The sequence below is a fragment of the Sagittula sp. P11 genome, assembly GCF_002814095.1.
Taxonomy (GTDB): Bacteria; Pseudomonadota; Alphaproteobacteria; order Rhodobacterales; family Rhodobacteraceae; genus Sagittula.
This window is the reverse complement of the sequence record NZ_CP021914.1, coordinates 170,796-286,138: the sequence shown is the minus strand read 5'-3', so window position 1 is coordinate 286,138 and position 115,343 is coordinate 170,796. Positions and strand designations below refer to the sequence as shown.

At 64.6% G+C, this 115,343-nt stretch carries 99 protein-coding genes and 6 pseudogenes (1 of these 105 only partly in view); 56 read left to right on the top strand and 49 right to left on the bottom strand.

The genetic code is table 11. From position 1 onward, the window contains the following. Positions 1 to 260 carry the start of an AMP-binding protein gene (locus CDO87_RS23360; protein ID WP_100931308.1) on the bottom strand. Its footprint begins 1,324 nt before the window's first position, so only the first 260 of its 1,584 coding nucleotides appear in the window; the start codon lies at positions 258 to 260; the stop codon falls past the left edge of the window. 131 nt (positions 261 to 391) lie between these two features. Further along, a complete protein-coding gene (locus CDO87_RS23355; RefSeq protein WP_254698475.1) occupies positions 392 to 1,354 on the bottom strand; it encodes a tripartite tricarboxylate transporter substrate binding protein in 963 nt (320 codons plus the stop codon). Positions 1,355 to 1,522: 168 nt separating this feature from the next. Here CDO87_RS23355 and CDO87_RS23350 point away from each other — a divergent pair, with 168 nt between their 5' ends. Together CDO87_RS23350 and CDO87_RS23345 are read left to right on the top strand one after the other, a co-directional pair. Further along, positions 1,523 to 1,981 carry a tripartite tricarboxylate transporter TctB family protein gene (locus CDO87_RS23350; RefSeq protein ID WP_100931306.1) on the top strand — a complete coding sequence of 153 codons (459 nt, stop codon included), beginning with the start codon at positions 1,523 to 1,525 and terminating at the stop codon, positions 1,979 to 1,981. Positions 1,982 to 1,984: 3 nt separating this feature from the next. Next, entirely contained in the window at positions 1,985 to 3,472 is a 1,488-nt protein-coding gene (locus CDO87_RS23345; RefSeq protein WP_100931305.1) for a tripartite tricarboxylate transporter permease, read from the top strand. Between the two features lie 365 nt (positions 3,473 to 3,837). On the opposite strand, the gene CDO87_RS23340 is transcribed toward CDO87_RS23345, so the two are convergent. Continuing rightward, a complete protein-coding gene (locus CDO87_RS23340) occupies positions 3,838 to 4,548 on the bottom strand; it encodes a FadR/GntR family transcriptional regulator (RefSeq protein ID WP_100931304.1) in 711 nt (236 codons plus the stop codon). Between the two features lie 201 nt (positions 4,549 to 4,749). Here CDO87_RS23340 and CDO87_RS23335 point away from each other — a divergent pair, with 201 nt between their 5' ends. The 6 genes and pseudogenes from CDO87_RS23335 to CDO87_RS23315 all read left to right on the top strand — a co-directional run bounded on the left by CDO87_RS23335 (position 4,750) and on the right by CDO87_RS23315 (position 10,554). After that, the gene (locus tag CDO87_RS23335) at positions 4,750 to 5,946 is read left to right on the top strand and encodes a mandelate racemase/muconate lactonizing enzyme family protein (protein WP_100931303.1); all 1,197 of its coding nucleotides are present in this window, start codon (positions 4,750 to 4,752) and stop codon (positions 5,944 to 5,946) included. After that, positions 5,943 to 6,539 (top strand): annotated as a pseudogene (locus CDO87_RS23330) (SDR family NAD(P)-dependent oxidoreductase); the annotation flags it as partial. The gene CDO87_RS23335 and the pseudogene CDO87_RS23330, both read left to right, overlap by 4 nt. Beyond that, complete coding sequence (locus CDO87_RS23325) at positions 6,502 to 7,743, top strand: TRAP transporter large permease subunit (RefSeq protein WP_100931302.1); 1,242 nt, start codon at positions 6,502 to 6,504, stop codon at positions 7,741 to 7,743. The pseudogene CDO87_RS23330 and the gene CDO87_RS23325, both read left to right, overlap by 38 nt. A gap of 175 nt (positions 7,744 to 7,918) precedes the next feature. Next, positions 7,919 to 8,194: an FAD:protein FMN transferase gene (locus tag CDO87_RS27625; RefSeq protein ID WP_157815100.1), complete on the top strand. Its 276-nt coding sequence runs from the start codon at positions 7,919 to 7,921 to the stop codon at positions 8,192 to 8,194. Positions 8,195 to 8,572: 378 nt separating this feature from the next. Beyond that, entirely contained in the window at positions 8,573 to 9,694 is a 1,122-nt protein-coding gene (nirK, locus tag CDO87_RS23320; protein WP_100931301.1) for a copper-containing nitrite reductase, read from the top strand. 71 nt (positions 9,695 to 9,765) lie between these two features. Continuing rightward, entirely contained in the window at positions 9,766 to 10,554 is a 789-nt protein-coding gene (locus tag CDO87_RS23315) for an SUMF1/EgtB/PvdO family nonheme iron enzyme (protein ID WP_100931300.1), read from the top strand. A gap of 7 nt (positions 10,555 to 10,561) precedes the next feature. Here the strand turns inward: CDO87_RS23315 and hemN are convergent, their stop codons facing one another. From hemN to CDO87_RS23280, 8 genes are read right to left on the bottom strand one after another with little or no spacing between them, the layout of a single operon-like run. Then, complete coding sequence (hemN, locus tag CDO87_RS23310; RefSeq protein ID WP_100931370.1) at positions 10,562 to 11,917, bottom strand: oxygen-independent coproporphyrinogen III oxidase; 1,356 nt, start codon at positions 11,915 to 11,917, stop codon at positions 10,562 to 10,564. Positions 11,918 to 11,968: 51 nt separating this feature from the next. Next, complete coding sequence (locus tag CDO87_RS23305; protein ID WP_100931299.1) at positions 11,969 to 12,646, bottom strand: NnrU family protein; 678 nt, start codon at positions 12,644 to 12,646, stop codon at positions 11,969 to 11,971. Beyond that, entirely contained in the window at positions 12,643 to 12,861 is a 219-nt protein-coding gene (locus CDO87_RS23300) for an NnrT protein (RefSeq protein ID WP_100931298.1), read from the bottom strand. Before CDO87_RS23300 ends, CDO87_RS23305 begins: the two co-directional genes overlap by 4 nt. Further along, positions 12,858 to 13,028, bottom strand: coding sequence for a hypothetical protein (locus tag CDO87_RS27105; protein WP_198521912.1), 171 nt, complete (start codon positions 13,026 to 13,028; stop codon positions 12,858 to 12,860). Before CDO87_RS27105 ends, CDO87_RS23300 begins: the two co-directional genes overlap by 4 nt. Position 13,029: 1 nt before the next feature. After that, entirely contained in the window at positions 13,030 to 14,907 is a 1,878-nt protein-coding gene (locus tag CDO87_RS23295) for a nitric oxide reductase activation protein NorD (RefSeq protein ID WP_100931297.1), read from the bottom strand. A gap of 4 nt (positions 14,908 to 14,911) precedes the next feature. Then, positions 14,912 to 15,706, bottom strand: a complete 795-nt coding sequence (locus CDO87_RS23290; RefSeq protein WP_100931296.1) for a CbbQ/NirQ/NorQ/GpvN family protein — start codon at positions 15,704 to 15,706, stop codon at positions 14,912 to 14,914. A gap of 3 nt (positions 15,707 to 15,709) precedes the next feature. After that, positions 15,710 to 17,053, bottom strand: coding sequence for a cbb3-type cytochrome c oxidase subunit I (locus CDO87_RS23285; RefSeq protein WP_100931295.1), 1,344 nt, complete (start codon positions 17,051 to 17,053; stop codon positions 15,710 to 15,712). A 21-nt stretch (positions 17,054 to 17,074) separates the two neighbouring features. Then, on the bottom strand, positions 17,075 to 17,527 hold the full coding sequence (locus tag CDO87_RS23280; RefSeq protein WP_100931294.1) for a cytochrome c: 453 nt from the start codon (positions 17,525 to 17,527) through the stop codon (positions 17,075 to 17,077). Positions 17,528 to 17,652: 125 nt separating this feature from the next. Between CDO87_RS23280 and CDO87_RS23275 the strand changes: the two genes are divergently transcribed. After that, positions 17,653 to 17,865 (top strand): DUF1858 domain-containing protein, encoded by a 213-nt coding sequence (locus CDO87_RS23275; RefSeq protein WP_100931293.1) that lies wholly within the window; start codon positions 17,653 to 17,655, stop codon positions 17,863 to 17,865. A gap of 3 nt (positions 17,866 to 17,868) precedes the next feature. Here the strand turns inward: CDO87_RS23275 and CDO87_RS23270 are convergent, their stop codons facing one another. Continuing rightward, on the bottom strand, positions 17,869 to 18,558 hold the full coding sequence (locus tag CDO87_RS23270; protein WP_100931292.1) for a Crp/Fnr family transcriptional regulator: 690 nt from the start codon (positions 18,556 to 18,558) through the stop codon (positions 17,869 to 17,871). Between the two features lie 101 nt (positions 18,559 to 18,659). Between CDO87_RS23270 and CDO87_RS23265 the strand changes: the two genes are divergently transcribed. Together CDO87_RS23265 and CDO87_RS23260 are read left to right on the top strand one after the other, a co-directional pair. After that, positions 18,660 to 19,088: a pseudoazurin gene (locus tag CDO87_RS23265; protein ID WP_100931291.1), complete on the top strand. Its 429-nt coding sequence runs from the start codon at positions 18,660 to 18,662 to the stop codon at positions 19,086 to 19,088. A gap of 79 nt (positions 19,089 to 19,167) precedes the next feature. Beyond that, a complete protein-coding gene (locus CDO87_RS23260) occupies positions 19,168 to 20,382 on the top strand; it encodes an NnrS family protein (RefSeq protein WP_100931290.1) in 1,215 nt (404 codons plus the stop codon). Here the strand turns inward: CDO87_RS23260 and CDO87_RS27335 are convergent. Further along, positions 20,370 to 20,635, bottom strand: a pseudogene (locus tag CDO87_RS27335) (transposase); the annotation flags it as partial. The gene CDO87_RS23260 and the pseudogene CDO87_RS27335 overlap by 13 nt on opposite strands. A 217-nt stretch (positions 20,636 to 20,852) precedes the next feature. On the opposite strand from CDO87_RS27335, the gene CDO87_RS23255 reads away from it, so the two are divergent. The 4 genes from CDO87_RS23255 to CDO87_RS23240 all read left to right on the top strand — a co-directional run bounded on the left by CDO87_RS23255 (position 20,853) and on the right by CDO87_RS23240 (position 25,388). Continuing rightward, a complete protein-coding gene (locus CDO87_RS23255; protein WP_100931289.1) occupies positions 20,853 to 21,539 on the top strand; it encodes a GntR family transcriptional regulator in 687 nt (228 codons plus the stop codon). A 464-nt stretch (positions 21,540 to 22,003) separates the two neighbouring features. Continuing rightward, positions 22,004 to 23,665 (top strand): FAD-dependent oxidoreductase, encoded by a 1,662-nt coding sequence (locus CDO87_RS23250; protein WP_100931288.1) that lies wholly within the window; start codon positions 22,004 to 22,006, stop codon positions 23,663 to 23,665. A gap of 2 nt (positions 23,666 to 23,667) precedes the next feature. Then, positions 23,668 to 24,366 carry a hypothetical protein gene (locus CDO87_RS23245; protein ID WP_100931287.1) on the top strand — a complete coding sequence of 233 codons (699 nt, stop codon included), beginning with the start codon at positions 23,668 to 23,670 and terminating at the stop codon, positions 24,364 to 24,366. Next, positions 24,363 to 25,388, top strand: coding sequence for a zinc-binding dehydrogenase (locus tag CDO87_RS23240; RefSeq protein ID WP_100931286.1), 1,026 nt, complete (start codon positions 24,363 to 24,365; stop codon positions 25,386 to 25,388). The genes CDO87_RS23245 and CDO87_RS23240 overlap by 4 nt, the downstream gene beginning before the upstream one ends. Positions 25,389 to 25,406: 18 nt before the next feature. Here CDO87_RS23240 and CDO87_RS23235 read toward each other — a convergent pair whose 3' ends face one another. Both CDO87_RS23235 and CDO87_RS23230 read right to left on the bottom strand, forming a co-directional pair. Beyond that, a complete protein-coding gene (locus CDO87_RS23235) occupies positions 25,407 to 26,570 on the bottom strand; it encodes a Xaa-Pro peptidase family protein (protein ID WP_100931285.1) in 1,164 nt (387 codons plus the stop codon). Next, positions 26,567 to 27,391: a sugar phosphate isomerase/epimerase gene (locus tag CDO87_RS23230; protein WP_157815099.1), complete on the bottom strand. Its 825-nt coding sequence runs from the start codon at positions 27,389 to 27,391 to the stop codon at positions 26,567 to 26,569. The genes CDO87_RS23235 and CDO87_RS23230 overlap by 4 nt, the downstream gene beginning before the upstream one ends. A 145-nt stretch (positions 27,392 to 27,536) precedes the next feature. On the opposite strand from CDO87_RS23230, the gene CDO87_RS23225 reads away from it, so the two are divergent. The 5 genes from CDO87_RS23225 to CDO87_RS23205 are packed head-to-tail and all read left to right on the top strand — an operon-like array spanning position 27,537 to position 32,108. Continuing rightward, positions 27,537 to 28,526 carry a TRAP transporter substrate-binding protein gene (locus CDO87_RS23225; RefSeq protein ID WP_157815098.1) on the top strand — a complete coding sequence of 330 codons (990 nt, stop codon included), beginning with the start codon at positions 27,537 to 27,539 and terminating at the stop codon, positions 28,524 to 28,526. A 1-nt stretch (position 28,527) separates the two neighbouring features. After that, positions 28,528 to 28,998, top strand: coding sequence for a TRAP transporter small permease (locus tag CDO87_RS23220; protein WP_100931283.1), 471 nt, complete (start codon positions 28,528 to 28,530; stop codon positions 28,996 to 28,998). Next, the gene (locus tag CDO87_RS23215) at positions 28,995 to 30,272 is read left to right on the top strand and encodes a TRAP transporter large permease (protein WP_100931282.1); all 1,278 of its coding nucleotides are present in this window, start codon (positions 28,995 to 28,997) and stop codon (positions 30,270 to 30,272) included. Before CDO87_RS23220 ends, CDO87_RS23215 begins: the two co-directional genes overlap by 4 nt. Positions 30,273 to 30,279: 7 nt before the next feature. Beyond that, positions 30,280 to 31,272, top strand: a complete 993-nt coding sequence (locus tag CDO87_RS23210; RefSeq protein ID WP_100931281.1) for a zinc-binding dehydrogenase — start codon at positions 30,280 to 30,282, stop codon at positions 31,270 to 31,272. Between the two features lie 11 nt (positions 31,273 to 31,283). Further along, positions 31,284 to 32,108, top strand: coding sequence for an aldo/keto reductase (locus CDO87_RS23205; protein ID WP_100931280.1), 825 nt, complete (start codon positions 31,284 to 31,286; stop codon positions 32,106 to 32,108). A gap of 24 nt (positions 32,109 to 32,132) precedes the next feature. Here the strand turns inward: CDO87_RS23205 and CDO87_RS23200 are convergent, their stop codons facing one another. Then, on the bottom strand, positions 32,133 to 32,861 hold the full coding sequence (locus CDO87_RS23200) for an SDR family NAD(P)-dependent oxidoreductase (RefSeq protein ID WP_100931279.1): 729 nt from the start codon (positions 32,859 to 32,861) through the stop codon (positions 32,133 to 32,135). Further along, the gene (locus tag CDO87_RS23195; RefSeq protein WP_100931278.1) at positions 32,858 to 33,754 is read right to left on the bottom strand and encodes an NAD(P)-dependent oxidoreductase; all 897 of its coding nucleotides are present in this window, start codon (positions 33,752 to 33,754) and stop codon (positions 32,858 to 32,860) included. Before CDO87_RS23195 ends, CDO87_RS23200 begins: the two co-directional genes overlap by 4 nt. Before the next feature lie 127 nt (positions 33,755 to 33,881). Here CDO87_RS23195 and CDO87_RS26925 point away from each other — a divergent pair, with 127 nt between their 5' ends. After that, positions 33,882 to 34,592, top strand: a complete 711-nt coding sequence (locus CDO87_RS26925) for a GntR family transcriptional regulator (RefSeq protein WP_198521911.1) — start codon at positions 33,882 to 33,884, stop codon at positions 34,590 to 34,592. Positions 34,593 to 34,687: 95 nt separating this feature from the next. Here the strand turns inward: CDO87_RS26925 and CDO87_RS23185 are convergent, their stop codons facing one another. From CDO87_RS23185 to CDO87_RS23175, 3 genes are all read right to left on the bottom strand, one after another. Continuing rightward, a complete protein-coding gene (locus CDO87_RS23185; RefSeq protein WP_100931277.1) occupies positions 34,688 to 35,128 on the bottom strand; it encodes a type II 3-dehydroquinate dehydratase in 441 nt (146 codons plus the stop codon). A gap of 88 nt (positions 35,129 to 35,216) precedes the next feature. After that, a complete protein-coding gene (locus tag CDO87_RS23180; protein WP_100931276.1) occupies positions 35,217 to 36,200 on the bottom strand; it encodes a sialic acid TRAP transporter substrate-binding protein SiaP in 984 nt (327 codons plus the stop codon). Between the two features lie 158 nt (positions 36,201 to 36,358). After that, the gene (locus CDO87_RS23175; RefSeq protein WP_100931275.1) at positions 36,359 to 38,005 is read right to left on the bottom strand and encodes an alpha/beta hydrolase fold domain-containing protein; all 1,647 of its coding nucleotides are present in this window, start codon (positions 38,003 to 38,005) and stop codon (positions 36,359 to 36,361) included. A gap of 191 nt (positions 38,006 to 38,196) precedes the next feature. Here CDO87_RS23175 and CDO87_RS23170 point away from each other — a divergent pair, with 191 nt between their 5' ends. The 7 genes from CDO87_RS23170 (at position 38,197) to CDO87_RS23140 (ending at position 43,596) form a co-directional block, all read left to right on the top strand. Next, the gene (locus tag CDO87_RS23170; protein ID WP_157815096.1) at positions 38,197 to 38,550 is read left to right on the top strand and encodes a hypothetical protein; all 354 of its coding nucleotides are present in this window, start codon (positions 38,197 to 38,199) and stop codon (positions 38,548 to 38,550) included. A gap of 46 nt (positions 38,551 to 38,596) precedes the next feature. After that, a complete protein-coding gene (locus tag CDO87_RS23165) occupies positions 38,597 to 38,875 on the top strand; it encodes a hypothetical protein (protein ID WP_100931273.1) in 279 nt (92 codons plus the stop codon). 63 nt (positions 38,876 to 38,938) lie between these two features. Then, positions 38,939 to 39,460 carry a TRAP transporter small permease gene (locus tag CDO87_RS23160; protein WP_100931272.1) on the top strand — a complete coding sequence of 174 codons (522 nt, stop codon included), beginning with the start codon at positions 38,939 to 38,941 and terminating at the stop codon, positions 39,458 to 39,460. Then, positions 39,453 to 40,748: a TRAP transporter large permease gene (locus tag CDO87_RS23155; RefSeq protein ID WP_100931271.1), complete on the top strand. Its 1,296-nt coding sequence runs from the start codon at positions 39,453 to 39,455 to the stop codon at positions 40,746 to 40,748. The genes CDO87_RS23160 and CDO87_RS23155 overlap by 8 nt, the downstream gene beginning before the upstream one ends. A gap of 5 nt (positions 40,749 to 40,753) precedes the next feature. Further along, entirely contained in the window at positions 40,754 to 41,638 is an 885-nt protein-coding gene (locus CDO87_RS23150) for an SMP-30/gluconolactonase/LRE family protein (RefSeq protein WP_100931270.1), read from the top strand. Between the two features lie 21 nt (positions 41,639 to 41,659). Beyond that, complete coding sequence (locus CDO87_RS23145; protein WP_100931367.1) at positions 41,660 to 42,643, top strand: sialic acid TRAP transporter substrate-binding protein SiaP; 984 nt, start codon at positions 41,660 to 41,662, stop codon at positions 42,641 to 42,643. Positions 42,644 to 42,747: 104 nt separating this feature from the next. Next, positions 42,748 to 43,596, top strand: coding sequence for a cyclase family protein (locus CDO87_RS23140; RefSeq protein WP_100931269.1), 849 nt, complete (start codon positions 42,748 to 42,750; stop codon positions 43,594 to 43,596). Between the two features lie 188 nt (positions 43,597 to 43,784). On the opposite strand, the gene CDO87_RS23135 is transcribed toward CDO87_RS23140, so the two are convergent. Both CDO87_RS23135 and CDO87_RS23130 read right to left on the bottom strand, forming a co-directional pair. Then, a complete protein-coding gene (locus CDO87_RS23135; RefSeq protein WP_157815095.1) occupies positions 43,785 to 44,213 on the bottom strand; it encodes a phasin family protein in 429 nt (142 codons plus the stop codon). A 183-nt stretch (positions 44,214 to 44,396) separates the two neighbouring features. Next, complete coding sequence (locus CDO87_RS23130) at positions 44,397 to 45,293, bottom strand: LysR substrate-binding domain-containing protein (RefSeq protein WP_157815094.1); 897 nt, start codon at positions 45,291 to 45,293, stop codon at positions 44,397 to 44,399. A 147-nt stretch (positions 45,294 to 45,440) separates the two neighbouring features. On the opposite strand from CDO87_RS23130, the gene CDO87_RS23125 reads away from it, so the two are divergent. From CDO87_RS23125 to CDO87_RS23110, 4 genes are all read left to right on the top strand, one after another. Beyond that, positions 45,441 to 46,430 (top strand): TRAP transporter substrate-binding protein, encoded by a 990-nt coding sequence (locus CDO87_RS23125; protein WP_100931266.1) that lies wholly within the window; start codon positions 45,441 to 45,443, stop codon positions 46,428 to 46,430. Between the two features lie 65 nt (positions 46,431 to 46,495). Then, the gene (locus CDO87_RS23120) at positions 46,496 to 46,975 is read left to right on the top strand and encodes a TRAP transporter small permease (protein ID WP_100931265.1); all 480 of its coding nucleotides are present in this window, start codon (positions 46,496 to 46,498) and stop codon (positions 46,973 to 46,975) included. 12 nt (positions 46,976 to 46,987) lie between these two features. Beyond that, positions 46,988 to 48,286 carry a TRAP transporter large permease gene (locus CDO87_RS23115; RefSeq protein ID WP_100931264.1) on the top strand — a complete coding sequence of 433 codons (1,299 nt, stop codon included), beginning with the start codon at positions 46,988 to 46,990 and terminating at the stop codon, positions 48,284 to 48,286. Between the two features lie 34 nt (positions 48,287 to 48,320). Beyond that, positions 48,321 to 49,331 (top strand): NAD/NADP octopine/nopaline dehydrogenase family protein, encoded by a 1,011-nt coding sequence (locus tag CDO87_RS23110; protein ID WP_100931263.1) that lies wholly within the window; start codon positions 48,321 to 48,323, stop codon positions 49,329 to 49,331. A 256-nt stretch (positions 49,332 to 49,587) separates the two neighbouring features. On the opposite strand, the gene CDO87_RS23105 is transcribed toward CDO87_RS23110, so the two are convergent. From CDO87_RS23105 to CDO87_RS23090, 4 genes are all read right to left on the bottom strand, one after another. Next, positions 49,588 to 50,868 carry a TRAP transporter large permease gene (locus tag CDO87_RS23105; protein ID WP_100931262.1) on the bottom strand — a complete coding sequence of 427 codons (1,281 nt, stop codon included), beginning with the start codon at positions 50,866 to 50,868 and terminating at the stop codon, positions 49,588 to 49,590. 1 nt (position 50,869) lies between these two features. Beyond that, a complete protein-coding gene (locus tag CDO87_RS23100) occupies positions 50,870 to 51,346 on the bottom strand; it encodes a TRAP transporter small permease subunit (protein WP_157815093.1) in 477 nt (158 codons plus the stop codon). An 80-nt stretch (positions 51,347 to 51,426) separates the two neighbouring features. Then, on the bottom strand, positions 51,427 to 52,506 hold the full coding sequence (locus CDO87_RS23095) for a TRAP transporter substrate-binding protein (RefSeq protein ID WP_100931260.1): 1,080 nt from the start codon (positions 52,504 to 52,506) through the stop codon (positions 51,427 to 51,429). A 132-nt stretch (positions 52,507 to 52,638) separates the two neighbouring features. After that, the gene (locus tag CDO87_RS23090; protein ID WP_100931259.1) at positions 52,639 to 53,685 is read right to left on the bottom strand and encodes a glutamate cyclase domain-containing protein; all 1,047 of its coding nucleotides are present in this window, start codon (positions 53,683 to 53,685) and stop codon (positions 52,639 to 52,641) included. A gap of 168 nt (positions 53,686 to 53,853) precedes the next feature. Here CDO87_RS23090 and CDO87_RS23085 point away from each other — a divergent pair, with 168 nt between their 5' ends. Continuing rightward, entirely contained in the window at positions 53,854 to 54,777 is a 924-nt protein-coding gene (locus CDO87_RS23085; protein ID WP_100931258.1) for a LysR family transcriptional regulator, read from the top strand. Positions 54,778 to 55,655: 878 nt separating this feature from the next. Here the strand turns inward: CDO87_RS23085 and CDO87_RS27620 are convergent. Both CDO87_RS27620 and CDO87_RS23075 read right to left on the bottom strand, forming a co-directional pair. Next, a complete protein-coding gene (locus CDO87_RS27620; protein ID WP_404944755.1) occupies positions 55,656 to 55,829 on the bottom strand; it encodes a hypothetical protein in 174 nt (57 codons plus the stop codon). Between the two features lie 51 nt (positions 55,830 to 55,880). After that, positions 55,881 to 56,099 (bottom strand): hypothetical protein, encoded by a 219-nt coding sequence (locus tag CDO87_RS23075; protein ID WP_157815092.1) that lies wholly within the window; start codon positions 56,097 to 56,099, stop codon positions 55,881 to 55,883. 412 nt (positions 56,100 to 56,511) lie between these two features. Here CDO87_RS23075 and CDO87_RS23070 point away from each other — a divergent pair. After that, a pseudogene (locus CDO87_RS23070) lies at positions 56,512 to 57,211 on the top strand (IS5 family transposase). Positions 57,212 to 57,288: 77 nt separating this feature from the next. Further along, positions 57,289 to 57,471 (top strand): hypothetical protein, encoded by a 183-nt coding sequence (locus CDO87_RS26920; protein WP_157815091.1) that lies wholly within the window; start codon positions 57,289 to 57,291, stop codon positions 57,469 to 57,471. Positions 57,472 to 57,624: 153 nt separating this feature from the next. Here CDO87_RS26920 and CDO87_RS23065 read toward each other — a convergent pair. From CDO87_RS23065 to CDO87_RS23020, 10 genes and pseudogenes are all read right to left on the bottom strand, one after another. Continuing rightward, a pseudogene (locus CDO87_RS23065) lies at positions 57,625 to 57,960 on the bottom strand (FAD-dependent monooxygenase); the annotation flags it as partial. 183 nt (positions 57,961 to 58,143) lie between these two features. Next, complete coding sequence (locus CDO87_RS23060; protein WP_100931255.1) at positions 58,144 to 59,547, bottom strand: hypothetical protein; 1,404 nt, start codon at positions 59,545 to 59,547, stop codon at positions 58,144 to 58,146. Further along, on the bottom strand, positions 59,544 to 61,214 hold the full coding sequence (locus CDO87_RS23055; protein ID WP_100931254.1) for a tannase/feruloyl esterase family alpha/beta hydrolase: 1,671 nt from the start codon (positions 61,212 to 61,214) through the stop codon (positions 59,544 to 59,546). The genes CDO87_RS23060 and CDO87_RS23055 overlap by 4 nt, the downstream gene beginning before the upstream one ends. An 84-nt stretch (positions 61,215 to 61,298) precedes the next feature. Beyond that, on the bottom strand, positions 61,299 to 62,792 hold the full coding sequence (locus CDO87_RS23050) for an aldehyde dehydrogenase family protein (RefSeq protein WP_198521910.1): 1,494 nt from the start codon (positions 62,790 to 62,792) through the stop codon (positions 61,299 to 61,301). A gap of 22 nt (positions 62,793 to 62,814) precedes the next feature. Continuing rightward, positions 62,815 to 64,446 (bottom strand): GMC family oxidoreductase, encoded by a 1,632-nt coding sequence (locus CDO87_RS23045; RefSeq protein WP_100931252.1) that lies wholly within the window; start codon positions 64,444 to 64,446, stop codon positions 62,815 to 62,817. A gap of 37 nt (positions 64,447 to 64,483) precedes the next feature. Further along, positions 64,484 to 65,191, bottom strand: a complete 708-nt coding sequence (locus tag CDO87_RS23040) for an ABC transporter ATP-binding protein (RefSeq protein ID WP_100931251.1) — start codon at positions 65,189 to 65,191, stop codon at positions 64,484 to 64,486. Next, positions 65,188 to 65,931 carry an ABC transporter ATP-binding protein gene (locus tag CDO87_RS23035; RefSeq protein ID WP_100931250.1) on the bottom strand — a complete coding sequence of 248 codons (744 nt, stop codon included), beginning with the start codon at positions 65,929 to 65,931 and terminating at the stop codon, positions 65,188 to 65,190. The genes CDO87_RS23040 and CDO87_RS23035 overlap by 4 nt, the downstream gene beginning before the upstream one ends. After that, positions 65,919 to 66,878: a branched-chain amino acid ABC transporter permease gene (locus tag CDO87_RS23030; protein WP_254698473.1), complete on the bottom strand. Its 960-nt coding sequence runs from the start codon at positions 66,876 to 66,878 to the stop codon at positions 65,919 to 65,921. The genes CDO87_RS23035 and CDO87_RS23030 overlap by 13 nt, the downstream gene beginning before the upstream one ends. Before the next feature lie 86 nt (positions 66,879 to 66,964). Then, on the bottom strand, positions 66,965 to 67,852 hold the full coding sequence (locus CDO87_RS23025) for a branched-chain amino acid ABC transporter permease (RefSeq protein WP_100931248.1): 888 nt from the start codon (positions 67,850 to 67,852) through the stop codon (positions 66,965 to 66,967). A gap of 112 nt (positions 67,853 to 67,964) precedes the next feature. Further along, complete coding sequence (locus CDO87_RS23020) at positions 67,965 to 69,257, bottom strand: ABC transporter substrate-binding protein (protein ID WP_100931247.1); 1,293 nt, start codon at positions 69,255 to 69,257, stop codon at positions 67,965 to 67,967. Between the two features lie 419 nt (positions 69,258 to 69,676). On the opposite strand from CDO87_RS23020, the gene CDO87_RS23010 reads away from it, so the two are divergent. Beyond that, positions 69,677 to 70,866 (top strand): IS3 family transposase gene (locus CDO87_RS23010; protein WP_100927447.1). Its coding sequence is split into 2 segments (ribosomal slippage): positions 69,677 to 69,929 and positions 69,929 to 70,866, totalling 1,191 coding nucleotides; the frame shifts between segments, so codons are not numbered across the junction. Positions 70,867 to 70,968: 102 nt separating this feature from the next. Next, positions 70,969 to 71,651, top strand: a pseudogene (locus CDO87_RS23005) (IS5 family transposase); the annotation flags it as partial. Between the two features lie 792 nt (positions 71,652 to 72,443). Here CDO87_RS23005 and CDO87_RS23000 read toward each other — a convergent pair. Next, positions 72,444 to 73,253, bottom strand: coding sequence for a sugar phosphate isomerase/epimerase (locus tag CDO87_RS23000; protein ID WP_100931246.1), 810 nt, complete (start codon positions 73,251 to 73,253; stop codon positions 72,444 to 72,446). A 2-nt stretch (positions 73,254 to 73,255) separates the two neighbouring features. Next, positions 73,256 to 74,935 carry an FAD-dependent oxidoreductase gene (locus CDO87_RS22995; protein ID WP_100931245.1) on the bottom strand — a complete coding sequence of 560 codons (1,680 nt, stop codon included), beginning with the start codon at positions 74,933 to 74,935 and terminating at the stop codon, positions 73,256 to 73,258. A gap of 115 nt (positions 74,936 to 75,050) precedes the next feature. Here CDO87_RS22995 and CDO87_RS22990 point away from each other — a divergent pair, with 115 nt between their 5' ends. The 6 genes from CDO87_RS22990 to CDO87_RS22965 all read left to right on the top strand — a co-directional run bounded on the left by CDO87_RS22990 (position 75,051) and on the right by CDO87_RS22965 (position 80,288). Next, positions 75,051 to 75,986, top strand: coding sequence for a LysR family transcriptional regulator (locus CDO87_RS22990; RefSeq protein WP_254698499.1), 936 nt, complete (start codon positions 75,051 to 75,053; stop codon positions 75,984 to 75,986). 130 nt (positions 75,987 to 76,116) lie between these two features. Beyond that, positions 76,117 to 77,118: a tripartite tricarboxylate transporter substrate binding protein gene (locus CDO87_RS22985; protein WP_100931243.1), complete on the top strand. Its 1,002-nt coding sequence runs from the start codon at positions 76,117 to 76,119 to the stop codon at positions 77,116 to 77,118. A 104-nt stretch (positions 77,119 to 77,222) separates the two neighbouring features. Continuing rightward, on the top strand, positions 77,223 to 77,795 hold the full coding sequence (locus tag CDO87_RS22980) for a tripartite tricarboxylate transporter TctB family protein (protein ID WP_100931242.1): 573 nt from the start codon (positions 77,223 to 77,225) through the stop codon (positions 77,793 to 77,795). Continuing rightward, positions 77,792 to 79,294 carry a tripartite tricarboxylate transporter permease gene (locus CDO87_RS22975; RefSeq protein WP_100931241.1) on the top strand — a complete coding sequence of 501 codons (1,503 nt, stop codon included), beginning with the start codon at positions 77,792 to 77,794 and terminating at the stop codon, positions 79,292 to 79,294. The genes CDO87_RS22980 and CDO87_RS22975 overlap by 4 nt, the downstream gene beginning before the upstream one ends. Then, positions 79,291 to 80,130 (top strand): shikimate dehydrogenase, encoded by an 840-nt coding sequence (locus CDO87_RS22970; protein WP_100931240.1) that lies wholly within the window; start codon positions 79,291 to 79,293, stop codon positions 80,128 to 80,130. Before CDO87_RS22975 ends, CDO87_RS22970 begins: the two co-directional genes overlap by 4 nt. Next, positions 80,127 to 80,288, top strand: coding sequence for a hypothetical protein (locus CDO87_RS22965; protein WP_254698502.1), 162 nt, complete (start codon positions 80,127 to 80,129; stop codon positions 80,286 to 80,288). The genes CDO87_RS22970 and CDO87_RS22965 overlap by 4 nt, the downstream gene beginning before the upstream one ends. Positions 80,289 to 80,411: 123 nt before the next feature. Here the strand turns inward: CDO87_RS22965 and CDO87_RS22960 are convergent. Next, positions 80,412 to 81,092: pseudogene (locus CDO87_RS22960) on the bottom strand (IS6 family transposase). Positions 81,093 to 81,629: 537 nt separating this feature from the next. Here CDO87_RS22960 and CDO87_RS27100 point away from each other — a divergent pair. The 7 genes from CDO87_RS27100 (at position 81,630) to CDO87_RS22920 (ending at position 101,611) form a co-directional block, all read left to right on the top strand. Continuing rightward, positions 81,630 to 90,749, top strand: a complete 9,120-nt coding sequence (locus CDO87_RS27100) for a hypothetical protein (protein ID WP_198521909.1) — start codon at positions 81,630 to 81,632, stop codon at positions 90,747 to 90,749. 118 nt (positions 90,750 to 90,867) lie between these two features. Continuing rightward, positions 90,868 to 92,202 carry a type VI secretion system baseplate subunit TssK gene (tssK, locus tag CDO87_RS22945; RefSeq protein ID WP_100931239.1) on the top strand — a complete coding sequence of 445 codons (1,335 nt, stop codon included), beginning with the start codon at positions 90,868 to 90,870 and terminating at the stop codon, positions 92,200 to 92,202. Positions 92,203 to 92,500: 298 nt separating this feature from the next. Further along, positions 92,501 to 94,018: a type IVB secretion system protein IcmH/DotU gene (gene icmH / locus CDO87_RS22940; protein WP_254698472.1), complete on the top strand. Its 1,518-nt coding sequence runs from the start codon at positions 92,501 to 92,503 to the stop codon at positions 94,016 to 94,018. 4 nt (positions 94,019 to 94,022) lie between these two features. After that, the gene (gene tssM / locus CDO87_RS22935; protein WP_100931237.1) at positions 94,023 to 97,667 is read left to right on the top strand and encodes a type VI secretion system membrane subunit TssM; all 3,645 of its coding nucleotides are present in this window, start codon (positions 94,023 to 94,025) and stop codon (positions 97,665 to 97,667) included. A gap of 32 nt (positions 97,668 to 97,699) precedes the next feature. Beyond that, entirely contained in the window at positions 97,700 to 98,362 is a 663-nt protein-coding gene (tagF, locus tag CDO87_RS22930) for a type VI secretion system-associated protein TagF (RefSeq protein ID WP_254698471.1), read from the top strand. An 88-nt stretch (positions 98,363 to 98,450) separates the two neighbouring features. Next, a complete protein-coding gene (locus CDO87_RS22925; RefSeq protein WP_100931235.1) occupies positions 98,451 to 99,260 on the top strand; it encodes a PP2C family serine/threonine-protein phosphatase in 810 nt (269 codons plus the stop codon). Further along, a complete protein-coding gene (locus CDO87_RS22920) occupies positions 99,257 to 101,611 on the top strand; it encodes a serine/threonine-protein kinase (RefSeq protein WP_100931234.1) in 2,355 nt (784 codons plus the stop codon). Before CDO87_RS22925 ends, CDO87_RS22920 begins: the two co-directional genes overlap by 4 nt. Positions 101,612 to 101,688: 77 nt before the next feature. On the opposite strand, the gene CDO87_RS22915 is transcribed toward CDO87_RS22920, so the two are convergent. From CDO87_RS22915 to CDO87_RS22890, 6 genes are all read right to left on the bottom strand, one after another. Further along, positions 101,689 to 103,704: a hypothetical protein gene (locus tag CDO87_RS22915; RefSeq protein WP_100931233.1), complete on the bottom strand. Its 2,016-nt coding sequence runs from the start codon at positions 103,702 to 103,704 to the stop codon at positions 101,689 to 101,691. Beyond that, positions 103,701 to 104,108, bottom strand: coding sequence for a biopolymer transporter ExbD (locus CDO87_RS22910; protein ID WP_100931232.1), 408 nt, complete (start codon positions 104,106 to 104,108; stop codon positions 103,701 to 103,703). Before CDO87_RS22910 ends, CDO87_RS22915 begins: the two co-directional genes overlap by 4 nt. A gap of 1 nt (position 104,109) precedes the next feature. Further along, the gene (locus tag CDO87_RS22905; protein WP_100931231.1) at positions 104,110 to 104,559 is read right to left on the bottom strand and encodes a biopolymer transporter ExbD; all 450 of its coding nucleotides are present in this window, start codon (positions 104,557 to 104,559) and stop codon (positions 104,110 to 104,112) included. Positions 104,560 to 104,572: 13 nt separating this feature from the next. Further along, positions 104,573 to 105,214: a MotA/TolQ/ExbB proton channel family protein gene (locus CDO87_RS22900; protein WP_100931230.1), complete on the bottom strand. Its 642-nt coding sequence runs from the start codon at positions 105,212 to 105,214 to the stop codon at positions 104,573 to 104,575. Positions 105,215 to 105,276: 62 nt separating this feature from the next. After that, on the bottom strand, positions 105,277 to 105,720 hold the full coding sequence (locus CDO87_RS22895) for a hypothetical protein (protein WP_254698470.1): 444 nt from the start codon (positions 105,718 to 105,720) through the stop codon (positions 105,277 to 105,279). Positions 105,721 to 105,852: 132 nt separating this feature from the next. Continuing rightward, a complete protein-coding gene (locus CDO87_RS22890) occupies positions 105,853 to 106,392 on the bottom strand; it encodes a hypothetical protein (RefSeq protein WP_100931229.1) in 540 nt (179 codons plus the stop codon). Positions 106,393 to 106,646: 254 nt separating this feature from the next. Between CDO87_RS22890 and CDO87_RS22885 the strand changes: the two genes are divergently transcribed. The 6 genes from CDO87_RS22885 to CDO87_RS22860 all read left to right on the top strand — a co-directional run bounded on the left by CDO87_RS22885 (position 106,647) and on the right by CDO87_RS22860 (position 113,608). Continuing rightward, a complete protein-coding gene (locus CDO87_RS22885; protein ID WP_254698469.1) occupies positions 106,647 to 106,958 on the top strand; it encodes a DUF1036 domain-containing protein in 312 nt (103 codons plus the stop codon). A 149-nt stretch (positions 106,959 to 107,107) separates the two neighbouring features. Then, entirely contained in the window at positions 107,108 to 108,601 is a 1,494-nt protein-coding gene (locus CDO87_RS22880) for a hypothetical protein (protein WP_100931227.1), read from the top strand. Between the two features lie 173 nt (positions 108,602 to 108,774). Beyond that, positions 108,775 to 110,277, top strand: coding sequence for a hypothetical protein (locus tag CDO87_RS22875; protein WP_100931226.1), 1,503 nt, complete (start codon positions 108,775 to 108,777; stop codon positions 110,275 to 110,277). Between the two features lie 137 nt (positions 110,278 to 110,414). Next, positions 110,415 to 112,967, top strand: a complete 2,553-nt coding sequence (locus CDO87_RS22870) for a peptidoglycan DD-metalloendopeptidase family protein (protein WP_100931225.1) — start codon at positions 110,415 to 110,417, stop codon at positions 112,965 to 112,967. Between the two features lie 30 nt (positions 112,968 to 112,997). After that, complete coding sequence (locus CDO87_RS22865) at positions 112,998 to 113,225, top strand: type II toxin-antitoxin system Phd/YefM family antitoxin (RefSeq protein WP_100931224.1); 228 nt, start codon at positions 112,998 to 113,000, stop codon at positions 113,223 to 113,225. Continuing rightward, positions 113,222 to 113,608: a type II toxin-antitoxin system VapC family toxin gene (locus CDO87_RS22860; RefSeq protein ID WP_100931223.1), complete on the top strand. Its 387-nt coding sequence runs from the start codon at positions 113,222 to 113,224 to the stop codon at positions 113,606 to 113,608. The genes CDO87_RS22865 and CDO87_RS22860 overlap by 4 nt, the downstream gene beginning before the upstream one ends. Positions 113,609 to 113,685: 77 nt before the next feature. On the opposite strand, the gene CDO87_RS22855 is transcribed toward CDO87_RS22860, so the two are convergent. Both CDO87_RS22855 and CDO87_RS22850 read right to left on the bottom strand, forming a co-directional pair. After that, positions 113,686 to 114,258, bottom strand: coding sequence for a hypothetical protein (locus CDO87_RS22855; protein WP_100931222.1), 573 nt, complete (start codon positions 114,256 to 114,258; stop codon positions 113,686 to 113,688). A 67-nt stretch (positions 114,259 to 114,325) separates the two neighbouring features. Further along, positions 114,326 to 115,129, bottom strand: coding sequence for a papain-like cysteine protease family protein (locus CDO87_RS22850; protein ID WP_100931221.1), 804 nt, complete (start codon positions 115,127 to 115,129; stop codon positions 114,326 to 114,328). Positions 115,130 to 115,343 lie beyond the last annotated feature (214 nt).

Genomic DNA, 115,343 nt, shown 5'->3' with positions numbered 1-115,343 from the left:
CCCGCCTTCATCGTCGCGAAAATGGCGACGATGTGGTCGGGGTGGCTGGGCAGCATCAGCCCCACGCGGTCGCCGGGTGCAAGCCCCGATGCGAGCAGCGCGTTTGCCACCTTGTTCGCGGCGCGGTTGATATCCGCGATCGTGTAGACGTCATCCTTGAACTTCAGAAAGATGCGATCCGGGTCGGTTGCGGCGCGCTGCGCCAGCAGGTCTTTGAACAGGACATCGTTGACCGGGTCCATCTCTACGCTTTGGGACATTGAAACTTTTTCCTCGGAGAAATTTTCCGGGCGGTGGGCCCGGCAGGGGGCGCCCTGACCGCAGCATCGGTGCGGTCAGGGCGCGCGTTGTTTTCGGTCACCGCCCCGCAAGGGCGGTGACCGATTGCAGATCAGTCGAAATCGACCGCGAGCACGCGCTCGGACCAGGTATCCACCTCGGCCTCGTAGATTTTGCCTGCATCCTCGGGCGCATCCGTCGAGGGCACGATGCCGCGCTCGCCCATCTGCGTGACGAAGGCCTCGCTGCTCACCGTCTCCTGCAGCGCGGAGCGAAGCGCGGACATCGTCGCCTCGTCGATGTCCGACGGGGCCAGCAGGCCGTAGACCGAGGCCACGTTGAAGCTGTCGAGGCCCGCGTCAGTTGCGCTCGGCACGTCGGGAAGCATGTCGATGCGCTCCGGCATCGCGACGACCATCGGCTTGATCGCCCCGGCCTCGAGCTGCGGCAGGGCGGTGGAGACGGTCGCGACCATCAGCGACACCCGGCCCGCCACCAGATCGACCATCGCCGGAGCACCTCCGGTGTAGGGGATGTGCTCAAGCTCGATACCGGCGGCATCGGCGAACACAATCGCGCCCAGATGCTCGGTGGAGCCGATGCCGGAGGAGGCATAGGTCAGCGGAAGCTCTTCCGCCTTTGCGTATTCGATCAGCTCTTCGATCGTGTCGGCGGGGATGTTGTTCGCGGCCACCAGCATCAGCGGCACGCGGCCCACGGCGCCCACGGGGGCGAAATCGTCCTTGAGCACATAGCCGGCGGTGTCGGGGTTGAGCGCGCTGGTGATGGCGTTGCTTGTCACCGAGGTCATCAACAACGTGTAGCCGTCGGCCTCAGCGTTGGCGACATACTGGTTGCCGATGCTGGCCGAGGCGCCGGGCCGGTTCTCGACGACAAAGTTCTCGCCCATCAGCTTGCCCATCTCGGCGGCGGTGACGCGACCGACGTAATCGACGGTTCCGCCGGCGTTGTAGGGCACGACGACGCGCACGGGCTGGGTCGGAAATTCCTGCGCCAGCGCAGGCGTGGCAAGAGCGACAGCGGCGGCGAGCACCCGAAGGACAGAATTGATCATGATGTTTCTCTGTATTGCATAGCAATTGTTGTAATTGTTTTTAAACGATGCGACCATCGTTCCATCTTGTCAAGCGCCGGTTCGCCAGCGCAGGACAAAAGCACCCAGCCACCCAAGAGCCGGGGCAGAAACCAAAAATAACAACCTAAACAGAGAGGTAGTCCAAAGATGACCGCCATTAGCCACCGCCTTGCGTCTTCGGACGTGCTCGCCGGAATCGTGATCGTTGCCCTGAGTCTGGGATTCGGAATCGGGGCGATATCCTACGACATCGGCAGTCTCGCCCGGATGCAGGCGGGCTTTTTCCCGCTCGTCCTAGGAGTGATCGGTACGCTGCTCGGCGTCGCACTGATCATCATGGGGCTTGCCCGGCAGGGTGAGATTCCGCGCCCGCCTGCGCTCCGGCCGTTGCTGTTCATTTCAGCGGCCTTCATCGCCTTCAGCCTGACCATCGACCGGCTGGGCCTTATCCCGGCGATCGTGATCTGCGGCACTATCGCCGCAAAGGCCACCCCCTCGACCACTTGGCGCGAGGCACTGATGCTGTCGGCCGGGCTTGCCGTCGCCATCTGGCTCCTCTTCATCGTGCTGTTGTCCATGCCGATCCGCGTCTGGGCAGGTTTCTGATCTATGGATATTCTCGCCAACCTGATCGGCGGTTTCGCCAGTGCGCTGTCTCCGGAAAACCTGCTTTTCTGCTTCATAGGCGTGACTGTGGGCACCTTTGTCGGTGTGCTGCCAGGCATCGGATCCATGATCGGGATCTCGATCCTGTTGCCGATGACCTTCTACCTGTCACCCGAGGCCGCGCTGGTGATGCTCGCCGGCATCTATTACGGCGGAGAATATGGCGGGTCGATCTCGTCGATCCTCATCAATCTGCCGGGCTCGGCGTCTAGCGCGGTGACCAGCATCGAGGGCTACCAGATGACGCGGCAGGGCAGGGCGCCCGTGGCGCTCTTCATCACTGCCATCGCATCCTTTCTGGGCGGCACCATCGGTATCGTGCTGCTGACGGCGTTCTCGCCGATTCTCGCGGATTTGTCGCTGCGCTTCGGTCCGGCCGATTACTTTTCAATCATGGTGCTTGGTCTGCTGGCATCGACCACGATGACCCAGGGCGCGGTGCTCAAAAGCTGTGCATCGGTGGTCCTTGGGGTGATGTTCGGCACCATCGGCACCGACATTAACACCGGCGTACAACGCTTCACCTTCGGCACGATGGAGCTGTTCGACGGCATCAGCATCATCATCATCGCAATGGGTGTGTTCGGCATCGCGGAGATCCTGGCCACGGTGATGAGTGGCGATCACATGTCGGTAAAGGCCAACGTGCGCCTGCGAGACATGCTGCCCACGCGGGATGACCGTAGGCGCAGTGCCATGCCGATCCTGCGCGGAGGGCTGCTCGGTTCGCTGCTGGGCGCACTGCCTGCCACCGGGCCGACCATCGCCTCCTTCCTGGCCTACACCCTTGAAAAGCGTGTGAGCCGACGGCCCGAGGCCTTTGGCACGGGAATCATCGAAGGTGTCACCGCGCCGGAGGCGGCCAACAGCGCCGCGGCGCAGACCGCTTTCGTCCCCACGCTGACGCTGGGCATCCCGGGCAGCGCAACGATGGCGCTGATCCTCGGTGCACTGCTGATCCACGGCATCCCCGCGGGGCCGCGGCTGATCACCGACCACGGAGACATGTTCTGGGCGTTGGTGGCGAGCTTCTGGATCGGCAACGTGCTTCTGCTGGTCCTGAACATACCCTTGGTAGGGATCTGGATCCGGTTCCTGTCGATCCCCTATCGCTTGCTCTATCCGGGAATCATCTGCCTGATCTGCGTCGGCGTCTACAGCGTCAAGCTGACCAGTCTGGACATCCTGATCGTACTGGGCATCGGGCTTCTGGGCTACGCAATGCGCCTGGTAAACATAAGCGGAGCACCATTGTTGATGGGCTTCATTCTGGGGCCGATGCTGGAAGAGAACATGCGCCGCGCCCTGTTGATGTCCCGGGGGGACCTGACCACTTTCATCACCGAGCCGATCAGTGCCACCGTATTGGGCGCGACGGCGCTATTGATGCTGTGGTCCGGCGTCCGGGCGTTCCGGCAGCGCCGCGTTTGAGGCATCCGGGCGGAGGGGACGTTGCCTCTCTTCTTCGCCCGGGTACACGATCGTTGCGGAAAGGGTTTCGCGGTGATCTGTCTTTAGCCTTTCTCGTTGGTCGCATTCATCACCGACGGGAAAACACCCGATCAGGCTACTTCAACCGGCCGAGGCCTGAAGCGGTGGCGGCCTAAACAAGGCAGAAAACCACTTAGAAAATGCCGGGAAACTGTTCAGAGAAACCGAACCACCGCTATCAACCAGAGCGGAGCTTGGCTATCTCGATGCTGCTCGGCGACAAGGTTGGCAGGTTGCTCAGTTTTTGGTGACAAACCCGAATCTTTAGAAGCAACCTAATCCCAAGATCGACTTGAACGCGCCCTTCAGGTCACGCCAGCACGCAGCAGCACGCTGACAGCACTGTCGAAGTGTTCGGACATGGCGGCTTCGGCGCGGCTGGCATCCTGCGCCATGATCGCGGTCGCGATCCGTTCATGGCATTTGATGTTGTCGCGGCGGTTCTGGTGCGTTGCACGCGAACGCCATCCGATGGCCCAGGTCTGCCGCGTGATGATCCAGAAACTGTCGACGAGCATGGAATAGAGATGATTGCCCGAAGCCTTTGCAATCAGGGAATGAAAGCGGATGTCCAGTTCCATGAGGTCCGTATGCCCCCCCTCGAGGGCGGCAAACATGCGGGTGGTGATGTCCAGCAGCTCTGTCGCCTCGGCGTCGCTGCGCCGCATCGCAGCCAGGCCAACGGTGCGCATCTCCAGCGTCCTGCGCACGTCCAGCACCTGCTGAATGCTCAATCCCCGGCTATAGGTCGCGTGGTCGAGAACGAGGCTCAGGGCCGAGGCATCTGGCAAGGCCACGCGCGCCTTGCGCGACCCGCCGATATCGAGAATCCGCAGCGTGGCAAGGCCGCGCAGCGCTTCGCGCGTCACGGGTCGGGACACGCCCAGGTGTTCCGCAAGAGCGGCCTCTGACGGCAGCGCGTCGCCGGGGCGCAGGCCCTGCGCGCGGATCAGGTCACGAATGCGCTTCATGGCCATTTCGGCCAGCCCGGGCTCGCCGGATATGGGATTTGTCATGCGGTGCCTCCCTTCGGCGTTGGTTGCGGTGATTCCCGCCAGTGAAGGGCGAAATCCGGCTTCTAAGTGGATTCTGCAACCATATTGTCTGACAATCTATCGGAAATTGTCACGAAATGTAGCCACCTGCCAACGCGACAGATAGGCATTGCCGTGACGAACGCTACCGGCCTGACCGGACGCGCAGGGAGGACATCTGACGTGAAGATCACCGCCATTCGTACCTATCGTGCGGAGGAATTCGCCAACGTGCTTTGGGTCCACGTGGAAACCGATGCCGGGATTACCGGGCTTGGCGAAACCTTCTACGGGGCCGAAGCCTGCGAGGCGCACATCCACAACACGCTTGCCGTGCGGCTGTTGGGGCAGAACCCTCTGAACATCGAGGCGCTGCACAAGGAAATGGTCAGCCTGCCCAATGCGCAGGCCAGCACGGGCGTCGAATATCGCGCCGCCTCGGCCATCGACATCGCGCTGTGGGACATCTTTGGAAAAGTGGCCGGCCAGCCGGTGCATGTGATGCTCGGCGGACAGTCGTGGGAGCGGATCCGCGTCTACAACACCTGCGCGGGCACCCGCTATGTGCGCACCAACAAGATCAAGCCGGTCGACACATGGAACCGGGACGAGGGCCAGTACGAGGACCTCGACGCCTTCATGACCGATGCGGGTGCGCTGGCCGAGGACCTGCTGGACAAGGGCATCACCGCGATGAAGATCTGGCCCTTCGATCCGCCCGCGATCGAGAACAAGGGCATGTTCATCACCGCGGACCAGATGAAGACGGCGGTGAAGCCCTTCGAACAGATCCGCAAGGCTGTTGGCGACCGGATGGAAATCATGGTCGAGCTGCATTGCCTGTGGAACCTGCCCGTGGCCAAGGACATCGCGCGCGTGCTGGAGGACTACCAACCGCGCTGGTACGAGGACCCGATCCGCATGAACAACGCGCAGGCGCTGGCGGAATTCGCGGCATCGACCTCGGTCTGGACCTGCGCGTCGGAAACGCTGGGCTCGCGCTTTGCCTACAAGGAATTCCTCGACCGGGACGCCGCGCATGTGGTCATGGCGGACCTGTGCTGGACCGGCGGCCTGACCGAGGGGCGCAAGATCGCCGCCATGGCCGACACCTACCACCGCCCCTTTGCGCCGCATGACTGCATCGGCCCCGTGGGCTTTGCCGCCGCGATCCACATGTCCTTCAGCCAGCCCAACACGCTCATCCAGGAATCGGTTCGCGCCTTCTACAACGGCTGGTATCGCGAACTGGTGACCGAGGTGCCGCGCATCGAGGGGGGCTACGTCTACCCGATGGACGGCCCCGGCCTGGGCACCGAGCTGCGCCCGGAATTCTTTGACCGCAGCGATCTGACAACACGCATTTCGGAGGTTTCATGAGCCATCCCCTGTTCGATCTGACCGGCAAGACCGCCCTCATCACCGGCTCTTCGCGTGGTCTGGGCCGCGCCTTTGCCGAGGGCCTCGCGCAAGCCGGGGCGCGCATTGTCCTGAATGGCGTCAACCAAGAACGGCTTGAGGCCGCCGCGCAGGCGATGCGCGATCAGGGCTACGACGTGCTGACAGCGGCCTTCGACGTGGCGGATGAGGCGGCGATCGTCGCGGCCTTCGAGACGCTGGATGCGGAGGGCATCGACGTCGACATCCTCGTCAACAACGCCGGCATCCAGTTCCGAAAGCCGATGCTGGAACTCGAGACCGCCGATTGGCGCCGCGTCCTCGACATCAATCTGACCGCTGCCTTCGTCGTCGGGCGCGAGGCCGCGAAACGCATGGCCAAGCGGGGCAGGGGCAAGGTGATCAACATCGGCTCGCTCACCTCGGAACTGGCCCGCGCAACGGTGGCGCCCTACACGGTCGCCAAGGGCGGCATCAAGATGCTGATCAAGGCGATGGCGGCGGAGTGGGGCGAATTGGGCATCCAGTCTAACGCCATTGGCCCGGGCTACATGGTCACCGACATGTGTCACGCTGCTGGTCGCGCTGGTCTTTGCCCTCCTGGGGTATGGCACCATGGCGGTGCCGATCATCACCTCGCGGATCTACACCTTTGTCGAGAGTTTCGTCTTTGTCTCGGTGCCCATGTTCGTGCTCATGGCCGCGCTGCTGGACCGATCCGGCATCGCGCGGGACCTGTTCGACGCGATGAAGCTGATCGGCGGCCGGTTGCGCGGCGGGGTGGCGGTTCAGACGATCTTTGTCGCAGTGGTACTGGCCGCGATGTCCGGGATCATCGGTGGCGAAATCGTCCTGCTGGGCATGATCGCGCTGCCTCAGATGCTGCGGCAGGGCTATGACCGCAAGCTCGCCATCGGCGTGGTCTGCGCGGGCGGCTCGTTGGGCACGATGGTGCCGCCGTCCATCGTGCTGATCATCTACGGTCTGACGGCCAACGTCTCGATCGGGGACCTCTTCACCGCGGCCTTCATCCCCGGCTTCATGCTGGCGATGTTCTACGTGATCTATATTCTCGTGCTGTCCTACAGCAGACCGAACATCGCGCCGCCGCCCGATCCCGTGCCGATCCCGAGTGCGGAAAAGATCAAGCTGCTCAAAGGGCTGATCCTGCCGCTGCTGGTCGTCTTCTTCGTGCTGGGTTCGATCTATGCCGGGATCGCCTCGGTGACCGAAGCCTCTGCCGTGGGCGTCGGCGGCGTGCTGCTGTCGACAGTCCTGCGGGGTGAGTTCTCGTTTGCCATGCTGCGCGACAGCGCGATGCAAACGCTGGCCACCGTCGGCATGATCGTCTGGATCGGCATCGGCGCCACGGCGCTCGTGGGGGTCTACAACCTGATGGGGGGGATCCGCTTCATCTCGGAGCTGATGACGGGTATTTCCGACAATCCGACGGTCATCGTGCTGGTGATGATGGCGATCCTCTTTGTGCTGGGGGCCTTCCTCGACTGGGTGGGGATCGCGCTTCTGACGATGCCGATCTTCGTGCCGATCATCAAGACGCTCGGCCTCGACCCGGTGTGGTTCGGCGTGCTCTTCGCCATGAACATGCAGGTCAGTTTCCTGTCGCCGCCCTTCGGCCCGGCGGCCTTCTACCTGAAGTCGGTCGCGCCGCCGGACATATCGCTGGGCGAGATCTTTCGATCGTTGCTCCCCTTCATTGCACTGCAAGTCCTGGCGGTTGGTCTGCTGGTCGCCTTCCCGGGGATCACCGGACGCTGACAGTTGCATGGCTCCCTGAAACTGGAAGAAAAACGGGACATAGACCACTGTCGATGGCACGCGAAATGTACCACGCGACTGAAGGTTCATTCGATCTGATTGTCCAGCCGCTGTTTGCCGCCCATGCCAATGCGGCCGTGCGGGGTGACCAGTCGAAATCGAGGCGGCACAATCCATGGTCGGACTCGACAGTGTGACGATGGATGATACCGCCGTGCGTCTCGGGCGACCCTGCATGGCATTGACGCTAAACGAGGTTGCGCAAGGATGTGGAACAAACAGCCTGTTGCGGCGCTTGCACCGCAAAGGACTGCGCGATGCAATGAACGTGGGCGAGATCTGCGCGGTGGGGCGGCTGGATGGGCAAGGCTGGTCGGTGCGGATGTCTTCGGGGCACAGATTGAGCTTGGGGGTCCGTACTGTCACTACCTCGACGCGGTCGGCACCTTGATCTGGGCACCGCTTGGGGTTGGCCACATATTCGCACCGACTGGCAGGAGCGCGATCCGCTCCGTTCCCACCAGCGCCCTGCAAGATAGTGCTGCCGTAACGGATGCAGCGTCGACGGCCGTCGAGGTCCTGACCAAAGATCGTCTCCATCTGCTCGATAAGGTCGACCTCATAGGGGCCCGACATCGGCAACCGGAAGGGAATGTTCTCGTGCAACCCGGGGAGCGATGCTTCTTGTAGGTCACCCTGCCGGCATTCCCCCCTCGAGCCCGTCAAATGCGTACCAAGTCGCCGGGAACTTGCATTTCCGCAACGTTCCGCGCCGCGCCTCCGGATAAACTCTTCTCAACGCGCAGACATACCGAGAAGGAATGAGAAAATGCTTACGAGAAGAGCCGCATTGATGGGCGCAGCCGGGGTTGCCTCGCTTCCGATCCTGGCCAAGGCTGCGCATGCAGAGACTGTGGCGGCCCCGCTTGCGGCCCCTGCGGACCTGTCGAGCCTCACCCGCATCAAGCGCAAGCTGATCGCGCCGCCCTTCGTGCACGACCACGAACAGGTTGCGCCCGGCGCACCCCGCATCGTCGAATTCGAGATGAAGATCGCCGAAAAGGAGATCGAGGTCGATGACGGGGCCTATCTGCAGGGCATGACCTTTGACGGGTCGATCCCGGGTCCGATGATGGTGGTGCACGAAGGGGACTACGTCGAGCTGACCCTGATCAACCCCGAAGACAACATGCTGCCGCACAACATCGATTTCCACGCCGCGACAGGGGCCTTGGGTGGTGGCGCGCTGACTCATGTGAACCCGGGCGAAAAGACCATCCTGCGGTTCAAGGCAACGCGTCCGGGCACCTTTGTCTATCACTGCGCACCGGGCGGCCCCATGATCCCGTGGCACGTCGCTTCGGGCATGGCGGGGACGATCATGGTGCTGCCGCGTGACGGGCTGAAAGACCACGAGGGCAACCCGGTCAGCTACGACCGCATCTACTATATCGGCGAGAACGAGTTCTACATTCCCAAGGACGAGAACGGCGATTACAAGCGCTACGCCGATGTTGGCGAAAGCTATGCCGACACGCTCGAGGTGATGAACGGGCTGATCCCGACCCACGTTGTCTTCAACGGCAAGGTCGGCGCGCTGACCGGCGACAACGCGATGACCGCCAATGTCGGTGAGCGGGTGCTGTTCGTCCACAGCCAGGCCAACCGCGACACCCGTCCGCACCTGATCGGCGGGCACGGCGACCTGGTTTGGGAGCACGGCAAGTTCAACAACGTCCCCGACCGCGACATGGAAACCTGGTTCATCCGGGGCGGTTCGGCGGGCGCGGCGCTGTATACCTTCCTGCAACCGGGGGTCTATGCCTACGTGAACCACAACCTGATCGAGGCGGTGAACCTTGGCGCAACCGCACATGTGAAGGTCGAGGGCGACTGGAACAACGACCTGATGGAACAGGTCCTTGCCCCAAGTGATCTGAACGCGATCTGATGCAGCCAAAAAGGAAAGACAGGGGGCGGTCGCAGGATGTGACCGCCTCTTTCATTTGATCGGAGGAACCGATGAAAATCGTTGTTGCCATGGCGGCGGTCGGCGTCGCGTTCGTTTCGGGGATCGCAGCGCGACAGCAGGCAGATCCGCCCTTCGATCCACCGGAAATGGTGCATGTGGCCACAGGTGGGATCGCGTTTCGCCCGTTGGGGAATTTCTCTCGGTCTGGAAAGACGCGTACGCCGCGGCCGGTGCCGATGACCGTGCAGGGCTTTGACATCATGAAATACCAGGTGAGCGGGGCGCAATACGCCGCCTGTGTGGCAGACGAGGCATGTGACCGGGTCCGCACCGTGCCGCCTGACGCCCCGCAGACCGGGGTCAGCTGGAAGGACGCCACCGCCTTTGCCCGCTGGTATGCCAAGCGGACCGGTGCGGACTGGCGCTTGCCCTCCGACGTCGAATGGCAGCTGGCTGCAGCGGAACGCTACGGCGACAGCGGACCGGATTACGCGGTTGCCGATCCGGGCGCGCAGATGCTGGCGAGCTATGAAAACGGCGCGACCCTGCGTCGGGATGCCGACCCGACACTATATGCCGCCGGTGAGTTCGGCCTGAACTCCAACGGTTTGGCGGATGTGTCAGGCAATGTCTGGGAATGGACAGATGGCTGCATGCAGAACGGCGAATTGGCGGCGGATGGCACCGTGGCAGAGACGGAACCCTATTGCGGTGTGCGCATCGCCGGAGGCGTGCACCGCGCTGCAGTGATCGATTTTGTCCGCGATGCTAGTGTCGGCGGCTGCGCCGTGGGGCTGCCGCCGGATCACCTTGGCTTCAGGCTGGTGCGGGGGAAATGACCCCCGCTTACGACGCCTGACTGTAGCGGATGCCATCGGGGACATGCGCATCGAAGGCGCTGGCGATGATCCGCGTCAGCGCACGGCCCTCGGGCGCGATGGTCAGTGCATCCTCCGTCACCACCACCAGATCGCCGAACCGCCCGCTCAGCAGAGCGATCTCTGCATCCAGCGTTGCGGTCTGTCCGCCAAAGGCGTCCCGCAGCGCCGCGCGGTCCAGCCGGAACTCGCACATCAGCATCTCGATCGCGCGGGCGCGCAGCAGGTCGTCCGCGGTCATCAGGTGGCCGCGCACACCGGCCAGCTGCCCGGCCTCGATCCGCTGGACATAGGCGGCGGTGGCGGGTGCGTTCTGGACGTAACCTGTGGGCAGGCGCGAGATCGACGAAGCGCCAAGACCGATCAGCGTCGGGCAGGTATCGTCGACATAGCCCTGGAAATTGCGCCGCAGATGCCCGGTGGCAGCGGCGCGGGCGAGCCCATCACCCGTGCGGGCGAAATGGTCGATCCCGATGGCGGTCATCCCGGCGCTGTTGAACCGTGCGGCGGCAAGCGTCGCCAGCGCGTGGCGCGCCTCTTCGGCCGGCAGGGCGTCTTCGGGGATCAGCTTTTGCCGCTTGGACACCCAGGGCACATGCGCATAGCCGAACAGTGCAACGCGGTCGGGTGCCAGCTCCAGCACCTTGGACACCGTATCATCCAGCCGTTCGGTGGTCTGGTGCGGCAGACCATAGACAAGGTCGGCGTTCAGCGAGCGAATGCCCGCCGCGCGCAGGTCGTCAACGCAGGCCTGCGTGATGTCAAAGGGTTGTTCCCGCCCAATGGCGGCCTGCACCATAGGGTCAAAGTCCTGAATGCCGATGCTGGCGCGGTTCATGCCCTCGGCAGCCAGTGCCGCGATCTTCGGGCGGTCGACCATGGTCGGGTCGATCTCGACCGAGAATTCGCAATCCTCGGTGGCCGGGATCACCGCTCGGACCGCCTGCGCCAGACGGTGGATCATCTCGGGCGGCAGGATCGTCGGCGTGCCGCCACCCCAATGCATCCGCCCCATGCGCAGACCCTTGGGCAGGATGTCCCTGAGCAGCGCAAGTTCCTGTTCCAGCGTGCCGAGGTAGCTTTCCACCGGGGACAGGGTCTTCGTCCCCTGCGTGCGGCAGGCACAGAACCAGCACAGGCGTTCGCAGAACGGAATGTGCAGATAGACGGACACCGGCTGGGCCGGGTCCAGTGCGGCCAGCGCGCGGGTTTGGTCGGCGGAGCCTACGCCGGGCGCAAAGACCGGCGCTGTGGGATATGAGGTGTAGCGGGGCACCCGGCTGTCGAACAGGCCAAGGGATCTGAGGCGGTCTAGGTGTTTCATGCGGCCGATATGCGCCTTTTCCGGCGGCACGACTTTGCGCAGGATCAAGCTTCAGACAGGAAAGGGCGAAACGCCGATCACGAGCCCGTGCAAGTGGAGCAAGGCCACCCACACCAACAAGCCCATCGCGCTGCGGATAAGCACGCGGCGCAGGTTGGCGCGTCGCCACGCCGAGCAGGTCATGGGTTTCAGCGACAGGAGCGCCGTGTGCGCGAAGATATCCGCCCGAGCCGCGCGCCGCGCCTTTGCATCGAAGGCCAAGATGGCGGCCAGTGCCATGGCGGCGAAGCTGCCGAAGAGAATGACATGGGCAAGATCCCCGTTCGGAAACAGGTGCGCCCCGGCCCACAGCGCCAGCGCAAGGAACAGCGGATGGCGCGAGACGGCTGCAAAGCCGGGCTGCGCGGGATCGAATGTCTTGCCCCCGCCAAGGGTAAAGGGTTGCGCCGCACCGATACCGCAAGCGACAACCACCAGAGCCACAGGCATCGCGAGGTTCGGAACCCAGCGCGTCCATGGCAATTGCGGCCAAAGCTCCACATAGGGGGCGCGCCCGGCGGCAGCGATCACCCAGACCAGCAGGGCCAGCGAGATCACGCCATAGGCAGCGAAATAGACCCGGCGTCCCACCGCGCCGATCAGCCTCTCTCGCAGGCCGCCGAGGCGCGGCACGAAATGGCTGGCCGCAAAAAGTGCGAGCGCAAGGGTGTATTCGGCCCAGCCGGTCATGCCTCGTCCGCCTCCTTCATCAGCCGCATGATGTGACAGGCAAAGGCGTAGGTCGCCGGGGCACCGATCACCAGCCCCCCGGCGGCAGACTGCCACGGCGTCAGCACGGGCCAGCCCAGCCAGGACCCGATCAGCGAGGCAAAGAACAGGTTCACCCCCATCGCCCCCGCACCGAACGGATAGAGCCCGGCCAGCAGTTTCCATCCGGGTTTCATCTGCGGCTGACCAGTAACTGCACGGCGACGAGGGCCAGTATCAGGGCGACCGATCCGACGAAGAACCAGAATTCGGCCACATCTGTCTGCGGCTGCGGGATGGGCCGGTCGAAAGTGGCCAGCGCTGGGGCGGGGATCAGGGCGGCAAGGATCAAAAGACGTTTCATGTCAGCTCTCCATGGTCAGGGTCTGGTAGATGTCAGGCAGGGCGCGGGGCAGGCGCTGCGGATCGGGCAACAGGGTGAACCCGGCGCGGCCAAAGATCCGCGCGAACCAGTCCTGTCCGTCCTGATCGACGATCACGCCATGCACCGACTGCCCCAGCGCGCGGGCCTCGCGGACGGCCATGCGGCTGTCCTCGATACCGTGCGGGCCTTCGTAGTGGTCGAGGTCATTAGGTTTGCCATCGGTCAGCACCAGCAGCAGCCGGCGGGTCGCACCCTCATCTGCCAGTTGCGCCGAGACATGCCGGATCGCGGCCCCTAGCCGGGTGTAGTGCCCGGGGCGAAAGCCGCCGATGCGGGTGGTGACAGCCTGTGACATCGGTTCGGCAAATGTCTTGGCCCGGTGCAGGAAGACGCGGTCGCGTTTCAGCGACGAGAACCCCCAGATCCCCAGCCGGTCGCCCGCCGTGTCGATGCCACAGGACAGCGCGGCCAGCGCCTCGCGCGCGGTTTCGATCACCGAGGTATCGCCGAGCGCAGCCTCGGTCGACCGCGAGCAATCCATCAGGATCGCAACGCTCAGGTCACGCGCCATCGGGCGGCCCGATTGCCACACCCGGTCGCTGCCCTGTTGCCCGCAGGCCATGTCGGTCTGCGACGTCACCACCGCATCGAGGTCCAGATCATCGCCGTCCAGCTGCCGGGGCAGGATCACGCGGCGGGGATGCAGGGGCGCGAACTGCCGTCGCACGCGGGCGACAAGGCGCGGATCGGGGGCGTAGTCGGCGCGCGGTTTGGCCTCGGCCTCCAGCACGCGGGTGTGGTCGGGCATGTAGGCTCCGGTGCGGCGGTTCCATTCGGGATAGGTGAATTTGCCCGCAAGCCGTTCGTGGTCCGCATCCTGTGGCGACAGGTCCAGCGACAGGCGCAGTCGGGTGGCGGCGCGTTTCATGTTCTGAGACAGGGTCAGGTGGTCCTGATCCTCGGCAGCCTTGGCGGCGTTGTCCTGATCGTCGTCATCGACCATGCGGTTGATGTTCAGGCTTTCGGCCCAGGACATGATCGACTCGAACCGGTGCACGATGAAGCTGTCGTTGCGATTGGCCTGATCGCGGTCTTCGCGGCGGGCCTCCTTGCGGGTGGGCAGGGCCATCGCGGGGGCAGCGGCCTCGTCACTCGCCGCGGCGGGCCGGTCGCTGCGGGTTCGGGGCCGCAGGCGCGGCCAGATCGGCAGTGGCGCGAAGGTCCGGTAGCCGCGCGGGGCCGGGCACGTCAGGCACTCACGCTGGGGTGCGTGGCCACAGAGCTGGTCCAGCAGCATCCGCTCGATACCAGCCTCGCAATGCGGCAGGCCTGAGCGGTGCCGGTTCAGAGTGATGTGGGTGCAGAATTGCCCGTGAGGCCCGCGCAGGCCGGGGCAGGCGGCGTAGGCCCGGTCGGAGGCCTGCGCCAACGCGTCGATCTGGGCCCGGTCGGCAGCCAGAGGGTCGGCTTGCGGTTCGGGCAGATCGACAAACGCCGCCAATGCCGTGAGCCAAAGATAGCAGGCCCGGTTCAGATCGCGCGTGGGAAAGGTGTCGATCACCGGCGGCAGGCGCAGGCGGTCCCCGTCGAAATCGGCATCACAGGTCTTTTCACGGGGCGTCCCGATGCGCCGCAGCCGGTCGGGGCGATGGTCGGATGTGGTCAGCGGGGCCGGGGTGATCTCCACCCCCGCCGCGCCGCCAAGCGCCCGGAACAGCGCCAGCACCGAGGGCCGCATCGCGTCGAACGTCACCGCCCGGGCTTCGTCCCCCGCAACGGCCCCCCAGCGCGACGCCATGTCGTGCCAGAGGTTGCCGACGGTCTCTTCGGGCTCCATCAGGTCGAGGACGTGGATCATGGCGTCACCCGTAGATCACGGCGGCCAGATCGCGCAGCGCCTGCTGCACATCCGGCTCGTCGGAAAGCGGTTCGATGATGGCGGCCTCGATGGCGCGATCCACCGCCATGCCGCGCGCAATCATCGTGGCCGCATAGATCAGCAGGCGGGTCGAGACACCTTCCTCCAGATCCATGCCCGACAGCGCGCGGATCTTGCCCGCCAGCCGGACGAGGGCAGTCGCCCGCGCTTCGTCCAGCCCGCTTTCGCGCATGACCACCGGGGTTTCGACCTCGGGTGTCGGGAAGTCGAAGCCGATGGAGACAAACCGCTGCCGAGTGGACGGCTTCAGCTTTTTCAGCATGTTCTGGTAGCCGGGGTTATAGCTGGCCACCAGCATGAAGGGCTTGGGCGCCTGCAGCTCTTCGCCCGTGCGGTCGATGACCAGACGGCGGCGGTCGTCGGTCAGCGGGTGCAGGACCACGGTCACGTCCTTGCGCGCCTCGACCACCTCGTCGAGGTAACAGATACCGCTCTCGCGCACGGCTCGGGTCAGCGGGCCGTCGACCCAGACGGTTTCGCCGCCTTTCAGCAGGTAGCGTCCGATCAGGTCCGCCGCCGACAGGTCGTCATGACAGGCGACGGTATGCAGCGGCAGGTCCAGCCGTGCAGCCATGTGTTCGACAAAGCGTGTCTTGCCGCAGCCTGTCGGCCCCTTCAGAAGAAGGGGCAGGCAGTTTTCATAGGCCGTCTGGAACACCGCGCATTCGTCGGATTGTGCGTGGTAGAACGGCAGGTCGGTATGGATCAGGTCTTTCATGGCTCACTCTCCGGGTACGGCGACGGGGCCGGGTTTCACCACCTCGCGGCGCACCACGAGCATCGAGTAGATGAACAGCAGGGCACCCAGCACCACGGCGATGCCCGAGCCGAAGCGCATCAGGTAGAACAGGCCCAACTGATCCTGCACGTCCATGTAGTAGTCGCCGACGATGCGCTGCATGTGGGTTTGGATCGTGCCGGCAAAGGTCAGCGTGAAGGTCATGAAGGCCATGCCGCCGGTCATCAGCCAGAAGCTCGCCATGTTCAGCACCTGATTATACGGGTCCCGCTTCCGCAGGATCGGCATCGCATAGGTGAACATCGCCAGGTTCAGCGCCACGTAAGCGCCGTAGAAGGCGAGGTGCCCGTGGGCGGCGGTGATCTGAGTGCCGTGGGTGTAGAAGTTCACCCCGTGCAGCGTGTGCAGGAAGCCCCAGACGCCCGCGCCGAAGAAGGCGACGGTGGAGGACCCCAGCGACCACAGCAGCGCGGCCTTGTTGGGGTGGTTCTTGCGGCCTTTCCAGACCATGATGAAGGCAAAGGACATCATGGCAAAGAACGGGACCACCTCGAAGGTCGAGAAGATCGAGCCGATCCACTGCCAGTAGCCCGGTGTGCCGATCCAGTAGAAATGGTGCCCGGTGCCGAGGATGCCGGAAAACAGCGCGGTGGCGACAATGATGTAGAGCCATTTCTCGATCACCTCGCGGTCGACCCCGGTCAGTTTCAGCATCAGGAAGCCGAGGATCGCAGCCATGACCAGCTCCCAGGTGGCCTCGACCCAGAGATGCACGACCATCCACCAGTACATCTTGTCGAGCGACAGGTTGTCCGGGTTGATGAAGGCGAAGACCCAGAGCAGGCACAGCAACCACAGACCCATCATCAGGATGTTGGTGATCGCCGTCTTGCGCCCCGCAAGGAACGTCAGCGAGACGTTCACGAGAAAGATCACCGCCGCCACGAGGATGCCGAACTTGACCCAGAGCGGCTGTTCGAGGAATTCGCGTCCGCCGTGAATGCCGACGAGGTACGACCCGACCGCGCCCAGCGTTCCGACCACGAGGATCGCCAGCTGGATATAGGCAAGCTTGACCGAGAATATCTCGCGCTCTGACTCTTCGGGGACAAGGTAATAGGCCGCGCCAAAGAAGCCCAAGAGCAGCCAGACGATCAGCGCGTTGGTGTGGATCATGCGCACGATGTTGAACGGCAGGACCTCGGACAATGTGTTGGGCGAAACGTAGATCCAGCCCAGCAGCAGCCCGCCCAGCACCTGGATGCCGAACAGCGCCAGCGCGGCGAGGAAATAGGCGTAAGCCACCTTTTGCGATTGGTATTTCATGTTTTTTCTCCTTTCCCACGATCAGCCCGCGTCGTTCGGCGGCCAGTTCTGGGTGTCGGTCTGATCGGCCCAGCGGAGGAATTCGGCGAGACCGCGCATCTCCTCTTCGGTGATCTCGAAATGCGGCATCTGGCGACGGCCCTCGATTCCGGAGGGCTGCGCCTGCATCCAGCCGTCCAGCATCTCGTAGGCGCCCTCGGGGTCGTCGGCGACGCCCCAGCGGGTCATCACGTTGCCGACCTCGGGGGCGAAATAGGCGCCTTCACCATGCAGCGTGTGGCAGTTGATGCAGGAATTGCGCTCCCACACATGTTTGCCGAGGACGACCTCGTCGGTCAGGGGCATCCCGGCTGTGGCTTTGTCCACGATGTGCAGGTGGCTTTGCGCCGTGAGGGCCACGAACACGACGACGAAGAATATGGATCCCCCGTAGAACACGTTCCTTGCCCGCGATTTTGTTAGGAATTCAGACATGTCGCGGTCCTGTCGAATTGTTTCGGATGACCGCTGTTTATCGGGGGCTGTCCCACCACTTGTTGTGCAAACGCAAAGAAGCCGGCGAAAGGTACGGGCAACATGTGGCTATGAAAGGACAGCCCATGTCGCAGCCCGATTTCGACGACCCGGAACTACCTCTCTCGGAACTGTTTTCCGCATGGCCGGACATGGCCGGGGTTTTCATGGACCGACGGATGCTGTGCCCCGGCTGCCTGATCGCGCCATTTCACGCCATTACGGATGCGTGTCTGGAATACGATCTGGACGAGGACGCGTTCCGCGCCGAATTGCAGGAACGCCTGGCCAAGCCGTAGCCGTCACGCCTCGCTCAGCACCACCAGGGCATGAGGATCCGTGACCACTATATGCTTGCGGGTCGATTCCACGATGCCCTCTTTCTGCCATGCCGACAGCAGCCGGCTGACGGTGTGCAGGGTGGTGCCGGTCATGTCCGAGATGTTCTGCCGGGTCACGGGAAAGGCGATCTCGATCCCCTTGTCCGTCTTGCGGCCGCTTTGATGGACCATGCGGAGCAGCGCGCAGGCGACGCGCTTTTCCACCGCCTGCGTCGCCATTTCCGTCAGGGTTTCCTGAATCTGGCCGAGGCGCTGACCGAGGGTCTTGTAGCTTTCGGTGGCAAAGCCGGGATAGCGGCTGGTGAAGTCATCCCACACACGCACCGGCCATGACAGTGCGATCGACTCGGCCGCGGCGATAGCGCTGGCGGGGTATGTGTCGCGCTGCAAGGCGGGCGCAATGCCGAACAACTGCCCCGGCGAAATGTGCAAGACGATGATCTGGTCCCCTCCGGGGGTCGTGCGGACAACCCTCAGGTAGCCGTCCAGCAGCAGGTAAAACCGGTCCGCGTCATGCCCCTCGCCGAAGATCGTCGTGCCTTCGACGTAGCGGCGCGACACTGCCTGATCGAGGATCTCGCGGATCTGCGCGCGGTCCAGCAGCGAAAAGGGCGGCAGGCCGGTCAACAGGCTTTCGTCGAGTTTCGGCAAGGTTTCACATCCGGAGTTTGTGCAAGGGCAACGTTCCGACTGCCTGTCTACGGCAAATCGGGGGCAGACGAAACAAACGGAAACGCAGAAAGGATGCTCCGATGTTCAAATCCATGATGATGACCGCCGCCCTTGCCCTGGCGGCCACCTTGGCCAGCGCCGAAACCCACGAGATCAAGATGCTGAACAAGGGTGAAGCGGGTGTGATGGTCTTCGAGCCCGCCTTCGTGAAGGCCGCACCGGGCGACGTGATCCACTTCCTTCCCGCCGACAAGGGCCACAACGTCGAGACCATCGAAGGTATGCTTCCCGATGGCGTCGACGGCTTCAAGACCAAGTTCAACGAAGAGTTCGAGCTGACGGTGGACGCGCAGGGTGTCTATGGCGTCAAATGCACGCCGCATTACGCCATGGGCATGGTCGCGGTGCTCCAGGTTGGCGACGCCGCAAACCTCGACGAGGCAACCGCCGTCAAACACAAGGGCAAGGCCACGAGCCGCATGGCCGATCTCATCGCACAGGTCGAGTGACGTCCTGTCCCTTCGTCATTTGATCGACACGGGCGGGGCCAAAGGCGCCGCCCGATTGCCCTCGGGAGAGGAGTTCACGATGACCAACCGCGAGACATACAAGGGCCCGGCGCTCTTTTCCTATGGCTTCAGACCGTTTTTCCTATCGGCTGCGCTCTTCGCGATGCTCGCTATTCCCATGTGGTGGCTGGTCTGGCGCGGCGACCTCGCACTTGCCAGCCGGTTAAACCCGGTGGACTGGCACATTCACGAGATGATCTTTGGCTATGGCGCTGCCGTCGTCGCGGGCTTCCTGTTTACCGCTGTGCCGAACTGGACCGGCCGCCTGCCGACACGCGGCGGACCTCTGATGCTGCTGCTGTCGTTTTGGATTGCGGGACGCGTTGCCGTGGCAGGGCTTACGGGGCAGGGGCCATTCGTGGTGGCGCTGATCGATCAGCTTTTCCTTCTGGCGGTGACCTTGATGATCGCGCGGGAAATTGTCGCCGGCCGGAACTGGCGCAACCTCAAGGTGCTGGTCCCCGTGACGCTGCTCTGGCTGGCCAACATCCTGTTCCATGCCGAGGCCGCGATGCAGGGAACGGCGGATCACGGTCGCCGGCTCGGGATCGCACTGCTGATCTTCCTCGTCATGTTGATCGGGGGACGCATCGTGCCGAGCTTTACCCGCAACTGGCTTGTTCAGCGCGGTGAGACCCGGTTGCCGGTGGGTTTCTCCCGCTTCGATGCGCTGTGCCTGGCGGCTGGCGCTGCGGGGCTGATTGCCTGGGTGGTCGCCCCCTACACCATGATCTGTGCCGTATTCGGGACGACAGCCGCCGTGCTGCATCTCGTGCGGGTCGCACGCTGGCGGGGCGCAGGCACATGGCGCTCGCCGCTCCTGCTGATGCTGCACGTTGCCTACCTGATGGTGCCGCTGGGATTTGCTGCCGTGGCCCTGGCCGGACTTGGCCTCGTTGCGCCGGCAAGCGGGGCGCATGTGCTGGGCATAGGTGCGGTCGGCGGCATGACCGTGGCGGTGATGATGCGCGCGACGATGGGGCATACCGGTCGGCCACTGGAGGCGGGCAGGGTCCTGTCGGGGGCCTTCGTTCTAATGATCGCGGCAGCTGCGGCGCGTGTGGCCGGCCCGGCACCGGTCGTCGCGGGATTGGACGGCATCGACCTCTCCGCGTTTCTATGGACCTGCGCCTTCGCACTCCTTGTGGCGCGTATCGGCCCCTGGCTTCTCCGCCCGAAGGCGGGCCGCAAGGTACCCCGTGCCGCAGCCAGAGTTGCGATTCATGACCAGTAGATGGCGGGCGTGGCGGGAGCGATTGCTGAGAGAAAGACCTTTGGGGAGCGGTCATAGCGGGTCGCTACCCGCCGCCGGTCCTTGAGCGTGACAAAGACGATCTGGATCGCTGCCCGGCAATGTATTGCGAAGCGATGTTACGAGTGGAGTATTTGACCGGGGTCTTGCTTTGCTTCCGGCCCGGGATGCAGGCGCGTATTCCGTTGCCTTTCAACGCGTCTCGGAACCAGCCGGCGTAATGGCCACGAACGCCGAATTCAGGCTGATCGAACCGCGGTGGGCGCGGATTTCCAAGATGTACTGTTCAACGTCGCTGGGACACTGCGTGGCTTGCCGGACGCAGGGCTCTGCGCCCCAGTTCGGTTCGCAGGGTTTGATCGTGGCCAGGAATGCGCAAAAGACGCAAGGATTTCCTTTGCCCTGCGGATTGCCCCTTCGCACGGTCCCACGAGGGGTTGTAAGACTGCGGCATGGAAACCTGGCGCTTCGAAACGGTTGAACGGGATGGCGACACTGTGGGCGACGTCGCCTACCGTCGCATCCGCTCGCACATCATTCATGGCAAGCTAATGCCCGGCGAGAAGCTGAAACTCGACCGGATGAAGGAGATCTACGGTGCGTCGGTGACGACGCTGCGCGAGATACTCAACCGGCTGGCGGTCGAGGAGCTGGTGACCGCCGAAGGCCAGCGAGGGTTCAGGGTGAGCACGGTCAGCGCCGGAGAGCTGCGGGAACTGGCGGTCTTGCGCGGTTTGCTGGAAAGCCATGCGCTGCGCGCCGCCATCGCGCAGGGGGATATCGAGTGGGAGGCCTCGGTCGTGGCCGCGCACTACAAGCTGTCCGTGGCCGAGCGCGCCCTGATCGCGGGCGACCCTGCGGTGGTGGACCGCTGGGTGGCCTGTGACTGGGGCTTCCACAACGCTACCATCGCAGCCTGCGATCAACCGATCCTGCTGCGCAGCTACGCTTCGATATTTGACCGCTTCGCCCGCTATCACCAGCTGGCTCTGGACTTTCGGGGGCAGGGCGTGGTTGAGGATCACGTCCGTCTGCGCGATCTGGTGATCGGGCGCGATGCCGATGCAGCGGTTGCGCTGCTGACGCGTCACATCGACAGCGGCGTGGCGCACTTGCTGGCCTCGGGGCGTTTTACGTGACCGTTAGATTTCTCCATCGTCGGGTTGTGCGGGCTGTCCGCGGGCGGTGAAGCTCGCCTTGCCTGAGACCGCCGAATTGTGCCGGGCATCGCCATGACAAACTAACCACTGGAGGCTTGCCAGCCTTCCTGCGTCGCGCCGCGCATTCCTCGCCGCACCTGATCGCGGAGGAAAGCGGCACATACCACCTACGCTTGCTACCGCCGTTCGTTGCTGTCGGCTGTGTGTCCAGGCGGATGCCTTGATAATCAACCTAAGGCGGCAACCCACTTGCGTCCGGCTTTATCCGCGCGACGAGGTGCAAAGGTGATTTTGTCCGCCTCAAATGAGACACGCTGCGCGCTCCGGTTGGGCAGGTGTGCGGGCCTTCGGTTTTCAGGATCTTTTGCAGCCATTCACACTGATCCGGATAATTGACATACAGTATGGCAGATGCTTCAAGTCCAACAAAGGAGCACGCACAGATGGATGAGGCAGAAGAGTTCGACCTTGTGGTGATCGGTGCGGGTGCCGCGGGTCTTGCCGCCAGCGCGACGGCTGCGCTTGCCGGGTTGCGGGTCGTGGTGCTGGAAGCGACGGACCGGGTCGGGGGCACATGCGCGATCTCTGCCGGCTGTGCCTGGTTGCCCAACACGATGCTTTCCAGAGAGGACGATCCGAACGCTGCAAGACGGTACCTCGATCACGTGGTGGGCAACGAGTCGCGTGCCGAGATGCGAGAGGCCTTCCTCGCGCGCGCGCCCGAGATGGTCGCGGAGCTGCAGAATGCGGGCGCGATCGATCTCGCACCCTTTGCGCACCATCCTGACTACCACACCGATCTGCCCGGCGCCGTGACCCGGGGCAGGGCGCTTGGGGCGCAGCCCTTCGACGGGCGCAAACTTGGATCCGCCTTCGGGTTGGTGAAGCCGCCCTTGCCGGAGTTCACGATCATGGGCGGAATGATGGTCGACCGAACCGACATCGGGCACTTGCTGCGCGCCACGCGGAGTTTGGCCAGTTTCCGCCACGCGGCGGGGCTGATGCTTCGCCACGGGCGAGACCGGCTGACCGGGCCGCGCGGGCGGCGTCTTGTCATGGGCAACGCGCTGGTCGGGCGCCTGCTTGCCTTTCTCATCGACCGCGGGGTCGAGATCCGCACCGGATGCCGCGTCGACCGCATTGTGGTCTCGGACGGGCGGGCGACGGGCGTTGCCATCGGGAAACAACAGATCGCGGCGCACTGCGGCATCGTCGTCTGCACTGGCGGCTTCTCGCATCACGCCCGGCTGAGGCAGGACCTGTTTCCGGACCCGCTGGCCGAGCAATCTGTGGTGCCTGACACCAATACCGGCGGTGGCCTGGACCTGCTGCTTGGCGCCGGTGGCCAGCTTGAACGGGGTTATTCGACCGCGGCCTTCTGGGCACCGGCGTCGGTTCGGACGCGATCCGACGGAAGCAAGGCTGTCTTCCCCCACCTGCTGTTGGACCGGGCCAAGCCCGGCATCATCGCGGTGGATGCGTCAGGGCGGCGCTTCGTCGATGAATCGACCTCGTACCACCGGTTTGTTCAGGGCATGTACCGGGCCGGGGCGATCCCTTGTCACCTTGTGTGCAACGCGGCGTTCATCCGTCAGTACGGTCTGGGCGTGATCCACCCGATGACACGGCGCCTCGGTCCTTGGGTGGCCGAGGGCTACCTTGCCGAGGGGCGCGACATCAAAGCCATCGCCACTGCAATCGGCGCCGATCCCGCAGTGCTGGCAGACAGCTTCGCGCGAAACGACCGCTATGCAGCGGAGGGGCGGGACCCGGAATTCAACCGCGGCTCAACGGCCTATTCCCGTAACCTCGGCGATCCGGACCACATCGGGCCGAACCCCTGTCTCGGGCCGATGGGGGAGGGACCCTATTACGCCGTCTGCCTGCACCCTGCGGACATCGGCACCGCCATGGGCATCGTCACCGATACCCAAGCCCGGGTTCTGGATGCCGCTGGTGCCCCTATCCCCGGCCTCTACGCCGCCGGGGCCGACATGGCGTCGGTCATGGGCGGCAGTTACCCCGGTCCGGGCATCACCATCGGACCCGCACTGACATTCGGCCATGTCGCGGCGCGACATGCCGCCACTTCGAAGGAGACCTGACCATGACCCTGCCCGGAACCGCCTTTCTGGCCCTTTGGCATGACATCGACCCCGCGTCACAAACGGAATACATGGAGTGGCACACGCGCGAACACATGCCCGAGCGCCTCTCGATCCCGGGCTTTCTGGTCGGCAAGCGACTGATCGACCAGAGCCGGCAGCGGTATCGGTACGGCACCATCTACACTGCCGAGTCGGTCGAGGTCTTCCGCTCGCCCGCCTATCTGGAGCGTCTCAACAATCCGACCGAATGGTCCGGCCGGGTGCAGCCTGCGTTCCGCAACTTCCTCAGGGTCGCCTGCGACCGGCTGGCGTCGTCCGGCGTTGGCGACGGCGGCGCGATGGCCACGATCCGGCTGACCCTTGCCGAGGGCGGAAACGCCGCGCTGAAGGACGGGGCGCAGGGACTGTGCGATGACCTGCTGGCAGTTACCGGCGCCGCCTGCGTGCATGTCGGGGCCGCGCGCAACGAGGTCTCGGACATCCGCACCCGCGAAACCGAGATGCGGCCCGGCATGGCCGAGAAAGGCTTTGACGTGGTGGTTCTGATCGAAGGGAGCGGCAAGCCCGAGCTCGAGGCCTCGCTGCCCGAATTCCACCGGGTCATTGGCAACAGCGGCCTGAACCTGAGCGACCCGCAGACCATCGTCTATCACCTCGCTTATGCGCTTTCCGCCGCAGACATGGCTGCCGCGCAATGAAAGCGGTCGTCAAGCAGGCGCCGCGCGATGGCTGCATGGCGGTTGTGGACAGGGACATCCCTGTCCGTGGTCCGGGTGAGGTGCTGATCCGCATCACCGCCGCCGGGATCTGCGGGACAGACGTCGCGATCTGGAGGTGGCACGAGGCGGTGGTGGGCCAGTACGCACCGGACTTTCCGGTGGTCATCGGCCATGAATTCGCCGGGGTGGTCGTCGAAGCGCCCGAGGGCAGCAGTTTGGCGCCGGGCACGGTCGTCGGCGTCAACCCGCAGGTCGGTTGCGGGACCTGCCGGTATTGCGGTCTTGGGCGCCCGACCCTCTGCGACCGCCGGCGCATGATGGGGGGGCACATCGACGGCGGCTGGACCGAGATGGTCTGCGTGCCAGCCGCGCAGGTCTTTGCCCTGCCGCAGGGTGTCGACCCTGCCGTCGCCCCGCTGCTGGAGCCGCTTGCCGTTGCGGTCCACGCCGTGATGGAGCAGGTGCCGCTTCGTGCCGGTGATGCTGCGCTGATCGTCGGCGCCGGGCCCATCGGCCTGCTCTGCGGCATCCTCGCGCTGGAGGCGGGGGCCTCCAGGGTGGTGATCACCGGCGTCGCCGCCGATGCCGGTCGTCTCGAGCTGGCCCGTGAACTGGGGATGGAGGCTGTCGATGTCGATGCGGATGACCCTGCCGCAGCACTTGGTCCCGAGGGCGCCGACGTGATCTACGAAACCAGCGGCAACGCGGCCGTGGCGGAAAGCATGCTGAAACTGGTGCGCAAGGCCGGGCGGATCGCTCTGATCGGCCTATGCCATGGCCCCGCAACCTTCGTCACCACGCCCGCCGTGCTGAAAGAGGTGCAGTTGACTGGCTCGCGCGCCTATAACGATCCGACCTGGCGGCTGCTGATGAAGTTGCTTCCGCAGGTCGCGCCGAAAGTCCTTCGCCTGGTAACCCACCGCTTTCCGTTGGACCGCTTCGAGGACGCGTTGAAGGCCGTGGCCGCGCGCGAAGGGGTCAAAATCCTGCTGGAACCCTGACCGGACCCGTGTGAGGGCTCACCCGGGCAGGTTCCAGCCCCGCGCGGTGTCGCCATAGGCCGCGCAACCCGTCTCGGTGATGGCAACGGTGTCTTCGAGCTTGATGAACCCCAGCCGGGGGTGTTGCCATGTCGTCTCGACGGACAGCACCATCCCGGCCTCCAGCGGGCGGTCCCGGTGGAGCGCGAGGTAGGGGATCGGCCCGTCGTCCATCAGGCGGGGCGCTTCGTGGGTGATCAGCCCGACACCGTGCACCACGAACGAGAAGGAGCCTTCGCGCGGACGGGCCAGAAGATCGGCAACCGCGTCGAACGGCGTCCGGCCGGCCACGCCAGCCCGCAACGGCACCCGTGCGGCCTGCTGCACCGCTTCGATCGCGGCGAGGGCGTCTTCCAGTTCTGCCGACGGAGCGGAAAGGGTGCCCATGCGGCACAGGTCGCCGAGGTAGCCCTGAACATTACCGCCCGAGTCGAGCGACAGTATGTCCTGAGCTTCCAGAACCTGGGTGGACGGCGCCCGGTTGAGGCTTTGACCGGCGGTGATCAGGCAATATTCCCAGGTGAGGCCTCGTGCGATTTCTTCGCGGCGCAGTATCGCGACGGCGTCGTTCTTCGTCATGCCGGGGCGCAATTGCTCAAAGGTGGCCTGCATGGCGTCCACGACCCCCTCGGATGCGGCGCGCAGCAGGTCCAGCTCCCAAGGCTGCTTCACGGCGCGCAATTCTTCGAGGATCGTGACCGCGTCCACAGGCTTTGTCGCCGGCAGTCCTGTGCGCAGACACTCCCATGCGTCGGCAGGCAGGAATCCGGTTTCCACCGCCAATGCGCCCGGGGTCAGCCCCCGCTCCGCAAGCCCCCCGAGCGCGAGGTGCATGGCATCCACCGAGCCGCGCGATTTCGCCACGACCTCGGGCACCCAGAAACGATTCAGTTCTTCTTCGAACCGCTCGTTGGCATTGGCGACGTAAAAGGCGAGGTCGGGCCGACCGGCTGGGTAGACCAGAAGGGGAAGGTAACGGCTGAGCCCAATGGCATCCATCGCTTCGAACATGAAGAAGCGGTAGTTGCCCAGCAGATACTGGATGTTGTGCTTGGACGAGGCGATCAGCACGTCGACCCCGGCGTCCTGCATCAGCCGGTCGAGGCGGGCCGTGTCGAAGGGCGGCAGGGGGCGCTCGGTCATGGCTGGCGCTTTGCGTCGAAGTCCGCCATCGCGCGCCGCGACTCGGCGAGGCAAAACTCTGCCCAGGCGGCATGGCCCATGTCGGCAATCCGGCGGTGGCTGGGAATCTCGACGCTCACGATCAGGTCTGCGGGCAGGGCGCCCACGATCCCCGCAAGGTCCGCGCCGCCCTCGCCGGGCAGCAGCCGCTCCTGCCGAGCGGTGAAGAGGAGGTCTTCGACGGACTCGGCGGGGCTCGCGGGGCAGTCGCAGATCTGGAGGTAGCTCATCCGCGTGGCGGGAATTCCTCGCAGATCGTCCAGCGTGGTGGCGGACCGGGCAACGTGGATGGTGTCGATAAGCACCTCGCCGTTCGGCTGGTCGGCGTCGGTCACGACCCGCAGGGCCGCGGCGGCGCTGTTCAGCGGCGCCCAAGGCGTGAATTCGAGGTTGATGGACAGGCCGAAGGGCCGCGCCGCCTCGCACAGGGCCGCGAAGGTATCGGTCAGGCGTCCCTCGTCCTTGTCGAGGCCCGCCGCGATCACGGTCCGGGCCTTCAGCCGTCCGGCGGTCTCCAGCATCGGCATCCAGTGGCCCACGCGGGTTTCGCCGTCGATGCAGGCGATCTCGATGTCGTGGATGGGCACGCCCGTATCGGCGATGGCCCGCTCCGTTTCGCGCAGCATCGCCGCGTCTTTCCACAGCGGAAACGCCTGCCCGCCGGGCAGAGCGGGCATCAGCCGGACTCCGGCGGACTGGTAAGCAGACCTGGCTGCAAGGGTGATGGTCTCGGGCGGGGACAGTTCCAGCGTGAGGTAGGAGAGGCAGTAAGAACGGGTCACTGACGGGTCTTTCTTCTTGGATATCGACGGGTCTGCAAGACTATTGACATACTGTATGTCAGTTGCCAAGTATCGGCGACAGCCAGCTGCCATGCGCCGGTGTCACATCCGGCAGGCGCGGCAGAAAAATCAGGGAGGAGAAAACATGAACGCCTTGCTTTGCAGGATTTCCATGACCGCGGCGGCGGTGAGCATCGGCCTTGGCGCCGGTGCCGCCATGGCGCAGGACACAATCACAATGCGCATCGCCCACAACATGCCGCAGACGCACAGCTATTCGCTGTGGCTCGACAAGTTCGAAGAGGTGCTGGAGGAAGAATTCCCGGGCCGCTTCGACATCAAGGTCTTTCCCGCTGCCCAGCTTGGCACCGAGACCGAGTACCTCGAGGCGATGCAGCTGGGCACCCTGGACGGAGCTATCATGGGCCGTCATGGTCAGATCGACCCGCGGCTTGACGTGCTGAACCTGCCGATGATCTACCGCGACGACGCGCATGTCGACGCGGTGCTCCACTCGGACAGCGCGGTCGAGGCGCAGCTCAGCGACATCCTCTACGAAAAGGGCTTCAAGGTGCTGGCGTGGGGCGAGCTTGGCTTCCGCTACATCACCACGAACGGCACCGAGGTTCGCTCTGCCGCCGACCTGCAAGGGCTCGACATCCGCGTTCCCAATGTCCAGCCATGGCTGACCGCCTTCAAGGCCTGGGGCGCGAACCCGACGCCGCTGCCCTTCGAAGAGGTCTATTCGGCGCTTCAACAGGGTGTGGTGAGCGCTCAGGAGAACCCGCCGGAGAACATCTGGACGTCGAAGTTCCACGAGGTTCAGTCCACCATGAGCCTGACCGGCCACGCCAACATCCCGACGGAATTCGTGCTGTCGCGATCGTTCTGGGAAAGTCTGCCCGATGACGTGAAGGACACCGTTGTGGAGGCCGCCAAGGCCGGAAGCCTGATCCAGGTCGCCGCCGCCCGCGAGGCCAATGCCGCGCTGGTCGACAAGATCGAGGAGTCGGGCGTCACCATCGTCCGCGACATCGACAAGGAGTCGTTCCGCGCCGGTGCCGAGGAATCCTATGCCGCCTCCGAAGACACAATCGGCCGCGACCTCATCGACGCCGTTCTAGAGGCCAAGTAACGTGGCTTTGATAAACCAAGTCCTGCGCTGGTTTATCGGCATCCTCATCGTCGCGCTGGTGATCAGCGTGGCGATGGGCGTGTTCTGGCGCTACGGCCTCGGCAACTCGCTGTACTGGGCCACCGAGGTGCCGAACGTCATTCTTGTCTGGATCGTGTTCATCGGCTCGGTCGTGGCCTATTACGAACGACGCCACATCGCATTTACCGCGCTGGTCGACGCTCTGCCCGAACGGCTGCGGTGGAGCTTCCGCATCGTGGCGGAACTGGTCGTCCTCGCCTTCCTGGGCGCGTTGACCGTGTACGGCTACCAGATCGTGTCGAGCGCGATGAACAGCCTTTCGGACGCGCTGAAGATCCCGCGCGGCTACTTCTACATCTGCATGCCGCTGTCCGCCCTGCTCATGGCGGTGTGCAGCGTGGAAAACCTCTTCCGGCTGCTGCGCAGACCGGGTGAAGGAGCACCAACATGATCCTGACGATCTTCGTCGCCTTCTTCGTGCTCCTGTTGATCGGAGTGCCCGTTGCCATGGCAATCGGCGCAGCGGCGATGGGGGCCTTCTGGCTGGACGGCACCTTTCCGATGGCGCAGGTCCCCCACAAAATGGTCAACGGCGTCTATTCGTTTCCGCTGGTCGCGGTGCCACTGTTCATCCTGGCGGGTGCACTTGCGGGAGAAACCTCGATTGCCGCACGGCTGGTGCGGCTCGCCACAGCTCTGGTCGGGCACATCCGTGGCGGGCTGGGGCACGTCAACGTCGCCTCCTCGATGTTCTTCGGCGGCGTGTCTGGCTCTGCCGTGGCCGATACCGCAGCTGTGGGCAGCCTGATGATCCCGGCGATGGAGAAGCAGGGTTACAGCCGCGAGGACGCAGGCGCCATCACCATCACCTCGTCGACCATCGGCATTCTGATCCCGCCGTCGATCCCGATGGTCCTCTACGGCGTGACCGTGGGCACGTCTGTCGGCGCACTGTTTCTGGCCGGGTTGGTTCCGGGCATCCTCGTCGGTCTTTTACTCATGGTCGCGGTCTACGTCATGGCCAAGCGCAAGGGCTGGCCCCAGGCAGAACGGCGCGCACCCGCATCCGAACTCTGGGCCGCTTTCAAGGACGCGATCCTGGCGCTGCTTCTTCCGGTATTCCTGCTGGGAGCCATCGTCACCGGACTGACCACCGCCACCGAAGCCGGCGTGATCGGGGTCGTCTACGCACTGTTCCTGGCGGGCGTCGTCTATCGCGAATTCAGCTTTCGCCAGCTCGGCACCATTGTCGTCGAAGCGGCGGTCAACACCGCGATCCCGCTCTTCGTGGTCGCCACCACCTCGGTCGTCGCCTGGGTCGTGGCCATCGAGCAGTTCCCGGACTCGCTCGTCGGCTTCTTCAACGGTCTCGACGCCAGCCCATGGGTGGTGCTGATCCTGATCAACCTGTTCCTGGTGGTGATCGGGATGTTCGTCGACCTTGTCCCGGCGCTGATCCTCTTTGCCCCGATCCTGTTGCCCGTGGCCGTGGCCCAAGGCGTGGACCCTGTGCAGTTCGGCGCGATCATGGTGGTGAACCTCGGCGTAGGGCTGGTGACACCGCCGGTCGGGAACTGCCTGTATGTCGGGGCTGCGGTGGCGAAGGTGCCTGTGGGCCGGCTCGTTCGCGCCTCTCTGCCCTTCCTGCTTATCAACTTCCTGACGCTGCTGCTGGTGACCTTCGTGCCGTGGATCAGCCTCTTCCTGCCGTCGCTGTTCTACTGAGGTTCTCATGAAGGCACTCGTGTACAAGGGCAAATCCCGGATGGAGTGGGAGGACGTGCCGCCGCCGCAACCCGGCGGAGACATGGTCCTTCTCAAGGTTGCAGCCTGCGGCATCTGCGGGTCGGACATGCACGGCTATCACGGACACGATCCCCGCCGCGTGCCACCGATGATCATGGGCCACGAGGCTGCGGGCGTGGTGGAGGGCGGAGCGCTCGACGGCCAGCGGGTGGCCCTGAATCCCTTCCTCAACTGTGGCACCTGCGAACGTTGCCTGTCCGGCGCCCCGCAGCTCTGCGAGGCGCAGCGCAACATCGGCTTGCCGCCGCATGCGGGCGCCTTTGCCGAGAGCGTGCTGGTGCCCGAGCGCAACCTCGTCCCTATTCCTGATGATATGCCCTTTGACGTTGCCGCCCTGGCAGAGCCTCTGGCCGTTTCGGTGCATGCGGTCCGTCTGGGGATGCGTGCACTGGCAGAACCGCTGTCCACCGCGCGGCTGGTCGTGCTGGGCGGCGGGGCAATCGGCCTGACGACGGCACTGGTGCTGATCGCCGAAGGCGCCCGGAACGTGACGCTGGCCGAGACCTCCGCCGCGCGGCGGGCCACGGCAGAGGCGGCCTCCGCCCGGATCTGCGCCGTCGCGCCCGAGCAGGCGTCCGTGCCCGGTGACGCCGACATGCTCTTCGACGCTGTGGGTGCCGCGGCCACGCGCACACTGGCCTTTTCCCTGGCGCGGCGCGGCGGGGTGATCGTCCACAGTGGCCTTCTGCCCGGCAGCGAAGGTGTGGATGTGCGGGCGCTGACCCTGCGCGAACTGTCCTTCCTGGGTGCCTACTGCTACACGATGGCGGACTTCCGGCAGGCCATCGCCCTGCTGCGTGCCGGGGCTCTGGGCGATCTGGGCTGGGTCGAGCGACGCCCCATGTCATGCGGCAGCCGCGCCTTCGCCGACATCGACGCGGGCACCCTAGCTGCCGCGAAAATTATCCTGACCGTGTGAAAGGAAACCACATGATCCACAAGACCGTAAAAGGCATCCGCATTCCGGCCCTGGGCCTGGGCACCTTTGAGCTGACCGGCGACTCAGGCGTCGCGGCCATCCGCACCGCCATCGAACACGGCTATCGTCACATTGACACCGCGGCCCGCTACGGCAACGAGGCAGAGGTCGGCCAGGCCATTCGCGATTCCGGCGTGCCGCGGGACGAGCTGTTCGTCACCACAAAGGTTTGGTTCGACAAGCTGGCGCCCGATCAGATCCGACAGAGCGTCGCCGAAAGCCTCGACCGGCTGCAGATGGATGCGGTCGACCTGCTTCTGGTGCACTGGCCGACGCGCGAAGTGCCTTTGGCCGATACGCTCGCCACTTTTGCCGAGATGCGCGACAGCGGCAGGACCCGCAGCATCGGGGTCAGTAACTTCACGATCCCGCTGCTGGCCGAGGCGGTCGACACCTGCGGCGCCGACCTTGTGGTGAACCAAGTCGAGTATCACCCGTATCTTGCACAGGACAAACTGCTGGCCGATGCGCGCAGCCGCGACATGCTGCTGACGGCCTACCAGCCCATCGCCCGCGGCGAAGTCTTCCAGGATCCGACGATCACCCGTATTGGCGAGGCACACGGCAAGTCTGCCGCCCAGGTGACCCTGCGCTGGCTGGTGCAGCAGGACAACGTGGCGGCTATCCCGCGCTCGTCCCGGCCCGAGAATATCCGCGCGAACCTGGACATCTTCGACTTCGAGCTGAGCGATGCGGAAATGGCCGAGATCGCGGCGCTGGACCGGCAGGACCGCAAGAGCGATTTCGACTGGGCCCCGGATTGGGACAGGCCCTGAGCCTGTCCCGTTTCGGACGGCGCCTCAGTAGGTGCCGCGCCCGCCCGAGGCATCGTAAGCCACGCCGGTGGTGAAGGAATTCTCCGGGCTGGCGACGAAGGCGACAAGTGCGGCCAGTTCCTCGATCTGCAAAAGGCGACCCATAGGGATCTTGGCCTTGCTCGCCGTCACATGCTCGGGTGTCATCTGCTGAAGGAGATCGGTCTCGACCATCACCGGGGCCACGGCATTGACCAGGATCCCGGTGCGGATCAGTTCCTTGGCCAGCGACTTGGTCAGCCCGATGACACCGGCCTTGGCCGACGCATAGGCGGCGATCCCGGGCACGCCCTCCTTGCCAGCGATCGAGGCGATGTTGACGATCCGACCATAGCCTTGGGCCTTCATCTGCGGGATCACCGCACGGCAGCACAGGAAGACTGCGGTGAGGTCGATGTCGATCACCCGTTTCCAGTCGGCCAGGTCGTAGTGCTCGACATCGGCGACGGGACCATTGATGCCCGCGTTGTTCACGAAGACGTCGATCCGTCCGAAGCGCGACAAGACGTCGGCCGTCGCGGCTTCGACCGAGGCCGGATCGGTGACGTCCACCTTCATCTCTGCGGCCGGGGCATCGGATTGGCCCGGCGCGACATCGGCCAGGTCCCAGACGACGACTTGCGCGCCCTCTTGTGTCAGCCGGCGGGCGATGCCCAGCCCGATGCCGCGCGCCCCGCCGGTTACGATGGCGACCTGATCCTCGAAACGTCTCATGTGCGGCTCCGGTAGAATGCGATGGTGTCGGAAAGGCCCTGCTTCAGGGTCATGGGCTGCCACTCGGGGAAGAGCCGGGCCAGCGCGGGTTCCGCCTTGGGTCCGTCGATGGGCATGGGCGGTCCAGCCGCGTCGATCCGGGCCCCGGGCGCCAGTTCGTTGATTGTCCGGGCGATGGCAGCCGTGTCGGTCTCCCGGCCCAGCAGGGTGACAGCATTGGCGCCCTCCGGTGGAGCCTCGACCGCGGACAGGAAGATCCGCGCGACGTCGTCGGCATGGATCATGTCGATGGGACCCGTGAAAGGGATGGTATAGGACTCGCCCCGCGCGGCGGCTTCACAGGCGAGGGTCGCCCCTGCCGAAATCCCCACGTCGCGACCGGGCCCGTAGACCACGTAGGGGCGAAAACCGGTCGAGCTGATGCCGTCTTCGGCGTGGAAGGCGCGTGCGCTGTGCTCGGCTCCCAACTTGAAGGCACCGTAAAGCGTCGTGGGACGCGGCTCTGCGCCGCCGTCCGGTCCGAAGACCCCCATGCTCGACATGTAGGCGACGTTGCGGATGCCATGGGTGCGGGCGGCGAGGAAGGCGTTCAGCGTGCCGATCAGGTTGACCTCTGCGCCCAACACCGGATTGTCGCGGCAGGCGGGCGTCAGCACGCCCGCAAGGTGGACGAGTCCGTCGCACCCTTGCGCCGCCGCGATCACCGGGTCCGTCCGGACGATATCGCCGACGTGCCAGTCGATCCGGTCCGCCAGATCGCGTCCGGCGATTTCCGCAACCTTCCCGCGATTTTGATGCATGTCGAACACGACCGGATCGTGCCCGGCCTCCGCCAGCCTGCGGATGATCCACGCTCCGATGAAACCGCCGCCTCCCGTTACCAGCACCCTCATGCCTGTCTCCTTACCAATCCCTCATCCTCGTATTAACTGGTATACAGTATGTCAATTGTCCATATATTGGACCTGCCCGAGCCATCGGGTACAGTCGGCGGGATCGGGTAGAAAAAGGCATCGGGGCATGGCACTGAAAGCGAACAAGAACGTCAATCCGATGAAGAAAAGCCCCATCAACCGCCCGCAATCGCTGGCGGCGACGGTGGCCGAACGCCTGAAGGAGGCGATCCTGCGCCGCGAAATCGCTCTGGGTGAGCCGCTGTCCGAGGAGAAGATCGCCGTCGCAATGGATGTCAGCCGCACGCCCGTCCGAGAGGCGCTGACCATTTTGCAGATGCAGGGGCTGATCAACATACTGCCGCGCCGGGGCAGCATTGTCTTCAAGCCCGACGCGGAGGAACTTCGCGCGCTGGTCGACTACCGCCTGCACCTCGAGCGTCTGGTCAGCCGCCTTGCGCTGGAGCGCGCTCCAGAGGCCACCCTGCAGGGGCTTCGCGAAGCGATCTCGATGATGGACACCGCCCGGGCGGCCGACGACTCCCTCGCCTATGCCGAGGCCGACACCACCTTTCACAACACTTTCTTCGAGAACGCCGGAAACCCGTTCTTCTGCGAGGCCTTCGACATCGCTTCGGGCCGTCTTGCCGCGTTACGCGTGCATCTGTCGGCACAGCTCAGCCTGCATCGGCACACGACCTATTCGGAACACCTCATGATCGCCGACGCGGTCGAGGCACGCGACCCGGACGCGCTGCAGGACCTGCTGACCCGGCATATCGCGGCGATGGAGCCGAACTATTCCGGCGCACTTCAACTGCTGGACGACGGGGTCTGATCCCGGCGACCATCCGGCAGACCATCGAAGCAAGGCCCAACAAAGCTGGCCGGAAGGGCCTCAAACGGGGCCCTGCCGTCAGGTCTCTTCGGGACTCAGGCGTCCTCGCCGATCATCTCGATCAGGATGCGGACGGCGTGCACGTACCCTTTGGCGCCAAGCCCTGCCAGTACTGCAGTCGCGACGCCCGACACCAGTGAGTTGTGATACATCGGTTCGCGCTTGTGGATGTTCGAAATGTGGTACTCGATCAACGGTTTGCCGAACATCTTCAGCGCGTCCATGATCGCCATCGAGTAGAAGGTGAAGGCGGCCGGGTTGATGATCATCCCCGCGCTTCTGTCCGTGGCTTCGTGAATCCAGTCGATCATCGTCTCTTCGGAGTTGGTCTGCCGGAACTCGAGCGGTCGGGCACCCACGGCCTCTCGGCAAAGCGCCTCGACCTCGGCCAGCGTAGTGTGGCCGTAGATCTCCGGCTCGCGGACGCCCAGCCGGTTCAGGTTCGGGCCGTTCAGGATATAGATCGGCTTTGACATCGCATGAGTTTCCTCGTTGGCACGAAGGACCCGGACGCCGAAAGGCGTGCCGGGTGTCTGATCCTTGGTGTGGTCGATGGGCGTGGACTCAGAGGCCGTTGATGCGGTCCAGCATCCCCTCGGGCCAGTCTGCCGAAAGGTCCGACTCGAGGTACTTCGTCTGCGCATGGCTGCGGAAAGCGTCAAGGTCGGGCTCGTAGATCTTCAGCCCCTCGCCCTCGAAGAACGCGGCCAGCTCGTCCTCACGGGCAAGGTGCTGTTCGGTGCTCCAGGCAATCGCCTCGTCCGCGGCGGACTGGAAGGCTGTGCGCTGCTCTTCAGTCATTTCGTCCCAGACGCGGCTGGAGATCACCAGCAAATCGAAGGCCACAAGATGCGACGTCAGCACGATCTGGTCCGTCACCTCGTAGAACTTCATGTTCTCGACGTTCGGGAAGGGATTGTCCTGCCCGTCGATCGCGCCGCTCTGAAGGCCGGTATAGACCTCTGAATATGCCATCGGGGTCGGGTTGGCGCCAAGCGCCTCGCCCAGGAACTGCCATGCGTCACCGCCCGGCATCCGTAGTTTGACACCGGACATGTCCTCGGGCGTACGGATTTCCTTGTCGCCGCGGAGGTTCACCTGACGTGTGCCGAAATAGGTCGGACCGAGGATGTGGATGCCCAGCTGATCCTCGGCCATCGCCACCATCTCTGCACCCGCCTCGCTGGCAAAGAAGGTGCTCAGATGCTCGGCATCGCGGAACAGGTAAGCGGCGGTCAGGATCGAGAACGCGGGGATCTGCTTGGCGATGTCCTGCGGCGCAACGTTGCTCATGTCGAGGTTGCCGCGCTGAATGGCGACAAGCTCCGTGCCCTGCGCGAACAGCGTTCCGCCGTAGTACAGTTGGAGGTCGAAGCTATCCGCCACCGCGGACTTCAGTTGTTCCATCATCTCCGCGCGAATGTCGTTCTGTGTGAACACCGCCGAGAAGGTGAGTTCCCTTGCGTCCTGCGCTGCGGCGGCAAGAGGGAAAAGGGCCATGGCCGCAGCGGCGAAACCACAGACGAGCCGACGATTGAGATTTAGCATTTTTCCTCCCATAATGCCCTACGAAATTAGAATCGTAGGGTGTTTTGGAAGATATATCAGGAATCACCCCCACGCAAACCCGCATCGACCCGCGTGCTGGGCGATGGGGCAGGGGCGCCGTATCCCGGCGCCGCTGTATTTTGAGTCTGAGGGTCTCGTTATCCCGTGATCCGGCGCAGCCAGCCAGCCATCCGGCGGAGGCTGGTTTCTGTGTCAGGGCAGTATTCCATGGCACGAAGATAGCCGTGGATCAGCCCCTCTCCGCGGTCGACCTCGACATCGACGCCTGCAGCCGTCAGCGCCTCGGCATAGGCCAGCCCGCTGTCGCGCAGAGGGTCGTTCTGTGCCACAGCGATGAAGGCAGGAGGCAGGCCCGCATGACTATCGGCCGCCAGAGGCGCTGCGCGCGGATCGCCGTGCAAGGTTGCCTCGTCCGGACAGTAGAGCGCGTGGGTCGCCGCCATGCCCGCGACCTTCAGGAGGGGCCCCTCGGCATTCTCGGCGTAAGAGGGGCGGGACTGGTCGAAGTCGCAGGCCGGATAGATCAGAAGCTGGGCGCAGATCGGGACGCCTTCGTCACGGCAGGCCAGCGCCGCGGCAGCGGCAAGGTTGCCGCCCGCGCTGTCGCCTCCGATGGCGATGCGCGCAGGGTCGATCCCCAGGGAGTTCGCTTCCGCATGGGCCCATCGCGCCACGGACAGCACCTGAAGGTAGGCCGCCGGAAAGGGATGCTCCGGCGCCAGGGCGTAGTCGACCGAGATCACGGTCTGCCGGTTCCACGCTGCAAGCCGCGCGGTGATGTCCCAATGGGTTTCCGGGCTGCCTTGCATCCATGCCCCGCCGTGCATGTAGATCAGTGCAGGCTGCGTGCCTCCGCTGTCATGACGAAAGACCCGCACCCGCACCGGACCGCCGTCGCTGTCAATCCAGTGTTCGTCATCGGTCTCGACCTCGCGGGGTGTCGGCAGGCGCATGTCGCGCGCGATGCTTTCGAAGTGCGTACGCCGCTCGGCGGGGGTCGCCCCCGGTGCGAGCGTGGCCCATTTGCTGTCCCATACGTCGAGAAATCGGAAAATACCCGGGTTGATCGTGCGTGCCTCCTCCTTGGGTCTTGGCATGTCGAACTCGGCGGAAAGTCCGGGCTTCATCACGAGCCCCAGGATCATGTCGCCGACATGGCGGCACAGCATGCGCTGGCCACGCTCGGTAAAGAGGTCATTGCCGAAGATCCGCGAAAAGGTCGCGCGGTTGGCGATGTTGAAGATGGACAGAGCCGAGATGTGCCAGTGCAGCTCGAGCGCCGTCAGCCCGCGCCGGAACAGGCCGGCGTCGCAGCCGCGTTGGTAGATGTCCTCGAGCAGCAGGATCGCCGAACTGTTCTGCCCGGCCAGGATCTCGGACGAGTCCATATGCGCGGCGCCGTGGATGTTCTCGATCATCACCAGTCGCACGAAGTCCGGGTCCTGCCGGTGGTGCTCGAAGGTGAACTCCGCCAGCTGACGCAGGGCCGTCATGGGATGCACGGCGCGCAGGTCCAGGGCGGCCTCGTCGTCGCGCATCCGCGCATAGGCGTCCTCGAGTACGGCGCGGTAGAGCCCCTCCTTGTCGCCGAAGTAGTAGTAAATCATCCGCTTCGACGTCTTCGTGCTGGCCGAGATCTCATCGACCCGCGCGCCCGACAGGCCCTGCCGGGCAAAGACGGTGCGCGCGACCTGCAGGATGTTGCGGCGCACGGCATCGGGATCCTGTTTCCAGCCACCGCGTTGCGTTTCGCCCGGGCGCGGGTGGGAAGGTGCATCCCCCATGGTGCCGTCTCTCCTTCGATCCTTGGCCAACGCCCCCGTGTACCGCAAGGCAAGGCGCGCGGAAATGCCCGTGGATCTCGCATCGCCGCACCCACTTTTAACGATCTGGTACAAAAGGTTGACATATTTAACCGTCACGAACATTCTCACGTCAAGCGGTCAGAGAACCCGCCATGGACAGGAGGAGTTTCGTGACGTTTGCCGCTCCCTTGCAGACCGGCCCGGTTGTCGGTCGCGGGCGTTCAATCGCCCGCATGAGCCGCGGGATCGGCCCGTTTCGGTCACCGCGCGCGATCACGGCAGCGGTCGGGTTGCGGCTTGGCCACGTCCCGGTCGATGCGGACGAGAGCAACGTTCCGGCGAGTGCCTCGGACAGTCTCGGGGCAGAGGGCTTTGAATGGCTGGACGTGCCTCGTCGGTACAAGCGCACCGTCCCGCCCGTCTTCGGTATGGCGCTTTGCGAGCCCGCGCGGGTCCAAGAACATTTCAAGAGAGAGAAGCCCGACACCGACCGGATGCGGGAGGCATTCGGTTCGTTCGGTTAGGGGCGTCCTGACGTCCACGAAGCGCAACTGGGAGGAGCGTAGGATCATGAGGAACTTCAAGGTGGCAGGGCTGGCAGCCTTGATGGCTGCCGGAATCGGCGCCGGCACCGCGGTGGCGCAGGACGTGCGCGAGTTCCAGGCTGCGCTGGATGTCGACACCATCGCCCAGAAGGCGGAACTGGTGACCTTCTTCAAGGAACAGGGGCTGAAGGTCTACGAACCCGAAAGGGAGGCCTTCCGCAACCACGTGCTCGAGGCGTTCAGGAACTCCAAGTATTCCGCGGACTTGCCCGAGAGGCGGCTCGAAAAGATCAACGGCCTCTGAGGCCAGATAACGGGGAGACGGCCGTTTCGGCCGGACCCGACACCTTTCACCACCGGGGGCAGGATGGACCGTCTGCGAAAACCAATCGGATGGCTCGGTGCGCGAGCCGAGAACTTTCTCGCGCTGATCCTCGGCGCACTCTTCGTCAGCTTCCTGATCCAGATCGTGTTCCGCTACCTGCTGAACCTCCCGCTTGGCTGGACGGTGGAGTTCGTGTCGATCGCGTGGCTGTGGGGCATCCTGTTCGGATACGCCTTTGTCGTGCGCGAATCCGAGGTGATCCGGCTGGACATTCTCTACAACCTTTTGCCGCGCGGCGGACGGCGGGCGATGGATGTCGTGACGGGGGCCATCTGCGCGGGCATCTTCATCTGGACGCTGCCTTACGTGTGGGACTACGTCACCTTCATGGCGATCGAGAAGACCGCCTACATGAAGATTCCCTTCGACTGGGTCTTCGCGATCTACATGCCCTTCGCGCTCTCCGTGATCCTGCGCTGCTTCATCAGCATCTGGCGCGGCATTTCCGGTTCCGGGCCGGCGTTCGACACAACCCAATCGGCCGGAACCCACGAGTATGACTGATCCGTTTCTCGTCTCGATCCTGCTGATCGCCTTCCTGGCGTTCGGCGGCCTGTCGATGGGCCTGTCCATGATCTGCGGGTCCTCCGTCTACCTGATCATGAAAGGGTTCGACCCCTCCATCGCCTCAGAGACGCTCCTGCAGGGGCTGTTCAACAGCTACACGCTGCTGGCGATCCCGCTGTTCATCCTCGCGGCCGACATAATGAACATCGGCTCTCTGGCGGACCGGCTGCTGCAGTTTTCGCAGGCGCTCGTCGGGCGGTTCAAGGGCGGCCTGGGACACGTCAACGTGGTGTCCTCGCTGATCTTCTCAGGTATGTCGGGCTCTGCCGTCGCGGATGCGGTCGGCATGGGCAAGATCATCATCAACATGATGACGAAGGACGGCAAGTACACCGCGTCCTACGCCGCTGCGATCACCGCCGCCTCGGCCACGATCGGGCCGATCATCCCCCCGTCGATCCCCATGGTGCTCTACGCGCTCGTCTCCGACCAGTCTGTCGGCTACCTCTTTGCCGCCGGCATGGCGCCGGGTCTCCTGATGGGGGTGGTGCTGATGGTGATGAACGCCGTCATCGCCCATCGCCGCAACTTCTCCGTAGACGAGGTGGTTTCGCTGCGCGACATGCCCGGTGTCACCTTCCGCGCCATTCCCGCTCTGCTTTTGCCGGTCATCCTTTTGGGCGGCATCTACGGCGGCGTGATGACCCCGACAGAGGCCGCCGCCGTGGCTGCCTTTTACGCGCTCACGATCTCGGTCGTGGTCTATCGCTCGGTCAGACTGGGGCAGTTCTACGAGACGCTGCTGGCTTCGGCCCGTTCGACGGCGACCGTCGGCATCCTCATCGCGGGGGCGCTGACCTTCCAGTACGTCGTCACCCGCGAGAACGTGCCGGACTCGCTCGCAGCCTTCCTCGGCCAGTACGAGCTGTCCCGCGTCGGGTTCCTGCTGGCCATCAACGCGCTGTTCCTCGTTCTGGGCTGCATCCTGGAGTCCGGGGCGATCCTGCTGATCATCGTTCCGATTTTCATCCCGACGGCCCAGTCGCTTGGGATCGACCTCGTGCACTTCGGTGTCATTTGCGTGGTCAACGCCATGCTGGGGCTGATCACGCCGCCCTACGGACTGCTGCTGTTCATCGTGTCCACGATCACCAAACAGCCACTGGCACGCATCGTCCGGGACCTGGTGCCCTTCCTTTTCGCCCTGGTCGTGGCCCTGATGATCATCACATTCGTGCCCGACTTCGTGCTCTGGTTGCCCCGGATGCTGGGCTACAAGGGATGAAGCGCATGACACAACCAAAGGTCGAATGCGTCCAGAAAGTCGCCGCCCAACTGGGAGAGACCCCGCTCTGGGACGCGCGTCGCAACTGCCTGTGGTGGATCGACATCGAGCAGCCGACGCTCTGGCGGCTGGACCCCGCCACCGGCGAAGCGGTGGCGCTGGAACAGCCCGGCATCTACTTCGGCTCGCTCGCACTGACAGGGTCCGACGGTCTGCTCGCCGCGCGTGACCTCGACCTGGTGCTGATCGACCCGCAAAGCGGTGCGGCCAGATCCTTCGCCACCATCCCCGGCGAGCAGATGCCCGCCACACGGCTGAACGATGGCCGGGTCGATACCCGCGGACGCCTGTGGATCGGTACGATGGACAATGGTCTGAGCCAGGGGCTGGGCGCACTCTACCGGGTCGATCCGGACGGCACCGCCACGCAGATGCTGGACGACGTGATCGTGTCGAACGGTATCGCCTTCGATCCGGACGGACGGCACATGTACTTCACCGACACCCGCCGCTACATCACTTGGCGCTTCGCACTTGACGAGGCAGGGGAGACCATCGTCGGGCGCGAAGTCTTCGCCGACTATTCCGCCTCCGGCGACCGGCCGGACGGTGCCTGCGTCGATGCCGATGGCTGCCTCTGGCAGGCCTTCTTTGCCGGTGGCCGGGTCGTACGCTACGCCCCTGACGGAAGGATCGACCGCGAAATCGCGCTGCCTGTAACCAACCCGACCTGCCTGTGTTTCGGCGGGCCCGAATTCCGCACTCTCTACGTCACCTCGGCCTTCAAGTTCCTGTCGCCCGATCAACTGGACGTCGAGCCGCTGGCCGGCAGCGTCTTCGCAATAGAAGGCGCGGGGCAGGGGGTGCCGGAGAACCGCTTTGCACTTTGACGATCACCAAGGGAGGACATGATGATCCACAATAGACTCAGGACTTTCGCGTCAGCCGCGCTTGCGGTGGCGATGCTCACGGGGGCCGCGCAGGCTCAGGACAAGATCGAGCTGATCTTTTCCGACGTGAACCCGCAGCAGGCGCCGCGCAACGTGGCCCTCGTCGATATCTTCGCCAAGGAGATCGGCGAAGAGTTCGACTTCAAGCCATACTATGGCGCGACCCTGATGAAGCAGGGCACTGAGTTGACGGGCATCCAGCGCGGCAACATTCAGATGGCCAGCCTGCCGCCCTCCGACCTCGCCCAGCAGGCGCCAGAGTTCGACATCCTTGGCGCAGCCTATGTGATCCGCGACCAGGCGCACCTCAAGGCGGTCTTCGACTCGGAGGTCGGCGAACAGCTGCGCCAGATCGCCCGCGATAAGCTGGGCGTCGAGATCCTGACCCCACTCTACTACGGCACCCGCCAGGTCAACCTGCGCGGCGACAAGGAGATCAACACCCCCGCCGACATGTCCGGCGTGAAACTGCGGATGCCCGGCGGCGAAAGCTGGCAATTCCTCGGCAAGTCGCTGGGGGCGAACCCGGTTCCGGTTCCCTATGCCGAGCTCTACACCGCGCTGCAGTCCGGCGTGGTCGACGGTCAGGACAATCCGTTGCCCAACGACAAGGAGATGAAATTCTACGAGGTCACCGACCAGATCGTGCTGACCGGCCACAATGTCGGGATCGGCCTTATCCTCGTCTCGTCGCAAGTCTTCGACGCCCTGACTCCCGAACAGCAGGAGCGGATGCGCGCGGCGGCGAAAAAGGCCGTCGCGTGGTCGGACGAACAATACCTGAACCAGGAAGCCGAGCTGATCGAGTTCTTCGAAGGTGAGGGGCTCAAGGTGTACACGCCCGATGTCGCGGCGTTCCAGTCCCACGCGCAGGAGCAGTACCTGAACTCTCCACTGTCGAAGTCCTGGCCCGAGGGCATGCTGGACGCGATCAACGGTCTCTGACCGCCATGCCTGTTGCCACACCCGTAGCCGTTCCTTGGCTGCGGGTGCGGATCGCGGCATCCCGCCGCTCATCTTCCTTACCCCATCATACAAGGACAAATCCAATGTGCCCTCCGAATTGCCTTCACGCGGTCTGTGAAAAGGCCACGCGCCGCGGTCTCCTGAAATCCGGCTTCACGCTTGGAATCGCTGCAATGGCAGGTGCCGGCTCCCTTGCCGGCGGCGCCCGTCCTGCGTCTGCGGCGACAGATACCGGTCCCCTCAGTTTCAGCAAGATCACCGACATGAGCCATACGCTCTACGAAGGGTTTCCGACCTTCTCCGGCGAACGGTGGTTCGAAATGGAACGTCCCGTCACCTGGGAAAAGGATCGGGTCAACCTCAACCGCTGGACGCTGATGGAGCACACCGGCACCCACATCGACGCGCCGCTCCATTTCTCCGAAGACGGCAACAGCGTAGACCTGATCCCGGTCGCAGACCTGCTCTGCCCGCTTGCAATCATCGACATCCGGGCCAAGGCGGCCGCGGATGCCGACGCCTACCTGACCCCCGACGACATCGCGGCGTGGGAAGCACAGCACGGTGAAATCCCCGAAGGCGCCTGTGTTGCCATGAACTCGGGCTGGGCAGCCCATCTCACGACAGAGAAATACACGGGCCTCGACGCCGAGGGTAAGAACCACACACCCGGCTTCCACGCCGAAGCCGCCCGCTTCCTGATCGAGGAGCGCTCGGTCAGGGGGATCGCGGTGGACACGCTGTCGCTGGACCGCGGCCTCGCTTCAGGTGATTTCCCCGTCCACTACGACTGGCTGGGCTCCGGGCGGTGGGGCGTCGAGTGTCTTGCGTCGATGGACGAGATCGCGCCCTCCGGGGCGTACGTGTTCGTCGGAGCGCCCAAGGTCGCAGGCGGGTCAGGCGGGCCCTCCCGGATCGTGGCCCTGCACTGATCCGATCGGTTATGGACCACTTCAGAGCGGCTAGACCATTCTGCGGGTGTGCGGAGCGAGCGGTTGTTCCCTGTCGGAGTCCAATTGTCAGGTTGATGGCACCGGCATCGGGGCTCTCTTAGAAGCAAAACGGAGGACCCTTTCGGATCCGCCGTTTCTTATTGGGCAACGCTTTCGCGTGATGGAACTCAGGCCGCTTTCTTCGCGGCCGAGCTCGCCTTTTCCGCGAGACGTTCGGCGTTCTCGGTCGCCTTTTCGGCAATCGCGTTGCCTTCTTCGGACGTCAGTTCGGCAACCGCGGACCCGGTTTTCTGGCTCTCTTCGCCAAAGGACTGCATGGCGCGTCCGGCAAGTTCAATCTGCTGCTGCATCAAGGTGCTGTAGGCTTGCGCGTAATGCGCCGGTTCGTCCTGAACCTGTGCTGCGTCGCGGAAGTTCGACAGGGCCTCGTTAGCCGTCTCGGACGTGATCTTGATGGAGCGGTGGCCAGCATCGACCATGATCGAGGTGAAACGCTCGTTCATTTTTGCCCATGTCTTGAAAAAGTCCTGGTAGTTCTTCGGATCGAACATGCTCTGGATTTCGTTCGATGCGGATTTCTGGTTCTGCTTTGCCATGTCAGGGCTCCTTTCGGGAGTGTTTAGCGTTTCTCTTTGCGTTGAGTCACATGTAATGCTGCATCGCAGCATTACAAGGCGCACCAGTTAAGAGAATCCGGTCTCCGGAGTGCTTTCCGGAACGGAAACGGTAGCTCGGTCTCCCGAAAGTAAGGAAATTGCGCAGAACCCGTGACAACTCCCCTATGTGAAGTCTTCGACGACACCGGGGAGGTGGGACAGGAACGCCTCTGTCACGTCCGCGAACTTGTCCCGCTTGGGGACGATGGCCGAGAAATCCTGAGTGATCGCAGGGGAAAACGGCACGATCCGCGTTCCCGCGACGACGGAGGTCCGCGCGGAGATCGTGTTCATCAGCGCGATGCCCAGCCCCTCGGCCACGAAGGAGGCGCAGGAGGATGCGTGCAGCACCTCGCCCACGATCCGCATCTGGATGTTGGCGCGCTCGAAGACGCTGTTGATCTGCGGCCTGATGGCGCCGCTTCGGCCCAGCACGAAAATCCGTTCTCCATCCAGATCGACCTCGCGGATCACCGCCTTGGTCGCGAGAGGGTGATCCGCAGGCACCACGCAATCCGTGCCGATGGTCACACGGTGGGCCACGGTGACGTCCTGCACCGAAGTGGCGAGGGTGCAGAGACCGAAATCATGCTCACCCCGGGACACCTGTTCGGCAATCGCGTGCGAGGTATCCGTATGCAGGCTTACGGTCAGATCCGGCAGGTCTGCGGTCACCCGGGCCACCAGCCGCGCCATGAAGCCGCTCGACAGGAAGGGCGGGGCGGCGATCCTGTAAGGGTCTGATGGGAAACGACGAATGCGCCGCGCCGCCGCCTCCACATGGTCGAGTCCAAGGAACACCCGCTCCACCTCAGAGACCAGTCGCAGGGCCGCGGTCGTGGCGCGCAGCCTTGGCCCGGATCGCTCGAAGAGCTGCAATTCGAGGGTGGCCTCGAGGTCCGCGATGAGGCGGCTTATCGCGGGCTGACTGATCGACATCCGCTCCGCCGCGCCGGTCATGGTCCGGCTCTCCATGAGATGACGGAAGGCTTCGATCTGACGGAGGGTCACATGTACCACGGTGGGGGCGTCTCCGGCCTAGTATAACACCAGTGCATGATAAGATCACTAGTTTGTATTGGACATTATCACAACGGATTGTCAGCCTTTGCAACACCCTGCATCCCTGCGGGGTCACGAAAAACACGTTCCGACAGTGGAGAAGACATGATGAACCGAATGATGGGCGCCCTTGCCGCCTGCGCCGTCGCGGCTGGCCTCGCCGGAACCGCCGATGCCGAAACCCTTCGCCTGTCCACCCAGGGCAACCCCCCGCATCCGTGGCTGGACGCCGCCGAAACGCTGAAGGCCGAGGTCGAGGCGGCCACCGACGGGCGGATCGAGATCGAGATCTTCCCGGGCGCCACGCTGGGACGGGATGCCACCGCGCTGGACGAAATGCGCCTCGGCACCATCGACCTGCTGATCGGCGGCACGCAGGAAGCGACCCCCTTCTTCCCCGAGTTCCAGCTTTTCAGCATCAGCTACCTGTTTCCCAGCATCGAGGTCTTCCGCAAGGCGATGGATCCGGAAGGGCCGGTCGTCGGCTACTTCGACCGGGTCTATCAGGACTCGGGCAACGGGCTGGTGCTGCTGGGCCTCACCGGCGGGGGCATCCGCAACCTGTCCAACAACGCGAAGGAGGTCGCCTCCATCGACGATCTGGCCGGCATGAAAATGCGGGTCCCGGGCTCGCGGTTGGACGCCGTGATGTGGGAGGCCAGTGGCGCGCAGCCGATCTCTCTACCCTTCACCGAGCTTTACACCGCCCTCCAGACCGGCGTGGCCAATGCCTTCGAAAGCTCCATCAGCGCCTATGTCGGCAACAAGCTCTACGAAGTGGCGCCTTATCACTCCACGACGCAGCACCAGTTCATGGTGAGCCACATCACCATCAGCCAGATCGCTTGGGATCGCCTTTCGGACGAAGACAAGACGATCTTCCGCGAGGCCGCCGCCAAGGCAGCCGTGGTCGGCATCGACAAGGGCATCGAGTATGACAGCTCGCTTCTCCAGCCGCTGGTCGACTCCGGTCAGGTCATCCTCTCGGAGGTCGACAAGGCGCCCTTCATCGAGGTCGTCCGCCCGCTGCATGACGAGGTCGCCGAACAGATCGGGGCCTCCGAAGTTCTCGACGCAATCCGCAACATCGACTGATTGACGCGATCCGGGCGGCGGCTTCCTCCCCGCCGCCCGGTGCCTCTTCGCCGAAGGGACCGGCCATGCTCACCAAACTGAACTCCGGGATCGAACGCCTGTGCTACGTCGCGGGCGGCACGTTCTTCCTGATCTTCATCCTCTGCGTTCTGTTCCAGATCCTCTCGCGCAACCTGCTGCCGGGCAGCTACGTCTGGACCGATGAGGTCGCGATGTTCTGCTTCGTCTGGAGCGTGTTCCTCGGCGCTGCCGTGGGCTTCCGGAAAGGCGTCCACTACGTCGTGGAAATCCTGCCCGCCCACTTCGAACGCTCCAATCTCGCGCTTGCACTCCTTGCCCTCGTCCTGTGCCTCCCGGTGATCTGGGTGCTCATGGTCAATGGCTGGAGCTACGCAGACATGAGCTGGCGCCGCTATTCCTTCTCGCTGGGTTTCCCGATGTTCTACCAGAACGTCGTGATCGCCGTGGCCGGAGCCGCCATGATGCTGTTCGCCATCGAGCTGATCATCCGGACCGCCACCCGGCTGTTCTCTTCCGACCGCTAGGGCCTGACCGACATGATCCCCATCATCACCCTTATCGCCGGCTTCCTGTTCCTGATCCTGCTTCGGGTTCCGATTGCCTTCGCCATCGCGCTGGCCTCGCTTGTCACCGTCCTGCAACTCGGCCTGCCGGCCAGTTCGGTGGTCAACCAGATGCTGTCGAACATCAATTCCTTCGCGCTTCTCGCGGTGCCCTTCTTCCTGCTGCTCGGGCGGCTGATGAACGACAGCGGCATCACCGACCGGCTGATGACCTTCGCGCAGTCGATGGTCGGCCACATCAAGGGCGGGCTGGGCCACATCAACGTGCTCGTCAGCATGATGTTCGCCTCGATGTCGGGCTCGGCCGCGGCCGATACCGCCAGCGTGGGCGCCATCATGATCCCGGCCATGAAGAAAGCGGGCTACCCGGCCCCCTTCGCCGTGGCGCTGACCGCCACCTCGTCGACACTGGGGGTGATCATCCCGCCCTCGATCCTCTTCGTGATCTACGGCGCCTTCGGCAGCGTCTCCATCGCGGGCCTCTTCATGGCGGGCATCCTGCCCGGCATCCTGATCGCCTTGGGCCAGATGGGATACACCTACTACGTCGCCTCGCGGCACGGGGTGGTGAACACCGTGCGGATCCCGTGGAAGGAGCGGGGAGACACCGCCAAGCGCGCGGCCCCTGCGCTGCTGATCCCGCTGATCATCCTCGGCGGCATCACCAGCGGGATGTTCACCGCCACCGAAGCCTCGGCCATCGCCGCGCTTGTCGGCTTGGTGCTGGCCGTCGCGATCTACCGCACGGTGAATCCGCGCGCGCTCTTCGGTATCCTCTGCGAAACCGTCGTGGCCTACTCGCTGCCGATGTTCGCCGTGGCCGCCGCTGGCATCATGGGCTGGCTGATCTCCTACCTCGGGGTTGCACGTGAAATCGCCGAGTTCATCTCGTCCGTTTCGCAGAAGGACTGGGGCGTGCTGATCATGCTGATGATCTTCAGCCTGATCGTCGGCACCGTGCTCAGCCCGATGACCGCGGTGATCATCTTCCTGCCGATCATCAAGGAACTGGGGCTGGTCGCGCAGATCCCCGACATCCACCTCGCCCTTGTGGTCTGCCTGTCGCTGGCCATCGGTCTGACGACGCCGCCCTACGGCATCTGCCTGCTCATCGCCGCACAGATCGGCGAGGTCGACATGCCCCGGGCCTTCCGCGCCGTTCTGCCGATCGTGCTGATCACCGTCGGGATCATCCTGCTGGTGATCTTCCTTCCGTCGGTCTTCATGTTCCTGCCGAAGACCTTCTTCCCGGAAGCCTTTCCAACAAACTGAAAACCAAGACGGCTTCCCGGCCGGAGGAGAGACTATGAAAGCAACTGTTGTCGGGGGCGGCCCCGTCGGCCTGACCTATTGCGCGCTGCTGAAGCAGGCGGGGCATGACGTGCGGCTCTGGTCGCAAAGCCGGAGTGGGTCCGGGGTGGAGCATTTCACCGGAGAGATCGAGGGCGACCACCGGATCGAGCAGGTTGCCGGAGCCGAAGAGGCCGCCGCCTTCGCCGAGGTTCTGGTGATGGCCCGCTGCGCGCAGGGCAATCGGGCGGCGCTGGATGCGCTGGTGCCGCACCTTCGCCCCGAGCAGGTGGTGATCTTCAGCGCGGAACTGTCCTATGCCTCGGTCTACCTGCGCGGGGCCATTGCCGCTCAGGGCCGCTCTGTCCGCACCGTTTCGTGGTCGACGACCGTGCCCACGGCGCAGCGCAACGACGGCGGTATCCGCGTAGGCACACTGCGCGACACGGTCGACATGGCCAGCGCGGGGTTCGAGGACGCCGAAGAGGCCACTGCGCTCTGCGTCACGCTCTTCGGCCCCCGCTTCCGGTATGTGGGGGATGTCCTGCGGATCGGTCTGAGCAACCTCAATCCCCAGATCCACCTGGCCAACGCCATCGCGAACCTCACCCGCATCGAGCGCGGCGAGTCCTGGGAGAACTACGAGTGCATTACCCCCGCCGTGGGCCGGTTGATCGAGGACCTCGACACGGAACGGCTGGCGCTGGCGCAAAGCTATGGGTTCGAGGTCCGCAGCGTGCATGACCACTACCTGATGACCTTCCCCGGCCTGACCCCGGGCACCGTCTCCGAGATGGCCGGGCAGGTCTTTCGGCGCGCCCCCGGAACGCTGGGCCCCCGAAGCCTCGACACGCGCTACATCTGGGAGGACGTGCCTTTCGGGCTTGTGCCGCTTTGCGCACTTGCCCGGGCGAAAGGCGCCCCGATGGAGTTGCACGAGGCCGGGATCAGGCTGCTGGCGGGCTATCTCGGTGCGGACTTCCGCGCGAAGAACGACATGCTCTCGGAGGTGCTCGAGGCCCTTTGACAGCGCCTTGACCTGAAGACCGGTGTCAAAGCCCTGGCCCGTGGCAGCACTGCCGCGGGCCTTTTCTTCGTTCCAAGAGGAGGGCAGGGGCGAAGAGTTGCGGGCCTTTCCTGTCGAGGCGCAGGACATCGGCTGGCCCGAGACCCGTGTCTCCATGGCGGCTCCCCTATGGCGGACCGTCCTCCGGAAACGCGATGATCCCGCCCCGGCTACAAGGACCGGAGCGGGATCAGCCTTCATTCGGAGCCTGCGCCCCTTAGTACAGCAGGTTCGGAAGCCAGAGCGCGAGCTGCGGCATGGAGATCATCAGCCCGATCATGACCATCAGGGCGACGATGAAGGGGGCGACCCCGATGAACACGTCCTGCAACTCGCCCCGTCCGCGGATCCCGTGGACCACGTAGCACAGCATGCCGATGGGCGGCGTCAGCACCGAGGTTTCGGCAACCAGCACCATCATGACCCCGAACCAGATCGCATCGTAGCCCAGTCCCACGACGATGGGCGTCACGATCGGGATGGTCAGCACGATCATCGCGAGGGTGTCCATGAACATGCCCAGCACGAGGTAGACGCACAGGATGACCAGCAGGGTGGCAAGCGGGCTCCAGTCCAGTCCGCTGACGAAGGTGTTGACCGACGAGACCAGCCCGGTCGCCCCGATCACGAAGTTCAGCAGAAAGGCCAGCAGGGTGATGAGGATCATCATCGACGAGGTGCGAATGGTGCCGATGAAGACCTCGACCAGCATGGGCCAGCTCAGTTCGCGATACATCGCCGCCAGCCCGAGCGCCGCGATCACGCCGATGGATGCGGCCTCGGTTGGGGTGGCCCAGCCGGCGTAGATCGAACCGATCACCACGAGGAACAGGCCCAGCGGCGGCGCGAGGTCCGGAAGGCTGCGCCACAGGCGTTCGCGCGACATGGGCGCCTTCTGGCCGCCCCATGACGGCACGATCAGACACAGGGTCAGGATCGTCACCACGAAGATCAGCGCAAGCAGGATGCCCGGCACCAGCCCGGCGACGAAGAGGCGCGGAACGGAGGTGTCGGTCAGGAAGCCATAGATGATCATGTTGATGGAGGGCGGGATCAGGATGCCCAGCGTCCCGCCCGCGGCAAGGCTGCCGAGAAACAGCCGCTCGTTGTAGCCGTGCCGATCCACCTGCGGCATCGCCGTCGTGCCGATGGTGGCGGCCGTCGCGACGCTGGACCCGGAGGTGGCCGCGAAGAGCGCGCTGGCGCCGATGTTGGCGTGCATCAGACCGCCGGGCAGCCAGCCGATCCAAGCGGAGACGCCGCGATACATGCGGTCCGCCATCTGCGAGCGCAGCATGATCTCGCCCATCATGATGAACATGGGGATGGCGATCAGAACGAAGTCGATGCTGTGCGACCACGCGATCTCTCCGAAGGCGCGCTGCAGCGGGAAGGAGGACAGTGCCAGATCGAGGGCAACCGCCAGCAGCCCGAGCACGGCGGCAATCGGCAGGCCCAAGGCGATCAGCAGGAAGAGAAGAAAGAGTGCCAGTTGCATGTCACATCCTTTTCAGCGCGCTCTCGGAGGCGCCAAGCCGCGCGGCCAGCGCGTAGTCCCGCCGCAGCATCGCCACCACGAGGTCGAACAGAAGCACCAGGAGGCAGATCAGGAAGAAGATCAGGCCCATCAACCAGAGTGACTGCGGAATCCAGAGCGGCGTGTTCAGCGGGGTGCTGGCCCGTGCGCCAAGGCGCAGGGACTCCAGCAGCGTTCCGGTCGCATGGCGGACGAGGATCCCGATGATCCCGGCAAAGGCGCCCATGGCGACCACATCCAGCACCCGCTGCATCTTCATGGGCAGCCGGAGGTAGACGAGATCCACCCGGATGTGGGCGCGCATGAACAAGGCCTGCGCAAAGCCCCAGGCCATGGCGATGCCGAAGGCGTAGCCCGCCAGTTCGTCGACCCCGATGATGCTGTGACCCAAAAGCCGTCGGGCCAGAACCTCGAAGGTCATGAGGGCAGCGGACCCCAAGAGAAGGACTCCGCTGCCGATTGCCGCGATCCGAGCGAGCCGTTCAAGCTTGTCGGAAGGCAGGCAGGAAGAGCGACCGCTCACTGCGCGGCTTCGAGCTCGATGTCGACAACTGCGCCGACCGTCTCGTTCCAGCGCTGCACGCAGTCCGCACCGCAAGCGGCGGTGAACTCTGCCATGACATGCTCAGCGACAAGGGTCTTGAGCGTCTCGCGGTCGGCATCGGTCAGGTCGACGAGGGTCATGTCGGCCTTGGTCAGGTTGCGCGGCGCAGTCGATTCAGGGACACAGCGATCATCGCCGACCGAGCACCAGATGCCCTGGTCGGTGGCGATGCGGGCCATCTCCCAGCCTGCGGGCTCCAGCTTGGTCTCGATCTCTTGCTCAAGGAACGCGCGCACCTCGGGGTCGAGCCCGTCCCACCTGTCGGCATTGGCAACGATGAAGTTCACGCCCCAGCCGAGGGTGATGGGGAAGAGGTGGGTCGCGACGTCGTTCCACTTGGCATTGTTGCCAGAGTTGCTGCCGGTGATCGCGCAGTCGATGACGCCCCGCTGCATCGCCGGGACAATCTCGCTGAAGGACATGGTGACAGGGGTGCCGCCGGCGGCGGCAATCAGGGCCGAGGTGGTGGTCGAAAAGACCCGGATCTTCTTGCCGGCCAGATCGTCCAGTCCGGAAACCTCGGTCGCGCACCACAGCACCTGCGCGCCGGTCGGCCAGAAGCCAAGCGGCACAACGCCGAACTGATCGCGATACCGCTCTTCCAGTACCGGACGGTAGGCCGCGATCACCTTCTGAAGCGTATCGAGATCCTGCGTGAGACCGGCAAGATCGATGGCGTCGTTCTCGGGAAGCTCCCCTGAAATCAGCGTCGTGCTGCCCGCCACGATGTCCGCCACGCCGGACCCCGCGAGGCGCATCAATTCGGGGCCCTTGGCGCCGAGGTCGGTCATGCTGACGGCATTCGCGGTGATCTTGTTGCCGCTGTCGGCGGGTACGGTTTCATTCCAGAACGGCTCAAGCACGTTTGTCCAGTTCGGCGAGTTCACCGGCGAACCGATGACGGAAAGCTCTGTTTCCGGCAGATCCTGAGCCGAGGCCGCGAAAGGCAGGATTAGGCAAAGGGCTGCGCCGCATAGATATTTTGAGATTGTCATTGTTGATGTTCTCCGCTGTCGGGTTTTTCGTTTTCGGGTTCTTCTTTGCACCCCTTGTCACCGGGGTTTTCCAAATCCGCCCCGGGGCGAGGCCGGGCGTCCGCCGGCCTTTCCCGCCCCGGGGCGGGACACTCAGACTGTTGCCTGTTTCATTTTCCCATGGGACAGACCCCGGTCAGGGGCGGCTATGTTCAGGCGGATCATGTCGCGCAAGAGCTGGACGATCGCCATGGAACTCTCGCCTTCCGCACCGTCGACGATGAACCGCGACGTGCAGTAGCGCATTTCCCAGCCGCCGGCGTCCAGGCAGGCCCGCAAAATACGCTTTTCCAGTTCCGGATCCTGAAGCAGCTCCTTGTCCTTGAGCAGGAAGCCCAGCATCGCGGCGATGCCGTAGGCCCCCCAGTTTGAGATCGACGCGGGCAGGAAGATGTCCGTCGCGGTGACGGTGATCGCACCGCCCGGCTTGTCGGTCTGCGTTTCGCGCCCGTAGGGGTGGAAATCCTGCATGAAGGCGTGGATCCGGCCAAAGCCGATCTCGTTGCCGTTGTCGCCGATGCCGATGCTCAAAACGCCGCGCTCGGCGGCCTTGTCGAAAAGCGGGGCGACGTTCACGCAGTTCTTCGGTGCGACGCCGGTCGAATAATGCACGATGCCGCTTTCGTTCGGGCCAAGCCGTTCGATCGAGATGATCGCCTTGGCCTGCGTCCGCTCCAGCAGCTCATCGGCCCATGCGTCGATCTCGCTCTGGTCTTCGGGGGCGGTCACCATCGCGGCGCCCATCCGGCGGGTGGTGGCAAGCTCATAGTCCCGGATCATGATGCCCGCGGCATTGGAAGAGGCGATCACCGGCGGCGCATGGCAGACTTCGGAAACGTAGACCGGCACCGCCTTGAGGCCCCAGTAAAGGGCGCGGGCCAGCGCCACGGCGCCCGGCGGTCCGTCGCTTTCGCCGTTGGGGACTTCGGGAGCGTAGCCGGCGCCGGTGACGATCAGCACGACGTCGCCTTCGCCGACATGCTCGACAAGGGCCTCGGCGGCCCGGGCACTGATGGGCCGACCACCGCCCTCGCGCCGCGCCTCTTCGTAGATCGGAGCGATGATGTTGTGATTCATGCCGCGGTTCCGCATCTCCACGGTCACCAACCGATCAACGTATTCTCCCATGATATCAGCCATATAAGACCGACCTCCTTCCAGTTTTGATTTCCGAAAGCCTAGGCAGGAGGGTAGAGCGCTGGCGAATCGAATTAGGGCATAGGTCATAACAACCGATTATGGGCTTGCTCTCCTTCTGCAGTTTTGTTCTGACTTATCCATGGACTGTATGCCGCCACAGGAGCGCCCGTGCACTATCTGAACCACCGGCAGATACTGGCATTCCGGGCCGTCATGATCGGCGGCGGCATGACTGCGGCCGGACGGATCCTCCACATCAGCCAGCCTGCGGTGACCCGTCTCGTGCGCGATCTGGAACAGGATCTCGACCTCGTGCTGTTCAACCGCAAATGGTCCGGCGTGCAGCCGACCGCCGAGGCCATCGAGCTGTTCCGCGAAGTCGAGAAATACGTGGGCTCGCTCGAACGGGTACGCGACAGTGCCGACCAACTGAAGAAGAAGCAGGGCCAAAAGCTGCGGATCGCGGCCATGTCCACGCTGTCCGTCGGGGCGCTGCCCGAGGCGATCCGGCGCTTCCGCGAGAGCTATGCGGATACGAAATTCTTCATCCATTCCGACAACTCCGTGCATATTCTGGACGCCCTCCAGAGGGACGAGTTCTCGCTTGGCCTCTGCCGGGTGCCGCCGGAACGCTCGGACCTCGAACATCTCGAAATGCCCGTGTCTTCAGCGGTTTGCCTGCTGCCGAAGACCAACCCCCTGGCCCGGCGCGACGAGATCAGGGTCGAGGATCTGGACGGCGAACCCTTCATCTCTCTGGGGGTCAGCAGCCTGCTGCGGATGCAGATCGAGGCGGTCATGGAACGCGCCGGCGTGCGCCCGGGCGCCACGATCCAGACGCTCTATTCAAACACGGTTTCAAGCTATGTGTCGTCGGGTCTGGGCATATCGGTAACCGATGTCTTCTCGATCATGCGCGCGGATCTGTCCAACGTCGTCGTAAGGCCCTTTACCCCCGACATTCCCTTCCGCTTCTCCGCCGTCTTCCCGCGCTTCGATCGCCCGCCACAGGCCGACGCCTTCGCGACCATGTTTCACGCGGTCATCGATGAGCAGGTGAAGGGCGTCTCGGATCTGTTCAAAGGCGCATAGTGCAGCGTGACGGGGCAGGGGACTGGTCTTCACCATTCCCGGCAACGTCCTAGGCCTTCGGGCGTGTTTCCTGTGCGCCACTCATGCGTATTGTTGTAGGATATTCCCGCCCGGGGCGGCTGCCTTCAGCCCTGCCGTGCGTAGATTAAAAACCCGGCGGCCGCCGCACCCGCACCGGGTGTTCCTTCGCCTTGGGGGCCGAAACATTGGCCGGGTGGCCGACGACGGGCCGTCCCGAGAGCCGGGTCAAGAGCGATGTTCCTCGCGTGATCGCTGTTGATCGTGCGCTTGACGCGCTGCGTTCTGCGCAGGTTCAGGCCGTCTTGCTGTGCATCCATCGCGGCACCGGCTGCGCAAAGCGACTAGAGGTTGAACTTCGGGCGGTGTCTCTCTGCGCCGTGCGCGGTCAGGGGAAGTCAGATGGCGAGTTTGAACTATGTCGCTGCGGGAGGTGGAGTGCGCCCCTGCGAGTCGACATTTTCTGGGGCAGTTGTTGCAGGCCTCGATGAACCGAGGCAACCCGATGGCGACGTCGTCGAAAGTCTCACACTCCATTAGGTAAGCGTCCTCTACCTTCAGTGTCTTCATGAAGCTCTTGGCTTGCGCGTTGTCGTACGGCCTCGCGCGTCTGCTCATCGAGGCAAAGACGCTGTTTTCTGCAAGAATTCCTCGATGCAGTTCCGACGCGTACTGATATCCGCGGTCCGTGTACGACACGCAGCCGGCTAGGGACACCGCTCCGCGATCGCATTGCGGAGCGCTTTTGGCCGCCAGGTGGGCGTCGATGCTGCGGGCGACGTTACACGCAACGACGCGCCACGACTAGGCGTCGAGTATCCGCGCCGCATAGGCGAAGCCCCGGCGGATGGGGATGTAGGTCAGGTCGGCCCCCACAACTGGTCTTGGTCGTGAACCTCGGATTCATTGTAAGTGAGGGGAATTATCGGCCGGCCATGGTCGCCGTCAGTCGTACGGACGGAGCGCCGCCTCGGCCTCGGGTTCAGGCCCTTCTCCTTCATCAGGCGCCGGGCCTCCCGCGAATTCACGGCCATGCCCCGATGAGGAAGCTCGGCATCGATCCGGCGGCAGCCGTAGCCTTCGAACTAGTGATCCGTCCGGAACTCTTCGACGATGACAGCGTCCTCAGGCTTGGGACCGGGATCGGCACAAAGGCTGGACCTCGCGACGTCCATCAGCTCGCATCCCCGCCGGATCGAGAGTCTTCGGGACCGACAGTCCCGGGTGCAGGCCCGTTTCTCGGCGAGCGTCCAGCGCCCGGCAAGCTGCTTGACCACACCGATCCGGGCTTCGTACTCAGCCATAAGCTCGGCAGCCGAGCGCGTTGAGTGTTTCGCCGCCATGATACTCGGCGACGCCCCAGCGTTTGAATGCTGTACTGCGGCTTCGGTGGCGTCTGCGCATGGGCTTTCTTCCTCTGAAGGTCCGCGGAGGGTCAATTCAACCGGCCCGCCTGGTTCACCCGCATCGGTCTCGCTGCCATGGTCATCTACTGGCTGTGCGTCCTGACTCTAGACTCGATCACGCCGCATACTCCTCACCAACCGATTGACATGATCGGCAGATCAAGCCCAACAGGTGAACAGAAACGTTTGCGACATTACCTGTTTTTCCCGTCGCTTCGCGCATCGCGCGCCCGATGGTACCGTCTAGGGTCAGGCCCCATTGATTTTCGCTGGATGGGGTGATTCACGGTTCGAGAAACGAGCGGTGAACATGTCTGATCTCTTCTGGCTGACGGAGGCGCAGATGGCGTGTCTGGAGCCCTTTTTCCCGAAGTCCCACGGTAAGCCGCGCGTCGATGACCGGCGTGTGTTGAGCGGGATTATCTTCATCAATCGCAATGGGTTGCGGTGGCGCGATGCACCTGCGGAATACGGTCCGCACAAGACCCTGTATAACCGCTGGAAGCGATGGAGCGACAAGGGCGTCTTTGCATGCATCGTGGTTGGCATGGCCGCCGAGCACGGCGAGAAGAAGACGGCCATGATCGACGCGACATATCTGGAGGCACACCGGACCGCGACCAGCCTGGCCGCGAAGAAAGGGGCTATGGCCTCCTGATCGGGCGCACCAAGGGCGGCATGAACACCAAGCCGCACGCCATCTGCGACAGCAAGAGGCGACCGCCTGACCTCTTCGTCACCGCCGGACAGATCAGCGACTACATTGGCGCACGGGCATTGCTGGGCGGTTTGCCAAAGGTCGACTGGCTGCTGGGCGACCGTGGCCATGATGCGGACTGGCTCCGGGAAGCGCTGAAAGACAAGGAAATACGCGCCCACATGCCGGATCGGAAGCAACGCAGGACGGCCGTGAAATACGACAAGCGCCGCTACAAACGGCGCAATCGGATCGAGATCATGTTCGGCAGGCTAAGGGTTGGCGGCGCGTGGCGACCCGATACGACAGGTGACCAAAGCTCTTCCTCTACGCAATCGCTCTCGCCGCAACCGTCATCTATTGGCTATGAGTCCCGACCCTAGGGGGCCGTTGGTAAAGCTCACGAACGGTCTTGGCGTCAACGCGATCGCGCGGCAAACCGGGCTGGCCCGCAAGACGGTGAGGAAATACCTCGAGCGCGGGCTTGAGGTGCCGGTCCACGGGACGCGCGAGCCGGAGGAGTGTCTGGCCACAGAGCATCGCACCTACCCGGTCGACAGGTTGTCTTCCTGACCAGGGCTCTTCGCCCTGCGGCTCCGCGCCGGTTCGAGCGGCGCTTCGAGACGCCCGCCGGCCAGCAGGACCAGCTGGACTTTGCCTAGTTCCAGGTCGCATTCCCTCGGAGCCGGGCGTCACCCGCTCTGTCGGCAGGATGTCGATCTATTCGGCATGCAAGTCGCCCAGATGGATGGTGATATAGGCCGTGCCATATTCCTTGCGACCATAGTCCCCAAGCGGAATGCGCAAGAGGTAGTCGCCGGTCATCCCGTCGCGGGAGAACCAGAAATCGGAATGCGAGCCAATCTGAGACAGATGCTCTTCCAGACCGATCTGGCGGAAGAATCTCATCACGTTCGGTCCGATATGGATGCCCGCGCCGACGCGGGTGAAATCGGAGGCCTGTTCAAAAGCATGAACGGAAAAACCCGCGCCCAGCAGGAGCGCGGTCACCACAGCACCTCCAAGGCCCGCGCCGATGACGGCAATGTCGATAGAATCGATGTATTCCGTGGTGAGAATCCTTGTGCTTGTTGTAAGCTTACTTGTTTGCACACAAATACGTCTTATGACGGAGAAAGTGCCGCAATTCGGAGATTCTCGTGAAATCCATCCATTAAGGTGTATATTCGGCCTTGTCCTCTCGCTCCCGTCTCGGGGTTTGCGCGCGTGGTTCGTCCCTCCGCCTCAAATCCTCGGCGACGCCAGAAGCCACAGGCCAAGCGAGGTGTAGAACACCATGAAGAACGCCAGAGGGATTTGCGACAGGACGGCTTTGCGCGGCGTTTCGTGGGTCTCAAGCGCGATCCCATGCGCCATCAGAACCGCCACGATATGACCGAGCGTGATGACGATGGTCTGGAAGGCCCAGAGCGTATGCACCCCGGCTTCGGTGTTGAACATCGACTGGGTGACATGGCTGTGCGCCGTGCCGAACAGATCCCAGCCGTGTCCCAGCGGATCGGAGATCACGACCCACAAGTATTGCGCGTCCATGATCAGCCGTGTCGCGAAATGCGACAGCATATAGGCGACGTAAATCGGCAAGAGTGTATAGGCGAAGCGCCCGATCAGCGTGCGCAGCGGCACATCCGTCCGGGCAATGCGCTCTCCCAGCCAGAGGGCGAAACTGAAAACGGTCGCCAGCAGACAGACACCAACGATCAAACCCAGCGTGTTCGGTCCGATCACGGTGGACCGGCCATGGAAATCGAGCGGGTTCACACCCAGAAATCCAAGCCATTTGAAGGTCGAAACCACCCCGTCGAACGTCCCGGCCGCCAGCATCAGAATGATGAATCCGGCGGCAGAGAGGCTCAGCACCGGACGCATCAGCGCTGCCGCCCCCGGCAGGACCAGACGCCAGCCATCGGAGGAAAGCACGACGGGCGAGACCACGGACAGGGCGTGATAGAGCACATGAAGCGGCTCCGCCCGACGCGTCCAATCTGCCATGCCGAAAAGGACCATGCCAAGCCCATTCAGCCCGAGAAACCAGATCAGATGCACGAACAAAGCCTCGGGATCGGTCGCATGGATCGAGATCAGATCGACCCAGATCAGGTAGAACATCTGCGCGATGGCAATGCCGTGGCCGAGCTGCGCGGGCAATGTGAGCACCGGCTTCTGCCCAAGCCCCAAAACGGTCAGAATGCCGGTCCATGGGTTCAGCCAGGGCCAGAGATTGCCAAAGATCGCTGCCACCGCCGACATTACGATCCAGCCCAGTGTCCAGACCCCGAGCGTGATCGGATTGGTCAGCGGATCGTCCTTGCCCGCAAGCCCAGCATAGAGCAGGAACAGCGTGAACAGGAAAGACAGGCAGGACACGATCACCTGCCCATTACCCGGCCGCACATCAACGGTCTGATCTGCCTCGCGTTTGTAAAGGCTGTGAAAACGCTCGGCGGGCACCACGGCCAGAATGAGAAAGCTCGCGAGCACCGCCAGAGACGCGCCGAGGATGTAGATCTCCGTCGGCATCAACAGGATGAAGCCCCCCGCCGCCTCATGCGCAAGAGCCGCGAAGGGCCAGGTTGCGGCGGCCAGAGCAACAAGGCATGCCGCCATGACGCGCCGCATCTCGGTCATTGTGTGGGTTCTCCTCCGGTCAGCAGGCCCGCAGAGATCCCGACGCTTCCGATCCCCAGAGAGGCGTTCTGGCAGCTCCAGCTCTCTGCAAGATTGACGTCGCCCGTCCCGTCGTGAACGGCGCGCGCCGGATAGGCGCAGAGCGGCATCGCGCGCGTCTCAACACCTTCGTCGTCGAATTTCCGTGCCGTGAGCATGTCGGGCGCGCGCCCCTCTTCGACCCATGCCTCGAGTGCAGCCAGCGTGTTGAAGGTGTCCGGTCCTGCGCCGCCGCGGCAATGCCCCATACCCGGGACCATAAACAGACGCGCCTTGTCAGACAGCGCCTCTTCGCTGCCTTCGCGACGGATCAGATCATCGACGAAACGCGTGGTGCGGAAGGGCGAAAGCGCATGATCTCCCCAGCCGTGATAGAGGATCATCTTCTTGCCGCTGTCGAGGAACGCCTGGGTGGCCGTCAGGTCCGATCCATTGCCCGCCTCGGTCATGGCAACGAACTCCTCGACGACCGCGCGCGGCACGGTTCCATCGGGCGAAATGCCCAACTCCCGCACATTGTATGTCGGGTCCTGTTTCACCAGATACTGGACGATATGATCCGAGAAAGACCACTCGATCGGCGCCGGGTCGAACCCGTCATTGCCCCAGGGCTCGGCCGCGTTCACATCCAGCGCCGGTTCTTTTCCGCCCTGAAACAACGAGAACCCGCTATCGAATAGCACCGGGGCGTATCCCGGATAAACGAGCTGCCCGTCATCGGTGTGCAACGCCGTGAAATAGGCGCGCAAGGCCTTGGCCTGTGCGCCAGTCAGACAGCTGTCGTCTTCGGCCCCCGTACATACGAGCGTCTCGGGTTCGAAGGAACAGGCCGCCGGGTCCTGTATCAGACCGTCCGTGACACCGTCCACCGCATCGCAGGAGGCGAGCACCGCCGCCTCGATCGCTGGCAATTTGGCCGGCAGGAGCTGCGCATCCGGGCTCAGCAACTGGTTGATCTGGAAATGCTGGATCTTGAGCATGGACGATATGTCCATGAAAGGCGCACCGGAGATCACCCCGTCGAAATCGTCCGGGTAGCGCGTCGCCGCAACCTGCGCCATACGCCCACCCGTCGAACAGCCCGTAAGATAGGAATGATCCGGTGCGCGGCCATAGGCCGCTTCAGCCATGGCCTTGGCCGTTTCGGTAATCACATGGCTGGCGCGATAGTAGTAATCTGCCACGGCCGCCTCGTTGGGCGTTCCGTCCGAATTGAGGGCGAACCGGGCATCGACGCTGCTTTCGGCGACATGGCCGAGATCCGTCATTGCGGTGACATAGCCCGTGTCATTGGCGTATTCGACATCGACGGCATTTGCGGAAGCACGGACCCGGCCTGCAAGACCGCCATTTCCGAACATGGCAAACCGCCCGTTCCAGTCGTCCGGCAAACGAATTTCAAACCGGGCCTCCCCATCGGGCGCGGTGTCGTCGGAGGTGACGGCAGTGCCCGAGACGAGACAAGCCGGCGCACCGCTCTCGGCGGGTGCGGCAGCAGTGACCGTCACGCCCGGCAGGCCGAGATCGCGGGCGCTCTCAAGGGTACAGTCAAATGCGGTGGCCGCACTCGCGAGGAAGACTGGAGACACGGCAAGACCGCCGCGCAAGAGTACTCTCATGCGTTTCATTGGGATGTTCCTTAACTTTCGAGAGGTTGAACGGGCGGCTGGCCCCTGCGACGAGAAACGTGCCGCAAGACACCAGCCCCCTCCTTACAGGGCGGCGCAGACCGCCTTCACTTCGGTGAAGGTCTTGATCGCCTCAGAGCCTTCCTCACGGCCCCAGCCGGATTGTTTGTAACCACCGAACGGCAGCGCCGGATCGTAGAAGTTGTGCTGGTTGATCCAGACAGAGCCCGCCTTGACCTTTTTCGCCAACTTGTGCGCCGCCGAGATGTCGCGGGTCCAGATCGAGGCCGCCAGACCGAAGATCGAGTCGTTGGCCTTGGCCGCAATCGCGTCGAGGCTGTCGTCGTCATAGCCCTGAGCCGCCAAAACCGGCCCGAAGATTTCCTGACATGAGACGGACATATCGTTGGTGGTGCCTGCCAGAACCGTCGGTTCCATGAAGAAGCCGCATTCGCCCACACGACCGCCGCCACAAACCAGCTCTGCACCGGAGGCTTTGCCCTCGTCGAGATAGCCCATGACCTTTTGCAACTGACCCGAAGAAATCAGCGGCCCCATGGTGGTTTCCGGGTCGAGACCGTGACCGATCTTGAGCCCTTTCGAGGCTTCGGCGATGCCTTCGAGCACCTGATCGTGGATCGAGTTGTGGACGTAAAGACGCGTGCCAGCGGTACAGACCTGCCCCTGATGGAAAAAGATCGCCTGCGCCAGCCCCGGAATGGTTTTCTCCAGATCCGCATCGGGCAGAACAATCATCGGGGATTTGCCGCCGAGTTCCAGCGTCACACGTTTCAGGTTGCCGGTGGCGGACTGCACGATCTTCTTGCCGGTCTCGACAGAGCCGGTGAAGGCCACCTTGTCCACACCCGGATGCTCGACCAGCGCCTGACCGGCGGCAGCGCCGTAACCGGTGACAACGTTGATCACACCCGGCGGGAAGCCGACTTCCTCGGCGATCTGCGCCAGACGCAAGGACGACAGCGGGGTCAGTTCCGACGGCTTGATGATCGCCGTGCAGCCCGTCGCCAAAAGCGGGGCGAGCTTGTAGGCGGTCAGCACCAGCGGGAAGTTCCACGGCGCGATGGCGGCGACGACGCCCACCGGCTCGCGCATGGTGTAGGCATGGAAATCGCCCGGCATGGAGACGCCAACGGTTTCGCCGGAGATCTTGGAGGCCCAGCCGGAATAGTAGTGGTAGATCGTCGCAGAAAGGCCCACGTCGACATATTTGGCGTAGGTCACCGGCTTGCCGCAGTCGATCGCCTCGATTTCCGCCAGTTCATCGGCCAGCTCTTCGAGTTTCTCGGCGAATTTGGAGATCAGGCGACCGCGCTGCATGCCGGTCATCTCGGCCCAGGGACCGGAATCGAACGCGGCGCGGGCGGCGGCAACCGCTTTGTCCACATCCGCAGAGCCCGCGGCGGCGGATTTAGCGATCACCCCGCCGGTTGCCGGGTCGACGATGTCGATGGTTTCCTCGGAGAGGGATTTGACCCATTCCCCGCCGATGTAGAGACCGTGCTTGGAAGAGATAAAGCTCTGCGCAGCTGAAGACAGTGCAGGCACTGGTGCGTTCATTTTGATTGTCCTTCAGTTCAGATCACGCCGAAGCTTCGGCGGTCAGGTTGTACGTCTCACGGATGAACCCGGCGGCGCGTTCCCCGATCACGGCAATCGGCGCCATGGTGTTGCCGGTGGTGATTTCCGGCATGATCGAGCCATCGGCGATGCGCAGGCCCTTGATGCCGTAGACGTTCAGGCGACCGTCCACGACAGACATCTCGTCCGTGCCCATTTTGCAGGTGCAGGTCTCGTGGAAATAGGTTCCTGCCGCGTCGCGCAGGAAGTTGGTCATCTCGTCCTTCGGGAGCGGACCGGGCATCAGTTCTTTCTTGCGATACGGCGCGCAGAACTCGGAATTGCCGATGTCACGGCACATCTCGATACATTTCAGCATCGCGTCGATGTCGGTCTGGGTCGAAAGGAAGTTCGCTTCGATGATCGGCGCATCGCGCCAGTCTGCGGAGGCAAGTTTCACCTCGCCGCGGCTGTCCGGGCGCGCCAGACCCGGCGCCAGCGTCCAGGCGGTTTCGGGCGCAGACGGCAGGCCGTATTGCGGGCCGGTGACCTCGGAGCCGAAGGGGCATTCCTCCAACACCGGCATGAGATCCGGGGTCGGAAGGTCCGGGCGGCTCTTGGCGTAGAACACGAACTCGGCGGCGTTGTTACGCGGCGCTTCCGGCGTGATGTATTCCCAGCAGCAGCCCGCCAGAAGGATGTGATCCTGGAAGTTCTTGCCGACGCCCGGCAGGTGTTGTTTCACGGCGATACCGTACTGTTTGAGCTGGGCTTCATCGCCGACACCGGAGAGCATCAGCGTCTTCGGAGTGTTGATCGCCCCCATCGACAGGATGATCTCCTTGTCGGCATTGACCGTGTACTGACGCCCCCGGCGCACAAAGCTGACACCTGTGGCCTTGCCGTCTTCGATCTCGACCTTTGTGGTCTCGGCGCAGAGCAAGACGTGCAGGTTCGGGCGGCCCATGTAGGGATGCAGATAGGTTGCGGCCATGGACACACGCTGGTTGCCGTCCTGCACCAGAACGTTCGGCAGGCCACAGCCTCCCTCGCCTTCCATCGGCGCGGCGTTGATGTCATCGACAAACGGGATGCCGATGGCTTCGGCGCCCTTGATCAGACTGGCAACAAGCGGGATCGGATCTTCGGGTTGAAGGATATTCAGAAGCCCGCCCTTGCCGCGTCGTTTCTCGTCGGGCGTGCCCTGCCAGTCCTCGATCTTGCGATAGATCGCCAGCGTGTTCTCGTAGTTCCACGCCTCTTCGCCGGAAGCTGCCGCCCAGTTGTTGAAGTCGTTCATGTGACCACGCGCCCAGACCGAGCCGTTGATCGACGAGCCACCACCCAGCACCTTGCCCATCGGCAGGACCGGCGTGCGCCCGTTCACCGTGTCCGACGGCGCGGCCTTGTAGCCCCAGTCGCGCGAGGTGCCGATGTTCCACATCCATTGCGTGCTGTCGATCACCTGCGGCACCCGGTCGGAGCCGCCCGCTTCGAGCAGAAGAACCGACACGTTCGGGTCTTCGGCCAGACGACGGGCGACCACGCTGCCGGCGGTGCCGCCGCCACAGACGATGAAGTCATAGGACGCGCGGATGGACTCCGACATGATTTCGCGATCGGGCGAAAGATCGGTTGGGCTGTACTGGTTCATGATGTGCTCCCGTTGGATTTGGTCTGAAGGGAACGGCTCAGCGGCCGACCCCGACGTATTGGTGCAGCAGTTCCGGTTTGGCCCGGACCTCTTCGATATCGAATTCGGCTTTGATTTCGCCGTGATCCATGAAGGCGACCCGGTTGGCGATGGAGAGCACCGCATCGACGCGTTGCTCCACCAGCAGGACCGCCACCCCTTCGTCGCGCAGTTTCACCACCGCATCGCGAATGCCTGCGATAGCCGAAGGCATCAGCCCTTCGGTCGGTTCATCGAGCATGATCACCGACGGGTTGATGCACATGGCGCGCGCCATGGCGAGCATGGTCTGTTCCCCGCCCGACAAGGTGCCGGAGCGCTGACGCATCCTTTCCTTGAGCACCGGGAACAATTCGAGCGCATGATCGAGCGCGCTGATGTCGGTATTGCGTGTCATCAGCCCGATTTCGAGGTTTTCCCAGACCGTCAGCTCGGTGAACAAACGCCGCCCCTGCGGCACATAGCCGATGCCCGCGCGCGGAATGTCCTTGGCCGGAAGCCCCGTGAGGTCCTTGCCGTCCAAGGTCAGCGTCCCCGACGCCGGGCGCACCGTACCCATGATGGTCTTGAGCGCCGTGGTCTTGCCCGCGCCATTGCGGCCCAGAAGGCAAAGCACTTCGCCGCCCTTCAGATCGATGGTGAAATTGCGCAGTGCCTGGCTGCGGCCATAGAAGGCGTCAAAGCCTTTGACGGACATCATGCTCATGCCGGTTCTCCCAGATAGGCGGCCTGGACGGCTGCGTTGTCGACGATCTCGTCGGGCGTGCCCTCGGCCAGAAGCTGACCGCGTTCGAGCACGGTGATCCGGTCGGCCAGAGCCAGAACCACATCCATGTTGTGCTCGATCAGGAGTACGGTGGCGGTCTCGTTCACCCGTTTCACCACCTCAATGAAGTTGGCGATCTCCGAGTCCGAGAGGCCCTGGGTCGGTTCATCGAGGATCAGAAGCTTCGGACGAAGCCCCAGCCCCATCGCAACTTCCAGAAGTCGCTGGTGACCATAGGCCAGAATGCCCGCCGTCTCATTCAGACGATCGCGCAGCCCCACGGCCTCGGCCGCCTTGATGGCTTCGGCATTGATCTCCGCCTCGCTCGCGCCGCCGAACAGAGACGGTTTGAGCCGGTTTTGCACCGCGATCTCGATGTTCTCGAGCACGGTGAGGCTCGGGTAGATGTTGGTGATCTGGAACGTGTAAGCAATGCCGCGACGAACCCGTTTGTGTGCCGGAAGCGCGGTGACATCCTCGCCGTCGAAAAATACCTGACCGGCGGAGGGCGGGATACGCCCGGACAGAAGGCTGACGAAGGTCGATTTGCCTGCCCCGTTCGGCCCGATGATGGCGCGGATTTCGCCTTTGTTGAGTTTGAAGTCTACACCGTCTACCGCCTTGAGCGCATCGAAATGGCGCGACAGACCGCGGGTTTCGAGAAGGGTTACTTCAGCCACGGGATCCACCTTTCACGAATGGTGCCGAGAATACCTTTGGGGAACCACATGTTCACCATGATGAGGATCACCCCGATGATAATCAGATAGGCCGTGGTGATGCCGCTCAGACGGTCGATCAGCATGGTCATTACGCCGGTGCCCAGAAGCGGCCCCAAAAGCGTGCCCGGCCCGCCCACGAGGGTGAACAGAAGCGCCTCGATCGAGTAATGGAACCCAGCAAAAGCGGAGCCGATATAGCCGAACATCAGCCCGTAAAGCGCCCCCGCAAGGCCCGAGACCGTGCCTGAGAGGGTGAAGGCCGCAAGACGAACGCGGTAGGTGTCGAAACCCAGCATCTGCGTGCGAGGTTCATTTTCCTTCACCGCCGAGAACAGCCGCCCGAGGGGGCCCTGAGTGACGAAGAAGAAGAACAAGAGCACGGCGGAGAACATCACCAGCGACAGGTTGAAACGCACCGTGTCACTGGTCATGTCGAAACCGATCCCCAGCAGGGAAAAGGAACGTGCCGTTGTCGGCAGGGTCAGCCCCTGATCGCCGCCGGTGATCTTGGAGAAATAGAGCGTGGAGAGATAGGCGGCCTGTGCGAACATCAGCGTCACGATCATGAATGACACACCCTCGGTGCGGAGCGCCAGAAGCCCGATGACGAAGGAAAACACCAAGGACGCGGCCACGCCGATCAGAAAGGAGACCGGCAGGGAGGTGCCGAAATAATAGCTCGACAGACCGGCGGCGTAGAGGCCGAAGCCGAAGAACATCGCATGGCCGAGGCTCAAGAGGCCAGTGTAGCCCATGAGCATGTTATACCCCATGGCGAAGATCGACAGGATCAGGATGCGGGTCAGCGCCAGCACGAGATAATCGCTGAGCAGGAATTGCAGGGCAAAGAGCACGGCAATGGTGGCAAGGCACAGGATCAGAAGCCTGCTGTTATGGATAGTCATGAAAGAGGCTTTCCTTTGGCCTGCGGGAGCGGAGGTCTCGCCCGCCGCAGGTGAAGGTTTGGTGGGAATATCCGTGCTGTTCAGGCTCATGCCCGCGCTCCTTTGCCGCCGAACAGGCCCTGCGGCTTGAACACCAGCACGACGGCTACCAGAAGCGTCGAGACGATCTTGGCCAGCGTCGGAGAGAAGAAGACAGAGAGCAGACCGTCCGACAGACCGATAAGCACGGCGGCCACGATGGTGCCCGGAATGGAGCCCAGCCCACCCACGATGACGACGACAAAGGACAACAGAAGCGGGTCGGTGCCCATCAGGTAATGCGCCTGCTGGTTCGGCACCACCAGCACCCCGCCGATGGCCGCGAGCATCGCGCCGATGGCGAAGACAATGGAATAGACCTTGTCGACCGGAATGCCGAAGTTCTGCGCGGTTTCCTTGTCGAACTGGGTTGCCCGCATGATCAGCCCGACCTTCGAGCGGCGCAGCATGAACCAGAGCCCTGCCACAAGCGCGATAGCTACAACGATGATGAACAGCTTGTAGCTGGAATAGCCGAACCACGGAGTGCGGATGATGTGATAGAACGGTGCATCCACCGCGCGCGCGTCCGGCCCGTAAGTCAGAAGCGCAAACTGCTGGATGATGTAGAGCATCCCGATGGTCGAGACGATTGTGCCCTCGGGGTTGTAATTGATCCGCTTCAGCACGGCCCAGTCGGCGAGCCAGGCCAGCAGCCCGACAAAAAGCGGCGCGACGATCAGACCGGCGATGAACCCGATGGCGGGCGGGCCGGGAATATAGGCGCCACAGAGCCAGGCGACGAGCGCGCCGACCATGAAGAATTCTCCATGGGCGACGTTGACGACCCGCATGACACCGAAAACGAGGGACAGGCCAAGCGCGGTCAACATCAGGACCGAGGCTTGCACCAGGCCCTCAAGCGTCGCGAGCAATAGGTATGGAGCGATATCCATTATGCGTACTCCCCCGGTTCGCGCCCGTCGCTTTCGACGTGGCCCGTCCGGCTTTTTCAGGATGGCTGGGGGAACGAGGGCTGGTCAAAACCGGCCCTCGTGAGATTTGAGATCAGAACGACATCTGCGTGTAATCGACCTCGTCCGGGTAGAGCGTTTCCTCGATAGAGGTGCGGTAGACGACTTCGAGTTTGCCGTCCTTGACCTTGGAAATGTTCTGATGGCCGAAGGACTGGTGGGTCTTGCCGTTGAACATCTTGTCGCCCTGCGGGAACTCGTTGGATTCTTCGAAGCCTGCAATGCTTTCCATTGCCTCGAGGAAGTCGATCTTCTGCGCTTGGCCCTTGTAATCGGCCTTCTCCATCGCCGCCTTCATCGCAAACAGCGTCTCCCAGACGGAGAACATATGCGCATAGGTCGCGATGTCTTTCGGATCGTCCACCGAGGCGCCCTTGTCATCGACGCCGACCTTTTCGCGGAAGAACTTGTCGAACTCGGTCTGATTGGCCTGCGCGTAGCGCGGCATCGCCTCCCAGAAATAGGTGTCTTCGAGGAAAGCGAGCTGCGGGATGTCCATGTCCACGGCTTCGAGACTGTCGATGAAACCGAAAATCTCCGGGCGCTTGCTGCCCAGATGCTCGCCCAGTTCTTTCACAAAGGTCAGAACCGCCGGGCCGACCATGACGTGATAGATCACATCGGTGTTGAACGGGATTTGCGGCATATAGCGAGTGAAAGAGGTTTCGCTCGGCGGAATGGCGATAGAGGCCACCACCTGGCCGCCCTGCGCCTCGATGGCCGCCGTCATGTTGTCGCGGTGATCGTAGCCGAAGTTGAAATCCGGGTAGATCAGGGTAACCTTCTTGCCGAGATTGTTGGAAATCCACGGCGCCATGGAGCTCACCTGGCTTTTGACATCGGTGATCGAGGGCTGGAAGCAGTAGCGGTTGAACGCTCCCGAGGCCAGCGTATGGGCTTCGGAGCACAGGAAATAAGGCATTTTCAGCTCGCCCGCGCGCGGTGCGGTGGCGGCGACCACATGGGAATAGAGATGGCCGAAAACCGCGTCCACCTTGTGCTCGGTGGCGAATTTCTCCATCACCTCGACTCCGCGTTTCGGATCGGTGCCGTCATCCTCGATGATCATCTCGATGGGCATGCCATTGATCCCGCCCTGCTCGTTGATGAGCTTGACCGCCGCGTTGGCGGTGCGTTCGTACCAGCGGCCGTAAGAAGCGCCGATGCCGGTGCGGTGGAATGGGGCCCCGAGCTTGATCACGTCGCCGGATTGCGCCGAGGCGCGGCCGAGGATGCCGGGGGCGGACAGCAAAAGCCCGGCGCCCGCAGCACCACGCAGCAACGTGCGGCGGGATAGGGAAGACGCCGGTGCAACCTTCTTGTTCATAGTGCGCTCCTGTTGTGTCTCTACAGTCATTGGACCCGGTGAGCGGGTCTTTCATTATTGTTCGTACATCAACAATCAGAGCTACCTTCGATTCCTCAAAGCGAAACTGAGAAGAAGCCCGCAATATTTATTCATTCGATTAATATTTGCGCATCTTGTTTGGGTGCATGCAAACAATTCAAACAACTGAGATTAAGGTTAGGAAAAGCGTGAAGGCATCGAAGTTCACTGAGGGGCAGAAGGCGTTCATCCTGAAGCAGGGCGAGGAAGGCACGCCGCTCGGGGAGATCTGCCGCAAGGGGGGATCAGCCAGCCGACCTGCTTCAACTGAAAGAAAAGATACGGCGGGCTGCTGCTGACCTGCCACGGGATTTTTCCTCCACCGTCGATTAGAGTCCGGCCCAACCTGAGGACGGACAATGAAGCGAACGAGATTCACGGACGAGCAGATCATCGGCATCCTGGCCGAGCATGAGGCCGGCGCGAAGTGCGCCGATCTATGCCGCAAGCACGGCATGTCGGAAGGCACCTTCTACAACTGGAAGGCCAAGTTCGGTGGCATGACGGTATCAGAGGCCAAGCGGCTGAAGGCGCTTGAGGATGAGAACGCCAAGTTGAAGAAGCTTCTGGCCGAACAGATGCTGGATCTGGCGGCGATGAAGGATCTGGTTTCAAAAAAGTGGTAGGGCCCGCGGTGAAGCGCGAAGTCGTCGCCTATCTTCAGGCTGAGCATGGCCTGTCGGAACGGCGGGCCTGCCACATCGTCGGCGCGGATCGCACGATGATCCGCTATCGATCTCAGCGCGCGCCGGACACGGTTCTGCGCGGCCGGTTGCGGGACCTGGCCAACGAGCGTCGGCGGTTCGGCTACCGGCGCCTGTTCGTGCTGCTGCGCCGCGAGGGCGAGCCCTCGGGGATCAATCGGATCTATCGGCTCTACCGCGAAGAAGGGCTGACGGTGCGCAAGCGGAAGGCGCGGCGCAAGGCGGTCGGAACGCGGGCACCGATCCTGGTCGAGGCGCGACCGAACGCCCGTTGGTCATTGGATTTCGTCCATGACCAGTTCGCCAACGGCCAGCGCTTCCGCGTGCTCAACGTGGTCGACGACGTCACCCGGGAATGCCTGGCGGCGATCCCGGACACCTCGATCTCAGGGCGCCGTGTCGCGCGTGAACTGACGGCCCTGATCGAGCGCCGCGGCAAGCCCGGCATGATTGTCAGCGATAATGGGACGGAGCTGACCAGTAACGCGATCCTGCGGTGGTGTTCCGAGCACCGGGTCGAATGGCACTACATCGCGCCGGGCAAGCCGATGCAGAACGGTTTCGTCGAAAGCTTCAACGGCCGGATGCGCGACGAGCTGCTCAACGAGACCATGTTCCGCAATCTGGCCCATGCGCGGATCGTGATCGCAGCCTGGGCTACGGACTACAACACCGAGCGCCCCCATTCGGCCTTGGATTACCAGACCCCGGCTGCCTACGCGCGGACCCTGACCACCGCAATCGCCCGCCCCGCTGCGCGAGATGAAAGCTCCGCGCGCCGGGCGATTGCTCAACCTGCGCCAACCGGCGTAAACACTAACCGGGCTCCGGTCGTGGCTGGATGAAAGTTCAGTGGCAGGTCAACGTCTGCAGGATCTGGACTTCAGAGCCCGACAGATTCATCCTAAACTCGATCCGCCAAATGCCGGGACTGAACAGCTAGCATCCACCGCCTCGTTGTTGATGGGATTTGCTGGATTACCCGCACCGGAGCCCGGTGGCGAGACCTGCGGGAAGAGTTTGGCAAGTGCTCCAGCGTCTATCGGCAGTTCCGGCGCTGGACACTGGCAGGACTTTGTGAACTGATCATGGACGCCCTTAACGAAAGCGAGGCAGTGCCGCATGCACTTCCGATGATCGACATCACGGTCGTTGGCGTGCACCATCAGGCAGCCTGCGCTAAAGGGGGACTCGGCGACAGGGGTTCGGCCGCTTAAGAGGTGGCTTCACGACCAAGATCCACTTCATCGCCAATGCTGCAGGGCTGCCCATGAGGACCGAAATCACCGCGGGGCAAACCTCTGATTGTCTTGGCTTCGATATGGTCTTGACCGACAATCTGCCTACCCCGAGCGTCCTGCTGGCCGACCGCGGCTATGACTCTGACAGCATTCGCAGATCCATGGAAAGCCGTGACGTTCTGTCTGTCATCCCGATGCGGAAATCACTCAAAATGCGCGTCGGGGTCGACCGCTCACTCTACCAGCGACGCGACCTGGTCGAACGGTGTTTCAACAAGCTGAAAAACGCCCGCCGCGTTGCTACCCGCTACGATAAGACCGCAGGGAGTTTCCTCGGCTTTGTCGACATCACGTCGATCAGGCTTTGGATCCGCCATTTGTCAACATGACCTGGCGTTGACCTTCAGCTTTTCAGCATGCGCTCCGCTTGCATCTTAAGGTTGAAGTTGGGCGATTGTGTATTGCGTGCGACTGACCAAGTATCTGCTGTCCGTCTCGGGAAACACATGCACCGTTCGCACGGCGAAAGCGCTAGGCGGCGTGAGAATCTTGAGGTGAGCGCTGGGGTCGTCGCGTGCGGCTTGGGGCAAACTGTCCAGATGAACGGGGCGACATGCTCTGGTGTGGGCTCCCTGCGTCTCTCTGCCTTCTGGGCTACTCCTTCGAAGCACGATCCGCTAATCCCGTTCGGTCTCTTGCGCGAAGCATCGCGTCAGTCCGGGCCGTGTTGGTTGCCTTTGGCCTCCTGCCCGCTCCATCCCCAACCTCAGAGGGTTTCCGGCGTCCGTTCCGTCCACCGTGCACGCGTTACCCGACGAGCGTTTTATGGGTCTTGTCGAAGGGACGGTCCCTAAGACAAGACACACAGAAGCTTATCATGCAGAAAATCATCATCGTCGCCGGGAACGCCTAACAGACCCCCGAAGTCCGCACCATCCAGAGCGGCACCAAGATCACCAACTTCAGCCTCGCTACCTTCCGCCCCGGCCTCTCGGAAGGTCGCCTTCCTGAGCCGCCCGTAGTCGGCTGAGAACAAAAACTCCGAGTTGGTCGACCGTGACGACGATTTCTCGTTCTAACGAACGGGCTCTCCTTCTCGGGCCCGGAGAACCAACCCGCCGGGTTCCCGCATTTACGGCCATGATCTGCGGTTCGATTACCGGTTCGGGGCTGCCGCAGTTCTATGTCATCAACGATTTGAGGAATGATCTGACTGACTCACCGGTTTCCTTGATCAGTTCGGCGCCACCGATGGCTTGGAAGCTCTTTGTCCTGGGCACTTCGATCCCCAAAGGCAGCCCGGCTGGCAACGCCTGGAGGTAGGCGGCGAGGTCGATTTGACCTTTTCCGGGCAGCAAACGTTCCTCGCGCGCTGCGTACAACAGCGTGGTTTCATTGTAGGCAGGCAGGACAGGCGCGTCGCACAGATGGGCGAAGCGCAAGCGTTCGGGCGGCAGCGCGGCAAGGGTGTCGAGCGAGGAGCCAGAGCGGTCGAAGTGCAGGCTGTCGGGCAGGACGCCGACACTTGGCCCGGCTTGCGTTGCAAGGCGCAGCGCGTCATCCACCGTACGGATATCGGTCCAAGGGAAGAACTCCAGCACGATACCCAGACCTCGCTGGCTCGCGGCGACCGACAAACGACCGAGGGTCTCGGCCATGCGTGCATGGTCAGGATCATAGGGCGCGGTGATGACTTCCCGCGCGCCCAGTTCGGCCCCGATGTCGAGGAACGGCAGCAGGGCGTCGACATCCGTGTCCGGCGTGATGCGCACGAACTCGATGTCATGAACCGTTACGCGGGTCTCGCGCAGCGCCGCCCGTGTTTCGAGCAGCAGGTGCGCATCTTCCCAAAGCGGATAACCCGGTGATGTCGGTGTCACCTGCAAAAGGCGCAGCCCAACCGCGTCGAAACCGCCATCGGCGGCAGCGCGGATCAGGGCCGGTGGATCGAGATCAATGGCAGTAAGGTGGGCCAGGGACAGAAAACGCATGTTCAGACGCCTTTCGCTGCGTGTCGACCAGCGATGAACCCAAAAGTCAGGGCCGGTCCAAGGTTAATGCCGCCCGCCGGATAGTACCCACCCATGACAGAAGCCATGTCGGTGCCCGCGGCGTAAAGGCCGGGGATCGGCGCGCCGTTGTCGTCCAGAGCCCTTGCATGTCCATCCGTCTTCAATCCCGCAAAGGTGCCAAAGCTGCCCGGCATCACCTTGACCGCGTAGAACGGGCCGCTTTCGATGGGTGCAATGCAGAGGTTCGGCGTGACGTCAGGATCACCCTGCAGGCGCATATAGGGGGTCGTGCCGCGCCCAAAGGCAGGGTCTTCGCCCCGCCGTGCGCCTGCGTTGTATGTCGTCAGTGTCTCGACCAACCCAGCCGGATCGATGCCGCAGGCCTGCGCCAGCGCCTTTGGTGTCTCGCTTCGGGTCAGGTAGCCGTTCCTGAGCCAAGGCGACAGCGGCACCGGCGCGGGCCGCACGATGCCCAGACCATAGCGGCGGATGAACCGGTGATCGCAGATCAGCCAGCTTTCGGCGGGCGTACCGTCGGGGACCGAGACCAGCATGTCGCGGACATAGTCGTGATAGCCCAGGCCTTCGTTGGTGAAGCGCCGCCCGCTGGCCAGCACGCCGATCACGCCGGGCTTGCCGCGGTCGATAATATGCGGGAAGACCCCGGTCGAGCCATCGGCAAAGGGCACGCGCGACACCGGGCACCATGCGCCGGGGCTGACCAAAGTGGTGTTCTGCTGCGCGCCCGCACTTTCGCCCAGTCGCAGCCCGTCGCCCGTGGCGAGGGGCAGGGCAAGGGACAGGTGGTTCTCGGGTCGCGGAAACTGGGCCGCACGACGCGTGAGGTCATGCGGAAAGCCGCCCGCCGCCAGCACGACGCCCTTGCTTGCGGTGACCTGAACAGCACCATCCGGGCCTGTCAGGGTCGCGCCTTTGATGCGCCGGTCTAGGTTGATCATCCCGGTCGCGGGATGCCCGGGCAGGATCGTCACACCTTGATCCAGTGCCGAGCGCAGCAGACGCGCGACAAGGGCATTGCCGTTGCGCACCTGCATCCCGCGACCGAACCGCGCCAGTTCCAACACATGCCGCGACAAACGCCGTGCCACATGCAGCGCCGACCCGACCGACCGCGTTGCCGTCATGAAGGCCCGCAGGTCCGGCCCGGCCTGAATCGTCATGCCCCAGAAGGTCGTTTCCTTCATCGGTTTGCGCAGCAGCTCTACCGCGTCTCGCAGATCGCGTGCGTCATAGGGTTGCGCGATAACCGAGCGGCCACCCATACCCGCGCCGGGCAAGTGGCTGTAGGTATCTGGGATCTTTGCCCCACATTCGAAGGCAAGCGCGGTGTTGTCTTCGAAGAAACCGACCATTTCCGGCGCGGCAGCCAGAAAGGCATCGACCAATTCGGCATTAAACGCGTTGCCCAGGACGGCTTCGAGATAGCGGCGCGGCTCGGACGGGTCTTCGACGATGCCGTTGCGATGCGCGACCGGGTTGCACGGCGCCCAGATCCAGCCGCCGGACCACGCCGTCGTGCCGCCCACCGTTGCGGATTTCTCTGACACTATGACGCGCAGCCCGTGATGTGCCGCCGTTACGGCCGCTGCCAGACCCGCCGCGCCCGAGCCTATCACCAACAGGTCGCAGTCCATGTCCATGCCGATCCCCCCTTTTGCTGCACGCAAACTCGCGGGGTGGGCGGGTAACGTCAAATGCTTGTTTTTCGCAATGAGTAACGTCATGTTAACCGCACGGGAGGCCCCCATGACGGAAATGACATTGCGGCAGATCGAGGTCGTTCGGGCCGTGATGATGACCGGCACGATCAACGGTGCCGCGCAAATGCTGAATGTCTCGGCCCCCGGCATAAGCCGCCTGGTCAAGCACACCGAGGAAAGCCTTGGCATTCGGCTTTTCGAGCGCAAGTCCGGCCTGTTCATCCCCTCGATCGAGGCGTCGAAAGTCTTTGACCAATTGCGCGAGGTCTACAAGGGAGTCGAGAACCTGCAGCAGGCGGTTGGCGCGCTGCAGAAGGGGGAAGAGGTGCGGCTATCCTGCGCCTCGGCCCCATCGGTGGCGCAGTTCATCGCTGCGCGCGTCATGAAACAGGTGCGGGCACGCTACGCCGACCTGTTCATCGACCTCAACATCCTCAAGATCGAAGAGACTTTGGATTACCTTCTGCTGGAGCGTGGAGAGTTCGTCATCATGAGCTCGTCCGTGGTCAACGCCGCTGTGGAGAATGACAAGATCGCCGAAGGACGGTTGGTGGCGATCATGCCTGAAGGTCATACGCTGGCCGCCCAGGCAGAGGTTTCCGTACATGACCTGGCGCAGCACCCTGTCATCGGGTTGGAACCCGCAGATCCTTACGGCCGTCTTCTTGCGCGGCCCTTCGAACAGGAGGGGCTGGCGGTGCAGCATGCGATGCGCGGGCGCTTTGCCCAGACGCTGGTCAGCTTTGTCCGGCACGGGCTGGGGGTTGCGGTAATCGACGAATTCTCTGTGGCCGAAGTCTACATGCCCGGTGTCATCCGCCGCCCGCTGAAAGAGGTGACGCAGGTCGGCATCTATGTGGTGCGCAAAAAAGGGCGCGTGCTGTCGGGCTTTGCCGAGTATGCCATCGCGCAGTTCCGCCGTGAACTGTCCAAGGCGATCGAGGATGGTCCATCGTTGCGCGGTGTGCGCAAGGCTGATCCCATGGATTAACCTGATGTTATGATCAGTGAAGTTTGGGTATTTGACGTTAAAATACAGAATCGGGCAGATTGCCTGCCATCGTCTCCTGGTCGGGAGGATCCCGGCAGTGGGAGACATGGAGACGCTTAGGGAGGATACCATGAAGCGCATTCTGATGGGCGCCGCTGCGGCGCTTGCACTGACCACTGGCATGGCGATTGCCGAATACCCCGAAAAGGAAATCCAGGGCATCATCCAGTGGGGGGCCGGTGGATCGACCGACACGGTGATGCGCTCGGTTACGCCCCATGCCGAAGAGGTTCTCGGCGGCACTGTGGTCATGCAGAACATGACCGGCGCGGTGGGCGCGATTGCCCTGAATTACGTCGCCGATGCAGCTGCGGATGGCTACACCGTTCTGATGGGCGCCGAGAACCCGATGCTGTATAAAATCATGGGTCTGGGCGACAAGGATTACTCGGAATTCACGCCGATCAACATCCTCGCACGCGGCACCCCGCTGCTGGTGGCCAACAACGACGCGCCTTTCAACACCTATTCCGAGATGATCGCCTATGTGAAGGACCATCCGGGCGAGGTCCGTTTCGGCTCTACTGGCCCGGGTGGTCTGCCGTCGGTCGTGACCGCAATGGTCGAGGCGGTCGAGGGTGATCTGGACGTGATCTTTGTCCCCTACGACGGTGACGGTCCGGCGTTGACCGGCCTGCAGGGCGGTGCGATCGACGTGATGCCCGCAGTTCTGGGCGCCGCCATCGAAGGCGTGAAGGCCGGCAACATGAAGGCGCTCGGCGTGGTCGACGTGGCCAAGAACGAGAACCTGCCCGATGTCGAGGTCGTGGCCGAGGTGAACGCAGGCTACAACACCTACCTCCCTTGGGGTCCGTTCTTTGGCGTGTTCGCCAAGAAAGGCACGCCGGACGAGGTGGTCGCCAAGCTGACCGACGCTTATGCACAGGCCGCGCAGAACGAAGATTTCGTAGCCCTGATGGAAGGTCGTGGTTTTACCCTGATGAACATCTCCGGCGCCGAAGCCGAAGCGTTCCTGTCCAAGTGGCAGCAGGGCACCGCGTGGCTGCTTCAAGACGCAGGCATGACCAAGGCATCGCCCGAAGAGTTCGGCATCGCGCGCCCCGGCGAGTGATCTGACATTCCCTGTCGGGCCGCTGGCCCGAGGCACAACCGGGGTGCCGCCCAATGGGGTGCGGCACCCTTTTTCATAGTGACACGCAACGGGAGGAGGGCCCCATGCAGATCGATCCGGAACATCACGACGGCACATCCGATGCCACGCCCGGCGGCGAGCCTGACAAGCGGCGCCCCGGAGAATTGCTCTTTGCCGTCTTTCTGACGGTGGCCAGCCTGTATCTGGTTTGGGACGCCTGGGGGATCGAGAATTCCTTTGGCCCCAACGGACTGTCCTCGCCGCGATCCATCCCGCTGGCGACGACCGTGGTCATGGTGATCAGTGGCGCGCTGGTGCTGCTGAAGACCGTGCGCCTGCCGCTGGACCGCACGGAAACGGTGATGAAAGACATCCTGCCGTGGACGGTGATCCTGTTCGCGGGGCTGCTGGTGGCCTATGGGATGGCGCTGAAGACCGTCGGCTTCCTGCCGGTCTCCGCCGCCTTCCTGATCGTCGCGATCAAGGTGCTGGGGCGGCGGTCGTGGCTTTGGACCAGCTCCATCGCGCTGGCTGCGCTGGTGGTGATCTGGCTGATCTTCCGCATCGTGTTTTCCGTTCTTATGCCGTCCGGCATCGTCCCCGAGGCCGAGCTTGTCCAATTTTTCCGCACGCTGTTCGCAGGAGGTGCCGAATGACCGCGCTCATGGATTTCTTCCTTGTCTTCACTCAGCCGCAACTGTTGCTGCTGGTGGGTCTGGGCACCTTTGCCGGGGTCTATGTCGGTGCGATCCCGGGCCTGTCGGTGACGATGGCGGTGTCGATCCTGATCTCGTTCACCTTTTCCTGGGACGTCTACCCGGCGATCTCGCTGATGATCGGCATCTATATGGGTGGGGTCTATGGCGGCTCGCGCACGGCGATCCTGCTGAACATCCCCGGCGCGCCCTCTGCCATTGCCACGGCGCTGGACGGCTATCCCATGGCGCAGCGCGGCGAGGCGGGTACGGCGATTGGTGTGACCACGGTCATGAGCTTTATCGGCGGGTTCATCGGCATCGGCGTGCTGGCACTGGCCGCGCCCTTCGTGTCGGATTTCGCGCTGAAGTTCCAGCCGCGCGACTACATGCTACTGGCCATTCTGGGCATCCTGCTGGTGGGGTCGCTGTCGCAGGGGTCCTTGCTCAAGGGCATCTTTGCCGGGGCGCTTGGCATTGCCATCGGTGCCGTTGGGCGCGATCCGCTGACCTTTACCGAGCGTTTCACCTTTGACCTGAACCTCCTGAACGGCGGCATTTCCTTCATCGCGGTGATGATCGGCATGTTCGGCGTGTCCGAGGCGCTTCTGCAGCTGCACCACGTCGACAAGGACGCTGTGCGGCAAAAGATCAGCCGTATCGTGCCGTCGCTGGCGACGGTGAAGAAACACCTGCCGTTGTCGCTGCAAACCTCGTCGATTGGCGTCATCATTGGCGCTCTGCCGGGAACTGGCGGAGATATTGCCGCGCTCATGGCCTATGATCACGCGAAACGGGTCACGAAAAACCCCGAAGTGCCTTTTGGCGAAGGCGCGATGGAGGGGCTGGTGGCCCCCGAAACCGCGAACAACGCCGCCGTGGGTGGGGCGTTCATCCCGATGATGACGCTGGGGATTCCCGGTGACGCGGTGACCGCGATCATGATCGGTGCGCTGTTCATTCACGGGCTGAACCCTGGCCCGATGCTGATGATCGAGCAACCGGATATGTTCTGGTTCATCGTCGGCTGCCTGGTCATGGCCAACGTCTTCATGCTGATCTTTGGTCTGACGGGCATAAAGCTGTTCACCAAGATCGTCGAGATGCCGCGCTCTGTGCTTATCCCGCTGATCATGCTGCTGTCGATCGTCGGCGCATTTGCCGTGAACAACGCGATCACCGACGTCTACTGGATGCTCGGCTTTGGCGTGTTCGGCTACTTCATGCGGCATTACGGCTATCCGTTGGGGCCAGTGATCCTTGGGGTGATCCTCTCACGCCTTCTGGATGACAACTGGCGCCGCGCGATCATCTCCGAGCGCGAGGAACTGGGCCGCTTCTTCTGGGGGATCGTCACCAGCCCGCTGAGCCTGACGTTGTTGGTGGCCGTGATCCTCGTATTCGTCTCTCAGACCCCTGTCTGGCGTTGGGGCAAATCCAAGCTGTTCAAGGAGGCATGACCATGCCCGATCTGCATCTGGGCCTGATCGGCGACAATATCGCCCGGTCGCGTTCGCCTTTGCTGCACCGGCTGGCTGGTGAGCAGAACGGTATGACCGTGCAATATGACCGTCTGATCCCGCGTGATCTGGGGCAAGAGTTCGACGCCGTGTTTGATCGGTGCCCCGGCCACGGGTTTCGCGGGATCAACGTCACGTACCCCTACAAGGAACGCGCCGCGGCCAAGGTGACGGTCGATGACCCGTTGGTCCGTGCAATCGGAGCGGTCAACACGGTGCTTTTCGATGCTGATGGACCGAAGGGTTTCAACACCGACTATACCGGTTTCGTGGCGGCCTATCGCGCGACACGGATCGACGCCCCCGGCATCAGCTGCCTGATCGGCACCGGTGGGGTCGGGCGGGCGCTGGCCTTTGGGTTGGTCGCGTTGAAAGCCACGGAAATCCGGCTGGTGGACCGTGATATGGCCAAGGCCGAGGCGCTGGCGGACGATCTGCGTGCGGTTGCCGGTGACACCCGCATTGCCGCCTTTGCAGATGTGACCGAAGCTGCCCGGGGGGCGCAGGGCTTGCTGAACGGCACACCCGTCGGCATGGTCGGCTACGACGGCACGCCACTGGTCGCGGATGCGATGCAAGGGGCAGACTGGGCCTTTGACGCGGTCTACACGCCCGTCGATACGCAATTCCTGAAGGACGCCACCGCACAAGGTCTGGACATCATTTCCGGCTACGAACTGTTCTTCTGGCAAGGCGTCCACGCTTGGGAGCATTTCTCTGGCGGCAAACCGTTGGATCGGATCGCTTTGCGACAAGCGCTGGAGGCGGCGCAGTGAAAACCTCAATCGCCACGTTTTCCATATCTGGCACGCTACGCGCGAAACCGGCCGCCATCGCCAAGGCAGGGTTCGACGGTATCGAGATCTTTGGGCAAGATTTCGTTGCCGATGTGGGCAGGACCCGCGACATCGGGGCAATGATCCGCGACCACTGACTTGAGATCACGCTGTTCCAGTTCTCCGGCGACTTCGAATGGCTGACCGGCGATTTGCGGCGTCGCGCCTGGTTCCGTCGCAAACTTATAGGCAACCGAGAGAACCGCTCTAACCACCTTTTGTCAGGCCGCCAGTGCCGTAAATTGCGTGAACGGGCAAAGGCCGGGCGTCATCTGGCCCTTGCGGATCATTTTGGCGGCTTCGATCCCTTCGAACGTTGCCGATGCGGAGACCAATGGCTTGAATCCCAGCCATCGGTCGAATGCGGTTTGTGATGGTGCGGTGATCCTGCTCAACCATGGTGTACAGATACTTGATCCGGACCGTCTCGATCGGGATCAAGTATCCAAAGCTACGTGGCACTCGGTTCACTGCGTTGATCCCGGCGGTGTAAGCCCCACAGCGGTCGATGACGATCTTGCGGGGCAGACCGTTTACTTCCAGCGCCCGAGCGAAGAACTTGGTCGCAGCCATTTTGTTGCGCCGTTTCGGCGGCGAGAAGTCCAGGGTTTTCCCGAGCTTGTCGATGGCCCGGTAGAGGTAAACCCACGTGCCTTTCACCCGGACACAGGTTTCATCCATGCGCCAAGAACGATCAGTTGGATCCGTCCGGAGACGCGCATTGGCGGCAATCAGTGGGGGTATTTGACCACCAAGTGATTGAGAGTCGCATGGTCAACCTGGACGCCGCGCTCGCCCATCATCTCCTCCGCATCCCTTTATGAAACCGAGTAGCGAACGCAGACGAAGACCGCGAAGAGGACGACTTCCTTCGGAAACCGAGCGCCTTTTGACGAGATCATCTTACTCCCTCCGAACAGCGCCCGACCCCACGGACCGGCAGTCCTCCAGTACACATCGGTCAAGAACCAAAGTTTCCGACAGAACCCGGCCCGCGTCCCGCCGGGAAAGGCGCCGAGGGGGCAGGGGGCGGGCCACCAGGCCAACCAGAATATACCAATTCCGCAGGGTAAAACCGCAGCGTGTCGGATCGGCAACATTGGCGCCGGGAGTATTCGCGCCCTGAACGCCGGTCCCGAAAATTTTTGACAGGTGCCGGGGCGTCATCGCATACCAACAGATGAATTATTCACCTTTTGGGCAGGCTGGCGAACAAAAATTGCGAAGCCCGATGACCGAAACATACCCGCCCCGCCGGTGCGCCCGCCGCACCGGATTCCGCGGGTCTCTGAATGCGGCGCCGCAGAGGTGCCGCCCGGTCCCTGTTTTCCTCCAGTCCTGCCCGACAGAAACGCCGTTTGTGGTCGCACCGCGCCCGCAAGACCGGCATGCCCCTTTGCCAGCGCACGCCCGCAGCGCCTCAGAAGAAAGTTGCCCCCATGTTTGATTTCATTCCCTCGCACCGTCAGATCGGCATCCGTCAGCGTTCGCTGGCACGTCACTGCAAGCTGGGCCGCGCGACGGAACTGGTCTTTGTCCTGGCCACCGGCGCGACGCTGGTGATCGGGGGCGGCGCCGAGGCGGCGACCTTCGCGGTCACCAACGAGGGCGAGCTGGCGGCGGCGATCAACAGCGCCAACGCCAATGCCGAGGCGGACACCATCACGCTGTCCAACAACATCACGCTGACCACCTTCCTGCCGACGCTCGAAGACGCGGACGGCGTGACCATCGACCTTGGCGGCAACACGCTGTCGGGCAACAGCGTGACACGCATCTTCTTTGTCGGCTCGGGCACCGCCACGATCGAGAACGGCACGCTTGCCGACGGCCTCGCCGAGGGCGGCGACGGCGGTGACGGTGACAACGGCGTCGACAACGGCGCGGGCGGCGGCGGCATGGGGGCAGGCGGCGCACTGTACGTGCGCGGCGATACCGCTCCGACCGTGACGGTGTCCAACGTGAGCTTTTCGAACAACGACGCGATCGGCGGTGACGGCGGCGCACTCGGTTCTGACGACGGCGCAAGCGGCGGTGGCGGCGGCCTCGGCGGTGACGGGGGTATCACGAACTTCAACAATTCCACTGATAATGGTGGCGGTGGCGGCGGTGGTGCCTTCGAAGACGGCACGAACGGTTCCGGCAGCACTGGCGGTAACGGCGGCGGCCCGAACGGTGGCGCAGGCGGTGTCAACGCCAACGGATCTGACGGTGGGGACTACACAGGCGGCGGTGCCGGCGGTGGTGGTGGCGACGTAGGCGGTGCAGGTGGTTATGGCGGCGGCGGCGGCGGCGGCGCCGACTTCGGCGACGGCGGTACTGGTGGCTTCGGCGGCGGCGGCGGCGGCGGGTTCATTACTGCCGGCACCGGAGGTTTTGGCGGCGGCGGCGGCGGCAGCGTCTTCATCGACGGCGGTGCTGGCGGTTTCGGAGGCGGAAACGGCTCCACCTCTGTGGGCGGCGGCGGCGGCGCGGGTTTTGGCGGCGCGGTCTTTGTCCAGGACGGGGCAACCCTGACCTTCACCGGCACGACGGGCCTCAGCGGCGGTTCCGTCACCGGCGGTTCGGGCCAGAACGGCGCAGGCGACGGCAGCGCGGCGGGTTCGGGCCTTTTCCTGCAGAACGCGGGCGTGACGCTGGCTCCCGGCACGGGCGAGACGCTCACCGTAAGTGACAACATCGCCGACGATACCGGCAACGGCGGCAACTCCGGTTCCGTAACGCACAGCGGCGCGGGCACTGTGCTCCTGTCGGGCACGAACACCTACACCGGCGCCACGAACATCACCGGCGGCGGTATCCTGACCGCGTCGGGTGGGAGCGCGATTGCCGACACCGGGCTGGTGAATGCCGCCAGCGGGACATTGGAGGTCGTGAACAGCGAGACCATCGGCGCGCTGTCCGGCGCCGGCAACGTGACCCTTGCCGGCGGTCAGACCCTGACCGTCGCGGGCACGGGCACCGTGGCACCGACGACCTTCTCGGGTGTGATGTCGGGTGGCGGCGGGCTGACCGTGAACGGCGCAACGGCCGACCTGACGCTGTCCGGGGCGAACACCTATACCGGGGCAACGACCGTCACCAACGGCAACCTGACCGTGACCGGATCGCTGGCCTCCACCACCAACACGGTGAACGGCGGCACGCTGACCGTCGCCGGCACGACCGGAGGCGGCACGGAGCTGGGCGGCACCACCACCGTCAGCAGCGGCGCGCTTGTCGTGACCAGCGGTGACGTCGCGGCGGTCGTGAACAACGCCGTCACCGACGGGACACCGGACGTCACGCTGAGCGGCGGCAGCATCGGCACGATGACGCAGAACACCGGCGACTTCGCCCTGAACGGCGGCACGGTGGGCACGCTGACCCAGAGCGGCGGTGCGACCGTGGTGGGCGGCAATGCCACGATCACCAATGCATCGACCCTGTCGGGGGGGACGTTTACGGTCAATGCCGGCTCGGGCCTGACGGCGACGGGCGGGATCACCGCGGAAGGCACTGCCGTTCTGGACGTCGCGGGCAACGTGAACGGGACAATCAACGTGGGCGGCACTTCGACCGTCACCCACAACTTCGGAAACGGCACGAACTTCGGCTTCACTTCGGAAGTCATTGTCACCAATGCCGACGCGACGGTCGAGCTGAACCGGAATTACCAGATCGTCACGCTCGACAACCAGTCCGGCACGGTCACGACGACCGCGACGGGAACGACCGGATTCGCCCAGTTCGGCACGGTGACCAACGGCGGGACGCTGAACATCAACGGCACCACCAGCATCGGCGCGGACGTCACCAACACCGGCACGCTGAACGTGGCGGCGATTTTTGGCAATGACGGCATCCAACTGGCGATCAATAACTCGGGCAGCCTGAACCTGTCGGGTGCAGAGCTCGTCGCCGGGATTAACCAGACCGCAGGTCAGACCACCGTCACGGGATCCTCCTCGGTGATCCACACCAGCACGATCTCCGGCGGTAATCTGACGGTGAACGATGGCGCCAACTTCACGGCGTCTGGAAGCGTCGACATCTCGGGCGCCGGCATGCTGACGATGAACGGCACCATCACAGGCGACGTGGACATCACCAGCGGCCAGACGAACAATACCATCGGCAACGGCACCGGGACGGACCGGATCACCGGGACGTTCACGCAGAACAACGCGAACTCCGTCACCACGATCAACTCCGATTCCCGGATCGGCACGCTGGTGAACACCGCGGGCACGATCATCTTCGCGGGCACCGGCACGCACACGCTCGACAACGCGTCGAGCAACGCGGGAACGATGACCGTCGGATCGGGAGTGACCGTTACGGCGACCAACGGCCTGACCAACACCGGAACGCTGAACCTCGACGGCACGATCGCCGGTGCGCTGACCCTGAACGGTGGCAACACCATCGTGAACAGCGCCGTGGCCTCGGTCACCGGGCTGACGACGGTGAACACCAACGGCACGCTGACGGTGAACGCTAACCAGGCCTTCGACGCGGCGGGCGGTCTTCTGGTCGACGGCGGGGCCGTCGTGGCCAACGGTACGATCAGCGGCAACGTGGTCTTCGCCGGCGACAGCGACGTTGAGGGCACCTTCAATGACGGCCTGACCGTACAGTCCCCCAACACCATGACCGTGACCGGAGACCTGACGTACGGCTCGCTGACCGTCCAGAACGGCGCGACCTTCACCACGGCCGGCGCGGGCGGCGTCGCCATGGTCGGCACGTCGAACACGACGACGATCAACGGCGCTGCGGTCTACAACGACGGCGACACGCTGGACGACGCCGGCAGCATCGACATAGGTGCAACCGGCACGGTGACCTTCAACACCGGCGCGACCGGCATCCGCTTCAACGCGGACGACGACGAGGACAACGTCGGCACGATCACCAACGACGGTGCGATCACCGTCGCGGGCGGCGGCGCGGGCGCCGTCAGCATGGCCAACAACGACGGCGCGGGCGACGACAACCTGACCAACCAGGGCACCGGCACGATCGACGTGCAGGCGAACGGCACGCTGAACGGGATTGATACGCTGACGAACAGTTCGAGTTCGGGCAGTGCGATCCAGGTGGGCGCTGGCGCGACTCTGGGTTTCAACACGCTGAACTCGTCGGCGGGGACGGTGACCAGTGCGGGGACGCTTGACGGCGATGTGGCGCTTTCGGGCACGGGGGCGCTTGTGCAGAACGCCGGCGGGTCGGTCGACGGCAACCTGTCGACGGCGGGCGCTTCGGCCTTCGACATCAACGGCACGAGCGGGGATGCGACGGTCGAGGTGACGGGGACGCTGTCGCAGGGCTCGACCGGGTCCTCGACGTTTGCGGGCGACGTGGCCGGCAACGTGTCGGTGTCGGCGGGCACGCTGACGGTCGACGGCGCCTCGGAGTTCCAGTCGGGCCTGAACGTGACCGGCGGCGCGGTCGTGGTGGATGCGGATCTCGGCGTGACCGGGAACACGCTGGTCGACACCGGCGCGCTGACGGTGAACGCCGGCAGCACGCTGACGTCCAACGTCCAGTCGGGCACACTCGGCGGCGGCGGCAGCGTTGTGGTGGACGGCATCGTCGACGGCACGCTCAACGCCAACAACACCAGCACCTTCGACATCAATGCGGGCGGCTCCGTCACCGGGACGGCGACCCACGCCGGCACGGGGACCTCGACCCTCGCAGGCACCGTCGGCAACCTCAACATCACGGCTGCCGGAACCGTTCAGGTGGACGGCGCGGCGGTGTCGAACGGTCTGAGCTTCGTCGACGGCGGCGGCACGCTGGCCGTTCAGGCCGGCGCGTCCTACACCGCCAGCGGCGGCCCCCTGAACGTGGGCTTCGACGGCGGCAACACCGGCAGCGGCACCCTGACGGTGGCCGACACCGGCAGCATGATCGGCAACGTCAGCGTCTTCAATGCGGGCACCGTCGACATCAACGGCACCAGCGGCGACGCGACGGTGGAGGTGGACGGCAACCTGACGCTCTTTGCCGGCGCGACCGACACCTCGACGCTTGCGGGCGACGTGAGCGGCGGCGTCACCGTGAACGGCGGCACGCTGACCACCGACGGCACCTCGGTCATCGGCACCACGCTCGACATCGACGGCGGCACGGTGAACGCGGACGCGGCCACGACCGTGACCGGCGCGGCGACGGTGACCTCCGGGTCGCTGACGGTGGGCGCGGGCCAGTCGCTGACCTATGCCTCGCTGACGGTGGCGGACGGCGCGAGCTTCACGGCCGAGGCCGGGGCGCAGGTCTTCGGCACGGCGAACACGACGACGATCAACGGGGCGGCGACCTACAATGACGGGTCGACGCTGAACGACAACGGCAGCATCGACATCGGCGCGACCGGCAGCGTGACGTTCAACACCGGCGGGACGGGCATCGTGTTCGACGCCGACCAGGACAACAACGCGACCGGCACGATCACCAGCGACGGCACGATCACGGTGAACGGCACCGGCAACGTCAGCTTCGGCACCGACGGCGACGACAACTTCACCAACCAGGGCTCTGCCACGCTGGCGCTCCTGGACAGCTCCTCGGTCTCGGACATCGACGTGCTGACCAACAGCTCGACGGCAAACGGCGCGACGGCGGGCACGGCGGCGATCTTCCTCGGCGGCGGCACCTCGCTGGGCTTCACCACGCTGAACTCCTCGGCGGGGACGATCGTCTCGGCCGGGACGCTCGACGGCGACGTGAACCTGAGCGGCACCGCGGATCTGGACCTCAACGACGGCACGATCACCGGGGCGCTGGACAACCAGTCGGCCACGGCGATCACCCTCGACGGCACCGTCACCGGCGCCTTCACCCAGCAGGGCGCGGGCGCGCAGACCACCGTCGACGGCACCTCGTCCTTCGGCAGCACGGTGGATGTCGACAGCGGCACGCTGACGGTCAACGCCGACACCACGGTGACCGGCGCCACCACCGTCGACGACGCGACGCTGAACGTCGGCGCGGGCAGCACCCTGACCGCCAGCGGCAACGTGCTGGCGGGCGGATCGGGCGGCGCGGGCACGGTTGTCGTGGACGGCACGCTCGACGGCGACGTGACGGCCGAGAACACCGCGACGGTGACGGTCAACGGCTCCGTCGACGGCAACCTCGAAACGCAGGACACCGCCTCCTTCGACATCAACGGCACCTCGGGCGCAGCCCCGGCGGAGGTCACCGGCAACGTCACCCAGGCGGGCACCAGCGCGCTGAACACGCTGGCGGGCGACATCGCGGGCTTCCTGCAGCAGACCGGCGCGGGCACGATCACCGTCGACGGCGATGCGGTCGTCTCGGGCCTCGTGAACATCGACGCGGGCACGCTGACGGTCGCGGGCGGCGCAACGCTGGACGCCACCGGCGCCGGTGTCGACGTGGCGGCGGGCGCCTTCGGCAACGTCGCTGCCACCGGCGAGATCGACGGCGCCACCACCAACGCCGGCACCTTCCAGAACGACGGCACGGTGGACGGGGTGACCAACTCCGGCGGGTTCACCAACAACGGCACCACGGGCGGCGTCGGCAACTCCGGCACCTTCACCAACAACGGCGGCACCGGCACGGTCAGCAACTCGGGCACGTTCGACAACAACGGCTCGACGCTGGCCTTCACCAACACCGGCACGCTGACGACCTCCGGCACGATCACCGGCGATCTCGACCAGACGGCGGGATCGACCACCGCGGACGGCAACGCCACGGTCACCGGCGAGCTGGACATCGACGGCGGCACGCTGACCGTCGATCCCGGCATCACCCTGAGCGCGGGCAGCGCCGATATCGAGGACGCCGGCGGCGTCACGGTGGGCGCAGGGGCGACCCTGCAGACCACCGCGGGCGCACTTACCACCGACGACCAGGTCGCGGTGGGTGCCGGCGGCAACCTGATCGCCGCCACCACCCTGACCAACCAGTCGAACGGCGTCATCACCTATGCCAACGGCGGCACGCTGAGCGCCGGCGGCGCGGGCCAGGGCACCATCGTCAACGAGGGCCAGATCGTCATCGACGCGGGCACCGTGACCGCCACCGGCAACGACAACCTCGTCGCCAGCGGCATGGGCTCGGGGCTGCAGATCCTCGGCGGCACCCTCGACCTCGGCACCGGCACGGTGACAGACACCGGCACCGGATCGCTGACCGCGGTCACACTCACCGCGGACGCCAGCGGCGGCGCGGCGCTGACCACCGGCGGCGTGACCTTCGACGAGGCGGGGATCGAACTGAACGCCAACGTCCTCGGCGACGCGACGGTGAACGGCCCGGTGACCGTGGGCGGCACCGGCTTCTTCGACCTCAACAGCGCGGGCGGCGGCACGGCGACGATCACCGGAGACGTGGTCCAGCAGGCCGGCAGCACCGCGACCTCGACGCTGGCGGGCACCCTCGGCGGCATCCTCGACATAAACGGCGGCACCGTGACGGTGGACGGCACGGGCGGGGGCGGCACATCGGTCGTGACCGGCGCGCTGACCGTGGACGATGCCACGCTGAACGTGAACGCCGACACCGACGCCGCCGCGGGCACCACCGTGGGCGCGACCGGCACGGTCAGCAACACCGCCACCTTCACCACCGACGTCGCCAACGCCGGCGGCTTCACCAATGACGGCACCGTCGTGGGCGGGGTGGGCAACTCCGGCACCTTCGACAACAACGTCGCGGTCACCGGCAACGTCACCAACACCGGCACGCTGACCGATTCCGGCAGCATCGGCGGCACTCTCACCCAGACGGCGGGGTCGACCACCGTGGACGGCAACGCCACCGTGACCGGCCTCTTCGACATGGACGGCGGCACGCTGGCCGTCGACCCCGGCTTCACCTTCGCGGTGGGCAGCGCCGACATCGAGGACGCCGGCGGCGTCACCCTGGGGGCGGGCGCGACCCTGCAGACCACCAGCGGCGATCTCGAGAACGACGACCAGGTGGCCATCGGCAACGGCGGCACGCTGCTCTCCTTCGCGGCGCTCGGCAACGAGACCAACGGCGTGATGGACTTCCTCGGCGCCACCGGTGCGCTGACCGCCGGGGCGGGCTCGGACATCACCAACACCGGCCGGTTCAACATCAACTCCGGCGTGGGCCAGACCGTGACGCTGACCACCAGCGGCGGGGGCAGCTTCACCAGCTCCGGCCTGATCGACATGGTCGACGGCGAGACCGCCGACCGCCTGGTGATCAACGGCGACGCGGTGCTGAACGGCGTGATCGGCATGGACGTCAACGTCTCCGGCGCGATGGTGGGCACCTCGCCCGCCGACACCGCCGACCAGGTCAACGTGACGGGCACCGCCACCGGCGCGCCGACGCTGGCGTTCTCCAACGTCAACGGCGTGTTCTCCAACGTCGCGGCGCCGATCGACCTGATCACCGCGGCCAGCACCGCCGGCGTCTCGGCCACCCAAACCGGCCTGCCGACCAACGGCGCCTTCGTCTACAACCTGCAGAACACCGGCACCGCGGTGCAGCTGACCGCGACGCCCAACCTCGCCTTCGGCGGCGTGGCCTCCGGCCTCGCGGCGACCCAGAGCCTGATCTCCACCGTGGTCAACCGGCCGTCCTCGGCGCTGGTGACCCCGCTGGTGGCCCCGGGCGACGATCCCTGCGCCATAGGCTCCTGGAGCCGGATCACCGGCGGGCGGGCCTCGGCCAGCCTGTCGACCTCGGCCGCGAGCCTGCCCGGCTCGCTGTCCAACCAGATCGACCTGCGCTACCGCGGCATCCAGATCGGCCTCGACCGGTCCTGCTCGGGCGGCTACTACAACGGCTGGGACCTGGCCTACGGCGCGATGCTCGGCACCAACGGCGGCGACACCTCCCTGCCGGTCAACTTCGGCGGCACCGTCACCACGCTCAGCACCGAGTTCGACCAGACCTTCGGCGGCCTCTACCTGAGCGCGGCCAAGGGCCAGTGGTTCGGCGACCTGTCGATCCGCGCCGACAAGACCACCTATTCCATCCAGGAGAGCAACAGCTTCGCCAACGGCGGTCTCGGCATCGAGACGCAGGACTTCGACAGCCGCGGCAAGACCGTCTCGGGCTCGCTCAGCTACTCGCACACGCTCAACGAACAGCTCGGCCTGCGCCTCGTGCCCACCGCCGGCTTCTCGTTCAGTCACATCGAGAGCGACAGCATCGCCATCGAGAACGATCCCTCCACCACGGCCGACAACGCCACCCTGCAGGTCGGCGACATCGACCAGCGGATCGGCTACCTCGGCGCAACCCTGGCCCGCACCCAGGTCGCGGAAAGCGGCACGGCGGCGACCACCTACTTCGTCACCGGAACCTACTTCAACGACTTCGGGGACGACCTCGACAGCACCTTCACCGTCGACAGCAACGGCTCCTCCCAGGTCCTCACATCCGAGACCCTGGCCGGCTTCGGAGAGCTCAGCTTCGGCTTCAACTACACCGCAATCCTCGACGCAGGCTCCGCCCTCCCGGCACGCCAGGTCGACGCATCCCTCCGTGCAGACACACGCTTCTCAGACAATCTCGACTCATGGGGCTTGACCGCACAGGTCAGACTGCAGTTCTAATAAGGGATTACCGGCCGGGGCGGCTTGACCCAGCCCCGGCCACGTTTCAAACTCGATTTCAAAGCGGCATCGCGGCTTTCGCGGTGTCGTGTCTTTAATACAGGGACCGATTTCGCACATGTCGTGGTACAGCAAAGTTGCGTGGAAAGAGGGCCTGTTCCTTCAGCCGCATCACCTTCAGCAGGCTGATCGCTACATGGAGCATCTCCTGCGGGTGCGGACCGCGCAGATCACGCCGTACCCCTGGGGTGTCTCGAACCTCGTCTTCGACCGTGACCTCGCCCAGCAGGGGCGGATCGGGCTGAGGTCCATCGTCGGCATCTTTCCCGACGGGCTGCCGTTCGACGCACCCAACGCAACGCCGCTGCCGACCGCCGTGCCCGTGCCGGAGGAGGAGGCCAGCGGTCTGGGAATCTGGCTGACCCTGCCGGACATCGAGGTGAACGCGCAGGACGTGGCCGCCGCCAGCGCCGACAATGCCACGCGCTACCTGCTGGGGTCGGAGACGGTGGTCGACAACTCCTCGTCCGCGCGCAGCGAGCAGCCGATCGAGATCGCCACACCGCGGCTGGAGCTGTCGCTGCGGAACACGCCAAAACCCGGGCACCAGAACATCTACATCGGCCGGATCGCGGACATGCGCGACGGCGTGGTGACGCTGGACGAGACAGTGCCGCCGACCGGCATGATCCTCGCGGTGCACTCCGCCTACGAGGGCTACCTCAGCCGGGTGATCGGCTGGATGGAGGCCAAGCTGTCGATGCTGGCGCGCTATGCCTCCGATCCGTCGTCGGGCGGGGGCATGCAGGCGACCGACTACCTGATGCTGATGGTCATCAACCGCGAACTGCCGGTCCTGCGGCACCTTCGCGGGCAGGGGGCGGTGCATCCCGAACGGCTTTATGAGAAACTGGTCAGCCTCGCGGGCGAGCTGACCACCTTCGACCAGGCGGACCGGAAGGCGAAGGATTACGGGGGTTACCGGCACGACAGCCCGAAGGAGAGCTTTACCCCCATCGTCTACGACATCCAGTCGCTGCTGGCGCAGGAGGTCGGGCGCGCGATCCGGCTGCCGCTGGAAGAGGTCCGGGCGAATTCCTATCTGGCGAAGGTCAACGACCGCCACCTGTTCGCCAATGCCGCTTTCGTGGTAGAAGTGTCCTCGGGACTGCCGCTCACGCAGGTGCAGCAGCAGTTCCCGCAACTGTGCAAGGTCGGTCCCTCGACGGCGATGCGGCAGATCATCAACGCCAACCTTCCGGGCATCGGGCTGGTCCACATGCCCAACCCGCCCCGGCAGATCCGGGTGATCGCCTCCAACGTCTACTTCCTTCTCGACAAGTCGACCGACCTCTGGCGCGAGTTCTCTTCGGCCCCGGCCGTGGGGATGCACTTCGCCGGTAACTGGCCAGACCTGAAGCTGGAGCTTTGGGCCATTCCGGAGCAAGGGTGATGGCAAGCGACGACGACGACAACGAAAAGACCGTCTTCGGACAGGCGATCCCGCAGCCGCCGCGCCCGTCGCAGGGTGGTGGCCAGAGGCCCGCGCCGCCGTCGCAGAACGTGAACCCGAGCGATCCGGACCGCACCGTCTTCGGCACGCCGATCAGCCCGCAGAACCAGCCGCCGCGCGTGGCGCCGCAGGGGCAGCGCCCGCCATCGGCCTTCCCGCAAAGTCCGATCCAGCAGCCGCCGCACCAGACCTGGGTCGGCGGTGGCGCGGGCGGAGAGGACACCTGGCTGGGGGTAAGGTGTCCCATAATCCTCCCCCGCCGCAGCAGCAGTACCATCAGCCCGCGCCGCCCCCGCCGCCGCAACCGCAGGCGCCGCGGCCTACACCGATCCCGCAGGCGCCGCAGGCCGCCCCGCGCCCGGCGCCGCAGCAACCGGCCTACCAGCCACAGCCGCGCCCGATGGGCAACCCGGGCAGCAACCATTATTCCGGCCGGATCTACGACACTGACACCGGCCGCCCGCAAAGCCCCGAGCTGTTCCCTGAACTGCGACGGCGCGAGACGGTCGCCCGCTCTGTCCGGCAGAAGATCGCACTGGAGGACGCGCTGCGTGCCACCGGGCTTGGCGCGGGCGGGCCGAACAATCCGCTGGTCGCCGCCGCCGCGAACCTGCTGATCCTGCTGGGCCGCCTGCGCACCGGCATGGTTGAGATGCAGTCCGCGCCGCTCCTGGAACACGTCGCACGCGAGATCGACGCCTTCGAGTCGAACGCGCTGGAGGCCGGAGTGCCGGCGGATGACGTGACCGACGCGAAATACGCGCTGGCGGCCACCGCCGACGACATCGTGCAGAACCTGCCCGGCGCGGACCGGGGCATGTGGCTGGAATACTCCATGGGCGCGCGGTTCTTCGGAGAGCGGAACGCCGGTGTGGGCTTCTTCCAGCGCATGGACCGCGCGATGAAGGCGCCGGGGCAGAAGTTCCACCTACTGGACCTGTTCCTCGTCTGCTTGTCGCTGGGTTTCGAAGGCCAGTACCGGGCGATGCCGAACGGGCCGAACGAACTGGCCCGCATCCGCAAGGCGATCTACGAGACGCTGCGCAAGGTGGTGAAACGGCCGGACGACGACATCTCTGTCCGCTGGACGCCGGTGATCGTGAACGGCAAGCGGCGCCGGGGCGGTATCCCGGTCTGGGTCGCTGCCGCCGTGGGCGGCGCCATGGTCGTGGCGCTGTTCGCGACGCTCGCCTACCTGCTGTCGCAGCAGGCGGGCCGCACCCAGAACGGCATCGCGATGATGCACTTCAACCTGCCGGACGTGACCATCGAACGCTCCGCCCCGGTGGAGCGCACGCCGGAGCCGCCGCCCGTGGTGGTCGACCGTCTCGACGATATCCGCGCGGCGCTGGAAGGGCAGGAGGTCGAGGTCGACGTCAAGAACGAGTGGATCCTGATCCGCCTCGGCTCGGCGCTGCGCTTCGCTTCGGGCCGTGCAGAGCTTGAGAACGACCTGACCGCGCTGGCCACGGCCATCGGCGTCGTGCTGAACGAACAGCCGGGTCCGATCCGCATCGTCGGGCATTCCGACAGCGTGCCGCTGTCCGGACGCGGGCGGTTCAAGACCAACGAGGAACTGAGCCAGGCGCGGGCGCAGACCGTGTCGGACCTCGTGACCGCCAGCCTCAGCGACAAGGAACGCGTGAGCGTCGAGGGCAAGGGGCCGGTCGATCCGATCGCCGACAATGCCACCGCCGAAGGCCGCGCCCGCAACCGGCGGGTGGAAATCATGATCCGCCGCGAAGTGGAGGAGTAAGGCCATGGAACACCTGTTCTTCCGGTTCTTCCACGTCATCTGGAGAATCCTGACCAGCCGCGCGTTCCTGCGCTTCTGGATCGTCGTCGGCGTGATCTGCGTCTTCCTTGCGATTTTCTTCGGCCTGCCGATGACCGGGTCGGAGTTCTTCTCCCGGATCTGGGTACGGGTCGCGGTGATCGTGCTGATCCTGTCGCCGATCCTCGGCTGGTACCTGTTCAAGTTCATCCGCCGGCGCCGCAAGGCGAAGGCGCTGGAGGACAGCCTCGTCGAGGCACCGGTGGGCGACGGCGAGGTGCTGAACGAACGGTTCAGCGAGGCGTTGGAGAAGCTCAAGAAGACCGGTGGCAAGAACTACCTCTACGAGCTGCCGTGGTACGTCATCATCGGCCCGCCGGGCGCGGGCAAGACGACGGCGCTGCGCTATTCCGGGATCGACTTCCCCGGCCAGGACGCGCTGACCGAGGGCGCGCAGGGGTTCGGCGGGACGAAGAACGTCGATTGGTGGTTCGCCGAGCAGGCGGTCCTGATCGACACCGCCGGGCGCTACGTCATGCAGGAGAGCGACGCGAATGCCGACAAGGCCTCGTGGAGCGCGTTCCTCGAACTGCTGAAGAAAGGCCGCCCGGATCAGCCGATCAATGGCGTGATCCTCGCCTTTTCCGTCGAGGACATGCTGAAGGGCACGCCGGAGTCTCTGACCCAGCACGCCGCGGTGGTGCGCGAACGGCTGGGCGAGATCCATCAGGCGCTGCGCATCGACTTCCCGGTGTACGTGCTTTTCACCAAGGCCGACCTGATTGCCGGTTTCCGCGAGTACTTCAGTTCCTTCAGCCAGGCCCGGCGCAAGATGGCGTGGGGCACGACCTTCCAGACCAAGGACCGCCGCGAGGCGACCCATGCGCAGGTGGGCGAGGAATTTGACGCGCTGCTGTCGCGGCTCTCGGACGAGGTCGTGGACCGCATGGTGGAGGAGCCCGACGACACCTCGCGCATTCAGATCTTCGGCCTGCCCGGCCAGATGGCGATGCTGCGCGAGAACGTGGTGGAGTTCCTGCGCAAGGTGTTCGAGCCGACCCGCTACGACACCAACGCGATCTTGCGTGGCTTCTACTTCACCTCCGGCACCCAGGAAGGCACGCCCATCGACCAGGTGCTGGGTGCGATGTCGCGCGACGGGGAAGGGGAGGGGTTCCAGCCCGCCTTCATGTCCGGCAAGGGCAAGAGCTACTTCCTGCACGACGTGCTGGCGAAGGTCATATTCGAGGAACGCGACTGGGTGAACTTCGACCGCCGCGCCGTGCGGCGCGTGGCGATCCTGAGGACGCTGGCGTTCAGCGTGATCGGGCTTGCGACGACGGCGGCCATGGCGGCCTTCGGCTACAGCTTCTGGCAGAACGCGACGCTGGTCCGCGATGCAGAGGCGCACGCGGCGGTCTACCTCGATTCCGCGCGCAACGAGCTGGACAACTCGCTGATCCAGGACCCCGATCCGACCGGCGTCATCGACCATCTCGACGCGCTGAGGAACATGCCCGCGGGCTACGGCAATCCGCACAACCCGACATTCTGGGAAGGCTTCGGCCTGAACCGGTCGCGCGAGATCGCGAACTCCGCCAGGAAGGCCTATTCCGACGGTTTGGAACGGATGCTGCGGCCGCGCATGATGCTGCACCTCGAAAACGAGATCCCGCAGCTGATCATCGACGGCGACACCGAAGGCACATATCGCGCGCTGAAGGTCTACATGCAGCTTGGCCGCGATCTGGAGGCGAAGGGCGACGGCGACGAGGCGATCCGCAACTATTTCGACACCGAATGGCAGATCATGATGCCCGGGGCCACGCGCTTCGACGAGCGGACGAAGCTGATGCAGCATCTCGACGCCATGCTCGAACTGGACACCGACCAGGAAGTGATGGTGAAGCCCGACGACAACATCAAGGGCCGGGCGCGCGAGAGCATCGTGAACCTGCCGCTGGCCGATCAGGCCTATGCGGCGATCAAGGAGGCATCGAGCCTGTCGGGCGTGCCGGACTTCAACCTCGTGAACCGGGTGTCGGGCAACGTGAACGAGGTGTTCCGGACCACGGACGGCTCGCCTCTGGACCAGCTTTCCGTGCCGGGGCTCTACACCTTCGAAGGGTACTGGGGCTTCTTCGTCGACGAGATGGTTTCGGCCAAGGAACGGCTGGAAGACGAGCAGTGGGTGCTGGGGGAGACCGGCGACCGGGTGAACTTCAACACCCAGCTTGCCAACCTCGAGAACGAGCTTTTCTCCAAGTACCGCCGCGAATTCACGGTGGCGTGGAACGTGATGTTCGAGAAGCTGACCATCGCCAAGATGAGCGCGGACAGCCCGAATTACACGCTGCTGAGCTATGCCGCCTCGCCCACGAACTCGCCCATCGCCGAACTGGCCGAGGGCGTGACCGAGGAAACCAACCTGATGCGTCTTTACGACGAGATCGGCGGGATTTCCGAGACCGACGCGGCGCGCTTGATCGCTTCGGGAGGGAACGCGGAACTGGGCGGCGCGCTGGGGAGTGCGGCCTATGACCGGATCTATTCGCGGTCGGGCGTCTTCACGCGGGTGATCCTCGAAAGCCTCGGCAACCGGACGAAGAACCAGCTCCGCGCCAGTTCCGGCGGGCTGGCCGAGGACGTCGACCGGCGCCGGGTGCAGCGCATCACCGACGACTTCAAGGACTGGCACACCCTGATCAAGGGCGAGCGCCCGAACCGGCCCATCGACTTCATGCTGCAGGCCTATGCCAGCGTGCAGGAGAACCGCTCGAACGCGGCCTTTGCGCCGACGCCCGCCGACGACCAGATGCTGGGGCAGGCGCTGACCGCGCTGACCCGCACGAACGCCGGTGCGCCGGACGTGATCGCGCGGATGAACAGTGCGGTGGCGACGGAATTCCGCACCGCCGCCGAGAACGCCACCTTGGCGGAGCTGACCCGTGCCCTGAACGACGAGGTGGCGCAGTTCTGCAAGACGGAGATCGCGCCGTTCTACCCGTTCTCGGGCGGGTCGTCGCGGCACCTTTCGCCGTCGATCTTCGGCCAGTTCTTCGGACCGGGCGGCAAGATGGACCAGTTCTATTCGCAGCACCTGGCTCCCTACGTGATCCGCACCTCTGACGGGTTGCGCGCGGATCCCGGCACCGCCGTCGGCCAGCGCCTGTCCGGCAGCGCACTGGCGCAGTTCGACCGGGCGCAGAAGATCCAGCGCGCGTTCTTCGCATCCGGCTCTCCGACGCCGGAGGTCAACATGTCGATCAAGCATGTGACCTCTTCGCCGGGCGTGGGGCTGGCCAACCTCAACATCCACGGCAAGACCATCCCGACCCAGCCGGATTCGACGCCTGCGGGCTTCTCATGGCCGGGAGAAACGGCGGGCGTGTCGATCGAGCTGATCCCGACCCGGATAGGCAATCAGGCGACCTTCGAATTCAGCCAGGGCCGCTGGGACATCGCCAAGTGGCTGGCGGACGGCGCACCGAAGGTGCAGGGCAACGTGGTCACCGTGCGCTACACAATCCGCGGGCAATCGATCACCTACCGGATCGAGTTCGACAGCTCGACCGTGCCGTTCCTGATGCGCGAGCTTCGGGACTTCAGCTGCCCGACGTCGCTGGAGTGAGCGGAGTGACGGAACCCGCGCGCATCGGTGTCATGGGTAAACACCCAGGCTTCGGCGACTTCATCCAGTCGGGGCTGTCGAAGGACGTGCACGATGCGCTGATGCGCTGGCTGGACAAGACCCTGAGCCGCGTGCGCGAGGACGCCGGTTCGGACTGGAAGTCATGGTGGGCACAGGCGCAGCCGCTGCGGTTCTGGATCGGGCGCAGCGTTCTGGGCGTGCCCGTGGCGGGCGTGATGCAGCCGTCGCAGGACAAGGTTGGGCGGGACTATCCGCTGATCCTTGCCGCCGAGAACGTCTTTCTGCCCGTCCCGGGTGATGGCGGCGCGACCGACCAGTCGCCGTGGGAGGCACTTGAGGCGCATGTGACGGCAATGGCGCCGGGCAAGGGCGCGGCCAGCCTGCTCGAGGGGCTGACGCTGGAGCTGCCTGCCGAGGGCGAGGTGGAGCGCGCACTTGGCCCGACCATCTGGGCACACCATCCCGAGGGCGACCTCGATGCGCTGCTGCGGGCCGCGGCGGGTGCCGACCTGGCTCGCGGGGCGCTGCAGCGGTCCTACTGGTGGTCCGCCGGGGACGACACGCGCCTGCCGGTCTGGCTGGGCTGCCACGGCCTGCCGGACGCGGGCGCGCTGAGGTGGCTGCTGGCGGGGCAGCCGAAACAGGAACAGACGGCCGAAGCCGCGGAATGGTAAGTAACGTTGAAACCCGGCCTGCGCCCCTCTAGCGGCAACGCAGGACCTGCACGGCGGCAGCGCATGACGAGGCGCTCAAAGGATGCCCATGGATTATAACGAATTCTTCACCTTCGAGACCGGGCAGGCCACGGACGTCGGACGCAAACGGACGGTGAACGAGGACAACTTCCTGTCGCGCCCCGACTGTGGGCTCTGGGTGGTCTCGGACGGCATGGGCGGGCACGCGGCCGGGGACTATGCCTCTTACACCATCGTGCAGGAGCTGAACTCCATCGGAATGTCGGCCTCTCCGGACGACCTTCAGGCCCGCTTCATGGAGCGGATCCACCGCGCCAACACCGCGATCTACGAACACGCGCAGGAGTTGCAACGCGGCACCATCGGTGCAACTCTGGTGGCGCTGCTGATCCATGGCGAGGATTACGCCTGCATCTGGTCGGGCGACAGCCGCATCTACCTTCTGCGGGACGGCAAGCTGGTGCAGCAGACCCGCGATCACACCGAACTGATGATGCTGCTCGATTCCGGAGCCATCACCGAGGAAGAGGCACAGAACTGGCCGCGCAAGAACGTCATCACCCGTGCCATCGGGGTGACAGAGACCCCGCAATGTGATGTGGTCAGTGGCAAGCTGGCGCTGGACGATACTTTCATCCTGTGTTCTGACGGGCTGACGGAGCACCTGAGCGACGAGGACATTGCGGAACTGGCCGCAAGGCATCGCCCGAAGGACGCCTGCGAGGCGATGATCGAACTGACGCTGGAACGTGGCGCCAAGGACAACGTGACCGTGGTCGCGATGCGTTGCCTGCCACCGCCGGAGCTGGAAGAAGAAGACGACCTGATGGACGACGTGCTGGAACTGGACACATCTGCGGGTGAGGCCGAGGCATGAACGCTTCCGGCACCAATCCACCCGAGGATGACGACGACGACGAGCGCACGGTCTTCCGTCCGCCGACGCCGCCGGGCCAGACGCGCCCGCCTGAGGACGACGACGAGGACGAGCGCACGCAGTTCGCCGGTCCGGGCGCAGCGCGGCCATGGCCTGCGCAGCAGCCCCCGTCCTACCCGGCGCAGACGCCGACGGAATGGCCCGAGCAGCCCCGGCCGAACGATCCGAACGCCGGTCAGCAGACCGACCCCGGCTACGAGCAGGGGCCGTATACGCACACCGGCTATCCGCCCCCGACGCCACCGTCCGCGCCGCCGCAGACCACAAACCAACCGTCGCAGAACCCGGCCTATCCGACGCAGGACCCGTCCTACGAACCGCAGGTCACCCGGACGGGGCAGGGGGGCTACACGCAGGATCCGTCCTACGCGCCGCAGACCACCTCGACCGGGTATCCGCCCGCGCCGACCGGGGCCAACCAGGCCGCGGCGGAGGCTGCGCGCGCCACCGGCAAGCTGCCCATCGGCACGCTGATCAACAACAACTACCGGATTGAGGAAGTCCTGAAGTCCGGCGGCATGGGCGAGGTCTATCGCGGGATCGAGATCCACACCGGCGACCCGGTGGCGATCAAGGCGATCCTGCAGGAAAAGGCCGACGATGCCGAGGCGGGCCTGCTGTTCAAGCGCGAAGCCCGGACCCTGCGCCGCCTGACGGACGAGACCATCGTACGCTATTACAACTACGTTCCCGACCCAGAGCTTCAGCGCTATTTCCTCGTGATGGAGTTCATCGAGGGCGAGCCGCTCAAGGACTACATCGCCAACACCGGCCCGCTGCCGGTCGAACAGGCGAAGGCGCTGCTGGCCCGGCTGGCGGGCGGTCTCGCCACGGCTCACGATGCGGAGGTCATCCACCGTGACCTGTCGCCGGACAACGTGATGCTGGAAAGCGGGCGGGTGGAAACCGCGCGCCTGATCGACTTCGGCATCGCCCAGTCCTCGGTGGTGAAAGAGGCCACCATGGCCGGGCGGTTCGCGGGCAAGTTCAAGTACGTCGCGCCCGAGCAACTTGGCCACTACGGCGGGCACATCTCGCCTGCGACCGACATCTACGGGCTGGCGCTGCTGATCGCCGCCGCCTCCATCGGCAAGCCGCTCGACATGGGGTCGTCGATCGTCGAGGCGGTGCAGTCGCGCCAGTCGATCCCGGACCTGTCGCACGCCCCCGAAGAACTGCGCCCGATCCTGTCCTACATGCTGGAGCCCGATCCGAAGGACCGTCCCGGTTCCATGCTGGAAGTGCGCGAACTGGTGAACGATCCGACCAAGATCCCGGAACGCTATCTTGGTGGCTGGGTGCCGCCGGCGCCGCCACCGCTGCACACGACCCCGCCGGGCAATACCGCGCACGGGATGACGCAGGCGGGGACGATGACCTCCGGCCTGCAGATCCCCGGTGCCACGCAGAACATCACCCTGAACACCTCGCTCGGCCCGACCCCGATTCCGGAGCCGGAGGTGGAGAAGCGCGGCGGCGGCGGCCTGATCCTGATCCTGCTGGTCGTCTTCCTCGCCATCGTCGGGGGCGGCGGTTTCCTCGCGTGGCAGCAGGGCCTGATCGGCGGCGAGTCGCAACTGCTTGGCGGCGGAGGCGGCGGCAGCGATCCGACGCCGCCCGATCCGCAACCGCAGCAGACCGGCATCCCCGAGCCGCTGAGCGACACGCGCGAAGGGTTCCTCGCGGCCTTCGAGACCGGCCCGTGCACCTACGTGACCCGTGTGAACCAGGGCCCGAACGCCGGCACCATCGAGGGCTATTCGGCCACGCGCGAACAGTTCTCCGGCCTGCCCACCGCCTATGAAGAGCGGTTCGGCGCCCGGCCCGAGGTGCAGCCGCGCGAGATCACCCGCCAGCAGTGCGAAGTGCTGAACTTCGCCAAGGCGCTGCAGGGCAGGGGCCGCAACGGGGTCGAGATGTTCCTCTCTGCCGATGAGGTCGCCAGCCAGAACCCGGTGACGGCGCAGTTGACCGTTCCACAGGGGCAGGCCGTTTGGCTGATCCTCATAAGCCCGACCGGCGGCATCTTCAACTTGTCGGACCGGCTGTCGCAGCCCGTGGGCAACCAGCGCAACCTGAGCTTTGCGCTCTCTCTGCGGACCGGGCAGGATCCGGCGCCCCAGCTTCTTCTGGCGGTCGAAAGCGACGAGCCGCTGGCCCAGGCGGCGGTGGCGCAGCGCGGCGATCAGGCGGCAAACATCCTGCCGAAGATCCTCGAGGAGATCGCCTCACGGAACGGCGCGGCGAGTGCAGCTGTTTCTTACCTGAAGCTCAACCCGGCCGAAGAGTGAGCTTGCGGAGTGCCCCGTGACGGGGCGCTCCGGCGCGATCGCCCATCGGATGGCATGGGTTTGCCCCGGAACTTCCCTCAGCGCACGTCGAAGGCGACGATGGCGAGCGCGGCCTGACGGCTGAGTTCCGCGCTGAGATCGGCAAAGAAGTCGTCGGCGCGCTGGCCGGAGCGGTCCTTCAGCGTCGAGAGCGGTTCGGTCGAGGCGATGGCGATCAGCAGTTGCTTGGTATCACGCAACGGCCCGACCCGTGTAACCGGCACGTCGAAGCGCACAAACTGGCCCGAGGTCGAGGTGAAGCGGTCGAGGTCCTGCACCACGCCGTTGTTGTCCACGAGGAACAGCCCGAGGTTCCGGTCGCCTACGCCGCGCATCACGCCCGAGACGCGGTTGCCCGACGCCACCTCCGCATTGTCGAGGCGCATGCCGATGCGGGTCGCCGGGTAGTCGCGGTTCTTGGCGATGAAGGTCAGCGCCGCGCATTGCCGTTCGTCCAGCAGGGTGCGGGTCTGGCGGATTTCCTCGTCCTCGGGGCGCACCAGCACCTCGGAGGCGAAGCGCCCCATGGCGCCGTCCTCCGCCGCCAGAAGCGCCAGGCCGATCCCGTCCTCGCCGTCGCGGCGGGGCAGGGCGATGACGCAGTTGTCCTCGGTCTTTGCACGGATGCGCTGGATCAGGTCGCCGATGGCGAGATCGCGTTCGGAGGGTGGGGCGCGCATCCGGCGGGTCACGCGCGGCGGCGAGGGTTCGACCGGCGTTGCCTCGATAGTGTCCGTGTCCTCGCCGTCAGGTGTGGCCGTCGTCGGGTCCAGCGTGTCGGTCGTCGGGGCGGCTGTCACGGGGTCGAGCGTGTCCGTGCTGTCCGCAGGCGGTGCCGCCGTGACCGGGTCGAGCGGTTGCGCCGTGGGGCTGACGGTTTCCGGCCCGGTGGCATCGTCACCCGGGGTGGGGGGCGTCACCGGGACAAGGGCCGCGAAATCCTCGGCCTCCACCTGCCGGGTGGGTGTGGAGGCGATCACCTCTTCGTCGTTCTCGACGATGGGGGCCAGGTCGCCTGACGTGACCGGGGCGGCATCCTCGCTGGATGTGGGATCGAGCACTGGGGAGCCGGTCACGACCTGTGCCGCGCCATCGTCCACGATCAGCGAGTCTGCCTCTGTCGGGCTGACCTGCGCGTCCTCCTCCGGCACCACGGCGGTCACGTCATCCAGCGGCGGGGCGACAAGCGGCGCTTCCTCGACGGGCTGGAGGTCGGCGACTTCGGGCGCTTCCGGTTCGACGGTCTCTTCTTCCGGACCCACGGACTCCACCGTGTCGAGAGGCGGTTCCTCGACCGGCTCCGCCTCGACCGTGTCGAGCTCACCTGCGTCCTCGGCGGCGGGTTCCTCCACCGGGGCAGCGTCCAGCGTATCGGCGGTCTGCTCCTCTGTCAGGTCGTCGCCCGTGGAGGCATCCAGCGCGTCGGGTGTCACCCCGTCGAGGCCGTCCACCTCTGCCGCATCCAGCGTGTCGAGCGGTTCGGGCGTCAGGTCCTGCGGCTCTTCGGCTTCGAGGGTTTCCGGCTCTGCCTGCGCGGTGTCCTCCGGCTCGATGGTGTCGGGTTCCTCTGCCTCCGCGCTGTCAGCGGGGGCTTCGGGGCTCAGGTCCTCGGCCTCCGCGGCATCGAGCGTCTCGGGGTCCTCGGGCGTGACCTCCTCAACCGGCGTTTCACTCTCCGCCGTGTCGTCGGGAACCTCCGCGTCGAGGGCGTCCAGTTCGCCCTCGTCGACCTGCTCCGCATCCGGGATCGCGGCGTCGTCGAAGGCATCGTCCGGCGCGAGTTCGCCCTCCGGGTCGAGGTTCTCCATCTCCTCGGCAGCGTCGAGCCCGGTGGCCTCGCCGAGACGTTCGACCAGACCGGCCAGCGTATCGGATTCAAGCTGTTCGAGCGTGATCTGGAACTCGGGCGACGACTGCGGCAGCGGGCGTTCCACGAACCACTGCGACACGCCCGCGGACATCAACGCGATGACACCGGCGTGCACGGCGACAGACCCCACGGTCGAGAGGATCCAGCCGCCGGGCGCACCACGGCCATAGGGCAGGTAGCTCATGAGCCGCCTCCCTCGCCGGAGCGATGCACGGTCACGAGACGGATTTCCAGATGGGCGAACTCCGGCTTGCCAAGCACGTCGATCAGGGACTGCGCGCTTTCGTTGCGGTCGATCAGCAGGTGCAGGATCGTCTGGTCGGCAACGCCGTTGGCGAGCTGCACGTCGTCCACCAGCTCTCCGTCGAGCATCATGACGCCTTCGGGTTCCAGCACGAGGATCGGCTTCGGCAGGTGTTCGACCGGCAGGTCCGCCGTCTCTGACAGCTCGATGGCGAATGTCGGAGCGTTGGTCAGCCGCCCGGTCACAAGGAAGAAGAAGATCAGCAGCAGCACGATGTTGACGATGGCCAGAGAAATGTCCGGCTGCTGTTTCTTGTGGGTGCGGGGGATGTGGCGGATGGCCATGTCAGATTGCCCCCCGGGCCACGCGCACGGCGCCGACATTGGCGGTGGCCAGCCGTGCAAGGACGGTCGTCACGTCCTGCACCCGTGCGGTGTCGCGCACGAGGATGGTCACGTCCGCAGGCGCCACGTCGGATCCCAGAGCGTCGGCCAGCGCGTCGAGGCTGTCGAAGGTGAACTCCTGCCCTCCGACGATGATCCGCTCGGCCTCCAGCGTCCAGAGCGCGACTTCCAACGGGGGTGTCGGCGTCTGGTCGTTCGGCGTCGGCGCGGAGGTCGCGGTCACCTGCTCGGGCGGGGGGGCGGCGGTCTGCACGGTCAGCAGCGAATAGGGCGTCAGGGACGAGGTCAGCATGAAGAAGATCAGCAACTGGAACATGGCATCCGCCAGCGGAGTCATCGCAAAGCGATAATTCCGGGGCCGGACTGGCAGCTTGATCTTCGGTTGAGACATCTCGGATGCCCCGTCAGAGTTTCTTGGTCGGGTCGAGCCGGCCGTGGATCGCCGCCGAGATGACGGTCTCGATCATGTTGCGTTCCCGCTCGATCCGGGATTCGAAGTAGTTGGCGACGAAATAGGCCACCAGCGCGATGGCAAGGCCCGCAGCGGTGGTGGTCAGGGCGGTGTAGATGCCCGCGGCGAGGATTGTCGGGTCGACGGCACCCTCGGCAACCGCAAGGGCCGAGAAGGCGTCGATCATGCCGATCACGGTGCCGAGCAGACCCAGCATCGGGGCGGCCTGCACCACCATCTCCAGCGTGCGCATGCGGTCCGTCATGGTCGCGAGTTCGATGATCGCGGTCTGGCGGCCCAGCTCTTCGGCGTAAGTCGAGTCGCCCGGCTTTGCCTGTACGCCCGAGAACACGGCCTGGAGGATGCGGGCGAGCACGGACTTGCGCTTCTGAGCCTGCTGCAGGGCCAGATCGGCGCGCCCGGACAGCCAGTTGTCGAGGATCTCTTCGGCGCGTTTGCGACGTCCGACGCCGAGCATCATGAACTGCACCCATTTGTAGATCGCCACGGCAATCGCGAGGAGCGACAGGAGCCCCAAGGCGCCGAAGACGATGAGGGACGCGATGTTAAAGGACTCGGGGAGAAAGGACTCCATCAATCACTCCTTGAGCGGCGCGCGGGGCGGAATGTGCCCCGGTCGCGCGGATCGTTCTGACGTTAGATACCGAATTGAATCGCGGTGCGCGAGCTTGCGCTGAGCGCCGACATGCATACGTCTGCCTCATTGCCCGTTTCGGCGTCAATGCAGGCCGAGCTGTCGTTGATGACGATACGCGAAATGTCGGAGCACGCGGCCCCGGGCAGCTCGAACTGCAGCACGCGGGTCTTGCCGTCGATCAGGGCGCCGAACTTCAGCACCAGCAGCCGGGTGACGACCCCTTCGCCGTCGAAGATCGCCACTTCGTACTCCGTCCGGTCGAGCGCGGTGCCGGAGTTGTTCTCCGCCACGTAGGTCAACCGGCAGTTGCCGTTTCCGGTTTCGGCGGCGGCGTTCAGTTCCAGTTTGAACAGGTCAGACGCCGGCGTTTCATCCTGGGCGGCCACGGCCACGGGAACCGCTGCCAAACCCGCAATCCACAAAGCAAAAATACGGTTCTTCATGTTTCACTCCCCCTGAAAATGCATGAAGCCCGGGTAAAACCACCGGGCCCGTTATAGCATCATATTGGCGGGGAAGGGTGCCATCATGTCAACCCGGTTTGCCGGGAATTCACGATCGCGCCTTGCGCTGTGTCAGCGGAACACGCCGTGCATGCCCGACGCGGTGAACGCGCTCGGGTCGGGACGGGAAACGACCGGCACCGGCTGCGGCTGGAAGATCCGCTGGATCAGCGGGCGGCTTTCCCGCTCGAACGTGGCGCGGGTCATTGTGCGGCGCGGAGCCACGACCTGACCATCGCCGCGCGTCACCACTGCGGACTGTGCGACCTGTTCGAAACCGTCGTCGCGCGACACCGGACGCAGGGTCCGGTAGGGGGCGAGACCGTCGCTCAGATCGGCCTGCTGGCTCGACACCGTCGGCTGCGTCAGGCCGCGAGGCTCTGCAACACGGTCGTTGTTCTCAACCTCTACCTCGACCACACCCTTGGCTTCAATCTCGAACGAGACTGCAACCGCCTGCGTCGACTTGGAGGCCGCGACCGCATGGGCAAGCACCACACGCTCGGGCAGGCGCGGACCGGCGGCCATGGCCGAGTGGCTCGCGAACAGCGCGAGCCCGGTTGCCGCGGAAAGGCCTACGAGGCCGGCACAGGTGAGAATGATGCGTTTCATGGCTTCCAATATAGCGGAAAAGTCGTCAATTTCTTGTCCAAAATGTGGCGACTTTCAGGCTGGATCTCTACGTTGCGAAAAACACACAAGAATTTGGAGGGCGCGTGCCCCGTCACACCCTCTATATAAGGCTTTTTCGCGTCATTGGAGTGCTTCCGGCATTTTTTCGGCTGATTCCTGCCGGTTGTCTGGTCATCCTTTTCTCGCCCGCTCAGTCCGCCGCCCAGTTCGCTGTCTGCAACCAGACGCTCAACGTGCTGAACATCGCCGTCGGACGGTACGCCTATGAGAACTTCACCACCTCCGGCTGGTGGACCGTCGGGCCGAACCGCTGTGCCAACGTGATCGACCGCGTGCTGGACGTGCGCTATGTCTACGTCTTCGCGCAGGACGTCTTCGGCAAGGAAATCATGCGCGGCGCGACCCCCATGTGCATCGACACCAAGCGCTTCGACATCGTGGGAGAGGAAGACTGCCTCCTGCGCGGCTACCTCGAGGCGCGGTTCCACGAGGTCGACACCTTCAAGAGCGAACGCTGGACGCTGTTCATCTATCCGCCCTCCTGACCGAAGCGGTCGGCGCTTCCTTGCGCTATGGAAAGTCTGACTGGCAAACGGTGCGGCGAGGTTGCAAGATGCGCGGCGCATTCGTGTTGCGGGCCGCGCCCGCGCGGATGCCCGACTGACTGTTTCTCGTTCCGGGAAGGGATTGACCCATGCGCACCGCCGCTCTTGCCCTCACGCTCCTCGGCCTGTCTGCCGCGCCGCTGACCGCGCAGGAGTGGAAGGCCATTGTCGTGGGGCAGCCCGGACCGGGGACGGAGGTGTCCTTTGCCGACGCGCTGCATGCCGGGGCCGCGCTTGAGAAGGGCGGCCTGACGCTGGTCGACACGATCCGCGACAAGCCCCGGGCGCGCCTGACCGACACGCTTTCCGCGATGAAGGATGCGCCGCGTCTGGTGTTCTTCTACTCCGGCCAGATGCCATCGGGCAGCGTGGCGATGCAGGACGGCACGATGCCGCTCGACACGGTCCTGCGCGGCGCGGCGGCCGCCGGCACGCAGGAGATGATCCTGATGCTGGAGAACTGCTCGGACGAGTCGCCCATCCCGGCGCGGATCGCGGTGCCCGAAGCGCCGGAGGGGATGGCGCTGCTGGTCGTGGCCTCCGCCGGTCCGGGCGCGCGCTGCGAGACAGGTGAACGCCTGAGCGACGCCCTGCGTGGGATGTCGGAAGTGGAGCCGCTGACCGGAGACCTGCTGGCGCGGCTGGAGGACGTGTTCACCGTAGGCAGCGTCCCGTCCCCAGTCATCCTGTCCGGCGCCCGTGCGGAGGAGGGCGAGGAACTGGTGGAACTCCTGCCGGAGGACGTGATCCTGCTGCCCGCCCTCGACGGGGATTTCTCGCTGGGCGGCGGCGATGGTTTTGGCGAGACCATCGGCGCGGACGAGGTGATCGAGATCGTGCTGCCCGCACAGTTGCCCGACATCTCCGACCTGCCGGAGGTCGTAGAGGACAACACCCCCGTCATCACCTTCGCGGCCCTGCCTACCGCACAGATCGCCGCCCTGCCGATCGTCGCTGGCCTGCCCGATCCCTCCATCCTGGTGGGGCTGATCGAGGGGGTGACCGATGCCTCGCTGGAGGTCGACCCGCAGCCTGACGCGCCTTCCACCGCGCTGGCCAGCTTCTTCGACGACAACGCGGAGATCGCCACCTCGCTCGCCACGCTGCGTGACATGAGGCAGAACGATCCGGAGATGTACACGAGCCTTCTGTCCTCTGGCGCCTTCGATCCTGAGGACGAGCGCGTGCTGGCGAAGGTCATCCAGTCGGAGCTTGGACGGATGAACTGCTATCGCGGTCGGGTCGACGGCCAGTACGGCCCGGGATCGCGGCGCGGGTCGACCAGCTATTTCGAGGAGCTGAAGAAGAAGGGCCTCGCGGCGCTCGACGATCCGGCGGCGACGGTCGACCTCTTCCGCCTGATCCTCGGCAACGAGGACGTGCCCTGCCCGGACCCGGTAGTGGCCCAGCCCCGGCCGACCAACACCGCCCGCCCGCAGAACACTACGAGCCAGACCCAATCGCGCCCGACCCGCCAGCAACCCACGCAGCAGGTGCAGCGAAGCCAGCCGCAGCAACAGGCCCCGCAAAGTCAGCAGCCCAACTTCTCGGGCGCGCGGTTCGGGTCGGGTATCGGCCGTTAAGCGCGTCCGCTAGCCAGCCGGCCGGTCTGCACTCCACGGCGGCAGAGCAGACCGCGCGTTCGGGGCAAACGCCGAAACCGGGACAAAATACCGTGTGCAGGACTCGTGTTCTGTGCCCGTTCTGATATAAGACATGGGGACTTCAGCACGAACCTGAGCAAGGGAATTGACCCATGCGCACCGCCGCTCTTGCCCTCACGCTCCTCGGCCTGACCGCCGCGCCGATGGCCGCGCAGGAATGGAAGGCCATCGTCGTGGGCCAGCCGGGGCCGGGCGCCAAGATGTCCTTTGCCGACGCGTTCCATGCCGGTCAGGCGCTTGAGAAGGGCGGCCTGCCGCTGATCGACATGATCCGCGACATGCCCCGCGCTCGGCTGACCGACACGCTTGCCGTGCTGGAAGATTCGCCGCGGCTCCTTCTGTTCTACTCCGGCCGCATCCCCTCCGGCAGCGTCTCGATGCAGGACGGCACCATGCCGCTCGACACGATCCTGCGCAGCGCCTCCGTCGCCGGGACGGAAGAGATGATCCTGATGCTGGAGAACTGCACCGACCAGTCGCCCGTGCCTGCGCAGGTCATCGTGCCCGAACCGCCCGAAGGCATGGCGCTGATGGTCATGGCCTCCGCCGGACCCGGCGAACGGTGCGAACCAGAGGAACGGCTGAGCGATGTGCTGCGCCTCATGTCCGAAGAGGACGAGCTGACCGGCGACCTGCTGGAACGGCTGGACGGCATGTTCACCGTGGGCGGCGTGCCCTCGCCGGTCATCATGACCGGCGCGCCCGAAGAAGACGTCCAGGAACTGGTGGAACTCCTGCCGGAGGACGTGATCCTGCTTGCCCCGCTCGACGGGGATTTCTCGCTGGGCGGCGGTGGCGATGACGACGGCTTCGAGGAGACCATCGGCGACGACGAGGTGATCGAGATCGTGCTGCCCGCCCGCGTGCCGGACCTGCCGCAGGAGGTCGTGGACAACACGCCTGTCGTGACCTTCGCCGCCCTTCCAACCGCCCAGATCGCCGCCCTGCCTCTGGCGGCGGGACTGCCGGAGCCTTCGATCCTCGTCGGCCTGATCGAGGGCGTGACCGAAGCCTCGCTCGACGTCGACCCGGAACCGGAGTCGGAGTCGACCGCACTCGCCAGTTTCATCAACGATAACGCGGCCATCGCGGCCTCGCTCACGACGCTGCGCGAGTTGCGCAAGAACGACCCCGAGATGTACGCCAGCCTGCTCGCCTCCGGCGCCTTCGACCCGCCGGCGGGCGATGTGCTGGCGAAAGTCATCCAGACCGAACTGCGCCGGATGAACTGCTACCTCGGCGGCATCGACGGCGACTACGGCCCGAGGTCGCGGCGCGGCTCCACCAGCTACTATGACGAGCTGAAGAAGAAGGAGATCGCGTCGCTGGAAAGCCCGGACGCCTCGGTCGATCTGTTCCGCCTGATCCTCGGCAACGATGAGGTGCGCTGCCCCGATCCGGTGGTGGCGCAGCCGCGTGCGACGACGACGCGGTCGACCACGTCGCGGAACACCTCGACACGGTCCACCAGCAACACGCGCACGACACGGTCCGCCCCGGCGGCCCAGGCCCCCAGCAGGGCGCCCACCTCTGCGCCCAGCCGGTCGTCCGGCGGCAACTTCTCCGGCGGGTCCTTCGGGGGCGTGTTCCGGTAGGGGCGGCGGCCTGGCAGGCCCGCATTTTCGATTCATGACCTTCGGCGCGCGGGAACTCTCTTCCGGCACGCGCTTCCTCTGTTACAGTATCGTCAGCCAGTTGCTTTCAATCCAATTTTCAAGCCCCAAACCCACACATGCCGATCGACGTTGACCCCTCCTTCAAGAAGACCGGCGACAAGGCGCGGGAACGTCAGCTGTGGCGGCAGACCGGAGAGAACGCGCGCAGGCGCCGCCGCAAGCGGATGATACGCCGCATCGCGATCATGGGCAGCGGCGCCTTTGCCATTGTCCTGATCGCCATTGTCGGCTGGATGGTCGCCCGGTCCCCGGACGACGGGGGAGGGGGCACGGACGTGGCCGAACTGGGCGGCCTCGACCCCGAGGACGACGACTTCACCATGGTGCAGGCGGACGAGGCGCAGACGGATTTCGCGTCCAGCAGCTTCAGCCCCGTGCTGCCCGCCGACCTTCAGGTCGACCCGATGATCCTGCGGATCGCACAGGAGGGCGAAGGCAACGTGCGGTTCATCGCCGGCCCGCAGGAGTTCCTGCCGGCGCGGGTCGGTCCGCCCGGATCTCAGCGCTTCGCCTACCTGCGCGAACCGCTTGTCGCGGCCGAGCAGACGCTGGAACTGGTACTGCCGTCGTCGCGCGATGACTTTGCCCTGTTTCAGGCGCAGCGCAGCCAGGCCAGCGCACCGGGTGCTCTGCCGCAGCCGCCTCAGCAACAACCCTCTGCGCCGGTGGAGGCCGGGGACCTCGTCGCGGTCGAGGAAGACAGCAGCTGGGGCGACCTTATCACGACCGACGACGATGCCCTGCAGGCGGAGAGCCAGTCTGACCAGGCGGCGGTCTACGTCGAGACGCGGATCGAGAACACGACCTCCACCGTGCTGGCCCTGCGCGAAAGCGAACGGCGCGCGGTCTATGACGATGCGGTGACGGCGCTCCAGACGGAACGCCCGCTGGTGCAGGTGCTGACTTCCAGTGGTTTCGGGGCGACCGACGCCGCCGCTATCGCGCGCGCGGCGGAGGCGCGGATCTCCGCACCGGAGAAGCTGCCCGGCGGGAGCATCGTGGCTGTCCGCTACCGGCAGGGCGATTTCGGGCGCGAGCTGATCCAGATGTCGGTCTACGGGCCGGACGGCTATATCGGCACGCTCGTCCGGCTGGGCGAGGGGCGTTTCGACAGCGGCGCGGACCCGTGGTTCACCGAGAACCTGACAGAGCGGACCGGCCAGCTTGTGGCGCAGGCGCAGGAGGCCAAGGAAGTCCGCATCATCGACGCGATCTATTCCACTGCGCTGTCGAACGGCCTGTCGCAGACGCTGGTCGGGCAGCTCATCCTGATCCTGTCGAAGGATTTCGACCTCGACCGCTTTGCCAGCGACGGCGACTACTTCTCCGTGCTCTACGCCAACACGCCGGGACCGGAAGGCGACGGGCTGGGCCGCGTCCTTTACGTGGGCATCGAAGGGCCTTCCGGCACGCTCACCTGCTACGTGACAGAGGGCGAGAACGAGGGCGAATTCTCCTGCTTCGACTTCAACGCCACGGTGGCCAGCGGCGGCGCAGGCGGCGGTATCGGGGGTGGCATGGTCGTGCCGGTGAAGGGTGTGAAGACCTCGGCCTTCGGTCCCCGTCACCACCCGATCCTGAAGCAGGTGCGCAACCACGATGGCGTCGACTGGGCCGCACCCACCGGCACGCCGATCGTCTCCGCGATGGATGGCACGGTGGAATACGCCGGGCCGGGCGGGGGCTATGGCAACGTGATCTACATCGACCACGGCAGCGGCCAGCAGACGCGCTATGCCCACATGTCGAAGTACGGCGCCTTCAAGAAGGGCGACCGGGTGAAGGCGGGCGACGTCATCGGTTACGTCGGCACCACAGGGCGGTCCACCGGCCCGCACCTGCATTTCGAGCTTCGCGTGAACGGCACGCCCGTCGATCCGCTCAGCTTCCGCGCCTCTGTCACGGTGGCGACCGTCTCGGACGGCGGACAGCCGGGATCGGCCGCGGTGGAACAACTGGTCAACAAGATCATCAAGGTCGAGAGCGCGGGCAATGCGCGGGCCAAGAACCCGCTGTCGACGGCGACGGGCCTGGGCCAGTTCATCGAGAGCACCTGGCTCAGGATGATGCGCGACTACCGTCCCGACCTGGCCAACAGCATGAGCCGCCAGGCCCTGCTGGAGCTGCGCTTCGACCCGGCCCTGAGCCGCGAGATGGTGCGCAACCTCGCGCGGGAAGGGGAGGCCTACCTCAGGTCTCGCGGCCATACGATCACGCCCGGCAACCTGTACCTCTGCCACTTCCTCGGCGCCGCCGGTGCGGCCAAGGCTCTGAGCGCGCCGCGCGAAGCATCGGTGCTCGACGTGATGGGCGCGGGCGTCGTGGGGGCGAACCCCTTCCTGCGCGGCAAGACCATCGGCGACCTGATCGCGTGGTCGGATCGCAAGATGCAGATCAAGGGCCAGCCGGTCGTGGTGTCCAGTGCACCCGCCATCCCCGCACCCCGCGCCGTCCCCGAAGAAATCAAGGCGTTCCGGGAAACCGTCGATACCTTGCTGAAGGAGGCCCGCGTCGAAGCGGAAGATGCCGCCGCGCTGGCCGCGGAGGAAGACGCCTCCGACGAGGAAACGACCGAAGAGACCGTTGAAGATGGCAGCGAAAATGACTAAGCTATAGTCAGACTAACCCAAGGTGCTGCCATGATGGCATCGGTTCACGAAGCGAAGACCAATCTGTCGAAACTGATCGACGCCGTCGAACGCGGCGAGCGCGTGGTCATCACGCGGCACGGCGTTCCCGCGGCGGAACTGGTGATCGCGCGCAAGGCGCAGGTCCGGATCGGGGGTCTGAAGGGCCGCCTGTCTCCGCCGCCCGACAGCTTCACCGCACCGCTCTCCGAAGAGGAATTGCAGGACTGGGGCGCGTGAGCGCACTGCTTCTGGACACCAATGCCTTTGCCATGGTGCTGACGGACGACCCCCGGCTGACCGATACCGCACGCGGTGCCATCCTCGGCGCAAGCCGCGTGGCGCTGTCGGTCATCAGCCTGTACGAGATCGGTCAGAAGGTCCGGCTTGGGAAATGGCCGGAGATGGACGCCTTTGCGCCCGGACTTGCGGTGCAGGCACAGAATGACGGGATCGACCTGCTGCCCCTGTCACCAGCCGCAGCGTTGCAGGCGGCCCTCTTGGACTGGGACCACCGCGACCCTTTCGACCGGATGATCGCCTGCGTGGCCAGGGCCGAAGGGCTGGACCTCGTGTCGTCCGACACCGCATTCGATGAGCTGACCCTCAGCCGGATCTGGTAGACCGCTCCCGGCCTCGTGGACAGGTCCACGACAGCGGGCACCGGCACGGCGCCAGTGCCCCTGCGGGTTTCAGGCCGTCAGCGCGAACGGTGGTGCCAGCGGACCCGGCCGTCCTTGCTGCCCTTCTTCAGAGGCAGAAGCGGGCGGTACTGCGCGACCCAGCTTTTCGGATCGTAGTCGCAGACCAGACGGCCCTTGGCGTCACGGATGAAGCAGAGCGCGCCGTTCTTGTGCTTCCAGACCACGCCGCCATAGCTGGCGATGGTCATCGCCTGGATGTCGTTGTCGCTGGCCCAGAAGTCATAGTCGCCAAGCGGGAAGATACCGTCGCGGACCTCCTTCGGTTCGTCGAGCTTCGCCTCGTCGACCAGCGACTGCGTGTGGTCATCCACCGCTGCCTTGATCATTCCGGTGACAAATCCGGCACCGGCAAGGAGGGCACTGCCGGCAAGGGTTGCGGCGACGCCGACGCCGTAAAGGAAGCTGTCACCTGCGTCCGGGGCGGTATCGGTCGCGACCCAGACAACTGGCTGGACGATAAGTCCCGCGGCAGACCCCTTCGTTGCGCCAGCCACACGGCCGACAGCCTTCGACACGGACTGTGCCGCGACCTCAGTGCCGATGCCGGTTACGGAATTCTTGTATGTCATCAGAAACCTCAATCATTTCAGTACAATTCAATCACGGTACTCGCTACACGCGCCGGCGCCCGACGCGTTACTTGTGGAAGACGCGGTACGTCCGCGCCGGGTACTCCTGGACGAACTTCGCGTAGTTTTCAGTGGTTTTCGCACCCCTGCCCACCGGAAAAGGATCGTTGTAGGAAATGTCGGCCTTGGTGTCGCGCTCGCCGCTCAGGCCGGTGACAAGGATCCAGTGTCCGCTGGAGGACATGCCCTGACTGTAAGGCCCTGCGTGTTCCAGCATGTCGAAGATCAGCGGGCCGCGTCGCAGGTGGGTACGCAGCTTGGTCACGCTCCAGCTTTGCGGACCGATGTACTGCAGACCATGTGCCTTGGCATATTCGCGGGTCGGCGTGACCCAGTCATTCTCGCCCGAGAAGTTGTCGAGGCTGCCGTCCGGCAGGATCATCGACGCCGGTGTCCGCGCCTTCACCTGCGCCACGGTCTGACCCAGCAGCATCGCCGTGGCCGCCGCCCAGCAGGAGGTCCCGGTGGGCTGCGGGATCAGCTTCACCTTGTGATGGATCTTGGCGATGGTCTCGGACGGCTGCGGGGCGGCTTTCCAGATCGCTTCCGACGCCGCGTCGTTCAGCGCGGCCAGCGTCCTGCCGTTCGGGTCGACGCGGGAGTCCGGGTTGTTGAACTTCAGCACGCATTTCTGGAAGTCGTAGATCGCGGCACGGGTGAGGGTGCCGCAGATGCCGTCTTCGACCAGCGCGACGCGCGGGGCAGACATCTGTGCGTTCAACTGGCTTTGAACGGCGGCGACATCGGCGGCCTTGTTGCGCCCGTTGCGCCCGACGCTGGATTGCACGTAAATCGTCTGAATAATGCTCATGGCGTTTTATTCTCAATATCTTGCCCCCGGAAGCGAAATTGCGCCCTCATCGGGGAGCGGGGTGAGACTGGATGAAATTCACTCGTACCTGAATGGTGTTCTCCCGGTGACGTAAAATACCGGTTGCGCAATAGGTGGGGCTTTTCAGGACCGGCACAATGGACAGGGCAGGTATTCCATGCCCTTGCCGAGGCCACAATTTTCGCAACCCGTG

Bases quoted from the DNA above. Each gene is read 5' to 3' on its own strand.
- CDO87_RS23300 (WP_100931298.1), bottom strand. From the start codon at position 12,861: ATGAAACCCGGATGGAAACTGCTGGCCGGGCTCTATCCGTTCGGTGCG.
- CDO87_RS22880 (WP_100931227.1), top strand. From the start codon at position 107,108: ATGCGCACCGCCGCTCTTGCCCTCACGCTCCTCGGCCTGTCTGCCGCG.
- CDO87_RS23205 (WP_100931280.1), top strand. From the start codon at position 31,284: ATGATCCACAAGACCGTAAAAGGCATCCGCATTCCGGCCCTGGGCCTG.
- CDO87_RS23185 (WP_100931277.1), bottom strand. From the start codon at position 35,128: ATGTCAAAGCCGATCTATATCCTGAACGGCCCGAACCTGAACCGGCTG.
- CDO87_RS27100 (WP_198521909.1), top strand. From the start codon at position 81,630: ATGTTTGATTTCATTCCCTCGCACCGTCAGATCGGCATCCGTCAGCGT.
- CDO87_RS23290 (WP_100931296.1), bottom strand. From the start codon at position 15,706: ATGAAAGACCTGATCCATACCGACCTGCCGTTCTACCACGCACAATCC.
- CDO87_RS23280 (WP_100931294.1), bottom strand. From the start codon at position 17,527: ATGTCTGAATTCCTAACAAAATCGCGGGCAAGGAACGTGTTCTACGGG.
- CDO87_RS22995 (WP_100931245.1), bottom strand. From the start codon at position 74,935: ATGGACATGGACTGCGACCTGTTGGTGATAGGCTCGGGCGCGGCGGGT.
- CDO87_RS23135 (WP_157815095.1), bottom strand. From the start codon at position 44,213: ATGGCAAAGCAGAACCAGAAATCCGCATCGAACGAAATCCAGAGCATG.
- CDO87_RS22865 (WP_100931224.1), top strand. From the start codon at position 112,998: ATGATGGCATCGGTTCACGAAGCGAAGACCAATCTGTCGAAACTGATC.
- CDO87_RS23275 (WP_100931293.1), top strand. From the start codon at position 17,653: ATGTCGCAGCCCGATTTCGACGACCCGGAACTACCTCTCTCGGAACTG.
- CDO87_RS22925 (WP_100931235.1), top strand. From the start codon at position 98,451: ATGGATTATAACGAATTCTTCACCTTCGAGACCGGGCAGGCCACGGAC.
- CDO87_RS23020 (WP_100931247.1), bottom strand. From the start codon at position 69,257: ATGAACAAGAAGGTTGCACCGGCGTCTTCCCTATCCCGCCGCACGTTG.
- CDO87_RS23150 (WP_100931270.1), top strand. From the start codon at position 40,754: ATGACACAACCAAAGGTCGAATGCGTCCAGAAAGTCGCCGCCCAACTG.
- CDO87_RS23295 (WP_100931297.1), bottom strand. From the start codon at position 14,907: ATGATCCACGTCCTCGACCTGATGGAGCCCGAAGAGACCGTCGGCAAC.
- CDO87_RS23140 (WP_100931269.1), top strand. From the start codon at position 42,748: ATGTGCCCTCCGAATTGCCTTCACGCGGTCTGTGAAAAGGCCACGCGC.
- CDO87_RS23235 (WP_100931285.1), bottom strand. From the start codon at position 26,570: ATGACCGAGCGCCCCCTGCCGCCCTTCGACACGGCCCGCCTCGACCGG.
- CDO87_RS23075 (WP_157815092.1), bottom strand. From the start codon at position 56,099: ATGGCTGAGTACGAAGCCCGGATCGGTGTGGTCAAGCAGCTTGCCGGG.
- CDO87_RS22850 (WP_100931221.1), bottom strand. From the start codon at position 115,129: ATGAGCATTATTCAGACGATTTACGTGCAATCCAGCGTCGGGCGCAAC.
- CDO87_RS23285 (WP_100931295.1), bottom strand. From the start codon at position 17,053: ATGAAATACCAATCGCAAAAGGTGGCTTACGCCTATTTCCTCGCCGCG.
- CDO87_RS23210 (WP_100931281.1), top strand. From the start codon at position 30,280: ATGAAGGCACTCGTGTACAAGGGCAAATCCCGGATGGAGTGGGAGGAC.
- CDO87_RS23155 (WP_100931271.1), top strand. From the start codon at position 39,453: ATGACTGATCCGTTTCTCGTCTCGATCCTGCTGATCGCCTTCCTGGCG.
- CDO87_RS22915 (WP_100931233.1), bottom strand. From the start codon at position 103,704: ATGAGCTACCTGCCCTATGGCCGTGGTGCGCCCGGCGGCTGGATCCTC.
- CDO87_RS23115 (WP_100931264.1), top strand. From the start codon at position 46,988: ATGATCCCCATCATCACCCTTATCGCCGGCTTCCTGTTCCTGATCCTG.
- CDO87_RS23215 (WP_100931282.1), top strand. From the start codon at position 28,995: ATGATCCTGACGATCTTCGTCGCCTTCTTCGTGCTCCTGTTGATCGGA.
- CDO87_RS22990 (WP_254698499.1), top strand. From the start codon at position 75,051: ATGACATTGCGGCAGATCGAGGTCGTTCGGGCCGTGATGATGACCGGC.
- CDO87_RS23165 (WP_100931273.1), top strand. From the start codon at position 38,597: ATGAGGAACTTCAAGGTGGCAGGGCTGGCAGCCTTGATGGCTGCCGGA.
- CDO87_RS23345 (WP_100931305.1), top strand. From the start codon at position 1,985: ATGGATATTCTCGCCAACCTGATCGGCGGTTTCGCCAGTGCGCTGTCT.
- CDO87_RS23265 (WP_100931291.1), top strand. From the start codon at position 18,660: ATGTTCAAATCCATGATGATGACCGCCGCCCTTGCCCTGGCGGCCACC.
- CDO87_RS23225 (WP_157815098.1), top strand. From the start codon at position 27,537: ATGAACGCCTTGCTTTGCAGGATTTCCATGACCGCGGCGGCGGTGAGC.
- CDO87_RS23040 (WP_100931251.1), bottom strand. From the start codon at position 65,191: ATGAGCATGATGTCCGTCAAAGGCTTTGACGCCTTCTATGGCCGCAGC.
- CDO87_RS23180 (WP_100931276.1), bottom strand. From the start codon at position 36,200: ATGCTAAATCTCAATCGTCGGCTCGTCTGTGGTTTCGCCGCTGCGGCC.
- tagF (WP_254698471.1), top strand. From the start codon at position 97,700: ATGGGTAAACACCCAGGCTTCGGCGACTTCATCCAGTCGGGGCTGTCG.
- tssK (WP_100931239.1), top strand. From the start codon at position 90,868: ATGTCGTGGTACAGCAAAGTTGCGTGGAAAGAGGGCCTGTTCCTTCAG.
- CDO87_RS23260 (WP_100931290.1), top strand. From the start codon at position 19,168: ATGACCAACCGCGAGACATACAAGGGCCCGGCGCTCTTTTCCTATGGC.
- CDO87_RS23350 (WP_100931306.1), top strand. From the start codon at position 1,523: ATGACCGCCATTAGCCACCGCCTTGCGTCTTCGGACGTGCTCGCCGGA.
- CDO87_RS22985 (WP_100931243.1), top strand. From the start codon at position 76,117: ATGAAGCGCATTCTGATGGGCGCCGCTGCGGCGCTTGCACTGACCACT.
- CDO87_RS22875 (WP_100931226.1), top strand. From the start codon at position 108,775: ATGCGCACCGCCGCTCTTGCCCTCACGCTCCTCGGCCTGACCGCCGCG.
- CDO87_RS22910 (WP_100931232.1), bottom strand. From the start codon at position 104,108: ATGGCCATCCGCCACATCCCCCGCACCCACAAGAAACAGCAGCCGGAC.
- CDO87_RS23025 (WP_100931248.1), bottom strand. From the start codon at position 67,852: ATGGATATCGCTCCATACCTATTGCTCGCGACGCTTGAGGGCCTGGTG.
- CDO87_RS23200 (WP_100931279.1), bottom strand. From the start codon at position 32,861: ATGAGACGTTTCGAGGATCAGGTCGCCATCGTAACCGGCGGGGCGCGC.
- CDO87_RS23030 (WP_254698473.1), bottom strand. From the start codon at position 66,878: ATGACTATCCATAACAGCAGGCTTCTGATCCTGTGCCTTGCCACCATT.
- CDO87_RS23090 (WP_100931259.1), bottom strand. From the start codon at position 53,685: ATGGCTGATATCATGGGAGAATACGTTGATCGGTTGGTGACCGTGGAG.
- CDO87_RS23125 (WP_100931266.1), top strand. From the start codon at position 45,441: ATGATGAACCGAATGATGGGCGCCCTTGCCGCCTGCGCCGTCGCGGCT.
- CDO87_RS26925 (WP_198521911.1), top strand. From the start codon at position 33,882: ATGGCACTGAAAGCGAACAAGAACGTCAATCCGATGAAGAAAAGCCCC.
- CDO87_RS22980 (WP_100931242.1), top strand. From the start codon at position 77,223: ATGCAGATCGATCCGGAACATCACGACGGCACATCCGATGCCACGCCC.
- CDO87_RS23060 (WP_100931255.1), bottom strand. From the start codon at position 59,547: ATGACCGAGATGCGGCGCGTCATGGCGGCATGCCTTGTTGCTCTGGCC.
- CDO87_RS23055 (WP_100931254.1), bottom strand. From the start codon at position 61,214: ATGAAACGCATGAGAGTACTCTTGCGCGGCGGTCTTGCCGTGTCTCCA.
- CDO87_RS23000 (WP_100931246.1), bottom strand. From the start codon at position 73,253: ATGCGTTTTCTGTCCCTGGCCCACCTTACTGCCATTGATCTCGATCCA.
- CDO87_RS23340 (WP_100931304.1), bottom strand. From the start codon at position 4,548: ATGACAAATCCCATATCCGGCGAGCCCGGGCTGGCCGAAATGGCCATG.
- tssM (WP_100931237.1), top strand. From the start codon at position 94,023: ATGGAACACCTGTTCTTCCGGTTCTTCCACGTCATCTGGAGAATCCTG.
- CDO87_RS22920 (WP_100931234.1), top strand. From the start codon at position 99,257: ATGAACGCTTCCGGCACCAATCCACCCGAGGATGACGACGACGACGAG.
- CDO87_RS23305 (WP_100931299.1), bottom strand. From the start codon at position 12,646: ATGACCGGCTGGGCCGAATACACCCTTGCGCTCGCACTTTTTGCGGCC.
- CDO87_RS23315 (WP_100931300.1), top strand. From the start codon at position 9,766: ATGAAAATCGTTGTTGCCATGGCGGCGGTCGGCGTCGCGTTCGTTTCG.
- CDO87_RS23195 (WP_100931278.1), bottom strand. From the start codon at position 33,754: ATGAGGGTGCTGGTAACGGGAGGCGGCGGTTTCATCGGAGCGTGGATC.
- CDO87_RS27105 (WP_198521912.1), bottom strand. From the start codon at position 13,028: ATGAAACGTCTTTTGATCCTTGCCGCCCTGATCCCCGCCCCAGCGCTG.
- CDO87_RS23250 (WP_100931288.1), top strand. From the start codon at position 22,004: ATGGATGAGGCAGAAGAGTTCGACCTTGTGGTGATCGGTGCGGGTGCC.
- nirK (WP_100931301.1), top strand. From the start codon at position 8,573: ATGCTTACGAGAAGAGCCGCATTGATGGGCGCAGCCGGGGTTGCCTCG.
- CDO87_RS22855 (WP_100931222.1), bottom strand. From the start codon at position 114,258: ATGACATACAAGAATTCCGTAACCGGCATCGGCACTGAGGTCGCGGCA.
- hemN (WP_100931370.1), bottom strand. From the start codon at position 11,917: ATGAAACACCTAGACCGCCTCAGATCCCTTGGCCTGTTCGACAGCCGG.
- CDO87_RS22900 (WP_100931230.1), bottom strand. From the start codon at position 105,214: ATGGAGTCCTTTCTCCCCGAGTCCTTTAACATCGCGTCCCTCATCGTC.
- CDO87_RS23120 (WP_100931265.1), top strand. From the start codon at position 46,496: ATGCTCACCAAACTGAACTCCGGGATCGAACGCCTGTGCTACGTCGCG.
- CDO87_RS22970 (WP_100931240.1), top strand. From the start codon at position 79,291: ATGACCATGCCCGATCTGCATCTGGGCCTGATCGGCGACAATATCGCC.
- CDO87_RS23160 (WP_100931272.1), top strand. From the start codon at position 38,939: ATGGACCGTCTGCGAAAACCAATCGGATGGCTCGGTGCGCGAGCCGAG.
- CDO87_RS23110 (WP_100931263.1), top strand. From the start codon at position 48,321: ATGAAAGCAACTGTTGTCGGGGGCGGCCCCGTCGGCCTGACCTATTGC.
- CDO87_RS23105 (WP_100931262.1), bottom strand. From the start codon at position 50,868: ATGCAACTGGCACTCTTTCTTCTCTTCCTGCTGATCGCCTTGGGCCTG.
- CDO87_RS23050 (WP_198521910.1), bottom strand. From the start codon at position 62,792: ATGAACGCACCAGTGCCTGCACTGTCTTCAGCTGCGCAGAGCTTTATC.
- CDO87_RS23355 (WP_254698475.1), bottom strand. From the start codon at position 1,354: ATGATCAATTCTGTCCTTCGGGTGCTCGCCGCCGCTGTCGCTCTTGCC.
- CDO87_RS27620 (WP_404944755.1), bottom strand. From the start codon at position 55,829: ATGGCCGTGAATTCGCGGGAGGCCCGGCGCCTGATGAAGGAGAAGGGC.
- CDO87_RS23095 (WP_100931260.1), bottom strand. From the start codon at position 52,506: ATGACAATCTCAAAATATCTATGCGGCGCAGCCCTTTGCCTAATCCTG.
- CDO87_RS23175 (WP_100931275.1), bottom strand. From the start codon at position 38,005: ATGGGGGATGCACCTTCCCACCCGCGCCCGGGCGAAACGCAACGCGGT.
- CDO87_RS22895 (WP_254698470.1), bottom strand. From the start codon at position 105,720: ATGAAGAACCGTATTTTTGCTTTGTGGATTGCGGGTTTGGCAGCGGTT.
- CDO87_RS22905 (WP_100931231.1), bottom strand. From the start codon at position 104,559: ATGTCTCAACCGAAGATCAAGCTGCCAGTCCGGCCCCGGAATTATCGC.
- CDO87_RS23245 (WP_100931287.1), top strand. From the start codon at position 23,668: ATGACCCTGCCCGGAACCGCCTTTCTGGCCCTTTGGCATGACATCGAC.
- CDO87_RS27625 (WP_157815100.1), top strand. From the start codon at position 7,919: ATGGTCGGACTCGACAGTGTGACGATGGATGATACCGCCGTGCGTCTC.
- CDO87_RS22870 (WP_100931225.1), top strand. From the start codon at position 110,415: ATGCCGATCGACGTTGACCCCTCCTTCAAGAAGACCGGCGACAAGGCG.
- CDO87_RS22975 (WP_100931241.1), top strand. From the start codon at position 77,792: ATGACCGCGCTCATGGATTTCTTCCTTGTCTTCACTCAGCCGCAACTG.
- CDO87_RS23255 (WP_100931289.1), top strand. From the start codon at position 20,853: ATGGAAACCTGGCGCTTCGAAACGGTTGAACGGGATGGCGACACTGTG.
- CDO87_RS22890 (WP_100931229.1), bottom strand. From the start codon at position 106,392: ATGAAACGCATCATTCTCACCTGTGCCGGCCTCGTAGGCCTTTCCGCG.
- CDO87_RS23045 (WP_100931252.1), bottom strand. From the start codon at position 64,446: ATGAACCAGTACAGCCCAACCGATCTTTCGCCCGATCGCGAAATCATG.
- CDO87_RS23145 (WP_100931367.1), top strand. From the start codon at position 41,660: ATGATCCACAATAGACTCAGGACTTTCGCGTCAGCCGCGCTTGCGGTG.
- CDO87_RS23240 (WP_100931286.1), top strand. From the start codon at position 24,363: ATGAAAGCGGTCGTCAAGCAGGCGCCGCGCGATGGCTGCATGGCGGTT.